A 111,583-nucleotide genomic window follows, 5' to 3' on the forward strand; every position below is an offset into this window, starting at 1 on the left:
CGCCATCCAGAGCACGATGCCGTATGCGACCACGACGAAGAGCGTGTAGAGGATCTTCGTGCCGACGCGTCCGATCAGCACCGTGAGCGTTCGCTTCCCGACGACGCGATCCTGGTCGATGTCGCGGAGGTTGTTGGCGAGCAGAACGGCGCAGGCGAGGAGGCCCGCCGCGATCGCGCCGAACCACGCCTCCTGCGAGAGCTGGAGCGCCTGCACCCACGTCGTTCCGAGCGTCGCGACGAGGCCGAAGAACACGAAGACGAAGACCTCGCCGAGCGCGTTGTAGCCGTAGGGCCGCTTGCCGCCCGTGTAGAACCACGCCGCGACGATGCACACCGCGCCGACCGCGATCAGCCACCACTGGCCGGTCCGGATGACGATCGCCAGGCCCGCGACGGCCGCGATCCCGAAGAAGATCAGCGCGGCCGTGAGCACGGCACGCGGCGTGACGCGGCCGCTCGCCGTGAGGCGGGCGGGGCCGATGCGGTCGTCGTCAGTGCCCCGGATGCCGTCGCTGTAGTCGTTCGCGAAGTTCACGCCGATCTGCAGGGCGACGGCGACGGCGAGGCACGCGAGGGCGATGACCCAGTGGAAGAGATGGTCGGGGTCGGCCCGCACGGCGGCGCCCGTGCCGATCAGGACGGGCGAGACCGCGAGCGGCAGCGTGCGCAGGCGCGCGGCGCCCACCCAGTCGCGGAACGTCACGGGCGCGGGCGGCGGCGCCTGCGCGCTCCCCCGCTTCGCCGGGTTCCCGCTGACCTTGCGCTGATGCTTCGCTCTTGCCACGCGGGAGATTCTATCGGCGCGCCCGTATGCGGCCGGTGTGACCGCGGCGCCGCCGTCCTATCGCGGCAGCCGCTCGGGCGCGAGCGCGCGCAGATACCGCCTCGTGAATACCTCCTGCAACAGGCGCAGAACCGGGTAGCCGAGCCAGTAGATCAGCCCGGCCGGGCGAGAGAATGCCCGAATGCGGACGCAGACGGATCCGTCATCGCGCCGTTCGATGAGGAAGGCTTCCTCGCCCCGCTCGGGATGACCGGGGAGCGTTCCGTAGGCGAAGCCCGCTCTGTCCGGCTCGTCGACGACATAGACGATCCGGCAGGGGACGTCCCGCGGCCAGCCAGGGATGCGCAGCACGGCCTCATCGCCGGCGCACAGCGCTCGATCCGCTGCCGCCACCCGAATGCCCGCGCCGCGCTGGATCCCCCAGCGCAGCGTCGCATCGGCGGCGCTGCGGAACACGGCATCCCCCTCGCCGATCCGCGCCTCGCGATCGATCGGGCGGAAGCCGTGCGGAACGTCTCGGCCGGGCAGGCTCGCTCCTTGCCCGGGGTAGGTGAATGCGCGGGTCGCGGTCACCGTCCGCTGCCCGCCTTCGCCGTGAGGGCGCGGCGGTCGGGCTTGCCGCTCGACAGGCGCGGGATCCCCTCGACCCGGATGAGGCGGCTGGGGCGGGCGGGCTTGCCCGCCTCGCGCTCGACCGCGGCTCTGGCGGCCTCGAGGAGCCGGGCGGCCGCATCCGGATCCGCGAGCGGGGCCGCGATGACCGGTGTCTGGCCCCAGCGCTCGTCCGGAGCGCCGACGACGACGGCTTCCTCGAGGCCGGGCACGTCGCGCACGATGCGCTCGACGCGGTCGAGCGAGACGTTCACGCCGCCCGAGACGATGACGTTGTCGATGCGGCCCGTCACGCTCAGCACGCCGTCGTGGACCTCGCCCGAATCGCCCGTGCGGTACCAGCGGACGCCGTCCCCGTCGGTGTCGAACGCTTCCGCCGTGCGCTCGGGGTCGTTCAGGTAGCCGTCGGCGAGCGTCGGACCGGCGATGCGGACCTCGCCGTCGACGATCTCGACCGACGTGTCGCCGAGCGGCACCCCGTCGTAGACGCAGCCGCCGCTCGTCTCCGTCGAGCCGTAGGTGCGGACGACGTTCGCGCCCGCGGCCGCCGCCCGCTCGCGCAGGCGCGCGGGCAGCGCCTGGCCGCCCACGAGGATCGCGTCGAAGGACTCGAGCGCGCGCCTGACGTCCGGCGATTCGTCCGCCGCGTCGACGAGCGTCTGCAGCTGTGCCGGCACGAGCGACGTGTACGCCGGCACCCGCTCCCCCGCCTCGTACGAACGCATGCCGCTGGCGGCATGGACGAACGCATCCGGGGTGAACCGGCCCGACAGGATCGCCGGCTCGCGGTCAGCGACGAGCGATCGCACCATCACCTGCACACCCGCGATGTACCCGCCGGAGAGGGGAAGCAGCCAGTGGCCGGAGCCGATGCGCGCGGCCGTCGCCATCGCCGACGACGTCAGTGCCGAGCGCGAGAGCAGCACCGATTTGGGCTCCCCCGTCGACCCGGACGTCGTGAGCACGACCGCCGTGCCGGCGGCGACGGTGCGGGGCAGGTCGGCGCCGGCGCCGAGCGCGACCGCGGGGCCCGCCCCGAGGACCGCCCCGCGCAGGGCGCGGAGCACGTCGCGCGGATCGTCGCTCGCGACCGCCTCGAGCCTCATCGGGTCGCTCCTCTCGCCGGTGTGCGCATCAGTAGTGGTACGGGAACCCCGACCAGTCGGGGTCGCGCTTCTCGAGGAACGAGTCGCGTCCCTCGACGGCCTCGTCGGTGCCGTACGCGAGGCGGGTCGTCTCCCCCGCGAACAGCTGCATGCCGACCATGCCGTCGTCGGCCGCGTTGAAGGCGTACTTCAGCATCCGGATCGCCGTGGGCGACTTGGTCAGGATCGTGCGCGCCATCGCGATCGCCTCGCGCTCGAGGTCGGCGTGATCGACGACGCGGTTGACGGCGCCCATCTCGTAGGCGCGCTGTGCCGAGTACTCCTCCGCGAGGAAGAACACCTCGCGCGCGAACTTCTGGCCGATCTGCTTCGCGTAGTACGCCGAGCCGTAGCCAGCGTCGAACGAGCCGACGTCGGCGTCGGTCTGCTTGAACCGGCCGTGCTCGCGCGACGCGATCGTGAGGTCGCACACGGCGTGCAGCGAGTGGCCGCCGCCGGCCGCCCACCCGGGCACCACGGCGATGACGACCTTCGGCATGAACCGGATGAGCCGCTGCACCTCGAGGATGTGCAGCCGGCCGGCGCGCGCCGGGTCGCTTACGGCGGCGTCGTCATCGGAGTACTTGTAGCCGTCGCGGCCCCGGATGCGCTGGTCGCCTCCCGAGCAGAACGCCCAGCCGCCGTCCTTCGCGCTGGGGCCGTTGCCCGTCAGCAGCACGGCGCCGATCTTCGGGTCGGTGCGGGCGATCTCGAGGGCTCGATACAGCTCGTCGACGGTCGCCGGCCGGAACGCGTTGCGCACTTCGGGGCGGTCGAACGCGATGCGCGCGATGCCGCCGTCGGGCGAGACATGCGCCGTGATGTCGCGGTACTCGCCGGAGCCGGGCGCGGGCACCCAGGCATCCGGATCGAACAGGTCGGAGACGAAGTCGGTCACGCCCCAACCCTACGCGCCGTCGCAGACGCCGAACCCGATGCTCGCCCCCGCGGCCGTCCCGAGCGGACTGTCGTCAGCGAGCGCCGCGGGGACCAGTCAGGTCTGCGGCGGCGGCGCGCGCCACCCGGAACGAGCGCCCGATCACAGCCTTGCGAACGCGATCACCAGGTACACGGCCGCAGATGCACCGATGGCGAGCACGGCCAGGGTGGCGAGGAGGAACGGCGTGCCATCGCCGCCCGTCGCGCCGCGGGCGTGCAGCGACTCGTGCACACGGCGATACCCGTGGGACGCGAGGAAGTAGCTCGTCGCCGCGAATCCGGCGCCGAGAAGGCCCAGGATCACGGCGATGACCCCGAACTCCTGGGCCGTGTAGTGCGTCAGGACGACGCTCGCGAGCGCGAACGACAGGCACGTGCGCCGCCAGGCCAGCAGGGTCCGCTCCGGTTGGAGACCCTGGTCGTAGGGGACGCTCACACGAGGCCGCCGACGAAGATGATCGCGACGCCGACGATCACGCCGACGACCAGGACCCCGCCGATCGACAGGCCGGGCAGTGCCGCGCCGCGCCGCAGCGACTTCTCGGTCGCGACCCAGCCGAACCACGCCTGCACCGCCGCGATGACGCCGAGCACGAGGAAGACGACGGCGCCCGCGAGGCGCCACCCGGCATTGATGGGCAATTGCAGTGCTTCGAGCGCGATCGCCGCGGCGAACAGCGCGAGCGACGTGCGCAGCCAAGCGAGGAACGTGCGCTCGTTCGCGAGGCTGAAGCGCGGATCGGGCTCGTCGCCGTCTCGGTAGACGCGCTGCGGGAATCGCGACTTCGCCATCCGGTCTCCTCCTGGTCGAGATGACCCCAGGGTAGCGGCGAGCAGGTCAGCCGAAGGGGCGGAACTCGACGATCGGGATCACGGGGTCGTGGCCCTGCGCGATCTCCATGGCGGCGCTGAGGCGTTCCCACGCGGCGGGGTGCGCCGCCGCGTAGCGTTCGAGCACAACGCGCGACGCGTCATGGTCGAGCAGGTTCACGTCGACGCGACGGCGGCGCACGCGGCCCGTGCTGAGGTACGCGACGCCGTTCGCGCGCAGGTTGCGGTACCACTGCGACTTCTCACCGAAACCCGATGCGACCCGCAGGGCGCTGCCGGTGCGCTCGGCGACCTCGACGACCACGTAGCGCCGCTCGCCCGACACGCGGCCCTGGTGCTCGATCATGACGAGGCGGTCGCCGAGCATCCAGCCGAAGCCGGCGCGGTAGATGCCGATGGGCAAGCGCATGAGCCAGCGCGTGCCGAGGAGTCGTGCGATGAGCGAATCGATCATGGTGCCTCCCGGTATCGGCGCAGGGCCGCTCCCCGCGCGCCGCTGTCGACGCTACCGGAAGCTGGTCTATGCCGTCGGAAGAATATGCTGCGGGGTCGGCGTCTCGAGGCGATGGCGCACGCGGCCGGGCACGCCCGTGCGCTCGTTGAGGGAGAGCGACGCGATCTCGTCGGACTCCTGACCCGCGACGAGCAGGGTGTCGCGCACGATCACGTGGTGCCGCGGCACCCGGATGCCCGAGTCGACGAGAGCGACCGGCTCGAGCCCTCCGCCCTCGCCGGTGACGCGCAGCACGGACAGGGTGTCGCTGCCCCGCAGGCCCGCGTACAGGAACGCGCAGTCGCGGCCGGCCCCGAGCTCGGCGCCGGTGTCGCCGGCCTGCGCGCCCGTCGCGACCGACGCGACGACGCGCCAGCGCGCATCCGGGCCCTGCGCGAGCGTCCACACCTCGCACGAGAACTCCGTGACGACGTGCAGGTGCCCGCTGGGGTGCACGACCATGTGGCGGGGCCCCGTGCCGAAGGGCAGCACGACCTCGTGGTCGGGCACGAGCCCGGATGCGGCGACCCGCCAGATGCGCACGAGGTCGTAGCCGAGGTCGGTCGTCGCAACCCTGCCGTCGGGCAGGAACGCGGCCGAGTGGGCGCGCGTGGGGCGCGGGGCCGCCGTCGCCGCGTCGGGCGCGCCGGCAGGAGCACCCTCGCCGGAGCTCTCCGCGACCTCGGCGGCGATGCGCTGCGCCTCCTCGCGGGAGACCTCGGTGCCGTCGCGCCGGGCGTCCGCGAGTGCCGCGAGCAGATCATCGGCCGCACCGGCCGGCGCATCCGCCGACGCGAGCAGGCTCGCGATGTCGTCGGAACCGGGCACCAGCAGGCCGCTCGGCAGCTCGGCCGCGTCGGCCCCTGTCACCGCGCTGTCGGCGCTCGGCGAACCGACGCCATCGGCCGCGCCCTCCGCCGCGGCGAGCGCCGCGCGCTCGGCCTCGGCCACGACGCCGAGGCCGGCGCCGGCGCGGGCCCAGTCCGGCCCGACGCCGTCGACGCCGTAGGGGTCGTCGGCCGCCTTCGCGAGCGACGGGGTGCCTGGCGAGCCGTCGGCGCGCAGCGGCATGTGCACGACGCGGCCGTCGCCCCAGCAGGAGGCGACGAGGCGCGAGCCATCGGGCGCGACGGCGATATGGCACACGGCCTCGCCCGCGTCGACGGGCGCACCGAGCGGCTCGAGCGAGGTTTCGCCCGTGCGCCGGTACGCCGCAACGCGGCCGGAGCCCTCGAGCGCGGCGTAGACCACGTCGAGCCGCGGATGCGGGGCGAGCCAGGTCGGCGACGGCGCGTCGACGGCGATGCCGCGGTCGGCGAACGCCCCGCCTGCCAGCGGCGAGTCGGCCTCGCCCGCCGTCACGGCGGTGATGCCCGCGCCCTGCCTGCCCATGTCGGCGCCGCGCGCCCCGATCCAGAACCTCATGCGTCCATCCTGCCCCGAACGCGGGCCCCGCCTCGCCGCGGCACCGGGGCCGGGCGCCACCGATGCGACTAGATTCGACGCATGAGCGAGCCGACTGACACCGCCGTCCCGGCCATCGACGAGATCCTCGAGCGCACCAGGGTGGTCTCGCTTCCGATGGCGACGCGCTTCCGCGGCGTCGACCACCGCGAGGCGGCGCTGATCGAGGGGCCAGAGGGGTGGGCGGAGTTCTCGCCGTTCCTCGAGTACGACGCGCCGGAGGCCGCGACGTGGCTCGCCGCGGCGCTCGACTTCGCGTGGCGTCCGCAGCCTCGGGCACGACGCGACCGCGTGGGCGTGAACGCCACGGTTCCCGCCGTCTCGGCCGCCGAGGTACCGGATGTCTTGGCCCGGTTCGACGGCTGCCGCACCGCAAAGGTGAAGGTCGCCGAGCGCGGGCAGACGCTCGCCGATGATGTGGCGCGGGTGCGCGCCGTGCGCGACGCGCTCGGGCCGGAGGGACGCATCCGCGTCGACGCGAACGGCGGCTGGAACGTCGACGAGGCCGAGCACGCGGCGCACGCCCTCAGCGAGTTCGACCTGGAGTACATCGAGCAGCCGTGCGCGACGGTCGAGGAGCTCGCCCAGATCAGGGAGCGGCTGACGGATTGGGGCATCCCGATCGCCGCCGACGAGTCGGTGCGCAGGGCCGATGATCCCCTGGCGGTCGCACGGGCGGGCGCCGCCGACATCCTCGTGATCAAGGCCCAGCCGCTCGGCGGCGTGCGGCGGGCCCTCGCCATCGTCGCGGAAGCGGGGCTGCCGGCCGTCGTCTCGTCCGCGCTGGATACGAGCGTCGGGCTCGCCCAGGGAGCGGCGCTCGCGGCCGCGCTGCCCGAGCTCGACTACGACTGCGGGCTCGGCACGGCGGCCCTCCTCGCCGCCGACGTCGCCGAGCCGCGGCTCGCGCCCTTGGGCGGCGAGATTCCTGCGGGCCGGGTCGTCCCCGCCGCCGCGCTCCTCGACGAGCACGCGGCGAGCGCCGAGCGCGAAGCGTGGTGGCACGCCCGCATCCGCGCGGCGCACACGCACCTCACCGGATGACCGGCTGACACAACGCAGTCGATCCGCACCCCGCGGCGACCGTTGCCGGCGGACTCCCGCGGGCGGCGCAATGCCGGCACCGAGGATCGACTGCGTTGTGCACACGCCGGCCCGCGCGCCGTGTCCGACCGGACGGCGCCGACGAGGAGCGTCTATGCGATCAGCGCCTCAGCCATGCGGGCGACGGCTTCGTGCGACGCGCGGTTGCGCTCCTCCTCCGGGAGCCCAGCGATGACCCCGTTGCGCGCCGTCGAGTCCCACGTCGTCATGAGCACGCGTGCGGCGAACCCCGCATCGACGCGGAGCTCGATGTGCCGGTTGCGCAGCACCTGCTCGACGATCGCGGTGACCTCGTCGACGAAGCGCTCGTACTGCGCGATCAGCGCTGCTCCGAACTCGCTGTCGCGCATCGCGCGGAGCTCGCTCTCGACCGACAGAATCGTATCGTCGCGCGACGCACCGAGCGTGTCGAGCACCCGCAGCAACGACCGGATGTCTCGCCCGTCCGACGGCTCCGTCTCGCTCTCGACCTGCGCGATCCGGCTTCGCACGCGCTCGAGCTGGCGACTGCCCGCCGCCGCTGAGAGCTCGAGGAAGAGCTGGTCCTTGGTCTCGAAATTGGAGTAGAAGGCGCCGCGCGTGAAACCGGCACGATCGCAGATCGCCTCGACGGACGCGCCGGCGATGCCGACCTCCGCGAACACCTCCGCCGCCGCCTCGAGCAGCCTCGCCCGCGTGTTCTCGCGGCTCCTGGTCTGTTCTGCGCCCACGCGCCCCACCTTCTCACATGCGATGCCCAGCCGTCCGAGGGCTCGCCGCTCTACGATACACTTACGTACTGGATACAGTGTTGTATCGAATCGTCCCCTGTATCCGGAGGCACCGCGTGTCCACCCTTCTGTACTCCCTCGGCCGCTGGTCGTTCCGCCGCCCCTGGCGCGTGCTCGGCGCCTGGGTGCTGCTCCTGCTCGTCGTCGGGGGCGGCGCCCTCGGCCTGAACAAGGGCTTCGACAACTCGTTCACGATCCCGGGCACCGAGTCCCAGGAGGGGCTCGACCAGCTGTCGCGCACGTTCCCCCAGGTCGCCGGCACGAGCGCCCAGGGCATCGTCGTGGCGGCCGACGGGCACAGCATCACCAGCGATTCGTACCGCGAGCCGATCGAGGAGTTCGTCGACGCGGTCGCCGATGTCGACGGCGTGTCCGCCGCGAACTCTCCCTACGACGAACTCGTCGAGGGCATGATCTCCGACGATGCGACGTCCGCGATCATCCAGGTGCAGGTCGACGGCGACATGACCTCGATCCCGGATGACACCAAGGAGCAGATCCAGAGCGACTTCGCCGCGCTGCAGACCGAACTGCCGAACGGCGCTGAGTCGGCCCTTGGCGGCGACCTGTACGCGACGGAGCTGCCGACCGTCACCATCACGGAGGCGTTCGGCGTGCTCGTCGCCCTCATCGTGCTGATCATCGCGTTCCGCGCCGTCGCGATGGCGGGCGTCCCGCTCGCCGTCGCGCTGCTCGGCGTCGGCGTCTCCATGCTCGGCATCGTCGCCGCGACCGGCTTCGCGACCGTCAGTTCCACGACCCCGCTGCTCGCGCTCATGCTCGGCCTCGCGGTCGGCATCGATTATTCGCTGTTCATCGCCGCGCGGCATCAGGACCAGGTGCGCGACGGGGTCCCGCTCGAGGAGTCCGCCGCCCGCGCGACCGGCACGGCCGGATCCGCCGTCGTGTTCGCCGGCGTCACCGTGCTCATCGCGCTCATCGGCCTCGGCTTCGCCGGCATCCCGTTCCTCACGACGATGGGCATCGCCGCCGCGATCTCGGTGGCGGTCGCGGTCGCGATCGCCGTGACGCTCACGCCCGCACTGCTCGGCTTCGTCGGGGCGCGCGCCGCCGGCCGCCCGAAGAAGCCGAGGAAGGGCGGGAAGGCGAAGCCGGCGAAGGTCGGCTTCGCCCGCCGCTGGGTCGGGCTCGTCACGCGCCACCCCATCGTGACGACGATCGCCGTCGTGCTCGGGCTCGGCATCGTCGCCATCCCGTCGACGCAGCTCGCGCTCGCCCTCCCGAACGCCGGAGTCCTCCCGGAGGAGTCCGAGGCCCGCCAGGCGTACGACCTGACCGGTGAGCACTTCGGCGACGGCTTCAACGGCCCGCTCATCCTGACCGGAACGATCGTCACGAGCGACGACCCGCTCCGCCTGATGGACAACATCGCCGACGAGGTCGAGCAGGTGCCCGGCGTCGCGTCCGTGCCCATGTCGACGCCGAACGAGGCCGCCGACACCGGCATCGTCCAGATCGTACCGGAGACCGGCCCCTCCGACCCCGAGACGGCCGACCTCGTGCGGGAGCTGCGCAGCCACCACGACGAGTGGCTCGACGAGTTCGGCATCGACCTCAAGGTCACCGGCTTCACGGCGGTGTCGATCGACATCTCCGACCAGCTCGGCGACGCGCTGCTGCCCTTCGGCATCTTCGTCGTCGGCCTGTCGTTCATCCTGCTCATGATCGTCTTCCGCTCGATCTGGGTTCCCCTCAAGGCCGCGCTCGGCTACCTGCTGTCGATCCTCGCGGCGTTCGGCGTCGTGACGATGGTGTTCGAGTGGGGCTGGGGCGCCGACCTGCTGCACGTCGCCAAGACGGGCCCCGTCATCGCATTCATGCCGATCGTCGTCATGGGCGTGCTGTTCGGCCTCGCCATGGACTACGAGGTGTTCCTCGTCTCGCGCATGCGCGAGGACTACGTGCACGCCGTGCGCCGCCTGGGCCCGATCACCGACAGGGCGAGCAAGCGGGCCGCGAACGACGTCGCCGTGGAGTCGGTGCGCTCCGGCTACGCCGCGTCCGCCCGCGTCGTCTCGGCCGCTGCCGTCATCATGTTCGCCGTGTTCGCGGCGTTCGTGCCCGAGGGCGATAGCAACATCAAACCCATCGCGCTCGCGCTCGCATCCGGCATCGCCTTCGACGCGTTCCTCGTCAGGATGACGCTGGTGCCGGCCGTGATGGCCCTGCTCGGGCGCCACGCGTGGTGGATGCCCCGCTGGCTCGAGCGCATCCTCCCCCACTTCGACGTCGAGGGCGAGGCCGTCGAGCGCGAGCGCAGCCTCGCCGACTGGCCCGAGCCCGGCTCGACCGCTGTCGTCGCCGCCGACGACCTGCGCGTCGCCGCGGGCGACCGGGTGCTCGTCGACGGCCTCTCGCTGCGGGTCGAACCGGGCGAGGCGGTCGTGCTGGCGACCCCGGATGCCGTGGCCGCGCGGGCCGCTTCGCTCGCGATCGCCGGGCGCGCGTCGTCGGAGGGCCTGCTGCGCGTGGCGGGGCACCTGATGCCGGGCCGCGCCGCCTGGGTCAGGAAGCACGTCGGCCTCGCCGAGCTCGGCGGCGCTCCTTCCCCCGACGAGGCGACGGCCCAGGCGCTGCGCGGCTCGCCGCCGCTCGTCGTGCTCGACGGCGTCGACCGCCTCGACGCGGCCCAGCGCGACCAGCTGGCCGCGGCCCTCCGCGACGCGGCGCAGGCCGCCGACCCCGCCCGCCCGCTGGCCGTCTTCGTGACGGCCGCCGATGCCGGCGCCGCCCGCACCGCCCTCGCGGCGGCCGGCTGGCCCGACGCCCGCACGCTCGACCTGAATCGCACAGAGGTGACCGCATGACCCTCCTGGAACGCGCCCGCGCGCGCAAGCCCATCACCTGGCTGACCGTCGTCGGCATCGTGCTGCTTCCCGTGGTGATCGGAGGAGTGCTGATCGCCGCGCTGCACGACCCGACCGAGCGGCTCGAGAACATGACCGCCGCGATCGTCAACGACGACGAGGCAGTCACGGTCGACGGGCAGCTCACCCCGCTCGGCCGGCAGCTGTCCTCCGGCCTCGTCTCCGGCTCCGACGACGCCGACAGCAACCTCACGTGGGTGCTGTCCAATGACGAGGATGCGGAGGCGGGCCTCGCCGACGGCAGCTACCAGGCCGTCGTGACGATCCCGGAGAACTTCTCGGCGGCCGCCATGTCGTCGGCCGAGAACCTGTCGGGCGACGACGCGGCGCCCGAGCAGGCCACGATCGACGTCGAAACAGCCCCGGATGCCCTCGTGGTCGACCAGGCCATCGCCGACCAGCTCGCGGCGGCCGCCGCCGGCTCGATGGGCGACATGCTCTCCGAGGCGACCATGAGCAACCTGCTCGTCGGTTTCAGCACGATGGGCGAGCAGCTCGGCGATGCGGCCGACGGTGCGGAGCAGCTCGCGGACGGCGCGGGCGAGGCCGAGGACGGGGCCGGCGAGCTCGCCGATGGCGCGGATCACCTCGCGGACGGCGTCGGCCAGTTGGGCGACGGCATCGGCCAGCTCGCCGATGGCGCGGGCGACGCGTCCACCGGCGCGTACGAGCTCTCGGACGGCGCTCGCGCTCTCGCCGACGGCGCTCCCGCGCTCGCCGACGGCGCCGGCGAACTGGCGGCAGGCGCATCCGGGGTCGCCGACGGGGCCGACGAGCTCACGACCGGCGCCGACCAGCTCGCCGGCGGCGCGAGCGGCCTCGCCGAAGGCGCCGCGGGCCTCGCGGACGGCATCGACCAGCTCGGCGCGGGCATCTCGGGCGATGGCACCGCCGGGAACCCCGGGCTCGAGGGCGGCGCCCGCCAGCTCGCCGACGGCACGGCTCAGCTCGAGGAGGGCATCGCCGGCGACGGCGGCGTCGCCGCTGGGGCGGCTCAGCTCGCTGCCGGCCTCGACGAAGTCAAGACGGGCGTCATCGGATCCGGCACCGCCGAGAATCCAGCGCTCGTGCAGGGCGCGAACGGCGTCTCCGAGGCGATGGGCGGCATCAGTAGCGGGCTGAACGGCGACGGCAGCGCCGAGAACCCCGGCCTTGCGGCCGGAAACGCGCAACTGGCCAGCGGTTTGGAGGAACTCGCGGCGAGCTGCGCCGCGAGCGGCGGCAGCGCCGAGTTCTGCGAGCGGCTCGCAGGTGCCTCGTTCCAGGCCGACGGCCTCGCGACGGGAGCGGCGGATCTCGCCACTGCCGCGTCGCAGGCGGCGCCGGGCGCCACGGAGCTCGCGGAGGGCGTCTCGGCACTCGCCTACGGTGTCATTCCGCTCGCCGACGGCGCGCAGCAGCTCTCGGACGGCACGGCGCAGATCGCCGACCAGCTGCCCGCACTCACCGCGGGGGCGGAGTCGCTCGCCGACGGAGCAGAGCAGCTGGGCGCGGGCATCCCCCAGCTCTCGGACGGCGCGCACCAGCTCGCCGACGGCGGCGCCTCGCTGTCTGGCGGGGCCGCGCAGCTCGCCGACGGCACGGGCCAGCTCGCGGACGGGGCCGGCGCGCTCTCGGGCGGCGCCTCGCAGCTCGCCGACGGCACGGAGCAGTTGGGCGGCGGCGCGAGCGCCCTGGCCGAAGGAACGTCGAGCCTTGCGGACGGCGTCGGGCAGCTCGCGACGGGCGCCGGGCAGGCGGCGGCCGGCGTGCCGACCCTGCAGGACGGCGCGATCCAGCTCTCCGAGGGTGCGTCCGGCCTCGGCGACGGCGTCGGCCAGTTGGGCGACGGCGCCGGCGAGCTCGCCGACGGGCTCGGCACGGCCGTCGACTCCGTGCCCTCCTACACGCAGGCCGAGGCCGACGACCTCGCGACGGTCGTCGCGAACCCCGTCGCCGCCTCATCCGGGACGGGCCTGTTCGGGGCGTCGGCGATCCCGCTGCTCGTGGTCGCGGTGCTGTGGTTCGGCTCGCTCGCGACGTTCTTCGTGCTGCGCGCCTTCCCCGCGGCGGTGATGGCCTCGCGCCGCTCGTCGGCGTTCCTCGCGGGCCGCTCGCTGCTGCCGGCCGCCGTGATCGGCGCGGTGCAGGGCGCCGCAGTGGCGGGCATCGTCCAGCTCGCCTCCGGCTACGACGCCGCCGAGTTCTGGCCGCTTCTCGGGCTGTCGGTGCTCGCGGGCGTCTCGTTCGCCGCCGTGAACCAGGCGCTCGTCGCGGTTTTCCGCGGCGCGGGCCGCTGGATCGCCGGCATCGTCGGCGCCTACTCGGTCGCGATCGGCATCGTCTCGACGATGCCCGCCGCCCTGCTCGCCATCCGGCCCCTGCTGCCGACGAGCCCCGCGTTCGACGGCATGATCGCCGCGATCACCGGCACGAGCGGCGCGGGCGCCGCAACGGTCGCCCTGCTCATCTGGGGCGTGGTCTCGTTCATCGCGACGACGATCGCCGTCACGGCGCGCCGCACCGTGAGCTCGAAGGCCCTGATCGCTCCCGCCGCCGCGTAAGCCGGCCGCACGAGCCGCGCCGCCGATCTTCCCGGGGTCGGCGGCGCGGCTTCGCCGTGCGCGGGAAGCGCTCCCGGTGACAGAGGCGGGCAAGGCGGTACCATCCTGCCTATGGAGCCGCCGAACGACCTCTTCATCGTCGAGCTGTCCCCGGAATGGGGGTTCGGCGACATGGTGCTCGGAACGCTTCCGGTGTCCGCGGAGACGCGGCAGAGGGCCGCATCCTGGAACGAGACGTGGGAGACCGTTCTGAATCCCGTATCGGAGATCCGCTGGCCCGATGCGAACGTCGGTCGCGCATGGTACCGCGAGGGATTGGACCTCATCGACGCGATCCAGCAGGAGCTCGGGGGTCGGTATCGCGTCATGAACGGATTCTCCGCCTACAACCCCGACGCCGACCCGCAGCGGGCGGGATCGACGTGACGCTGACCTCGACTGCCGCGGTATCGCAGACGTGGAGCCGCGCATGACTCGACCCCGGATGCACAGGCCGATGGCGGCCGCAGCGATCTGCCTCGGCGTTCTCGCTCTGGCCGCGGGATGCAGCGATGGCAGCTCCTTCGCCGACCTGGAGCGGGAGCCGTCCGCCGATGATGCCCTTCCGATGCCTGAGAGCGGGCTCGACGGAGTGGATCTGGGCTCCGTGCGCTACGTCGGCGATCACGAGGGGACCGAGGTCTGGGTGGCCCGTGCGGCAGACTTCCGGCAGGACATCTGTCTGGCCCTGATGCCCAGCGACGGCGCATGGAGCGTGGCCTGCGGCGGGGTGTGGCTGAAGACCAACGGCTTCGTCGTGCAGGCGGATGGGGCTCTCGCGGACGACGACTGGGTCCGCGTCTCACACAACGTCTGGGCGTACTGACTGCGTGCTCCGTTCGGATCGGTTCGACCTTCCCGTTCCCTCCCCGTCATCGGCGTGGGATATTGAGAGCGGTCGCACCCCGAGCGGCGATGGCGCCGCACCACCCGATCGAAGGAGAGTGATCCGATGTCGGATCAGCCCGCCGTGACAACGGCTCTGTACATCAACGGCTCCGAGCGCACGACCGCGGACGTGCTCCGCATCGCCGACCCCGCCAAGCCCGGCCGTATCGTAGGCGAGGCCGCCTCGGCGACGCCGCAGGACGTCGACGATGCCGTGGCCGCCGCGAAGGCCGCGTTCCCCGCATGGTCGGCGCTCAGCCCGCAGGAGCGCGCGAAGCAGATGGCCGATGCGGTCGCGACGCTCGGCGACCACCGCGACGACGACGCGGCGATCCTGTCGCAGGAGAACGGCAAGGTCGTCGGCGAAGCGTGGGCCGACGCATTCGTGTTCGAGCTGCGCTGGAACCTCGCCCTCGCCGAGACCGACAGGGTCGACGCCGTCGAGACGCTCGAGCCGGCTCCGGGCATCCCCGTGACGACGCAGGTCGGCTACCAGCCGCTCGGCGTCGTCACCGTGATCGTGCCGTTCAACTGGCCGATCGCGATCCTCGCCGCGTCGCTCCCCCACGCACTGCTGGCGGGCAACACCGCGATCGTGAAGCCGCCGCCCTCGGCCCCGCTCGCGACCACCCGGGTCGTGCAGCGCGTCGCCGAGCGCTTGCCGGCCGGCGTGCTGCAGGTCGTCACGGGCGAGGACGCGAACATGTCGTCGCTCATCCGGAACACCGACGTCGCGAAGGTCTGCTTCACGGGCTCGGTCAGCGGCGGCAAGAAGATGATGGAGATGGCCTCGCAGTCGCTCACCCGCGTCACGCTCGAGCTGGGAGGCAACGACGCGGCGATCGTCACGGAGGACGCCGACCTGTCCGACACGCACCTCGACCGGATGTTCGCGGCCGTATACGACTCGACCGGACAAATCTGCATGAACGCGAAGCGCATCTATGTGCACCGCTCGCGCCTAGATGACGTCGTGGCGGGGCTCGAGGCACGGCTGCAGAAGACCGTGCTCGGCTACGGCCTCGACGAGGGGACGACGATGGGCCCTCTGCACCAGCCGGCGCAGAAGACGTTCGTCGAAGACCTCATCCGGGAGGCGAAGGAGTCGGGCGCCGAGGTCCGCGAGTACGGGGAGCTGCCGGGCGGCGAGCTCGACGGCGGCAACTTCCTGCGGCCGGCCCTCGTGATCGATCCGGACCCATCGCTGCGCGTGGTGACGCAGGAGCAGTTCGGGCCCGTGATCCCGATCATCCCGTTCGATTCCGAGGAAGAGGCGATCGCGAGCGCCAACGACTCGTGGGGCGGCCTGTGCGGCAGCGTGTGGACGTCGGACCCCGAGACGGCGCAGCGCATCGGCTCGCGGCTCGAGTGCGGCTACGTCTGGTTCAACGACCACGGCGCGACGCGCCTCGACCTGCGCGCGCCGTTCGGCGGCGTGAAGCAGTCGGGCTTCGGTCGCGAGCAGGGCATCCACGGAGTGCGCGACTTCCAGGACACCCGATCGCTGGCCACGCTCGACGAGGAGGCCCTCGCGGCGATGGCGCACTGAGCCGACACGGTCGAGACCCCGGATGCCCCTACCGCGCTCGTTGCGCGGCAGGGGCATCCGGGGTCTGCGATTGCGCCTATGGATGATCGGTTCGCGAGTGCCGTGATGGCAAGGCGGACGAGGAGCGGGCCCCAGGCCAGCGACGAGGACAACGCCGCCAGCGCGGTGCTCGCGGGCCGATCAGAGCCCTGAGTAGGCGTGGAGGCCGTCGAAGTACATGTTCACGATGGTGAAGTTGAAGATCACCGCGGCGAAGCCGACGATCGCGAGCCAGGCCGAGCGCGTGCCGCGCCAGCCGCGGGTCGCGCGGGCGTGGATGTAGCCCGCGTAGAGCACCCAGATGATGAAGGTCCAGACTTCCTTCACGTCGAAGCCCCAGTAGCGGCCCCAGGCGTCCTGCGCCCAGATCGCGCCGGCGATCAGCGTGAAGGTCCAGAAGATGAAGCCGATGATCGCGAGGCGGTACGCGAGGCCCTCGAGCGCCTCGGCCGAGGGCAGCGTGCGCAGGAAGCTGCGCTTGGGCTCCTCGCCGTTCTCCGCGGCGACGACCGCCAGACGCTCGCGCCTCGCCTGCATCAGCTGCACGACGCTGAGCCCGAATGCGAGCGCGAGGAACGCCGTGCCGAGCGAGGCGACGAACACGTGGATGACGAGCCACGCCGACTTCAGCGGGTCCATCAGCGGCACGATCTCGACGTAGAAGATCGACGACGACGCGAGCAGCACCGTGACGAGACCGGTCATGAACGTGCCGAGGAAGCGCAGGTCCTTCCAGAACAGCACGCCGAGGTAGACGGCCATGATGAGCAGCGTGCCCGTCATGGCGAACTCCCACATGTTCGACCACGGCACGCGGCCGGCCGCGACGCCGCGCAGCACCGTCGCGGCGAGGTGCATGACGAAGCCGAGCGCCGCGAGGGCCGTGCCGATGCGGGCGAACACGCGCCGCTTCGGGGGTTCGGCGCCCGCGGGAACCGCACTCGAAGCGGCTGCGCGCGTGACGGTTCCGACGGATGATGCCGAGGCCGCGTTCAGCGCCCCGACCTTCTCGCGCGCGGGCGCGCGCACCGCGTCCTTGACCTCGATCGACTCCTGCGACCGCTTCGACAGGTCGACGGCGTAGGCGATGAAGCTCAGCGTGTAGATCGCGACCGCGGTCCACACGAGGATCACGGAGTAGGTGTCGAGTGCTGCGACGTCCGGCATGCCCGCCACACTACGCCGCCCCACCTGCGTTCTGCCGGGGAATCGCCCCCGCCGGGCGCCCCGCTGCGTGGTCGCGCGGCCCGCTCACGTGCCGCCACCTGCGGGTGCGACTGACCAGAGTCGCGCCTAGTGACACCTGAACGGGAAGGGGTGCCGCTCAGGTGTCACGTCCTGCGGGTTCCGTCGCCCGAGAGCCGCGACTGGCGGTACCTGAGCGGTGGCAGCATCAGCGGGTCGGCGGGTGCTCCTCGACGCCGAGCGACGCCAGGTGCTTGTCGGCGAGCTGGTCGACGGCGGCCCTCAGCGTCGGGTCCTCGCCGCGGGCGAGGCCCGCGTACTCGAGCTCGACGCCGTCGGCGCCCTCCGTGGCCTTCACCCACATCCGGCGACGGGGCACGAACAGCGCCGTCAGCAGGCCCAGCACCGCGAGCACGGCGAACAGCAGCACCCAGGGGGCCGAGGCGTCGTGGTGCACCTGCAGCGACGCGAAGCGCTTGACCGACTCGGTCATGCCGATCGAGTCGTCGGCGCCCTCCGGGGTCTCGTCCTCGAATGTGATGGTGCCCATCCCGTTCGGAAGATCGGCCGTGTCTCCCGGTGCGAGCTCGATCGACTCGCGATCGGTGTCGCGGCCCGTGAGCTTGTCCATGCCGTCGGTGTCGAGGGCGTACACGTTGCGGGGTGTGCCGTCGTCGATGCCGAGGTCGCCCGCGTACACGTCGAGCGTCAGGAGCGGGTTCAGCAGATCGCCGTACTGCGAGGCGTAGGCGCCTGTCGTCAGCTCCGCCACCGTCGGGTAGAAGAAGCCGACGAGGCCGAGCTGCTCCGGCAGGCCGTCGGCGACCTTGATGACGCCCTGCGACGTCATCTGCGCGTCGCCCGACGGCAGGAATGCCACCGAGTCCTCGTAGACGACCTCGCCGTCCGCATCGCGGATCGTCACGGTCGGGGCGTAGCCGTTGCCGAGCAGGTAGATGCTGTCGTGGCCGACCTGCAGCGGCTCGTTCACCTTCACGACGCCGGGCTCCGGCTCCTCGCCCGGGTGGGTGATCGTGACGTTGGCGGCGAAGTCGCCCGCCTGGCTCATCGCGTTGCTGCCCGGCGGCTGGTACGTGACGTCGAAGCTGTCGAGCGTCATCGCGTACGGCTCGAGCGCGTCCTCCGAGACGAACTGGCCGCGGTTCATCGACGAGTAGTCGAGCAGCGTGTTCACGAAGGTGGTGCCCTCGATGACGACGCGCTGCCCCGTGTACTTGAGGGTGCCGCCGATGCCGACGGCGATCAGCACGCCCACGAGCGCCGCGTGGAAGACGAGGTTGCCCGTCTCGCGCAGGTAGCCGCGCTCGGCCGAGACGCTCTTCACGGCCGGACGGGAGCCGACCGCGTCGGTGTCGTACCGCTCGACGCGGTATCCGGAGGCCTTCAACTGCTTCGTCGCGGCCGCGATCGCCTCGTCGGCATCGACGTGCGCCGTCGTCGCGCGGTGGTCGGCGAGGCGGCCGAGCCGCACGGGCGTGCGCGGCGGCCGGGAGCGGAGTGCCTTGAGATGGTGCTTGGTGCGCGGCAGGATGCAGCCCACGAGAGAGATGAACAGCAGGATGTAGATCGCCGAGAACCACGCGGAGTGGTAGACGTCGAACATCTGGACGCTCTCGAGGAGCGGGAACAGGTCGGGGTGGTCGGCCTGGTACTGCGTCACGCCGTTCGGGTCGGCGGAGCGCTGGGGGAACAGCGAACCGGGCACGGCCGCGACGGCGAGCAGGAGCAGCAGCACGAGCGCCGTGCGCATGCTCGTCAGCTGCCGCCACGCCCAGCGGAGCCAGCCGACGACGCCGAGCTTCGGCGAGACGACCCCGGATGCCGGCGCCGAGTCGAAGTGGTCGGACGGGCGCTGCGGGTCGGACGCGTCCGCGCCCGTGGTGTCGGCGCCGCTCGCGGTGCGGGCGCCGCGGCTGCGCGGTGCGGCGTCCGATGCCTCGGCTTCCGGGGCCTGCTCGCCTGCGGCATCCGGGTTCGCGTCGTTCTCGCCTGGCACGTGGCCGCCCTTCGCATTCGAGTCGGGGTCAGAGGAGCGCCGGGACACTGGCGAACACCCCCTGCAGGTGCAGCATCCACGCGGTCCAGACACCCGTGGCCATCAGCAGGCCGAGGGCGACGAGCATGATGCCGCCGATGATGTTGACGGCGCGCACGTGGCGCCGCAGGAACCCGATCGCGCGGGTCGCCCAGCCGAAGCCGAGCGCGACGAGCAGGAACGGAATGCCGAGGCCGAGCGAGTACGCCAGCCCCAGGATCGCGGCGCGGAGGGCGTCGCCCTGCAGGTACGCGATCGAGGTGATGGCCGTCAGCGTCGGGCCGATGCACGGCGCCCAGCCCAGGCCGAGCGCGACGCCGAGCAGGGGCGCCCCGATCAGGCCGAGGTTGCCCTTGATCTGCGGGCGTTTGATGTTCTGCGCGAAGCCGAAGAAGCCGATGAACACGAGCCCCATCGCGATGATCACACCGCCGAGGATGCGCATGACGAGGTCGCCGTACTGCAGGCTGAAGCGCTGCATCATGCCGCCGGCCATGCCGCCGAGCACGATGATCGTGACGAACACGAGCGTGAAGCCGGCGATGAACAGCAGCACGCCGCCGACGAGCCGCCCGCGCGCCTGTGTCTCGGTCGAGCCGTCGCTCGGCAGCACGCTGACGTCGCGCCGGGGAGCAACGGCGCCGGCGATGAAGCCGAGGTAGCCGGGGATGAGCGGCAGCACACACGGCGACAGGAACGACAGCAGCCCTCCGAGCAGCGCGATCGGGATCGCGACCCAGAGCGCGCCGTCGAAGACGAGGGAACCGGCGTCCATCAGGTGGCCGTCGATCCGGATGCGGCGCGGCCGCTGCTCGCGCTCGTCATGCCTCGTCGAGAGTGTCGCCGACCAGGGTGGACAGCACGCTGGGGCCCTCGAGCTCGCCGATGATGCGGGCCGCGATGCGCCCCTGCTTGTCGATCACGAGCGTCGTGGGCGTGGCCTGGATCGGCGTCTCGGCGGCGAACGCGAGCTTCACGGCGCCCGTGTTCACGTCGATGATGCTCGGGTAGGTCACCCCGTTGTCGCGCGCAAAGCTCACGGCTGTGGGGGCCTGGTTGTACGTGTTGACGCCGACGAACTGCACTCCGTCGCCCTGGTACTGCTGCCAGACCTCCTCGAGGTCGCCGGCCTCGGCGATGCACGGGCCGCATTCGGCGTACCAGAAGTTGATCACGGTCACGTCGCCGGCGGTGTCGTCGCTCGAGAGCTGCTCGCCCGTCTCGGTCTCGCCGGCCCACTCGACGGGCTCGCCTCGGTCATCCGGAGCGATCTCGTCGACGCGGAAGTCGCTCGCGATGTAGCCCTTGTTGTCGCCGGAGCGGTACTGGTCGGCGACCGGGTCCGCCGAGCAGCCGGCGAGCGCGGCGCCCGCCACGGCGATGGCGGCGATGGCGGCGAATCGGATGGCGCGGGTCACGCTGGAATCCTACGGATCCTGCCGTGGAATCAGCTGGACGCGACTGCCGACCGGCCGCCGGGGACACAACGCAGTCGATCCGGCCCCCGCGCCCCGAGGAACCGTGTCCACGCCCCGACCGACCGAGAATCGACTGCGTTGTGCGCCCGAGACGGTCGTGCCGACATTCTCGGACGGGCGCTACACGGCGCCGACGTCGACGGCGCCCGAGGTCGACGCGGGTTCGGCGTAGCCGACCTCGCGCCACGCGCCGTTCCTGCGCTCGAAGCTCGTGACGCTCGAGAGCGCGCAGCGGCGGGTGCGCGGGTCGTGCGGGAGTTCCTCGCCGGCGACGGCGAGATGGGTGATCCAGATCGGCGCCTGGTGCGAGACGATCACGGCGTCTCCGTCGGGGGCCGCCTCCCACAGCTCGTCCATCGCCGCGCGCATGCGAGCGGCGATGTCGCGGTACGGCTCGCCCCAGCTCGGCACGGAGGGCCGGATGAGCTTGGGCCAGTTGAGCGGGTTGAGCACGGCCTTCCTCATCACCTTGCCTGCGAACTTGTTCCACGGCTCGATGACGCGCTCGTCGGGCGCCGCCTCGAGGTCGAAGGCGCGCTCGAACGGCTCCGCCGATTCGGCGGTGCGCTGCAGCGGCGAGCGCACGAGCGCCGTGACGGGCCTGCCGAGGCCGGCGACGTGCGTCGCCGCCGCGGCCGCCATCCGGCGCCCGTCGGCGCTCAGCCCGTAACCGGGGATGCGCTCGTAGAGCACGCGGTTCGGGTTGTCGACCTCGCCGTGCCGCACCAGATGCAGTCGCTTCGCCGTCACCCGGCCAGTCTAGGGGCCTCGGGTCCGTCTCCACCTGACGCGCTCCGGGGCCCGCGAACCGCAGGACGCGTCAGGCGGACGGCGCTCCGCCGACGCCCAGTGCGAGCGGCATACGCTGGGGCGCATGAAGTGGCTCGCCTTCGTCATCGACGCCGTGCTCGTCGTCGCGTTCGCCGCGATCGGGATGGTGCAGCACCACGGCGGGTTCGACGCCGCGGGGCTCGCCGTGGTCGCGTGGCCGTTCCTCGTCGCGCTCGTCGCCGGCTGGGCGGTCTCGCTCGCGTGGAGGGCACCGTGGGGCCCCGTACGCGTCGGCCTGCCGGTGTGGGCAGTGACGGTCGTCGGCGGCCTGCTGCTGCGCGCCGCGACGGGCGGCGGCACCGCGACCGCCTTCGTCATCGTCACCGCCGTGACGCTCCTCGTCCTCCTCGTCGGCTGGCGCCTCATCGCCCTGCCGATCCGCGCTGCCCGCCGCTCGCGCACCGCCGCGTAGCGGCGATCCCGCATCGGGCGCGGGCGGCCGATCATCCGGTCGCCGATTCGCGCCGCGGACCGGCGCGCGGGAACATGGGTCCATGCGCGTGCACATCCCCGTGGAACGGCGGTGGGGCGACCAGGACGCCCTCGGCCACATCAACAACGTCAGCCTGCTGAAGATCCTCGAGGAGGCGCGGCTGCGCGCGTTCTGGCGCGACGGCGACGTCGCCCCGACTCCCGTCGCAGTGTTCGACGACGACACCGTCTCGGGTTCCGGCGCGGCGCAGACACTGATCGCCCGCCAGGAGATCGAGTACGTCCTGCCGGTTCCGTACGGCCGGAAGCCTCTCGACGTGCAGCTCTGGATCGGCCGCCTCGGCGGCTCGAGCGTCGAGATCTGCTACGAGGTGATGAGCCCCACCGGCGAGGAGCAGACCTGCTACGCGCGCGCCACGACGGTCGTCGTGCTCGCCGATGCCGCGACAGGCCGCCCCGTACGCCTGCCCGCGCACGTGCGCGACGCGTGGCAGCCGTACGTCGGCGAGCCCATCGAGTACCGCCGGCGCTGAGCGCGCCGAACGCCGCGCCGGAGCGCGGCGTTCGGCCGATCCGTCCGTCGGGACTCAGCCCGCGCGGAGGTCGATCCCGCCCGCCGAGACATCCGCCTCGACCACGCGCGGCGCATCGAAGGACGTCTGCAGGTTGTTGGTGTCGATGCCGCCGGCCGACACGCTCTCGCGCACGTCGTACTCGACATCCGGGAGCGTGATGTCGGCACTGCCCGCGCTGACCTCGATGCCGACGCGGGACGGGGCCTCCCCCGAGAGCGAGGCCATCAGGTCGCCCGCCGACACCTGCGCGTCGAACTCGCGCACATCAGCGAGCTCGACGATCGCCTCGCCCGCGCTCACCTCGCCGTCGACGCTCGTCGCGCTGCCCTCGATCTCGACGCTGCCCGCGCCGAGGTCGAAGCTTACGTCGCCGAAATCGCCCTCGGCGTTGACGGAGCCCGCCCCGGTCTCGATGTCCAGGTCGGCTCCCTCGAGGCTCTCCGGGAGCGTGAGCGTGGCGCGGTGCTCCTGGTCCCAGTCGCCGAACCAGGTGAAGTCCCCGAAGCCGAAGCCGTCGCCCTCGCGGCGCACCTCGAGGGTGGCGCCCTCGCGCTCGAGCCGCCACTCGCGCGTTCCCGACCATTCGAGCTCCGCCTCGTCGACGTCGCCGAAGACGATGCGCATGTCGCCGAAGCCGTGGTCGACGTCGACGGCCGTGATCCCATCGACGGCGTGCGCGAGGGTTCCGCTGTCGACACCGTTGGCCTGGTTCGCGGCCGCGACCGAGTCGCGCACGGCGCCGAACGCCGCGCCCGCGCCCGCGAACAGCAGCACCACCGCGCCGATCGCCGTCGCCGTGATCGCCACGGCCCGCGTCCCGATGCGGGCCGTCTCGCTCTGCGGTGGCACCGGTCCCCCGGCGGCCGGCGGCGTCGGGCCGCCCGCCGGGGGGACGCCGCCGCCCGAGGCCGCCCCTGGATGCGCGGCTCCGGTCGCGTACGGCGATCCGTACGCGGGAGGCGCGCCCTGCGGCTCGCCCCACGGCGAGGGCCCAGGGCCGCCCTGTGCCGCGGCGCCTTCGGCCGGGGAGCCGTTCACGGCGACGCGCGGCGTCTCGCCCGTCGGCGCGACCGCGCGGCCATCGCCCGTGGATCCGGCCGCCGGCACCTGGTTCCCGCTCGGCGCATCCGGAGCCGAGTTCGCGCCCGCGGCATCCGGCGCCCGATTCTCGGTCAGGGCGTCCGGGGTCTCGTTGCCGCCCGCGGGCGGCGGTGTGAGGTTCGTCATCGGTTCTGTCCCGTCTCGTTCGCGCCGGGGCGCGGGGTCTGCGGCGTGACGGGGGTCGGTTCCCCCGTCGCTTCGATGTGGGCGAGCACCGCCAGCACGCGGCGGTTGCCCTGGGCATGGTGGTCGAGGTCGAGCTTCGCGAAGATCGACGTGATGTGCTTCTCGACGGCGCCGGGGCTGATGAAGAGCAGCTTCGAGATCGCCGCGTTGTTCTTGCCCTCGGCGATCAGCGAGAGCACGGTGCGCTCGCGCTCCGTAAGGCGCTGCATCTTCTCGTCGCGGGAGCGGCGCGTCAGCAGCTGTGCCACGACCTCGGGGTCGAGCACGGTGCCGCCCTCTGCGATGCGGTCGACCTGCTCGAGGAAGTCGGCCACGTCGGTGACGCGGTCCTTCAGCAGGTAGCCGACCGCGCCGCCCTGTTGGGCGATGAGCTCGCTCGCGTACCGCTCCTCGACGTACTGGGAGAACACGAGCACGGCGAGCGAGGCGTCGCGGCGGCGGAGGTCGAGCGCGGCCCGGATGCCCTCGTCGCGGAACGTCGGGGGCAGGCGCACGTCGAGGATGCACAGGTCGGGCGAGGTGCGCTCGACCGCCTCGACCACGTCGGTCGCGTCGGGAAGCGCAGCGACCACGTCGTGGCCGGCGTCGGCGAGCAGCCTGGTGAGGCCCTCGCGCAGGAGCACGGAGTCTTCGACGATCAGAATGCGCACGGCACGCTCACTTCCAGCGAGGTCGGTCCCCCGTGGGGGCTGTCGAGGCGGGCGTCGCCGCCCAGCGCCGTGATGCGGGTCCGGATGCCGTCGAGGCCGCCGCCGGGGACGATGCGGGCGCCGCCCATGCCGTTGTCCTCGATGCGGGCCCACAGCACGCCGGCATCCGGTCGCGACCTGACGGTCACGCGGCACTCGGTGGCGCGGGAGTGCTTCGCGGCGTTGGTGAGGCTCTCTGCGATCGCGAAGTACGCCGCCGCCTGCTCGTCGCGACCTGGGTTCCCCTCGATGCGCACGTCGAGGCTCACGGGGATGTGCGAGCGGCCGGCGAGCGCCGACAGCGCGGCGTCGAGGCCGCGGTCGTCGAGCACCGAGGCGTGGATGCCTCGGGCTAACTGGCGCAGCTCCGTGATCGCCGCCTTCGTCGAGGTGTGCGCCTCGGCCACGAGATCCTTCGCCTGATCGGGGTCGGAATCGATCTTGGTCTGGGCGAGGCCGAGCGTCATGCCGACCGACACGAGCCGCGGCTGGACGCCGTCGTGCAGGTCGCGCTCGATGCGGGTGCGCTCGAGGTCGCCGGCCCGGATGGCGTCGGCACGCTGGCTCGCGGCGCTGTAGGCCTGTGCGGTCGCCTGCTCGGCGCGCTGCGCGGCCTCTCGGGCCTGCGCGGCCAGCTGCGCTTCGCGCATCGGTGCGACGATGACGCGCGACATCGCTCCGTGCAGCATCGCGACGCCGTAGAGGGCGGCGAGCGCGATGACCGCGATGATGGCGGCGGCGAGCGGGCCGGCCGGCGCCTCGAAGGTGTAGCCGAAGACGCGCACGGCGCCGCCCCACAAGGGCGCGAACGCCGCCGTGACGGCCCAGACGAAGAGCGTGAAGAACGTCCACACGACGTAGCCGAGCACCGTCGCGATCGCGAGGTGCGCGATCGCGCGCCAGGTGCCGCCGTCGATGAACTGCAGCCACACGGTGTGCAGGAAGCCCTTGAAGCCCGGCTTCTGCGAGCGCCGCGGCAGCAGCGTCGGCAGCCCGAAGCGGTACAGCCCCTCGACGCGCGCGGTCTCGAGGAACGCGGCGCCGTACAGGAGGTAGACGAACCCGAGCAGCAGCGGCAGGCCGACCGCGATGAGAGCCAGGCCGAGGCCCGTGCCCAGCAGCGTGCCGAGCGTGATGAACACGGCGAGGCCGTATCCGGCCAGCAGCGCCAGGTGGCAGATCACCTGGAGCGCCGTCAGCGGGCCCGCGATCGAACGGGCCCGCGCGGCCGTCGGCGGCGCCGTCTCGGTCGGATGGAGGTGCGCCGAGGGCGCGGTGGTCGATGTCATACCTCCAAGGTATGGACCCGAGTCGCTCGGCACAGCGGGGACCGCCGGTGAGATTCGAGGGGGGATATCCCCCGGCGGCGTCAGCGCGCCCTGCGCTCCATCGCCGCTTCGACCGCGACGAGCGTCAGGACGACCACGGCACCGAGCACGGCGAACAGGATCGGCCCCGCCGGATCGGTCGGCGCCAGCAGCGTCCCGTGGCCGTCCTCCCCGCCCTGGCCGCCCTGCCACGGCCAGAGCGCGCGCAGCGAACCGAGCATGAGCCCGAGCATCACGAGGAGCGTCGTGCGCCTGGCCCGCGCGAGCAGCACCGTGATCCCCTTGACGATCGTGACGAGGCCCACGAGCGCCCCCACGGCGAACACCCCGATGTAGGCCCAGTCGCGCTCGTCGACGGCGGTGAGTGTCGGGCCGTACAGCCCGATCGCGAGGAGGAAGAACGACCCCGAGACGCCCGGCACCACGAGGGCGCACACCGCCACGGCCGCCGCGAGCATGACGAACCACCAGGCGGGGTCCTCCGCCTCGGTGTTCGAGGCCAGCCCGACCAGCAGGAATGCGGCGACGCCGGCGATCAGCACCGCGAGCGCGTCGACGAGCCAGTGCGCCTTCCCCGTACCCTCGGGCAGCATCCGGATGGGCACGATCAGGCTCGCCGCGACGAGGCCGAAGAAGAGCCCGCGGGCGTTCTCGGGATTCGCTTCGACGAGCGCCGACACGGTTCCGGCGCCGAACAGCACGGCGACCGCCATGCCGACGAGCAGCGGGGCCGCGAGCCACCAATCGACCGAGCGGATGTTCTCGCGGAAGCCCGCGGCCCTGTTCGGGCCGGTCACGAGCACGCGGAGCGCGCGGCCCAGCATCAGCGCCGCCGTCATCGCCCGCTCGTACACGCCCGTCACGAGAGCGATGGTGCCGCCGGAGACGCCGGGGACGAGCTCGGCGAGGCCGATGAGGAAGCCCCGCAGCAGCGTGAGCGGCGCCTGCCTCGGCCCCGAGCGGCGTGCGGTGGTGTGCGACGTCATGTGATCGGCCCTCTCTCGGCGTCGTGCAGCTGTGGGGAGACTACAGACCCCGCCGGGGAGAGCGCCCAGCGAGCCCCCTCCGGAGCTGATCTGCGCGCCGGGCGCTCGCCAGTAGACTGGGCGGACCGCACTTCGACCAGGAGGAACACCCGTGCTCCGCACTCACGACGCAGGCTCGCTCCGCGCCTCGCACATCGGTCAGACCGTCACCCTCGCGGGGTGGGTCGATCGCCGGCGCGACCACGGGGGCGTCGCCTTCATCGACCTGCGCGACGCCTCCGGCATCGCCCAGGTGGTCATCCGGGACGAAGAGATCGCCCACCCGCTGCGCAGCGAGTTCGTGCTGAAGGTCACGGGCGAGGTCTCCGGCCGCCCCGACGGCAACGCGAACGCCAACCTCCCCACGGGCGACATCGAGGTCATCGCGACCGAGGTCGAGGTGCTGAACGAGTCGGCCGCGCTGCCGTTCCAGGTGTCGACGGCGCTCGACGGCCAGGAGTCGGTCGGCGAGGAGGTGCGCCTCAAGCACCGCTACCTCGACCTGCGCCGCCCCGGCCCCGCCGCCGCCATGCGGCTGCGCTCGAAGGCGAGCCAGGCGGCCCGCCGCGTGCTCGACGCGCAGGACTTCGTCGAGGTCGAGACGCCGACCCTGACGCGCTCGACGCCCGAGGGCGCCCGCGACTTCCTGGTGCCCGCGCGCCTGAACCCCGGCAGCTGGTACGCCCTGCCGCAGTCGCCGCAGCTGTTCAAGCAGCTGCTGATGGTGGCCGGCATGGAGCGCTACTACCAGCTCGCCCGCAGCTACCGCGATGAGGACTTCCGCGCCGACCGCCAGCCCGAGTTCACGCAGCTCGACATCGAGATGAGCTTCGTCGACCAAGAGGACGTCATCGCCCTCGGCGAGAAGCTCGTCAGCGAGCTGTGGAAGCTGATCGACGTCGAGATCCCGACGCCGATCGAACGCATCACATTCCACGACGCCATGCGCCTGTACGGCTCGGACAAGCCGGATCTCCGCTTCGGCAACGCCATCGTCGAGCTCGCCGAGTATTTCAAGGACACGACCTTCCGGGTGTTCCAGCAGGAGTACGTGGGCTCGGTCGTGATGCGCGGCGGCGCGTCGCTGCCCCGCCGCCAGTTCGACGCCTGGCAGGACTGGGCGAAGTCGCGCGGCGCCAAGGGCCTCGCCTACGTCACCTTCGCCGAGGACGGCACGCTGGGCGGCCCCGTCGCCAAGAACCTCTCGGACGCCGAGCGCGACGGCCTGGCACAGGTCACCGGCGCGGAGCCGGGCGACGCCGTGTTCTTCGCGGCCGGCAGGACCGGCGAGGCGCGCGCCCTCCTCGGCGCCGCCCGCGTCGAGATCGCGCACCGGACGGGCCAGATCGACGAGAACGCCTGGGCATTCGTGTGGGTCGTCGACGCGCCCCTGTTCAAGCCGACAGGCGAGGACGACGACGTCGACCTCGGCCATTCGGCGTGGACTGCCGTGCACCACGCCTTCACGTCGCCGAAACCCGAGTACCTCGACTCGTTCCACGAAGACCCGGGGAACGCCCTCGCCTACGCGTACGACATCGTCTGCAACGGAAACGAGATCGGCGGCGGCTCGATCCGCATCCACCGCCGCGACGTGCAAGAGCGCGTCTTCGACGTCATGGGCATCGGCGAGGCCGAGGCGCAGGAGAAGTTCGGCTTCCTCCTCGACGCCTTCGCCTTCGGCGCGCCGCCGCACGGCGGCATCGCCTTCGGCTGGGACCGCGTGGTCTCGCTGCTGGCGGGCGTCGACTCGATCCGCGAGGTGATCGCGTTCCCGAAGACCGGCAACGGCTTCGACCCCCTCACCGCGGCCCCGGCCCCGATCACGGCCGAGCAGCGCGCCGAGGCCGGCGTCGACGCGGAGCCCGAAGAGGCGTAAGCATCCGAGGCCCCTGCTCATCGCCGCATCGGTGATCGGCGGGGGCCTCGCCGTGCCCGCGCCGAGCCGGGCGATGTCAGCCCGTCCGCACGCTCAGCCGACGCCTCGGTGGTCGGCGTCACCCTCCGCATTCGGCCCAACGGCATCAGAGTCAGAAGCGGCGGCCTCGTCCGCCGCCGCGACCTCTGCGTACTGGGCCGAGAGCATCCGGTACGACTTCGTCAGGAACGCGGCGAGCGCGATGAGCACCGCGACGATGCCGGCGAAGAGGAACACGAGCGCGATGCCGCGAACCTCGCCCTCGCCGAGCAGCCAGCCCCAGCGCGCCTGCCCCGCCTCGCCGCGCATGTACGGGATGACCCAGAACTCCGCGATCGGGGCGATCAGGAAGGCCGTCACGGGGGCGGCCGCCGCCTCGAACGTCATGGCGAAGCCGAACACGCGGCCCTGCTGGCGGAACGGCACGACCCGCTGGATGACCGTCTGCTCGGCGGCCTCGACGACCGGCATCGTCACCATGAACAGGAAGATGCCGATGCCGTAGAGCCACCACCATTCGCGCAGCGCGAAGCCCGCGCCGAGCACGCCGACGACGCCGGCGAAGACCAGCATGGTCCGGATGGGGTTGCGGCCGAGGCCGAACTTGGCGATCAGGCCGCCGCCGACGAGGAAGCCGCACGTCGCGACGGCGAGCGCGATGCCCCAGGTCTCCGCGCCCCCGAACACCTCGAGCCCGTACGGGTCCATGAGCGCCATGTAGACGCCGCCGACGAGATTGTTCAGCGTCGTGAACAGCACCAGCGCGACGAGACCCGGTGCGGCGCGCACCGCCTGCCACCCGCCCTTGATGTCGACCCAGTGGGTGCCGCCCTCGCCCTTGGCCAGGACTGGCTCCGGGATGCGCACGAACAGCAGGTGCACGAGCGACAGCCCGATGAACACCACGGCGATCAGGATCGTCGGCCCCATGCCGAGGATGCCGACCGAGAGGCCGCTGAACGCGCTCGTGACGATGAAGGCGAGCCCCTGCACCGTGCCGACGAGGCCGTTCGCATTGGCGCGGCGCGGGCCGGGCACGAGGAGCGAGACGGTCGTCGACAGCGCGATGTTGCGCAGCTGCTCCACCACGGCGCCGGCCAGCATCACGGTGGCGAACAGCCAGAACAGCGGGCTCGTCGCGATCGGCAGCGAGACGGCGGGCAGCGTGAGGAACATCACGCCCGTGATCGCGAAGGCGACGAAGGTTCCCGCCGTGGCCCACACCATCACGGCGTGCTTCCGGAAGCGGTCGACGAGCGTGCCGAAGAACATGCTGAAGATCGCCACCAGCAGCATGTACGCGCCGCCGATCACGCCGGTCGCGAGCACCGATTTCGTCTCGAGGTACACCCAGAACGTCAGAGCGAACCAGAGGTAGCTCGTCGTGACGTTCGCGAACGCCGTGTTGACGAGCACCTGCGCGAACGTGCGCATGCCGCCCGGCGGGGGTTCGGGGTCGGACGAGTGGTCGGCGGCGCCGGATTCGGCGCCCTGGCTCGTCGCGGCATCCGGATCGGACACGGCGGCGGGCGCGTCACTCGGTTCGGGAGCGGCACCGGGCACGCGCACGGGCGCCGGGCCGCGCGGGAGCTCCGGGCCGGGCGCGAAGTCGCGGTTCTCCGAGGAATCGCTCGCCGGGCCCTCCGGCGGCCCACCGGGCGCGTGGTCGTTCATACTGCTCACACTAGGGCCGCGGCGCACCCGCCGGAACGCCCCCGAGCACTTCCCCAGCTTCGCGGTCGTGCGTGCGCCCTGCGGCGTCGGGCGTCACCGATCTGCGCCGTTGTCGACCTCCGGGCTCCCACACGTCGACAACGGCACGAATGAGCCGCGCCGCGCGTCCCTCACGCCCCTCCGCCCGGCGCTGCGCGCCGAACGGAGCCTCCGGCGTGAGGTGCCCTGGCGGAGGATGGAGCGGGCCTCCGGCCAGCGACTGACGACAACCCCGCGATCGGCGCGCTCGGGGCCGCGTCAGAACTCGTAGTCGACGACGGCGCGGGATCCGCGGAAGGTCCCGATGAAGCCCGCCGCCTCGACGTGAGCCGGGTGGGAGCCGTAGACCCTCACGGCCTCGAGGTCGTCCATGACCGCGATGATCGCGAAGTCGAAGTTGTCGCCGCCGAGCTCATCCGTGTGCACCTCGATCGACTTCAGCCCCGGCACCTGGCCGACGAGCGGCGCGAGCCTCCTGGCGGCTTCTGCGATCAGCGCGTTCTTCTCCGCCTTCTTCTCCTCGATGACGGTGAATAGTGCGACGTGGCGGATCATGAGTGCCCTCCGGATGGCTCGGTGCCGCCGGACGACTGCCTCGGCGTGCCCTCATCGTACGGGCTGGGCCGCGGCGCGCCGGATGCGCGGGCGCGTGCCGCGCGACCCGGATGTGCGCCGCGCGCGTCAGGCCGCCGCGGCGGTCAGCGCCGCGCGGAGGCGGTCCTGCGAGACCCGCCAGTGGCCGTGCAGCTCCCCGTCGATCAGCACGACGGGGATCTTCTCCCACCACTCGGCGTGCAGCGCTGCGTCGTCGGAGATCGACTTCTCGGTCACCGTGATGCGGTCGGCCTCCGCATCCGGGAGTTCGGCGATCGTGTGATTGATGACCTCGCGCGCGACGTCGCAGAGGTGGCAGTCGGGCTTGGTGATCAGTGTGACGTCCGTCATCTCTCCACCTCGTACCCCGCCTCGATCCACGCGGCCGTGCCGCCGACGACGTTCGTGGCCTCGTAGCCGTGCGGCTCGAGCGCCTGCGCGACCTGGGCCGAGCGGCCGCCGACGTGGCAGATCACGTCGAACTCCGGGGGCAGCTCGCTGAGGCGCTCGCCGAGCTGCGACATCGGGATGTTGATCGCGCCCGGCACACGGCCGGCGGCGAACTCGCCCTCCTCGCGCACGTCGATGAGGGGCGTGTTCTCGCGCGTCTTCAGTTCCGCGACCGTGATCTCGAGCATGCCACCATTGTCCCACCGACCGCGGGTGCCCGGGCTGAAGGCACTGGCGCGCATACAGCACGCCACGTGCCGCGGCGTTCTCCCCGAGCCCCTGCAGAATCCGGCCGATTCTGCAGGGGCTCGGGGATCGTGCCGCGGCTTGGAGCCGGTCGGTCGCCGAGCGATGCGTGGATCGCTGGCGCGGCGCTACATCAGCTCCGCGACGGCATAGACCTCGCCGTCCTCCGGCGAGAAGACGACGGCGTGCGTGTACGAGGCCGTGTCGCCCATCGCGTCGAAGGTCTGCTCGGCGTCGTCCGCCAGCTTGCCCAGGTCGAGGCCCGCCTCGGCCGCCATCGCATCGTCCCCCTCGGCGAGGTACAGGTGCAGCCCCATGCCGTCGGCCGAGAACTCGGTCAGCTCCACGGTGCCGTCGGCGACCGTCACGGATCCGGCGACCATCTTGTCGCCCGCGAGTGCGCCGCTGCGCGCCTCACCCATCGATTCCTCGGACATCTCGTCCGACTCCATCGACTCGTCCGCCATGTCCTCCGAATCCATCGACTCCTCGTTGTCCATCTGCTCGCTCGACGCGCCGTCCATCTGCTCGTCGTCTGACGCGGCGTCGGCCCCGCCGCACGCGGCCAGCAGCACGGACAGCCCGATCAGTGCGGACCCCATCAGGATCTTCTTGCGCATCCGGATCACTTCCTCTCGTCCAGCCGCACGGTGCGGCCTGCCGTCCCAGACAAGCAAGCGCTGACACCGCGCCTGCCAGTTCTTTCAGAACCGTGAGATTCGCGGCGCAGCCCTGCGCGCTCGTGTCGGCCCGGCGGTCGCGCCTTCCTCCCTGCCGTGCCCGGCCACTTCCCCGGGTTCGTGCCGTCGTCGAGGTTCTGCGCCGACGAACGTCGACAACGGCGCAGATTCGCGGTTCTCACCCAAGGCGATCTACCCCACCACACCGGAAGGCGCCCCGCACCGCCGCACGGCACCGGGACCCCGCTCCATCGCCGAGAGCTTTCGACGCCGTAAGAACTGCCGCTCGCGCGCGCCCGCGGGGCTAGCCTCGGAGGATGCAGAGCGAGCCGCGTGTCATGGTCGTCGAAGACGACGCGACCGTGCGCACGCTCGTCGGCGACTACCTGCGCGCATCCGGGCTCGCGGTCACTCTGCACGCCGATGGCGCCAGCGCGAGCCGGGCGCTTGCGCAGGAGCTGCCGGATGCCCTGGTCGTCGACCGAATGCTCCCCGGCGTGAGCGGCGACGAACTGACCCGTGCGGTGCGGTCACGCTCCGACATTCCCATCCTGATGCTCACCGCGCTCGGATCGGTCGACGACCGGATCGACGGCCTCGAGCACGGCGCCGACGACTACCTGGCGAAGCCGTTCTCGATGCGCGAGCTGCAACTGCGCGTCCAGGCGCTGCTGCGCCGCCGCATCGCCGCCGACCCAGTCGCGGTGATCACGGCGGGCCGCTTCCGCGTCGACCCCGCGCATCGCCGCGTCTGGGTCGCCGGCCGCGAGCTCGCCCTGACCGCCCGCGAGTACGAGCTGTTCCTGTACCTGGCGCGCCACCCGGATCGTCCGCTGACCCGCGACGAGATCCTCCGCGACGTGTGGCAGTGGAGCGCCGGCGATGCCGCCACCGTCACAGTGCACGTGCGCCGCCTGCGCGAGAAGATCGAGCCCGACCCGCGCTTCCCCGTGTACCTGCGCACCGAGTGGGGCAAGGGGTACCGTTTCACGCCGTTCGGCGACGAGGGTCAGGATGACGCGACCGCTGGCGAGCACACGACCGACGACGCACGACCGACCGCGGATGGCGCGCCCCGCCGCCATCCGCCCGCGGCGTCCAGGGGTGCCGACGACGCCCCGAAACGGGCTGGGCGATAATGCCTGTGGACGAGATCATGCTCACCCCGGCGGCGCTCCTGCAGATCGCCCTGACGACGCTCGGCTGCACGGCCGTCGCGATGGCGCTCGCCCTCGCCGCGCTGCGCCTGAACCGCCGCGGGTCGATCGCGTCGCAGTTCACGATCGTCGTCGCCGCGGCGATCCTCGCCATCGTCGCGTCGACGGTCGCGATCGTCGCCGAGATGTTCTTCTCCTCGCACGACCTCGCCGTGTTCCTGTGGGTGATCGGCATGTCGTCGATCGTGAGCCTCACCGCCGCGTGGCTCATCGTGCGCCGCACGGCCAGGGCATCCACGGCCGCCCTCGTCGAGAAGGCCCAGCGCGTCGGCGACGGCGCGGTCGTCGACGACGCACGCCCCGGATGGCGCGAGTTCGACGAGGTGTCCGCCCAGCTCGCCGAGACGAGCGAGCGCCTCGCGGCCGCCCGTGACGAGATCGCCGCGCTCGACTCCTCCCGCCGCCAGTTCTTCGCCTGGATCTCGCACGACCTGCGCACGCCGCTGGCCGGCATCCGGGCAATGACCGAGGCGCTCGAGGACGGCATCGCGACCGACCCCGCGGAGGCGACCCGGGTCATCCGGGCCAAGGTCGACACCGTCAGCCGCATGGTCGACGACCTGTTCCAGCTCTCGAAGCTCGAGACCGGCACGCTCGAGCTGCGCCCCGAGGCGGTCGTGCTGCTCGATATCGTCTCGGACGCGGTCGTCGACGTGAGCGCGGAAGCGGCCGAGCGCGGCGTTCGCGTCGTGCAGCGGGGCATCGACGGGCACCTGCTCTGGGCCGACCCCCGGGAGCTGACGCGAGCGATCGGCAACCTGCTCGCCAACGGCGTGCGCCACGCGCCGAGCGGCTCCGAGATCCTCGTCGAGGCGCACACGCGCGACGAGCGCATCGTGGTCAGCGTGCTCGACCACGGCAGCGGCGTGGCGAGCGAGGACCTCGGCCGGATGTTCGACGTCGGGTGGCGCGCCAACGAGGCCCGATCGACCGAATCGGCCGGCGCCGGCCTGGGCCTCGCGATCGTGCGCGGCATCGTCGAGGCGCACGGCGGGGAGGTCGGCGCCGAGAACGTTCCGGGCGGCTTCCGGATGAGCCTCACGCTCCCGGCGGGGGCGTAGCGCCACTCGCCGCGTCGCGTCCCCGCGTCGGGCCGGCGGACCCGGCTCATGTGCGCATCCTGAAGGAGATTCCGCATCATCGAGGGCGGCTCGCACCGATTCCTCCTCGATGCTGCGGAACTTCCTCGATCAGGCGCGGGAGCTCGCCCGCGACGCCGGAATCGAGAGCGGCCGCCTCAATCGACTGAGACCTGCCGTGCAGGCCGCCGGGGTGCGCATTGCGGAGGAGATTCCGCATGATCGAGGCCGAATTCTCCCGGAACGTCCTTGATGTTGCGGAATCTCCTCGATCGCGCGCGGCGTCGCAACCCCTTCGCACGCGGCTCAGCCGACGGAGACCTCGATCGTGTGCCATCCGCTCGCCCCGTTCGGGGCGGGGGCGGCGAGTTCGGAGGTCTGCCGCTCGCCCGCCGCGCTCGTCGCGCGACACCGGATGACGTGGTCACCCGGCCGCGCGTCCCACGGCAGCGACCACTGCACCCACGTGTCCTGCGAGATCGCGCTCGCGAGCGCGGCCGGCCGCCACGGCCCGTCGTCGACCTGCACCTCGACGCCCGCGACCCCGGTGTGCGGCTGCCACGCGACGCCGGCGATGACCTGCTCGCCGGCGTCGACGTCGCGCGAATGCGGCACGTCGATGCGGCTCTGCAGCTTGATCGGGCCTCGTTCGTCCCAGCCGCGGTCCGTCCAGTACGCGCGATCCGCGTCGAAGCGCGTCACCTCGAGCTCGGTGACCCACTTCGTCGCCGAGACGTAGCCGTATAGGCCGGGAACGACCATCCGCACGGGGAAGCCGTGCTCGAGCGGCAGGGGCTCGCCGTTCATGGCGACGGCCAGGATCGCGTCGCGGTCGTCCGTGAGCGCCTCGATCGGGGTGCCCGCCGTGAAGCCGTCGTGCGAGCGCGACAGCACCATGTCGGCGTCGGCGCTCGGCACCGCTCGCCTCAGCAGCTCCCTGATCGGGTAGCCGAGCCACACGGCGTTGCCGACGAGGTCGCCGCCCACCTGGTTCGAAACGCACGACAGCGTCACGGCGCTCTCCTCGAGCGGCAGAGCGAGCAGCTCATCCCACGTGATCGTGACCTCGTTCTCGACCAGGCCGTGGATGCGCAGCGACCACGAGGCCGGATCGATCTCGGGCACGACGAGCGCCGTGTCGATTCGGTAGAAGTCGGAGTTCGGCGTCACGACGGGCGCGAGGCCGTCGATGCCGAGCTCCGCGCCTGCTGGAACGTCGGCGGTGGTCGTCGCCGCCGGAAGCGACACGGCGTCGCGGACGGCCTGCACGGCGCGGGCACCCGACCGGATGCCGCTGGCCACGGCCGCGCCGACCAGGCCGGCCGCGGCGGCCGCGGCGCTTCCGATCACGAACGCCCGGCGCGACGGCCCCTCCCCCGAACCCGCCGCCCGCCGCGGCAGCAGCAGCCCCAGCGCGACGAAGCCGACGGCGCCTGCGATGAGCGACGGCGCCCAGAACAGCTCGGGCGCGTTCTCGCGCGTCCAGGCGGCCGCGATGCCCACGAGCCCGAGCGCGCCGACGATCGCGCGGCCGGCGTAGGGAACGCGCCGCTCGACGAAGCCGGCCGCGGCACCGACCGCGAGCAGCACGAGCGCGATGCCGACGAGCAGCGCGTTCTTGTCGTTCGTGTAGAACAGACTGATTGCGAGCTCCTTCGCCCACGCCGGCGCGAGGTCGACCGCGACCCCGCCGATCGATCCGAAGGGGCTCGCAGCGCTCGCGAAGATCGCGGCCGCCAGCTCGCCGATGCCCGCGCCCGCCACGACGGCGACGAGGCCGGCGACGGCCGCGCGGCCGCGCGAGGGCACGCTGGATGCGCCGCGCGGCGCGTCCAGCCGATCGGCGCTGCCGCGCCCGCCGCTCGTGTCGCCCGCATCCTGCGGTGCCTGGACGCCCGGTTCGTTCCCGCTCATGCCGGCGACGCTACTCCGCGCGCCGGACCGCCGCACCGTTCCTTACAGCCCGGTAAGGACCCCGCACACCCCGCCCGCGCATAACCCTTCATCTCTGGCACATCTCCGGTGCGAACCACCACATGAGATGTGCCAGAGATGAAGAGATAGGGCCGGATGGGGGCGCGGGCGGAGCGTGCGGGGCGTGCGGGGCGTGCGCACCAAAAACGCCGGGCCCTTCGGGCACCGGCGTGATTGGACTCGTCGCAGTTACTTCTTGTTGCGACGCTGGTGGCGAGTCTTGCGAAGCAGCTTGCGGTGCTTCTTCTTCGCCATGCGCTTGCGGCGCTTCTTGATGACAGAACCCACGGGAACCTCGCTATATCAGGGGTTGGACGCTTGGCACCGGTCAGGTGCCGAGGTCCGCAGAGCGGGCACGGCAGAAAAAGTGCCTCGGATGATCCTAGCGCATCAGGTGCGCCCCGATTGTCACCGGACGGTCAGGCGCTGAGATCCTCGCGGTTGTCGAAGGGGTTCTGCAGCGCGGCGGTGACGGCGCTCTCGGGCACGCGGTAGCTGCGACCGAACCGGACGGCGGGGAGGTCGCCCGAGTGCACGAGGCGATAGACGGTCATCTTCGAGACGCGCATGATGTCGGCGACTTCGGCGACCGTGAGAAAACGCACATCGGGCAACTCGGCCATGGTTTCGATCTTCCTCCCCAGGTGTGGTCACGGCATCCCGCGCGCCGGGACGGCGCCGGCGGGGCGTGACACGCGCCGCAACGGCGCTCCCTGCCCACCAACCTTAGAGGCAGAATACGGCCGAAGTAAACCCGTGTGACCGAAGTGACACCCGGCGTACGCGGGCTACGCCATCCGCGCCCGCGCCTCGCGGAGCGCCTGGGCCTGCGCCCTGCGCGCCTGGCGCAGCGCCTTCTCCGCCTGGCGCACCGCCTTCTCCGCCTCGGATGCGGCCTTGACCGCGGCACGGTAGCGCTTGTCGCCGGCGACGTCCGCGTCATCCGGAGTCGCCCAGTCCTCGACGAGAGCGGCAGGCGCACCGTCGGCGCGCTCCGCGAAGTAGCGCTCGAAGCCGTCGAGCAGGCGGTCGAGCGCGAAGCGGAAGGGGTCGTACGGCGAGACGAAGACGCCCGCCTCGATCGCGGCGCGCAGCCGGGGGTACTCGTCCGCCGTCACGACGGCGTCGAACAGGGCGCTCTCGCGCTCCGAGATCTCCTGCGGCGACGACCCGGTGCGCCGGGCCTCCTCGCTGTAGCCCGCCAGGACCATGCCGTTCCAACGGGCGCTCCCCGTGACGGCGAGCACGATCGCGAGCCGCTCGTCCGCCTCGATCGGGAGGCCTTCGAGGGCGCCGAGGCCGCACTCGATCCACAGCGAGGAGTTGGGCGTGATCGGCGAGCCGCTGATCGGCAGGGACAGCAGCCACGGATGCGTGACGTAGATCGCGACCTGCTCGCGGAAGAGCACGAGCAGCTTCTCGCGCCACCCCTCGGCCTCGCGATGAGCGGGCGACGGCGCGCCAGTCGCCTCCTCCTGCATCAGCAGCAGCAGGTCGTCCTTCGCGCTCACGTACCGGTACAGCGACATCGGCGTGAACCCGAGGCGCTTGGCGACGGCGGCCATCGACACGGCGCCGATGCCCTCGGCGTCCGCGAGCTCGACCGCCGTCTCGACGATGCGCTCGACGCTCATCTCGCGCTTGGGCCCGCGCTGCGGGTCGGCGGCGACGCCCCAGGCGAGGGCGATGCCGCGGGGCAGTTCGACGGCTTCGGGATCGGTCATGCCCACAGCCTACGTTGTGTACGTCATAAACAGTGTGTTACGGTCATACACAGTTAGTCGACGACGTAAACAGTTTCGGATGTACACAAGGAGGCATCATGACGTCAGTCATCGAGGTGCGGGGCCTGCGAAAGGCGTTCGGCGACCACACCGTGCTCGCCGGGATCGACCTGACGGTCGAACGGGGCGAGATCTTCGCGCTGCTCGGCCCGAACGGCGCGGGCAAGACCACGATCATCAGCGTGCTCACGACGCTCGTGCATGCGGACGAAGGCAGCGCGGTCGTCGCGGGGCACGACGTGCACCGCTCCCCCGACGGCGTGCGCGGCCGCATCGCGCTGACGGGTCAGTCCGCCGCCGTCGATGAGGTGCTGAACGCCCGGGAGAACCTCGTGATGTTCGGGGAGCTCTCGGGCCTGAGCGGCCGGGCCGCACGCCACCGCGCCGACGAACTGCTCGAGCGCTTCGGCCTCACCGACGCCGCCGGCCGCAGGGTCGCCACCTTCTCGGGAGGCATGCGCCGCCGCCTCGACCTCGCGCTCAGCTTCGTCGTGCAGCCCGAGGTGCTGTTCCTCGACGAACCCACGACGGGCCTCGACACGCGCAGCCGGCGCGAGCTGTGGCACGTCATCCGGGAGCTCGCCGGTGCGGGCACGACGGTCTTCCTCACGACCCAGTACCTCGAGGAGGCCGACGAGCTCGCCGATCGGATCGCGGTGCTCTCGGGCGGCACGATCGTCGCCTCCGGCACGGCCGCCGAGCTCAAGGAGCGCGTGGGCGGCGACGTCGTCGAACTCCGCGACGCCGCGGGCGCGCTCCTGCGCTCCGAGCCGACGGACGGGTCGCTCGCCGGCGTCCGCCGGGCGGTGGACCTCCTCGACGCCTCCGGCGCCGAGGGCACCGTGAGCATCCGACGACCCTCGCTCGACGACGCGTTCCTCGCTCTCACGGGCGATGGCCTGCCCGTGAAGGAGGACGCATGACCGCCTCAGGCCGCCACCGCCGCCCGACCCGCACCGCCGCCCTGAAGGAGGCATCATGACCACGACGACTGCCCCGACCGCGCCGACGGCGCCCGGCCCCGCCATCCGGCCGCGCCTGCGAGGCCTCACCGCCGAACGCATCTTCATCGGCCGCGCGATGCGGCACTCGTTCCGCGACGCCGAGTCTCTGCTGATGAGCGTCGTCCTGCCCGTGATGATCATGCTGATGATGACGTTCGTCTTCGGCGGCGCGATCGACCCGAGCGGCGGCTATGTCGATTACGTCGTACCGGGCACGATCCTCACCTGCGCCGGCTTCGGCGCAGCGACGACCGCGACCTTCGTGGCGAATGACATGAGCCGCGGCATCATCGACCGGTTCCGGACGATGCCGCTCCGTGCCGGCGCCGTCCTCACGGGACACGTCATCGCGAGCCTCGCTCGAAACCTGCTCGCGACCGGCGTCGTGATCCTCGTCGCGCTCGCAATCGGCTTCCGACCAGACGGGGGCCTGAGCGGGTGGCTCGTCGCGATCGGCATGATCGCCCTCTGGATCCTCGCGATCACCTACCTGTTCGCCTCGATCGGCCTCGCCGCTGGGTCCGCCGAGGCGGCCAGCGGCTACGGCTTCATCCTGCTGTTCCTTCCGTACCTTTCCAGTGGCTTCGTCCCGCTCGAGACGATGCCCGACTGGCTGCGCCCGATCGCCGAACACCAGCCGGTGACGCCCGTGATCGAGACGATCCGCGCGGGCATGATGGGCACCGACGCGGGGCTGCAGCCGCTCTGGGCCGTGCTGTGGTGCGTCGGCATCCTCGCGGTCGCAGCCGTGTGGGGCGCATGGCTCTTCGCGCGCCGCGCGGGGCGCCGCTGACGCCGAGCACGCCAGGGCACGCCGTCCGCGAGGCGCGGATGGCGTGCCCGGGCATCCCCGACACAGACGAGCGGCGCCCGGGTGCGTCAGCCGCAAGGCGGACGAAGGAGCGGGCCACCAGGCCAGCGACTGAGGACAACGCAGCGGATGGCATGCCCGGGCATCCCCGACACAGACGAGCGGCGCCCGGGTGCGTCAGCCGCAAGGCGGACGAAGGAGCGGGCCACCAGGCCAGCGACTGAGGACAACGCAGCGGATGGCGTGCCCGGGCATCCCCGACACAGACGAGCGGCGCCCGGGTGCGTCAGCCGCCAGGCGGACGAAGGAGCGGGCCACCAGGCCAGCGACTGAGGACAACGCAGCGGATGGCGTGCCCGGGCGTCGCTCAGAGCCAGCCGCGGTCGCGGGCGATGCGGGCGGCCTCGCTCCGGGTCGCCGCCCCGGTCTTCGCGATCGCGGCGCTGGCGTAGTTGCGCACCGTGCCGGCCGAGAGGTGCACGGCGGCCGCAACCTGCGCGACGGTGCCGCCGTCCAGCGACGCCCGCAGCACGTCGCGCTCGCGGTCGGTCAGCGGGCTCGCGCCGTCGAGCAGCGACTCGGTCGCGAGCGCCGGGTCGATGACCCGCTCGCCGCGGTGCACGCGCCGCACCGCCTCCGCCAGCTCGGCGGACGGCGTGTCCTTCACGACGAAGCCGCTCGCGCCGGCCTCGAGCGCGCGCCGCACGTAGCCGGGCCTGCCGAAGGTCGTCACGATGATGCTCCGGATGCCGGGTGCCCGCTCGCGGAGCGCCGCGGCGGCCGCGATGCCGTCGCCGCCCGGCATCTCGACGTCGAGCAGGCAGACGTCGGCGCCCGCGGCGAGCGCCGCATCGACGACCTCGTCGCCGCGCCCGACCTCCGCTGCCACCTCGATATCGGCTTCGAGGCCCAGGAGGGCGGCGAGGGCGCCGCGCACGAGCGCCTGGTCATCCGCCAGCAGGATCCGGATCACGATCGTCCCCCTTCGTCCGCGCCGTGCGGCGCCCGCACCCCCGCGGGGCCGCGCCGGGGCACCCGTCCGCCGCACACGGGCGTCCGCCCGCTCACCAGCGCACCTCGATCCGCGCCCCGGGGCGCCGCACCGGCCCTGCGGTGCGCGCCCCGAGGAACTCGGGCGACGCCGGACCGACCACCATGCGCGCGCCCGCACCCTCGACCCGCTCGCGCAGGCCGCGCATGCCGTTCGCCGCCGCGTCCAGGTCGATCCCGATGCCGTCGTCCTCGATCGCGACGCCATCCGTTCTGAGCGTCACGGCGCACCGCGCCGCGGCCGAGTGGCGCACGACGTTCGTGACGGCCTCGCGCAGCACCCAGGCCACGACGATCCGGTACCGAGGGTCGACGACGTCGGGCTCACCGGGCAGCTCGGCTTCGATCCCCGCGGCGCGCAGTGCGTCGCCGGCCGCGAGGAGCTCGTCGCCCAACCTGGCGACGCGCAGGCCCGAGACCGTCGCGCGGACTTCGGCGAGCGCCTCGCGCGACAGGCTCCGGATCTGGGCGAGCTCCGACTTGGCCCTCTCGGGGTCGGCGTCGACGAGCCGCTCGGCCAGCTCGGCCTTGACCGTCACGATCGTGAGGCTGTGGCCCAGCACGTCGTGGACGTCGCGCGCGACCCGCTCGCGCTCCGCGACGAGCACGGCCTGGCGCTCGACGGTGTCGTGGCGCTCCTGCGCGGCCGTGATGATCCGGATCAGTCCCGTCGAGAAGAGCACGATCGCCGGCGGCATGAAGAGCACGTAGTACGCGTACACGTCGGGAGCCATCAGGATGACCGCGGCGAGCACGATGTACTGGGCCAGCAGGATCGCGACCGCCTGCACGACGGCCCGGCGCACCGGCCCGGCGAACATCGCGATCGAGATCAGGAACGCGCCGGCCCCGAGCGCGCCCGGTCCGACGAGGAACGCGGCGGCGATCATCAGCACCGTCATCACGGCGAGCCCGATGTAACCCCTGCGACCGGCGGTGATCCAGTCGCGCGTGCGGATCATCCAGGCGTACGTCGCGATGTAGACCGCCGCGTAGAGCAGGAGCAGCGCCGTCCCCGCGATGCGTCGCCAGTCGGCGACAGGGGCCTCCGACGCGGCGGCGATCGGGAAGAGCATGAACACGACCCACACGGCGCCGAGGACCCACGAGAACCGCGCCCAGGGGTCGCGCGAACCGCGCGCGCCGGGCCTCCGGAGCACGGGCCCATCCGGGGCCGCAGGCTTCGTCATCGTTCCTCCCCGCCCCATCCTGTCAGCCGGCGGTTCCCCCAGCGCGCTCGATCCGGCCGGCCGTGCACAACGCAGTCGCTCTCGGACGGCGGCCCCTCCGAAGTCCGGGACCCCGCGGGCACCCGGCCGCCGACGATGAGGATCGACTGCGCAATGCACGCCGTGCCGTGCCGCGCGCCCGCGGCGCCGACGTGTGCTGCCGCGCCACAGCACAAGCACGGTCCGTGCACAACGCAGTCATTCTGAGGCGGCGACCTCGCCGAGATCCAGGAGCCCCGTGGCCCCCGCCCCGGCCCGATCGGAGCCTGACTGCGTTGTGCACGGCGTCCGGCTTCACTGCCGAGCGCGGCCGCGGCGGGCGAGCACGATCGTCCCGACGATGAACAGCGACGCCCAGAGCACGAGGTTCAGGACGAGCGCCCACAGCGGGTCCGCGGCCGGCACCTCGTCGGCCGGCGGGCCCATCATGGCGGGTTCGCCGTCGGTCTGCGGGTACCTCGCCAGCGCGACGTAGCCGTACAGCGGCGTGAAGCGCGCGATCTCGAGCAGCACGCCGCTGAGCGGGAAGAACACATTGCCGAGGAAGCCCAGGATGACGAGCGAGCCGGAGGCCGCCGCGACGGCGCCCTCGCTGCGGAACAGGTAGCCGGCGAGCAGGCCGTAGAAGCTGAACACGGCGGCGCCGAGCACGACGACGGCGGCGCTCAAGGCCCACACATGCGGCTCCGCCTCGGCACCCGTGAACGCGCCGATCGCGTAGATGATCGCGACGGGGATGAGCGAGATCGTGAAGCCGACGCCCGCCTTCGTCAGCACCAGCGCGCTGTCCCTCATCGGCGTGAGCCCGAGCTGGCGGCCCCACCCCTGCATCTGCTCGACGGCGGCCGTGCCCCCGACACCGACCGTCGCGGTGATGGCTCCGTATGCCGCCATGCCGACCATCACGTAGAAGGCGACGTTGCCGTTCCCGAACTCCATCTCGCCGTACGACTGCACGGCGCCGAAGATGATGTACAGGATCGCGGGCAGCACCGCGACGAAGAACATCGTCACCACGTCGCGGATGACGCGCGTGATCTCGATCCGGTAGTAGGTGGGGTTCATCGCTCGCGCTCCTTCGTGTCGGTCAGCGCCGAGAAGGCGTCGTCGAGGCTGCCCGCGGAGATCTCGAGGTCCCGCGCACCGATGTCGCCCAGCAGCAGTCGGGCGATCGCGTCGGAGTCGCCCGTGCGCACGAGGAGGCGACCGGCGTCGGCCTCTACCTCCGCGCCCGCGCGCTCGAGCCGGACCACGGCATCCGGGACCGCCGCCTCGTCTACGTACGCCGTGACGCGCCGACCGGTCGCCGTCGCGCGGATCTCGGCCGTCGTGCCGTCGGCGACGACGCGGCCTCCGGCCATCATCACGATGCGCTGCGCGAAGGAGTCGGCCTCCTCGAGGTAGTGCGTCGCGAACACCACGGTGCGGCCGTTGCGGGCGTCCTCGCGCATGGTGTCCCAGAACGCGCGGCGCGCCGTGACGTCCATGCCGGCCGTGGGCTCGTCGAGCACGAGGAAGTCCGGATCGGGCAGCAGCGCGAGAGCGAACCGGAGCCGCTGCTGCTCGCCGCCCGAGCATTTCGACACCCGCCGCCTTGCGAGGTCGGTGACGCCGGCACGCGCCATCGCCTCGTCGACTCCGAGCGGGTTGTCGAACGTCGACGCTATCAGGGCGACGGTCTCGCGCACCGTCAGGTCGCGCAGCAGGCCGCCCGACTGCAGGACCGCCGACACCCGCCCCGCGCGCACGGCGCGCCGCGGCGGGCCACCGAACACCGACACGTCGCCGTCCGTCGGGTTCGTGAGCCCGAGCACCATGTCGAGCGTCGTCGTCTTTCCGGCGCCGTTCGGCCCGAGCAGCGCGACGATCTCGCCCTGCCGGATGTCGAGGTCGACGCCGTCGACGGCTCGGAACGCGCCGGAAGAGGTGCGGAACTCCTTCACGACGGCTCGGAGGGAGACCGCTCCTGGTTGGGTGCGTGCGCTCGGCGGTGAGGCCGCCGATGCCTGTGCCATCTCGTCCATGCCCACCAGCCAACCGGCCTCGGCGGGCGAGCGCCAGGCCCCGTCGTCACGACTCCCAGGTGACAGATGTCATCCGGATGCCGGCGAAGTCCTGCGCGCGGCGATTCGTGCCGTATCGCAAGGCCGACGAGGGAGGCGTGCTCGGAGCTACGCTCCTTCGACGCTCAATCGCTCGGCATGAGAATGCAAGCATTCTCATGCCTCGCTCAATCGCGTGCTCCGCACGTCGACTGAGGAGAACGCCGCGAGACGGTGCGAAGCGGCGTGCGCGGCCGTCAGGAGGCGCCGAGGCGTTTGAGGGCGGACTGCACCACGGTCTTCGCGCTGGCGGCGGCGCGGCCGATCGATTCGGCGGCGCGGGCGGCGGGCTCCGGCAGCGCGGTCATGGTCGCGGTCGCGACCTCCTCGGCGAGCTCCTCCTCGTCGACGAAGAACTGCATCAGCCAGTCGTCGACCTGCTCGAGCGGCTCGGGCGCGAGGCTGTAGAACCGGCGCTGGCCGTCCTCGCGCACGCTCACGAGCTCGTTCTCGCGCAGCACCTTGAGGTGCTTGGAGACGGTCGGCTGGCTGACGCCGAGCTCGCCCACGATCTGCGAGACGCTCGTGCCCCCTTCGGCCTCGGATGAACGGCGCAGCAGGAACTGCAGGATGTCGCGCCGGGTGCCGTCCGAGATCACGTCGAAGATGTCCGCCATGGGGGTAGGTTAGCCGCACCGCGACCCGAGTACCATGATGACGTTCTCGTCGAAGGGGGATCCGGATGCCGACTGGCGCTTTCGCCGCGCCGTCCGATGCCGCCGGCGGCATACGACGGATCGTCCGGATACTGACCCACTGGTTCCGCGTCGTCACCACCCGGTCGCCCGCGCGGTTCGCGATCCTGGTGTTCGCGTCGCTGATCCTGGTGTTCACGACGCTGCTATGGCTGCCGATCGCCGCGCGCGACGGCGAATGGACTTCGGTGCCCGACGCGCTGTTCACCGCGATGTCGACGATCTGCGTGACGGGGCTCGTCAGCCTCGACATGACATCGCACTGGTCGCTGTTCGGCGAGATCGTCATCTTCATCGGCGTGAACATCGGCGGCATGGGCGCACTCACGCTGGCCTCGCTGCTCGGCGTCATCATCTCGAAGCGCATCGGCCTGCGCGCCAAGCTGATCGCGGCCGGTGACACCAATCCTCTGCGCGCCCACGGCGGCGCCGTGTCGGAGTCGCAGGCCGTGCGGCTCGGCGAGGTCGGGCAGCTCCTGCGCACCGTCGCGCTGTCGACGATCATCGTCGAGGCCGCCGTCGCCCTGCTCCTGCTGCCGTCGACGATCGCCCAGGCACCGCACTGGCTGATCGGGGTGTGGAACTCGATCAGCTACGCCGCGATGTCGTTCACGAACACCGGGTTCACCCTGAACAACGGCGGGCTCGGCGTCTTCGCGCACGACGAGTACTTCCTCACGATCGTCATGATCAGCGTGTTCATCGGCAGCCTCGGCTTCCCCGTGCTGCTGGCGCTGTCGAAGCACCTGCGCCACCCCGTGCGCGGGCGCGTGCTGCACCCCGCGTCATGGTCGCTGCACGTCAAGCTGACGGTGGTCACGTCGGTGCTCCTGCTGTTCGGCGGCGCCGGCGCGTACCTGCTGCTCGAGTACGACAACCCGGGCACCTTCGGCTCGATGCCGTTCGGCGAGACACTGTTCCAGTCGTTCTTCATGTCGACCATGACCCGATCCGGCGGCTTCTCGGTCGTCGACCAGGGCGAGCTGTACGGCTCCGGCATGCTCGTCAGCTCGATGCTGATGTTCATCGGCGGCGGCTCGGCCTCGACGGCGGGCGGCATCAAGGTCACGACCCTCGCCGTGCTGGCGCTCGGCGTCTGGTCGGAGGCGCGCGGGCGCACCTCGGTGCAGGCGTTCGGCCGCCGCATCCCGTCCGACGTGCAGCGCGTCGCGGTCGCGGTCCTCGCGTGGGGGGCCACGATCGTCGCGCTCGGCACGATCATCATCGCCCAGCTCACGCACGAGCCGATCGCCGAGGTGCTGTTCGATGTGATCAGCGGCTTCGGCACGGTCGGCCTCTCGACGGGCCTGACCGAGGAGCTCGGCGACCCCGCGCTCATGGTCATGGCGGTCGTCATCTTCATGGGCCGCGTCGGCACCGTCACGCTCGCGGCGGCCGTCGCCGCGACGTCGCGCCAGCAGCACTACGCGCTGCCGGTCGAGCGCCCGATCGTCGGCTGACGCGGGCGCCGGACGCGCGACGTCGTAGGCTGATCAGCATGGTGGAGCAGATCCGGGGCGATGCCCCCGTACTGGTGATCGGCCTCGGCCGCTTCGGTGCCGCGTGCGCCGGCGAGCTCGACCGGCTCGATCGCGACGTGCTCGCGATCGACGCCGACCTCGACCTCGTGCAGAAGTGGTCGGAGCGCGTCACCCACACGGTGCAGGCCGACGCGCGCAACCTCGACGCGCTGCGGCAGATCGGCGCGGGCGACTTCCAGATGGCGGTCGTCGCGATCGGCTCGTCGATCGAGGCCTCCGTGCTCATCACCGCGAACCTCGTCGACCTCGGCATCCCCCAGATCTGGGCGAAGGCCGTCTCGCACTCGCACGGCAAGATCCTCTCGCGCGTCGGGGCGAACCACATCGTGTACCCCGAGCGCGAGGCCGGCGAGCGCGTCGCGCACCTCGTCGGCGGCCGCATGCTCGACTTCATCCGGTTCGACGACGACTTCGTGCTCACGAAGATGTACCCGCCCAAGTTCATCAGGGGCCGCGGCCTCAACGAGTCGGGCGTGCGCACCAAGTACCGCGTGACGATCGTGGGGGTGAAGAGCCCTGGCAAGCCCTTCCACTACGCCGAGGCCAACACGGTCGTGACGAACCACGACCTCGTCATCGTGTCCGGCACGTCCGCCGATGTGGAGCGCTTCGCCTCACTCGACCGCTGACGCGGCCGCCGCTACCGCAGCTGCGCGAAGGCCTCGACGCTCTTGCTCGGGCCGACGGCGAGCACCGTGCTGTCCGGGCCGAGCACGGTCGCGCTGTCCGCGTGCTCCCACGCACCGCCGCCCGTGCGCGCCGCCGCGATCGTGACGCCGCGCTTGGCGCGCAGGTCCGTGTCGCCCAGCGGCAGGCCGTGCAGCTCGCGGGGAGCGATCGTCTTGACGAGCGCGTAGCCGTTCTCGATCTCGAGGTAGTCCTTCGCCGCGCCGCGCACCAGGTGGGCGACGCGACGGCCCATGTCGGCCTCGGGGAACACGATGTGGTGCACGCCGAGCTGCTCCAGGATCGTCCCGTGCTGCTCGTCCGTGGCCTTCGCCCAGACGATGGGCCCGCCGATCTTGAGCAGCAGCGACGTCGCCAGGATCGATGCTTTGAGGTCGCCCGTGATCGCGACGACGGCCCGGTCGAACTCGTGCACGGCGAGCTGCCGGATGACGTCCTCCTTGGTCGCATCGGCCCTGACGACCTGCGTGAGGCGGCCGTTGAGCTCCTGCACGACGTCCGCGTCGCCGTCGATGCCGAGCACTTCCGTGCCGGATGCCATCAGCTCGAGGGCGACGGAGCGGCCGAAGCGGCCGAGGCCGATCACGGCGACCGAGTCGGCCTCCGCGATGCGGTGCGACCGTTCTCCGAACGACAGGAATGAGCCCATCAGGTGTGTCCTTTCCGCGCCGGTCAGCCGATGACCGGGCGCTCCTTCGGGAGTTCGTAGGCGATCCGGCGCTCGCGGAGCGCGAGCGCGGAACCGATCGTGAGCGGGCCGATGCGCCCGGCGAACATCAGCGCGGCGAGCAGCATCTGCGCCGGCTCGGGGAGGTCCGCCGTGATGCCCGTCGACAGGCCGACGGTCGAGAACGCCGAGATCGTCTCGAACAGCACGCGGTCGAGGTCGAAGTCGGTCGTCGCCAGGATCGCGGCCGTGGAGACGACGACGGCGCCGATCGCGAGCAGCACCACCGCGATCGCCTCGCGGTGCACTCCGCGGTCGAGGCGCTTGCCGAAGACGTTGACGGCGGTGTGGCCGCGCAGCTCCGCGAGCAGGATGAAGAACAGCACGCCGAACGTCGTGATCTTGATACCGCCTGCCGTGCCGCCGGGGCCAGCGCCGATGAACATCAGCACGTCCATCACCAGCCAGGTCTCGTCGTTCATCGCGCCGACGTCGACCGAGTTGAAACCCGCCGTGCGGGTCTGGACGGAGTGGAACAGGCCCGCGAGGATGCGGGTGCCGGGCGGCTCGGCACCCAGCGTGCGCGGGTTCTCCCACTCCATGGCGGTGATCGCCGCCCAGCCGACGACCAGCAGCGCGGCCGTCAGCGGCAGCACGATCCGCGTGTTCATCGACCAGCGCAGCGGCGTGCGCCACTCGCGTGCGAGCTCGCGGAGCACGGGGAATCCGAGCCCGCCGAGAACGATGGCGGCGCTGATCGGCAGCGCGATCCACGGGTCGTCGACGAAGCCCACCATGCTGTCGCTGTACAGGGCGAAGCCGGCGTTGTTGAACGCCGAGACGGCGTGGAACGCGGCGTGCCATATCGCCTTCCCCGGCGCGTAGTCGTAGCCCGAGACGAAGCGCCCCGCCAGCAGTGCCGCGAGCACCGCTTCGATGACCACCGAGGTGAGGGCGATGTTCCGCACGAGCCTGCCCACATTCGGGAGCCCGCTCGACTTCGTCTCCAGCGCCGTGTTCATCCGGGTGCGCACGGACACCCGCCGCGCCAGCACGATGCCGACGAGCGCCGCGAACACCATGATCCCCAGCCCGCCCAATTGGATCAGGACCATGATGACCCCGAGGCCGAAGGGGCTCCAATGGATCGCGGTGTCGACGACGACCAGGCCCGTGACGCAGAGCGCCGACACCGCGGTGAACAGCGCTTCGACGAAGCTCGTCGCGCCGCCCGTCGACGAGATCGGCAGCCACAGCAGCGTCGTGCCCACGAGCGCGACGAGACCGAATCCGGTGACGATCGCTTGGGCGGGCGCCGAACCCGTCCGCAGGCGGGACCGGACCCGCGCGCTTGTCTTCACGAGTCCACAGCGTACGCCCCTGCCCGGCCGCCACAACTCCCGCCGGCCCGTGCGGCGCGTCCCGGCCGCGCGCGGCCGCTCAGGCGCCGGCGGCGAGCTCCTTGGCGCGGGCGTAGGCCGCGTCGGTCGCCGAGGAGAACGCCGCGGCGAGCTCGGCGCCCTGCAGCACCTCGACGGCCCTCTCGGTCGTGCCCTTCGGGCTCGTGACGCGGCGGCGGAGCTCCGCTGGCCCGTCGTCGGAGGAGCCGAGCAGGGCGGTCGCACCGGAGAAGGTCGCGGCCGCCAGGCGTGCGGCGGTGGCGTCGTCGAAGCCCTGGTGCACTGCGGCCTTCGCGAACTCCTCGATCAGCAGGAACACGTACGCGGGGCCGGAGCCCGAGATGGTCGAGATCGCGTCGATGCCGTCGTCGCCCGGCACCTCGACGACTTCACCGACCGTCTCGAACAGGCGCCGCACGACCCGGATGTCGTCCGTCCCGGTGTGCGCGCCGCCGGCGATCCCGGTGACGCCCCGGCCGACCGTCGACGGCGTGTTCGGCATCGCTCGCACGACCGCAGCCCCGGGGAGCGCCTCCTCGAAGGCGCCGATCATCACGCCCGCCGCGATGCTGACGACGATCGCGTCGTCGCGCAGGTGCGGCGCGAGGCGCGGCAGGAGATCGGCGATCATCTGCGGCTTCACGCCGACGACGACGACCCGTGAGGCCGCAGCGACGGCGGCGTTGCCGCGAGCGTCGTCCTCGAGCGCGATCGACGTCACGCCCGGCAGCTCCGCGAGCTCGGCAGCCTTCGCCCGCGTCCGGTTCGTGACGCGGATTCCGCCGTCGACGCCGATGCCGCTGGCGACGAGGCCGCGCAGGATGGCGCCGCCCATGGAGCCCGCGCCGATGAAGCCGATGGAGGGGAGGCTGTTCGTCATGATCCCCAGCCTACGGCTCGCCGGGGCGCGGTTCAGGCGGCCTGCGCCGCTTGGAGGGCGAAGTAGATCCACCCCGCCCAGAACGCCGCGGAGAGCGTGCCGACGATGCCGAGCCCGAGCGCCCAACCGGCGATCGCGCGGTCCTCCCAGTCGCGGGACAGCGCGACGGAGCCGAGGACGACGGCGAGGATCGACACCGGCATCGCCCACGGCATGAACCACGACATCGACAGGCCGAACATCGCGCACGTCAGGGCGACGCTCGCGAACGCGCGCTTCGGCTTCCAGCGCTCGGGCTCGCGAGGTCTCTGCGGGCGCTTCTGCGCCGCCTCCCGCGCCGCGCGCTGCTCGGCGCGGGACGCCGGCTGGGCGCCCTGGCGCAGCAGCGCGAGCACCTCGGCGTCCGGGTCCGCGTCGGCGTGCCTGCGCGCGACCGCGACCTCCCCCGTGTCGTGATCGCGCTCGCGCGCCGAGATCGTCATGCCGCCTCGGCCATCCGGGTCTCGGCCACCTGGATCTCCGTGACCGGCAGGGTGGAATCGGCGCCGAACGCGAGCGTCGACGGCGGGCGGCCCGACGCGATCAGCTCCGCGGCGAGGCCCGCGATCATCGCACCGTTGTCGGTGCACAGGCTCAGGGGCGGGATGCGCACCGTGACGCCGCGTTCTGCGGCGCGCGCGGTCGCGACGTCGCGGAGGCGCTTGTTGGCGATCACGCCGCCGCCGAGGAGCAGGCGCGGCACGCCCCGTTCCTCGCACGCGTCGAGCGCCTTCGTGACGAGCACGTCGACGACCGCTTCGCGGAAGCTCGCGGCGACGTCGGCGACCGGGATCGGCTCACCGGCGGCCTCGCGCTGCTCCACCCAGCGCGCGACCGACGTCTTCAGCCCGGAGAACGAGAAGTCCCAGCGGTGCTTCGCGAGGTCGCTGGCGCGCGACAGCCCGCGCGGGAACCGGATGGCCTTCGGGTCGCCGCCGACGGCGGCGCGGTCGATCTGGGGCCCGCCCGGATACGGAAGGCCGAGGATGCGGGCGACCTTGTCGAATGCCTCCCCCGCCGCGTCATCGATCGTCTCGCCGAGCATCTCGACGTCGGTCGTGAGGTCGCGCACGTGCAGGAGCGAGGTGTGCCCGCCCGAGACGAGCAGCGCGATCGTCGGGTACTCGAGCGGCTCGGTCCCCTCCGTGAGGATGTCGGCCGCGATGTGCCCGACGAGGTGGTTCACGGCGTAGAGGGGCTTGCCGAGCGAGACGGCGAGTGCCTTCGCGGCGCCGACGCCGACCATGAGGGCCCCGGCGAGGCCGGGGCCGCTCGTCACCGCGACGGCGTCGAGCTCGTCGAGCCGGATGCCGGCCTCGGCGACGGCCGCTTCGATCGCCGGCTGCAGCGCCTCGAGGTGCGCCCGCGCGGCGACCTCGGGCACGACGCCGCCGAAGCGCGCGTGCTCGTCCATGCTGCTGGCGATCGTGTTGCTGAGCAGCGTGCGCCCCCGCACGATTCCGATGCCGGTCTCGTCGCAGCTCGTCTCGATCCCGAGGACGAGGGGCTCCCGCGCGCCGCGCACGACGATGTCGGCGACTCCGGCCCCCATCGTGCCGGATGCCGCGCTCCGTGTCTCGAAGTCCGTCATGCGCTCGCCCCCGATCCCACAGTATCCCGGCGCCGCCACCGGGGAACGTCGATCTTCATCACGATCGCGTCAACATCATCCGGCTGGTAGTAGTGCGGGCGCGTCCCGATCTCCTCGAAGCCCTCCGATGCGTACAGGGTGCGGGCCGCATCGTTGTCGGCGCGGACCTCGAGGAAGACCTCGCGCACGCGCCGCGCATCCGCCTCGGCGATCAGCGCCCGCAGGAGGGAGCGGCCGAGACCCGCCCCGCGGGCGGCCGCGGCGAGCGCGATCGTCTGGATGTCGCCGTCGGAGGCCCCGGCGAGCGCCCGCAGGCCCCCGTATCCGATCACCTCGCCGCCGCGCTCCGCGACGAGGTAGTGCCCGTGCGCGCCCGACAGCTCGTCGGCCATCATCGGTTCGCTCCACGCGTCGGTCGGGAACGAGGCGCGCTCGATCGCCATGATCGCGGCCAGGTCTTCGGGCGCCGCGGGGCGGATGACCGGGGGCGGGCCGTCGGACGCCCGCCGTTCCCGCCCGACCGCCGGGCTGCCGTTCGTGCTCGGCGCGTCGGCCGGACGGGATTCGCCGGCCGCCTCATCCGGCGCCGTCACGTGCTCACCCGCTTGCGCGTGTGGTTCACCGTCACATCCGGCGAGCGCAGGTAGAGGGGTTCGTTCTCGCGCGGCTCGACGCCGGCGGCGAGCATGCGCGCCGCGACGCGGCCGAGGTCGGCGGCCCGAATGACCGCCGCGGCGCCCGCGTCGGACGGCTCGGCCGGCGCCGCGCCGGCGTGCACGATCTCGACGCCAGACAGTGCCGCGGCGAGGTCCGCGGTCTGCGGGTGCAGTTCCGGGCCCGACGCGCGCGCGGGCAGCCCGGAGTCGTCGAGGCCGCGGTAGACGGAGACGGCGTTCTCGCGGCGACGGGCGTCCGTGACGATCGCGAAGGCGTCCTGGGCGGAGACCTCCGCGTGCGCGAGCGCCGGGGCATCGTGGCTCGCGACCGGTACGACGGGCAGGCCGCGCCCCGCGGCGAAGGCGCGCGCGGCGGCGATGCCGATGCGCAGGCCCGTGAAGGGGCCGGGGCCCATGCCCGCCGCCACGTGAGTGACCGCATCCGGCGCGATGCCGGCACGCTCGAACGCGGCGACGAGCAGGTCGCCGATCACCTCGGCGTGCCCGCGCGGGCTCGGGCTGTTCGCCTCGGCGAGCACGTCGCCCGCGGGCGAGACGAGCGCGACGGTCGACCCGATCGACGTATCCACGGCAAGAATCACGCCATCAGCGTATCCGCGACACGCTGGACGGCCGCGGAGATCCGGCGTGCAGGCGCATCGCCGCCGGCTCCGAGCGCAGTGCCGTTCACCGCTGCCGCCGGCACGATCCCGGCCGCCCCGCTGGGTGCCGTCGCCCGGCGCAGTGCGGCGCCTACGGCGCGCGCGTGATCGTGACCACGCGCGGGGCATCGGCGTCGAGCTCCTCCGCCGAGCGGGAGAGGTCGCCGCACATGGTGTCGGCGCCGCGGCCGCCCGTGGGGCGCTCGATCTCGATGTCCCACCAGGTCTCGCGGAGGCCCTCGACCTTGCCTCGGCCCCACTCCATCACGACGACCGACGCGTCGACGTCGATGTCGAGGTCGTCGAGCTCCATGGCGTCGCCGACGCGATAGGCGTCGGCGTGCACGAGGGGCGCGCCGCCCGTGAGTGACGGATGCGTGCGCGCGATCACGAACGTCGGGCTCTGGATCGGCCCGCGCACGCCGAGGCCCTCGGCGAGCCCGCGCGTGAACGTCGTCTTGCCGGCGCCGAGCGGGCCCGTCAGCACGATCAGATCGCCCGCGACGAGCCGCTCGCCGATCCCGTGCCCGAGCCGTTCCATGGCCTCCGCGGTCTCGATCTCGTGCGTACCGAGCCACTCGTCTGCGATCACCGCGCCTCCCTGATCCCCATTCTATCGAGGTCGTCGACCCCGCGAAGTCGCCGTTCGACGCCGGGCGCACGGCCCCGGCGTCGAGGAGATCCAGCAGCATCGAGGAGCACGGGGTCGAATCCGTCCTCGATATTGCGTTTCCTCCTCAGTTCTGCGCGCCGGGCGACTCGGCCGCGGTGCGCTCGACGCGGTGGCCGATGCGCGTCACGATCTCGTACCCGATCGTGCCCGCGGCCTCGGCCCATTCCTCGGCCAGCGGCGCACCGGTGGCGGGGTCTCCGAACACGAGGACCTCGTCGCCCACCTCGACGGGCGCATCACCGACGTCGACGATGAACTGATCCATCGCGATCGTGCCCGCGACGCGGTAGCGCTCGCCCCGGATGCTCACGGGCCCGGCGTTCGAGGCCTGCCGCGGCATCCCGTCGGCGTAGCCGAGCGGCACGAGCGCGTAGGTCGTCTCCCGCGGCGCGCGGTAGCGGTAGCCGTAGGAGGCGCCGTGACCCTCGGCGACGCGGCGGACCGCCGCCACGCGCGTGCTGACCGTCATGGCGGGGCGCAGGCCCAGCTCGGCCGGCGTGCGGTCGGCGACCGGCGAGACGCCGTAGATGCCGATGCCGATGCGCACGGCGTCGAGGCGCGCCTCGGGGATGCCGATCGCCGCGGCCGTCGCCGCGATGTGGCGCAGCCGGCCCTCGAGGCCGTGGGCCGCCGCGAGGTCGACGCCCTCCTCGAAGAGGGCGACCTGCGCGAGGTCGTCGGCGCGGCTCGTGCCGCTCAGGTGGCTGAAGATGCCGTCGACCCGGATGCCGCCCTCGCGCTCCGCGGCGGCGGCCGTCGCGAACAGCTCGTCCCACTCGCTGCGGTGCGCGCCGTTGCGGCCGAGGCCGGTCTCGAGCTTGAGGTGCAGGCGCACGGGATCGACGGATGAGCTCCGGGCCGACGCCGCGACCTCCACGACCTGTCGCGCGCTCGAGACGCCGAGCTCGAGCCTCGCATCGGCGGCCGCGGCGAAGTCGGCGCCGGGGCCATGCAGCCACGCGATCACCGGGGCGTCGATGCCCGCGCGGCGCAGCTCGAGGCCCTCGCCGATGTCGGCGACACCCAGCCGCGTCGCACCGCCGGCGAGCGCCGCGCGCGCCGCCGTCACGGCGCCGTGCCCGTATCCGTCGGCCTTCACGACCGCGATCGTCTCCCGCGTGCCGGCGATCTCCCGCAGCCGGCGCACGTTGTGCTCGATCGCCGAGGCGTCGATCACCGCCTCGCGCAGCGGCGCGGCGCTTCCGTTCGCTTCCGTCATCTCATCCCCCGTCGTCTCAGCTTCCCACTCACGCTCCCTCGGCCCGGTTGCGCCGCGGGCGCCGGATGGATCGACCGCGCGCGCCCGCTTCGACGCCCCGCGGGTCCGCACCGCGTCTTCCTCCGGCAGAGGTCGCCCCGCGCGGATGCGCGCGGCCGGGCGAGCTCGGCCCCGGTCATCCGGGCTCGGCAGCACCGCCGCCGTCCGGCGCCGCCCCCTCGAGCACGGCGTATGCGACAGCGATGCCGGCGTCGTGCGAGAGCGAGAGGTGGAGGCTTGTGACGCCGCGCGCGGCGACCGTCGCGGCCGTCTCCCCCGTCAGCACGTAGTTCGGCGCCTGCCGCTCGCCGAGCCGCGGCACCTCGATGTCCTGCCAGTTCACCCCGTCGCTGCCGCCGAGCGCCTTGATGAGCGCCTCCTTCGCGGCGTAGCGCGCCGCGAGCGAACGCAGCGGCAGTTCGCGCTCGTGCGCGCTGAACAGCCGCTCCGCGAGCCGAGGCGACGCCTCGATCTGGTGCTGGAAGCGCTCGACGTCGACGACGTCGACGCCGATCCCGATGATCATGCCGCCCCCGCACCGTCGCGAGTCGTCGAGCCTCCCGCGGTCCCTCCGCGAGGGGAGGAGCCGCGGGAGACGTGCGGACGCGCGGGGCGCATCACTCCACCGTGACCGACTTCGCGAGGTTGCGCGGCTGGTCGACGTCGAGGCCCTTCGCCGTGGCGAGGCCCATCGCGAAGATGTGCAGCGGCACGACCGCCAGCAGCGCCTCGAAGAGCGGGCCGGCGAGCGGCACGCGGAGCATCTCGTCCGCGTGCTGCACGACGGCCGTGTCGCCCTGCTCGGCGATCGCGATCACGCGGGCGCCGCGGGCGCGGATCTCCTCGATGTTCGAGATGACCTTGGCGTGCAGCGTCGACGAGCCGCGCGGCGACGGCACCATCACGAACACCGGCTGACCCGGCTCGATCAGGGCGATCGGGCCGTGCTTCAGCTCGCCGGCGGCGAAGCCCTCGGCGTGGATGTACGAGATCTCCTTGAGCTTGAGCGCGCCCTCGAGCGCGATCGGGTAGCCGACGTGGCGGCCGAGGAACAGCACAGAGCGGGTGTCGGCCATCCAGCCGGCGAGCTGCTCGATGCGCTCCTGCTCGTTGTCGAGCACCCACTGGATCTTCTCGGGCAGCGCCTCGAGCTCGGCGACGGCGACGGATGCCGCCTCGGCGTCGATCGCGCCGCGCACGCGGCCGATGTGGAGGCCGAGCAGGTACAGGGCCGTGATCTGGGCGACGAACGCCTTCGTCGACGCGACGGCGACCTCGGGCCCCGCGTGCGTGTAGACGATCGCGTCGGACTCGCGCGGGATCGTGGCGCCCTGCGTGTTGCAGATCGAGAGCGTCTTGGCGCCGAGGCGCGCGGCCTCCTTGACCGCCATCAGCGTGTCCATCGTCTCGCCGGACTGGCTGATCGACACGACGAGCGTGTCGGGGCCGACGATCGGGTCGCGGTAGCGGAACTCGTGCGCCAGTTCGACATCGACGGGGATGCGCGCCCACTGCTCGAGCGCGTACTTGCCCACCTGGCCGGCGTAGGCCGCCGTGCCGCAGGCGATCACGATGATCCGGCTGATGCCCGAGAACAGCTCGTCGAGGCCCTCGAGCTCGGGGATCGAGACGGCGCCGTCCTTGACGCGGCCGCGCACCGTGTTCGCCACGGCGTCCGGCTCCTCCGAGACCTCCTTGGCCATGAAGCTCGACCAGCCGCCCTTCTCGGCCGCGGCGGCGTCCCACATCACCTCGAACGGGCTCGTGGCGACCTCGTTGCCGTCGAAGTCCGTGACGCGCACGTCGTCCGCAGTGATCGCGACGATCTGATCCTGGCCGATCGCGAGCGCGCTGCGCGTGTGTTCGACGAAGGCGGCGACGTCGCTGCCCAGGAAGTTCTCGCCCTCGCCGAGCCCGATCACGAGCGGCGAGTTGCGGCGGGCGCCGACGACGAGGCCGGGGTGGTCCTCGTGCATCGCGAGGATCGTGAAGGCGCCCTCGAGGCGGGCGGCCACGGCGCGGAACGCCGCGACGAGGTCGCCGCCGGCGGCGCGGTACTCGCGGCCGAGCAGGACGGCGGCGGCCTCCGTGTCGGTCTGGCTGCGGAAGGCGAAGCCCTCCGCAGCGAGCTCGTCGCGGATCTCGGCGAAGTTCTCGATGATGCCGTTGTGGATGACGGCGAGCTTGTCGTCGTCGGCCAGGTGCGGGTGCGCGTTCAGGTCGGTCGGGCCGCCGTGCGTCGCCCACCGGGTGTGCCCGATCCCCGTCGTGCCCTCGGCGATGGGCGCCTGTTCCAACCGCTCCCGCAGCATCGCGAGCTTGCCCGCCTTCTTCTCGGCATGCAGGTCACCCGCGCTGTCGATCACGGCGATACCGGCCGAGTCGTAGCCGCGGTACTCCAGTCGAGCGAGCCCCGCGAGCAGGATGTCCTGGCTGGAGCGCTGGCCGACGTATCCGACGATTCCACACATGCAGATGAGTCTAGGCCGCGCCTCCTGGGGGAACCGCCGAGCCCCGCTCCGCGCTCAGCGAATCGGCAGGCACGGGTCACGCCGCCGCGGCGGATGCGGGCGCGCCGCCGGGGGCTCGAACGGAGGCCGGCGCGGAATGCCCCGCGCCGCGCTCAGGCCTTCCTGAGCAGCACGGACTCGACCGCGTGGTCCTCGCCCTTCTGCAGCACGAGGGTCGCGCGGTGCTTCGTCGGGAGCACGTTCTCGACGAGGTTCGGCATGTTGATGTCGCGCCAGATGCCGAGCGCCGTCTGCTCGGCCTCGGCGTCGCTCAGGCCCGCGAACACGTTGAAGTACGACGCCGGGTTGGAGAACGCTCCCTCGCGCAGCTTCAGGAAGCGGTCGACGAACCAGCGCTCGATGTGCGCCGCCTCGGCGTCGACGTAGACCGAGAAGTCGAACAGCTCGCTGACTGCCACGTCGTTCGGCGCGGGCGGCGGCTGCAGCACGTTCAGGCCCTCGACGATCACGACATCCGGCCTGCGGACCGTGACCTGGGCATCCGGGACGATGTCGTAGCGCACGTGCGAGTAGAACGGCGCGTGCACGACGTCGGCGCCGCTCTTGACCTCCGTGAGGAACTCGACGAGCGCCCTGCGGTCGTACGACTCCGGGAAGCCCTTGCGGCCCATCAGGCCGCGGCGCTCGAGCTCGGCATTCGGGTACAGGAACCCGTCGGTCGTGACGAGGTCGACGCGCGGCGTCGTCGACCAGCGGCTCATCAGCTCGCGAAGCAGGCGCGCGATCGTCGATTTGCCGACCGAGACGGAGCCGGCGACCCCGACGACGAAGGGCGTCCGGATGTCGTCGTCGCGGTGCAGGAAGTCGCTCACGTCGTTGCCCATGCGCTGGAAGCCGTTCGCCCAGATCGACAGCAGGCGGCTCAGCGGCAGGTAGACGTCGCGCACTTCGTCGACGTCGAGGCGGTCGCCGAGACCCCGGATCTGCACGACCTCCGACTCGGTCAGCGGCTGGTCCATGCCCGCCGCGAGCGCCGCCCAGTCGGCGCGGGCGATCTGTCGGTACAGCGACATCTGGGGGTCTGAACTCACCCGCGACATCCTACCGCCGAGGAGATCACGCCTCCCAGCCGAACTCCTCGATGTAGCGCAGCATGACGCCCTCGCGGAGGGCCCACGGGCTCACCTCGAGCTCGTCGACGTCGAGCGCCTTCATCGCCTCGTGCAGCACGACGGCGCCGGCCGTGATCTGGAATGTGCGGTCGGCCGTGATGCCAGGCAGCTCCTGGCGCGCGTCGGCGGGGATGCGCGCGAGCACCGGGATCCACGCGCCGAGCGCCGCCTTCGGCAGCCGCCAGCGTTCGCCGCCGGCCCAGCCGGGCTGCGCGTAGCCGGCGAGCTTCGCGAGCGACCGGATGGTCTTGGACGAGCCGACGACGAAGTCGGGCCGCGCCAGACCGCGGAACTGCTTCGCGAGCGGCTTCAGGAGCGTCTTGGCGTGCGAGCGGAGTGCGTCGATCTCCGCATCGCCCGCCGGGTCGTCCGGGAGGTATTCGATCGTCATCCGCCCGGCCCCCAGCGGCACCGACTCCGCCAGTTCCGGCAGCTCCTCGCTGCCCGTGGCGACCTCGAGCGAGCCGCCGCCGATGTCGAACATCAGGATCTGGCCGGCCGACCAGCCGAACCACCGCCGGATGGCGAGGAACGTCAGGCGCGCCTCGTCCGCCCCGCCGAGCACCTGCAGCGGCTGGCCGAGCACGTCCTCGACGCGGGCGATGATGTCGCCGCCGTTAGTCGCCTCGCGCATCGCGCTCGTCGCCGTGGCGAGCAGCTCCCGCACGCCCTCGCGCTCGGCGGCGAGCTTGGCCTGCCTCACGGCCGCGACGATCGCCTCGGCGCCCTCACGGGAGATCGAGCCGTCCGGCTCGAGGTAGCGCATCAGGCGCAGTACGCTCTTGTCGCTCGTCGTCGCGAGGGGCCTGCCGCCGGGGTGCGCGTCGGCGACGAGCAGGTGGACGGTGTTCGAGCCGATATCCAGGACCCCGAGGCGCATGCCGCAACGATAGCGCGACCGCTCGCACCGCACCGGCGCGTGACGCCGTGCGACGCGGCCCGTCCGCGCCGCAACTCTTCATTTCTGGCACATCTCCGGGGCGAACTACCACGGGAGATGTGCCAGAAATGAAGAGTTGCGGCGGGGCTCGGGTTAGAGCCCGAGCCGTTCCTTCACGACGCCTGCGAGCTCATCGGCGTGGCGGCGGGCCGTCGCCTCGTCCGCGGCCTCGACCATGACGCGCACGAGCGACTCCGTGCCGGACGGGCGCAGCAGCACCCGCCCCGTGTCGCCGAGCTCGGCGCGCGCCGCCTCGACCGCCGCGGCCAGGACGGCATCGTCCGTGCGGGTCTTGTCGACGCCGCTCACGTTGACGAGCACCTGCGGGTACACCGTCATGATCCGTGCCAGCTCCGCCAGGGGCTTGCCCGTGCGGGCGACCTCGGCCGCCAGATGCAGCCCCGTGAGCACGCCGTCGCCGGTCGTGGCGAACTCGCTCATGATCACGTGGCCCGACTGCTCGCCGCCGAGCGCGTGCCCGCCGGCGTTCATGGCCTCGAGCACGTAGCGGTCGCCGACCGCCGTCTGCGTCACGGCGATGCCTCGTTCGGCCATCGCGCGGTGCAGCCCGAGGTTGCTCATCACGGTCGCGACGAGCGTGTCGTTGGCGAGCGTGCCCCGCTCATGCATCGAGGCGGCCAGGATCGCCATGATCCGGTCGCCGTCGATGGGGGCGCCCTCCGCATCGACCGCGAGGCAGCGGTCCGCGTCGCCGTCGTGGGCGATGCCCATGTCGGCGCCCAGGCGCACGACGGCCTCGGCCAGGTGGTCGAGGTGGGTCGACCCGACGCCGTCGTTGATGTTGAGCCCGTCGGGCTCCGCACCGATGACGGTGACCTCGGCGCCCGCGTCGCGGAACACGTCGGGCGAGACACCCGCCGCGGCGCCGTGGGCGCAGTCGAGCACGACGTGGAGGCCGTCGAGTCGGTGCGGCAGGCTCGCGAGCAGGTGCACGAGGTAGCGGTCCTCGGCGTCGGAGAAGCGCCGGATGCGGCCGACCCCCGAGCCCGTCGGGAGCCACTTCTCGCCGTCCATGTGCTCTTCGATGCGCCGCTCGACGACATCCGGGAGCTTGGTGCCCCCGCGCGCGAAGACCTTGATGCCGTTGTCGGGCGCCGGGTTGTGCGACGCCGAGATCATGATGCCGAAGTCGGCGTCGAAATCGGCGATGAGGAACGCGAGCGCGGGCGTCGGGATGACGCCGGCGTCGTAGACGTCGACGCCGGAGGACGCGAGGCCCGCGGAGACGGCGGCGGAGAGGAACTCCCCCGAGATGCGCGGGTCGCGCGCGACGACCGCCGTCGCACGGCGGCCTTCCGCGCGGCGCGCCTCGGCGGAACGGCCCTGGCCCAGGACGACGGCGGTCGCCTGGGCCAGGGACAGAGCGAGATCGGCGGTGAGGGGGCCGTTGGCCAGCCCCCTCACACCGTCCGTGCCAAACAGCGGCATCGGTGGAGCGCTCGCTTTAGCGCTTCGAGTACTGCGGCGCCTTGCGGGCCTTCTTGAGACCGGCCTTCTTGCGCTCCTTGATGCGCGCGTCGCGCGACAGGAAGCCGGCCTTCTTCAGCGCCGGGCGGTTGTTCTCGACGTCGATGCCGTTCAGCGCACGGGCGATGCCGAGGCGCAGGGCACCGGCCTGGCCCGAGGGGCCGCCGCCGGTGATGCGGGCGATCACGTCGTACGAGCCGTCGAGCGACAGCAGCGTGAACGGGTCGTTGATCAGCTGCTGGTGCAGCTTGTTCGGGAAGTAGTCCTCGAGGGTGCGACCGTTCACCGTGATGGTGCCGTTGCCGGGGACGAGGCGCACGCGGGCGATGGCCTGCTTGCGGCGGCCGACGGCCCCGCCGGGAACGCTGACGACGGGGCGCGGGGCCTCGACGGTCTCAGCAGGCGCAGACTCGGTGCTGTAGTTCTGCGGGAAGTCGGTGGTGTCGTTCTCCACAATGAATCCTTAGCTGGGCGCTTACTGCGCGACCTGGTCGAAAATGTACGTCTTGGGCTGCTGCGCGGCGTGCGGGTGCTCGGCACCCGTGTAGACCTTCAGCTTCGCCAGCTGCTCGCGACCGAGGGTGTTCTTCGGAAGCATGCCGCGGACCGCCTTCTCGACGGCGCGCACCGGGTTCTTCTCGAGCAGCTCGTCGTAGCGAACCGACTTGAGGCCACCGGGGTGGTTCGAGTGGCGGTACGCGAACTTGCGCTCTGCCTTGTTGCTCGTGAGCACGACCTTGTCGGCGTTCACGATGACGACGTAGTCGCCCATGTCCATGTGCGGGGTGAAGGTGGCCTTGTGCTTACCGCGCAGCAGCGCGGCGACGTGCGAGGCCAGGCGGCCGAGGACAACGTCGGTGGCGTCGATGACGAGCCACTCGCGCTGGGCGTCGCCAGCCTTCGGGGAGTACGTGCGAGTCACAGTTGTGTCGCTTTCTCTTCGAACGGAGACGTTCGTGAATCCCGCTCCCGTGCCCCGTTCCCACCCGAGGGCGGAACCGAGCGTCGGAGGGCTCACGTTCGCAGTGCGCGCTTCGCGCACCAACGAGATAGCTTAGCACAGCCCCCGGGGAACGCCTGAGCGGCGCCCGCGCCGCCCGTCGGCGGGGCGGCGGCGGTAGTGTCGGGGCATCCGTCCGATCCGCCGGGAGCACCCATGAGCACGCAGGCCGACGTCGCCACCGCCCGTTCGATCGCGGGCGAGGCCCTCGCCCGCCTGCGCGCGATCCGGGCCGAGCACCCGGATGCGTCGGTGCCGCAGCTGCGGGATCTCGGAGACAGGGGCGCCGAGGAGCTGATCGCGGCGCGCCTGGCCGAGCTGGCGCCGGGCGACGCCGTGCTCAGCGAGGAGGCACCGGATGACCGCAGGCGGCTGGGTGCCGACCGCATCTGGATCGTCGACCCGCTCGACGGCACGAACGGGTACGGCGCCGGCCGCGACCAGTGGGCCGTGCACATCGCGCTCGTCGAGGGCGGCCGGCTCGCGGTCGGCGCCGTCGCGCTCGGCACGACGGGCGAGGTGCTGGACTCGGCGGACCCGCCGCGCCCGCCCGCGCACGCCGGGCGGCCCCTGCGCATCGCCGTGAGCCGCTCGCGCCCCGTGCCCGTCGCCCGTCGCGCGGCCGACGCCCTCGGCGCCGAGCTGGTGCCGATGGGATCGGCCGGCATCAAGGCCTGCGCCGTCGCGACGGGCGAGGTCGACGCCTACGTGCACAGCGGGGGCCAGTTCGAGTGGGACAGCGCGGCGCCGATCGCGGTCGCCCGTGCCGCCGGGCTCCACACCTCCCGGCTCGACGGCTCCGAGCTCGTCTACAACCAGCCCGACGTCTACCTGCCCGACCTGGTCGTGTGCCGCGCCGACATCCGGAGCGACGTCATGGCGGCCCTGGCCGGCGCCCTCGGCGCGCGCCGCTGAAGCGGCGGGCGACGCGGCCGCGTCACATCGCGCGCAGCGTTCCCGTCATACCCGTGCGGTAGCTCGCCTGCACGAAGATCGGCAGGTGGTCGCTCGTGCCCTGCGGCAGGGTCTGCACGTCTTCGATCGACAGCAGGCGCGACGTGACGAAGTCGTAGTGGCCCTTGAAGAAGCGGTAGCGCGTGTAGGTGCGCGAGTCGCTGAGCGTGAGATCGTAGCCGTGCTCGCGGACGCGGCCAGCGAGCGCCTCCTTGAACATCGGATAGTTGTAGTCGCCCACCATGAGCGTCGGCGTGCCGGGCCCGAGCTGCTCGAGCGCCTGCAGCGCCGCCGTGATCTGCGTGCGGCGCAGCGAGTTGAGGGCCGTCAGCGGCGCCGCGTGGAACGACGCCATCGTCACCTCGCGGCCGTTGTCGATGTCGTAGAGCTGCACGCCGAGCAGGCGCTCGTGCGCCGGCTTGAGCACGATGTCGTGCAACGACTTCTTCAGTCCCATCGAGACGCTGTCGACGAGCCGGAATGTGTTCTCGCGGTAGTAGACGGCGAGCCCGAGTCGGTTCTTGTCGGTCTGCGCGGCGAGCTTGAGCCCCTGGACCTTCGAGGGAAGGTCGTCGACGTCGGCTTCCTGCAGGCAGACGACGTTCGGCTCGAGGCGATCGACCAGCCGGTTCAGCTCGCCCGCTGCGGCGTGCTTGCGGAGGTTGTACGAGAGCACCTTCATGATCGCAACGCTACGCCGCCGGGCCGACGATGCGGGGGCGATTCGTCAGGCGTTCGCTATGCGGTCGCTATGAGTACACGTGCGCGGCGCGGGCCGGCGGCAGGGCCCGTCACTCGCGATCGCGGCGGTTGCGCGTGCGCTCGGCGCGTGCCGCGAGCTGATCGTCGGCGGGGTAGCCGACGGCCGTGAGGGTCAGGCCCCGCGCCTCGAGCACCTTGAATGCGCTCGTGCGCTCGAGCGCGTCGCGGAGTGCCGCGAGGTCGGTCGGGGCGAGCCGCCCCTCCCCCACGGCGACGCAGCCGCCGACGAGCGCGCGCACCATGGAGTGGCAGAAGGCATCCGCCTTCACGTTCGCGACGAGACAGCCCTGCGCGCGCCGCCAGTCGAACTCGAGCAGGGTCCGGATGGTCGTGGCCTCCGGCCGCGGCTTGCAGTACGCCGCGAAGTCGTGGAGGCCCACGAGGCTGCGCGCCGCTTCGTCCATGGCGTCGACGTCGAGCGCGGCCCGCACCCGGGTGGTCCGGAGGCGTTCGAGCGGGTCGTACCCCGTGACGGCGTCGGCGATGCGGTACTCGTAGCGGCGCCACGCGGCGGAGAAGCGCGCGTCGAAGCCATCCGGAGCCGTCCCGGTGCGGGTGATCGCGACGTCGGAGTACGTGCCGAGCACGCCCATGGCGCGGTGCGCGATGACGGCGGCAGGGTCGCGCTCGGCGTCGCCGCCCGCGGCCTCGCGCGCGCGGTCGACGCGACGCCGGCGCGTGACGCGCTCCCACTGCTCGGGCGTCAGGTCGGCGTGCGCGACCTGACCGGTCGCGTGCACGCCCGAGTCGGTGCGGCCCGCGACGGTGAGGCGCACGGGCGAGCCCGTCACGCGGGTCAGCGCGCCCTCGAGAACGCCTTGCACGGTGCGCAGGCCCGGCTGCCGGGCCCACCCCTTGAAGTCGGTGCCGTCGTAGGCGATGTCGAGCCGGATGCGCGTCGCACTCCCCTCGCCCCCGTCGCGAGCATAGGAGACATCCTCGAGGCTAGGCACGATCCACCCGATTCTGCCTAGAGCCGAGGAATTCCCCGAGCGCCGGAACACCCACGCCGGGTGCCCGAAGCGGTGCAGCGCGGCCCGCGAGCATGCGTGCTGGGTGCGTCACAGGGCCCCCAGTGCCGCGATGACGACGCGAGCCGAGCGATCGGCGGCATCGTCGATGTGCGTCTCGAACTCACTGCCGTCGGGCGCGCAGAGGTCGCTCACCGCGCGAGCGACCGCGAAGCGTGCGCCGTGGTTGTGGGCGACCTGCGCGATCGCGACCGTCTCCATGTCGATCGAGACGAGCGCGGGGAACGCCTCGCGCAGCCCCAGCGCGATGTCGGCGGTCGCGAACTTGTCGCCAGAGCCGACGCCGCCCTCGCGCACGGGCACGCCCGCGACCGCCCCCGCGAGGGTCGCGCGCAGCTCGGCGTCGGCGGCGTACGACGCGGGCATGCCGGGCGTCTGGCCGGGAACGTAGCCGAATGCCGTTGCGTGCGCCTCGACGTTGACGGTCTCCGTGCCGACGACGACATCGCCGACGGCGACCCCTGCCGCGAGCCCGCCGCAGCTGCCCGCGCAGATGATCGCCGCGTCGGCTCCATAGCGATGGATCGCGCCCGCCGCGGCGTCGGCCGCGTTCACCATGCCGATACCGCTCACGACGAGCACGACGGTTCGGCCGCCCAGCTGCAGGCCGCGATGCACGGCCCGGCCGATCGTCACGGGCTCGCTCACTTCGTCCGCCATCGCGAGGAAGGGCTCCGCCTCCTCGTCCATCGCCACCTGGATCACGTACGCACCGCTCGAAGTCACGCTACGAGGCTATGCCACGAGGCTGGGCCGGAGCGGTGGCGGCCCCACCCCGGACCGCGTTGGAGCAAGAGGACCACCGGCGGCGCGGTGCCGCGCCTCCCCACGCATCGCCGGGGCGCGCGGAAACGCAGATGGTCCCGCACCCAAGGGTGCGGGACCATCTGCGTTGTGCGAGGGAGTGTTACTCCTTCTCCTCCGCGGCGGCCTCGGGGGCCTCCGACTCGGTCGCCTCGGCGGCCGTCTCCTCGGCGGCGGTCTCCTCGACCACTGCCTCGGTCTCGACGACCTCCTCCTCGGCGGGGGCCTCCTCGACCGGCGCCTTCTCGGCGGGCTTGGCGGCCTTCACCTTGGGCGAGACCGGCTCGGTGACGAGCTCGATCACGGCCATCGGGGCGTTGTCGCCCTTGCGGGGGCCGACCTTGGTGATGCGCGTGTAGCCGCCGTCGCGCTCCGCGACCAGCGGGGCGATCTCGGCGAACAGGACGTGCGTCGCCTCCTTGTTGCGCAGAACCGACAGCACGCGGCGGCGCGCGTGCAGGTCGCCGCGCTTGGCGAACGTGATCAGGCGCTCGGCGACGGGGCGCAGGCGCTTGGCCTTCGTCTCGGTCGTCTTGATCGACTTGTGCGTGAACAGCGCCGAGGCGAGGTTCGCGAGGAGCAGACGCTCGTGGGCGGCGCCGCCACCGAGGCGGGCACCCTTCGTGGGCTTAGGCATTTCTCTTTACTCCAGAGTGATGAAAGTGGCGCGGGGCCTGGTCAGATCTGCTCTTCGTCGTAGCCGCTGTAGAAGTTGGCGCCGTCGAAACCGGGCACCGAGTCCTTCAGCGACAGGCCGAGCGAGACGAGCTTGTCGCGCACCTCGTCGACCGACTTCTGACCGAAGTTGCGGATGTTCATGAGCTGCGTCTCCGAGAGCGCGACCAGCTCGCTGACCGTGTTGATGCCCTCGCGCTTGAGGCAGTTGTACGAGCGGACCGACAGGTCGAGGTCCTCGATCGGCATCGAGAGCTCGTTCGAGAGCACCTCTGCGACCGGCGCCGGGCCGATCTCGATGCCCTCCGCCTCCTCGTTCAGCTCGCGGGCGAGGCCGAACAGCTCGACCAGCGTGCGGCCGGCCGATGCAACGGCGTCGCGCGCCTGCATCGAGGGCTTGGTCTCGACGTCGAGCACGAGCTTGTCGAAGTCGGTGCGCTCACCGGCGCGCGTCGCGTCGACGCGGTAGGCGACCTTGACGACCGGCGAGTAGATCGAGTCGATCGGGATCTGGCCCGCCTCGGCGTACTCGTTGCGGTTCTGCGACGCCGACACGTAGCCGCGGCCGCGCTCGATCGTGAGCTCGAGCTCGAACTTCGCCGTGTCGTTCAGCGTGGCGATGACCAGCTCGGGGTTGTGGACCTCGACACCGGCCGGAGCCGAGATGTCGGCCGCGGTGACCTCGCCGGCGCCCGTCTTGCGCAGGTAGGCCGTGATGGGCTCGTCGCGCTCGCTCGAGACCACGAGCTGCTTGATGTTCAGGATGATCTCGGTGACGTCTTCCTTCACGCCCGGGATCGTGCTGAACTCGTGCAGCACGCCGTCGATCCGGATGCTCGTCACGGCTGCGCCGGGGATCGACGACAGCAGGCTGCGGCGCAACGAGTTGCCGATCGTGTAGCCGAAGCCGGGCTCGAGCGGCTCGATCACGAACTTGCTGCGCGACTCCGAGACCTTCTCCTCGGTGAGGGTAGGACGCTGTGCAATGAGCACTATGTGTTCCTTTCGATCAAGTGACCGCTATATGACACTTGGTGAATGAGGTGTTGAGTTGACTCGGCGCGGCTCTCGCCGCGGGAACGGGTGCACCCCGGGAGCATCGAGTGCTCCCGGGGCGGACCGGTCTCAGACGCGGCGGCGCTTCGGCGGACGGCAGCCGTTGTGGGCCTGCGGCGTCACGTCCTGGATCGAACCGACCTCGAGGCCTGCGGCCTGCAGCGAGCGGATCGCCGTCTCGCGACCCGAACCGGGGCCCTTCACGAAGACGTCGACCTTCTTCACGCCGTGGCTCTGGGCCTCCTTGGCGGCCGTGTCCGCGGCCATGCCTGCGGCGTACGGCGTCGACTTTCGCGAGCCCTTGAAGCCCACGCCGCCCGACGACTTCCAGCTGATGACGGCGCCGGTCGGGTCGGTGATCGAAACGATCGTGTTGTTGAACGTCGACTTGATGTGGGCCTGGCCCAGCGCGATGTTCTTCTTCTCCTTGCGGCGCGGCTTGCGCGCTGCGGACTTGGGGGTAGCCATATCTCTTCCTGCCTATCCGCGCTTAGCGCGCCTTCTTCTTGCCGGCCACGGTGCGCTTCGGACCCTTGCGCGAGCGCGCGTTGGTCTTGGTGCGCTGACCGCGCACGGGGAGGCCGCGGCGGTGGCGCAGACCCTGGTACGAGCCGATCTCGACCTTGCGGCGGATGTCGGCGGCGACCTCGCGGCGGAGGTCGCCCTCGACGCGGTAGGTGCCCTCGATGTGGTCGCGGAGCGCGACCAGCTGGTCGTCGGTGAGGTCCTTGACCCGGATGTTCTCGTCGATGCCGGTGGCAGCGAGGATCTCGTTCGAACGGGTACGGCCGATGCCGTAGATGTACGTAAGGGCGATCACCACGCGCTTGTCGCGCGGGATGTCGACGCCGGCAAGACGTGCCATGCGTTTCACTCCTATGGGTAGGTGGAGGTGTGGAGCAGGATCGGTGCCCGGGCCTCCGCCCCGAGGTGTCCCCCGCCGTGCGGGTTCTGATCCTGCCGTTTCAGATGTTGAGTTGTGAGTCTCGCGTGCCCCGGGTCATCCGGAGCGGCCGATCGCGCTGACGCCGTTGCTCGGAGCGCCGGGCGTCAGCCCTGGCGCTGCCGCTCCTGCGGAGCGGGAGCCGATCTGCGGAGCAGATCATCAGGCACCTGGCGGAGTCACGAGCAGCAGAAGGGCGTCAGCCCTGGCGCTGCTTGTGACGCGGGTTCGACTTGCAGATGACCATCACGCGGCCGTTGCGGCGGATGATCTTGCAGCTGTCGCAGATCGGCTTGACGGAGGGCTGAACCTTCATGATGTTCCTTGTTCGCTGTCTTCGTTCCCCCGGATGCGGGGGACGTTACTTTCCGACCGGGCTCAGCGGTAGCGGTAGACGATGCGTCCGCGTGTCAGGTCGTAGGGGCTGAGCTCCACGACGACACGGTCCTCGGGGATGATGCGGATGTAGTTCTGCCGCATTTTCCCCGAGATCGTGGCGAGCACCTTGTGACCGTTCGACAGCTCAACGCGGAACATCGCGTTGGGCAGCGATTCGATCACCGTGCCCTCGATCTCGATGACACCGTCTTTAGCCATAAACTCGCTATCGCTCGAGCAGACCGGCCGGTCTGCGGTGGGTGGGGTCGGTGCCCGCTCTCGCCGGGTCGGAAGACACGCGGAAATGAGGCGCAGGGCACCAAGGTTCTATGTTAGTCGACGCGCCCGGGAACGGCAAATGCGGCCCGCCGCACCCAGGACATCCGGAGGCTCGCCCCGACCGCGAGCGCGTGCCCTGGCCGCCGGAGCCGACCAGGGCACGCCGCCGCGCCGCCGGCGTCAGCCGAGCAGCGCCTGCTCGTCCGTCGCCTGGTCGAGCGTCAGGTTGACGTACTCGCCGTTGCGCGTGACGGTCGGCGTAGAGACCTGGTTGGTCTGCGGGTTCGGCGGGATCTCCTGCGTGCGCGCCGCGACGAAGTCGAAGTATGTGCCGTCGGCGATGCAGGATTCGACGTCACCGGAGGCGCCCGCTCGCTCGGCAAGATCGAGCAGTTCCCCGTCATCGAGGCCTGTCGTGCCCTCGCCCGGCTGGTTCTGGAACAGCGCGTCATAGAACGGGTACACGGCATCGGGGTTGTCGTCGGCTACGCAGTACACGGCGTTCGCCGCCCGCGTGGAGTAGTTCGTTCCCTGCGACTGACCGTCCAGGATCGAGATCGGGTGCAGATTCAGCGTGATCTCGCCCGACTCGACGGCGGCCGAGAGGTCCTCTCCGCTCGAGTCGTGGAACTGGCCGCAGAAGGGGCACATGAAGTCGACGTACTCGTCGATCACGTTCTCGCCCTCGCCCAGCGCGATCGCGCCGGTCTCCTCGTTCACGACCGCCGAGGCCGGCGACTCCGCGAGCGCGAGCGCCTGCCGGTTCATCCAGATGGCGATCGCGGCGATCGCGACGACCACGACGACGATGGCCGCCGTGATCCAGATCACGAGCCAGTTGACCCTACGGGCAGCAGCTGCCATGTTGTTGCTCTTTCGTGCTCGGGCGCGGAGTGCGCGTCAGGCGATAGGGACCGGGGTGACGCCGAACTCGGCGAGGCCCTGTGCTCCGCCGTCGGCGGAGGTCAGCACCCAGATGCCCCCATCATGCACGGCAACGCTGTGCTCCCAGTGTGCGCCGGAGGAGCCGTCGGCCGTCACGACCGTCCAGTCGTCGTCGGCCACCAGGACGCGCTCACTGCCGGTCACCATCATGGGCTCGACGCACACGCACAGTCCCGGCTTCACGCGGGCGCCGGCCTGCGGCGTCGCGTAGTGGAAGAGCGTCGGAGACTCGTGCATCCTGCGCCCGATACCGTGGCCGACGTAGTCGCGCAGGATGCCCAGCGGCCGGTCGGTGCCGGGGTGCGGATTCGACTCGATGAAGCCCTCTATGCGCGCCCCGACCTCCCCCAGGTGCTTCGACGTCGCGAGAGCGGCGATGCCGGCCCACATCGACTGGCGGGTGATGCGCGAGAGCTCCTCGCGCTCGGCGACGAGCTCGGGGCGATCCGGGTCCGGCAGCACGATCGAGATCGCGGAGTCGCCGTTCCAGCCCTCCGGCGTCTCGGCGCCGCAGTCGATCGAGACGATGTCTCCGGGTTCGAGGACGCGGTCGCCGGGGATGCCGTGCACGACCTCTTCGTTCACCGAGACGCAGATCGTGTGGCTGTAGCCGGGCACCAGCTGGAAGTTCGGCTGGGCGCCCGCGAGCCGGATGTGGGACTCAGCGATCGCGTCGAGCTCGAGGGTCGTCATGCCGGGCCGGATCGCTCCGGCGACCGCTTCGAGGGCCTCGCGCGTGATGCGTCCCGGTTCGATCATGCCGCGCAGCTGTGCGGGGCTCTTGTACATCGAGCGGCGGAACACGGGTCAGGCGGTGATGCCGCGCGCGGCCAGGGCCAGCCTGATGCGCGCCGTGATCTCGTCGAGCGTGCCGACGCCGTCGATGCGGTCGACGATGCCCCGCTCCGAGTACAGGCCGATGATCGGCGCCGTCTCGGACTCGTAGATGTCGAGCCGCTTCGCGATCGCGTCGGGGGTGTCGTCCTCGCGCCCCTCCTGCTCGGCGCGGAGGGAGATGCGTGCGAGGCTCTCCTCGCGCGGCACCTCGAGGAGGATGACGGCGTCGAGCGACTCGCCGCGGCCCGAGAGGAACGCATCGAGGTGCCCCACCTGCACGGTGTTGCGCGGGTACCCGTCGAGGAGGAAGCCGCCAGCGGCGTCCTCCTCGCTGAGCCGGTCGCGGACGAGCTCGCTCGTGACCTCATCCGGCACCAGGTTGCCGCCGGCGGTGATGGCCTTGACCTTCTTGCCGAGCTCGGTGTCGTTCTTGATGTGGGCGCGGAAGATGTCGCCGGTCGCGACGGCGGGAACGCCGTTCTCCGCCGCGATGATCGCGCCCTGCGTGCCCTTGCCCGACCCCTGCGGACCGACGATGAGAAGACGGGTCATCGGAGGAGCCCTTCGTAGTGGCGCTGCTGGAGCTGCGCGTCGATCTGCTTCACCGTTTCGAGGCCGACGCCGACGATGATGAGGATCGAGGCTCCGCCGAACGGGAAGTTCTGGTTCGCCTGCACGGTCGCCAGCGCGATCAACGGGATGAGGGCGACCAGGCCGAGGTACAGCGAGCCGGGGAACGTGATGCGCGTGATCACGTAGTCGAGGTACTCCGCCGTGGGCCGACCCGCGCGGATGCCGGGGATGAAGCCGCCGTACTTCTTCATGTTGTCGGCGACCTCGACCGGGTTGAACGTGATCGCGACGTAGAAGTAGGTGAAGCCGATGATCAGCAGGAAGTACACGGCCATGTAGACGGGGCTGTCGCCCGACGTGAAGTTGGCGTTGATCCAGCTGACCCAGCCGGGGACGTTGCCGTCGGCGTCGGGTGTCGCGTTGAACTGCGCGATCAGCGACGGGATGTACAGCAGCGACGAGGCGAAGATGATCGGGATGACGCCCGCCATGTTCACCTTGATCGGGATGTAGGTGTTGGTGCCGCCGTACGTGCGGCGGCCGACCATGCGCTTGGCGTACTGCACCGGGACGCGGCGCTGCGACTGCTCGACGAACACGACCGCGAAGACGATCACGACGCTGACGAGCAGGACGAGCAGGAAGATCTCGAAGCCGCGCGCCTCGAAGATGCCCCAGAGGGCGGCGGGGAACGTCGCGGCGATCGACGTGAAGATGAGCAGCGACATGCCGTTGCCGATGCCGCGCTCGGTCGTGAGCTCGGCGAACCACATGATGAGGCCGGTGCCTGCGGTCATCGCGATGATGACGAGGAGCTGCGCCCACCAGACGTCGTTGGTGAGGAGCTGCTGGCACTCGGTGACGCTCGTGGTGCCGAAGAGCTGGCCCGTGCGGGCGATCGTGACGAGCGTCGTCGACTGCAGCACCGCGAGGGCGATCGTGAGGTAGCGCGTGTACTGGGTGAGCTTGGCCTGGCCGGCCTGGCCCTCCTTGTGCAGCGCCTCGAAGTGCGGGATGACGACGCGCAGCAGCTGCGTGATGATCGTCGCGGTGATGTACGGCATGACGCCGAGCGCGAAGATCGACAGCTGGAGCAGGGCACCGCCGGAGAAGAGGTTGACCAGGGAGAGCAGCCCGTCGGTGCCCGACGTCTCCGCGACGCACGTCTGCACGTTCGGGAAGTTCACGAACGGTGCGGGGACGTGCGCGCCGAGGCGGTACAGCACGATGATGCCGAGGGTGAATCCGATCTTGCGCCGCAGGTCCGGCGTGCGGAGGATTCGCGCGATGGCGCTGAACAAAAGGGGGCCTCCCTGGGAAAACATCTGCGCTTGAGCGCAGTTTGGACCAGCCTAACGCAACAGGGACCGGGGGCGTGTGCCCCCGGTCCCTGTCCCGCGTCAGTTGATGCTGCCGCCTGCTGCGACGATCTTCTGCTCGGCCGCTGCCGAGACCTTGTCGACCGTCACGTTCAGCGCGACGCTGACATCGCCGTCGCCGAGGACCTTGACGAGCTGGTTCTTGCGAACCGCGCCCTTCGCGACGAGGTCCTCGCGCGTGACGTCACCGCCTGCCGGGTAGAGCTCGGCGAGCTTCGCCACGTTCACGACCTGGTACTCGGTGCGGAACGGGTTCTTGAAGCCGCGCAGCTTCGGCGTGCGCATGTGGAGCGGCATCTGGCCGCCCTCGAAGCCCACGCGCACGGTGTTGCGCGCCCGCGTGCCCTTCGTACCGCGACCCGCGGTCTTGCCCTTCGAGCCCTCACCACGGCCCTTGCGGGTCTTCGCGGTGTTGGCGCCGGGAACGGGACGCAGGTGGTGCGCCTTGAGCACGCCGGGGCGCGACTCTTCGCTGTTCTCAGCCATTAGTTGATCTCCTCGACCTGGACGAGGTGAGCAACGGCCCTGACGTAACCGCGCGTCTGCGCGTCGTCCGGACGGACGACCGAGTCGCCGATCCGCTTGAGGCCGAGGCTGCGCAGCGTGTCACGCTGGTTCTGCTTCTCGCTCACCTTGGACTTGATCTGCGTAACCTTGAGGCGCTCTGCCATCACGCACCTGCCTTCTCAGCGGCGGCGGCGGCAGCCTTCGCCTCGTTCCGGATGATGATGCCCGGGACGACCTGGTCGTACTCGAGGCCGCGGCGCGCGGCGACGGCACGGGGCTCCTCGAGGCCCTTCAGCGCCGCAACGGTCGCGCCCACGATGTTGATCGTGTTCGACGAGCCGAGCGACTTCGACAGGACGTCGTGGATACCGGCGCACTCGAGCACGGCGCGGACCGGACCACCGGCGATGACACCGGTACCGGCGGCAGCCGGGCGGAGCAGCACGACGCCGGCAGCGGCCTCGCCCTGCACCGGGTGCGGGATCGTGTTGCCGATGCGCGGAACGCGGAAGAAGTTGCGCTTCGCCTCTTCGACGCCCTTCGAGATCGCGAGGGGCACCTCGCGGGCCTTGCCGTAGCCGACGCCCACGAGGCCGTTGCCGTCACCCACGACGACGAGCGCCGTGAAGCTGAAGCGACGGCCGCCCTTGACGACCTTCGACACGCGGTTGATCGTGACGACGCGCTCGAGGAACTGGCTGTCGTTGCCGCGGCCGCTGTTGCGGTCGTTGCCCCGACGCTCGCCGCGGCCGCCACGGCCGCCGCGGCGCTCCTCGCGCTGCTGCTCGCCGGCGCCCTGGGCGGGTGCCTGAGCGGCTTCGGTGGTCACTTCGGTCTCCTTGTTGTCACTCACAGGTTCAGCCCTCCTTCGCGGGCGCCCTCGGCGATCGCGGCAACACGACCGGCGTAGCGGTTTCCGCCGCGGTCGAACACCGCGTCGGTGATGCCGGCAGACTTCGCGCGCTCGGCGAGGAGCTCGCCGACCTTGCGGGCCTTGGCGGTCTTGTCGCTGTCGGCGCCGCGCAGGTCAGCCTCGAGCGTGGACGCGCTGGCGAGCGTGTGGCCCGCCGCGTCGTCGATGAGCTGCACGAACACGTGGCGCGACGAACGGGTCACGACGAGGCGCGGCCGGGCGTCGGTGCCGACGACCTTCTTGCGAAGGCGGGCGTGGCGGCGCTTGCGCGCGGCGGACTTGGAAGTCACAGCCATGATTACTTACCAGCCTTTCCGGCCTTGCGGCGGACCTGCTCGCCGGCGTAGCGCACGCCCTTGCCCTTGTAGGGCTCCGGCTTGCGGATCTTGCGGATGTTCGCGGCGACCTCACCGACGGCTTGCTTGTCGATCCCGGTGACCGTGATCTTGTTGTTGCCCTCGACCTGGAAGGTGATGCCCGCGGGGGGCTCGACCGAGACCGGGTGCGAGAAGCCGAGCGCGAGCTCGATGCCCTGGCCCTTCTGCTGCACGCGGTAGCCGGTGCCGACGATCTCGAGGCCCTTGGAGTAGCCCTCGGTCACACCGATGATGTTGTTGTTGATCAGGGTGCGGGTCAGGCCGTGCAGGGCACGCGACTCGCGCTCGTCGTCGGGGCGGGTGACGAGAACCTGGTTCTCCTCGACCTTGGCCTCGATGGGCGACGCGATGCGCGAGGAGAGCTCGCCCTTCGGGCCCTTGACGATCGCCTGGTCCCCGTCGATCGTCACAGTGACGCCGGCGGGAATGTCAATGGGAAGACGTCCAATACGCGACATGGATGATCACCACACGTAGGCGAGGACTTCCCCACCCACGCCCTTCTGCTCGGCCTGGCGGTTCGTGAGAAGGCCCGACGAAGTGGACAGGATTGCAACGCCGAGACCGCCGAGCACGACGGGGAGCTCGGTCGACTTCGCGTACACGCGGAGGCCGGGCTTCGAGACGCGCTTGATGCCGGCGATCGACCGCTCGCGGTTCGGGCCGTACTTCAGCGTCAGCGTGATGTTCTTGCCCACGCGGGCGTCCGACTCCTCGAAGGACGAGATGAAGCCCTCGGCCTTGAGCAGTTCGGCGATGCGCGTCTTCAGCTTGCTCGACGGCAGGGTCACGGTGTCGTGGTGCGCCGAGTTCGCGTTGCGCAGACGGGTCAGCATGTCTGCGACCGGGTCTGTCATTGTCATTTCTTGATTCCTTTGATCATGAGGTTTCGGCTGCCGTTACACGACAGACGACCTTCGATGAAGGGGGCCCGCCCGTGCGGGCGGGCCCCAACAGCGGACTCAGGACTCCTGAGTCGCCTTGTTCACGAACGGGAAGCCGAGGTGGCGCAGGAACGCGCGGCCCTCGTCGTCCGACTTCGCGCTGGTCACGATCGTGATGTCGAAGCCGCGAACGCGGTCAATCTTATCCTGATCGATCTCGTGGAAGATGGACTGCTCCTGCACGCCGAACGTGTAGTTGCCGTTGCCGTCGAACTGCTTGTCCGACAGGCCGCGGAAGTCCCGGATGCGCGGGAGCGCCAGCGAGATGAGTCGGTCCAGGAACTCCCACGCGCGGTCGCCCCGGAGGGTGACGTGCGCGCCGATCTGCTGGCCCTCGCGCAGCTTGAACTGCGCGATCGACTTCTTCGCCTTCGAGACGTACGGCTTCTGGCCGGTGATCGCGGTGAGGTCGTTGATGGCCCCCTCGATCACCTTGCTGTCGCGCGCAGCCTCACCGACGCCGGTGTTCACGACGACCTTGACAAGGCCGGGAACCTGCATGACGTTGTCGTAGCCGAACTCGTCCTGCAGCTTCTGGCGGATGTCGTCGCGGTAGACCGACTTCAGCCGCGGCTGGATTTTGCCAGCCTGCGTAGCGGTGTCACTCATTCTCAGATGTCCTTACCCGACTTCTTCGCGTACCGAACGCGAACAGTCTTCTTGACGCCGTCCTTGACCTGCTCCTCGAGGCGGAAGCCGACGCGGGTCGGCTTCTTCGTCTCGGGGTCGACGACCGCAACGTTGGACACGTGGATGGGGGCCTCGAGGGTCTCGATGCCGCCCGTCTTCGTGCCGCGCTGGGTCTGGCCGACGCGCGTGTGCTTGGTGATGTAGTTGACGCCCTCGACGACGACGCGGTTGCCCCCGTCGACGACCTCGAGCACCTTGCCCTGCTTGCCGCGGTCGCCGCCGCGGTCCTGCTTGGCACCCGTGATGACCTCCACGAGGTCACCCTTCTTGATATTCGCCATGAGTTACAGCACCTCCGGGGCGAGCGAGACGATCTTCATGAACTTGCGGTCACGGAGCTCGCGGCCGACCGGACCGAAGATGCGGGTGCCGCGAGGCTCCCCGTCGCTCTTCAGGATCACGGCGGCGTTCTCATCGAACTTGATGTACGAACCGTCGGCACGACGCGTCTGCTTGACGGTGCGGACGACGACGGCCTTGACCACGTCGCCCTTCTTGACGTTGCCGCCGGGGATCGCGTCCTTGACGGTCGCGACGATCGTGTCGCCCACGCCCGCGTAGCGGCGGCTCGAACCACCGAGAACGCGGATCGTCAGCAGCTCCTTGGCGCCGGAGTTGTCGGCGACCTTGAGGCGGGATTCGTTCTGGATCATCGCTTACTTCGCCTTCTCGAGGATCTCCACCAGGCGCCAGCGCTTGGTGGCGCTGGTCGGGCGGGTCTCGTGGATCTCGACGAGGTCGCCGATGCCGGCGGTGTTCTGCTCGTCGTGGGCCTTCAGCTTGCTGGAGCGACGGATGACCTTGCCGTAGAGGGGGTGCTTCACGCGGTCCTCGACCTCGACGACGATGGTCTTGTCCATCTTGTCGCTCACAACGTAGCCGCGAGCCGACTTGCGGTAGCCGCGCTCGACGGCTTCCTCGGTCTTGTTCTCAGTGGCCATCAGGCAGCCTCTCCTTCAGCCGGGGTGTCCTCGGCCTTCTTGGCCTTCTTCTTCGCGGCCTTCTTCTCCACCGGAGCCGGGGTGGCACGGATGCCGAGCTCGCGCTCGCGGATCACGGTGTACAGGCGCGCGATGTCGCGCTTGACCGCACGGATGCGGCCGTGCGCGTCCAGCTGGCCGGTGGCCGACTGGAACCGGAGGTTGAAAAGCTCCTCCTTGGCCTTGCGCAGTTCCTCGACGAGGCGCTGGTCCTCGAATGTGTCGAGCTCGGTCACAGCGAGCTCCTTGGTGCCGACAGCCATTACGCGTCGCCCTCCTCGCGAGTGATGATGCGTGCCTTGAGAGGCAGCTTGTGCATGGCACGGGTCAGGGCCTCACGAGCGAGCTGCTCGTCGACGCCGGCGACCTCGAACAGGACGCGACCCGGCTTGACGTTGGCGACCCACCACTCCGGCGAACCCTTACCGGAGCCCATGCGGACCTCGGCAGGCTTCTTCGTGAGCGGACGGTCGGGGTAGATGTTGATCCACACCTTGCCGCCGCGCTTGATGTGACGCGTCATGGCGATACGAGCTGCCTCGATCTGACGGTTCGTCACGTACGCGGGCGTCAGGGCCTGGATGCCGTACTCGCCGAAGGAGACCTTCGTGCCGCCGGTGGCCTGGCCCGAGCGCTTCGGGTGGTGCTGCTTGCGGTACTTGACCTTGCGGGGGATAAGCATCAGGCAGACGCTCCTTCCGGCGCCTTCTGCGCACCGGCGTCGTTTCCACGACGCGGGCCGCGACGGCCGCCACGATCACGGTCGCGCGCAGGCTTCTGGTTGGCCTGCTCGCGAGCGAGCTCCTTGTTGGTGAGGTCGCCGTTGTAGACCCAGACCTTCACGCCGATGCGGCCGAAGGTGGTCTTCGCCTCGTAGAAGCCGTAGTCGATGTTCGCGCGCAGCGTGTGCAGCGGCACACGACCCTCGCGGTAGAACTCGGTGCGGCTCATCTCGGCGCCGCCGAGGCGGCCCGAGACCTGGATCCGGATGCCCTTGGCGCCGGCGCGCTGGGCGCCCTGCAGACCCTTGCGCATCGCGCGGCGGAAGGCCACGCGACCCGCGAGCTGCTCGGCGATGCCCTGGGCGACCAGCTGAGCGTCGGCCTCGGGGTTCTTGACCTCGAGGATGTTCAGCTGGATCTGCTTGCCGGTCAGCTTCTCGAGCTGGCCGCGGATGCGCTCGGCCTCCGCGCCGCGACGACCGATCACGATGCCCGGGCGGGCCGTGTGGATGTCGATGCGGACGCGGTCCTTGGTGCGCTCGATCTCGATCCGGCTCACGCCGGCGCGGTCGAGCGAGGTGCGCAGCATCTCGCGGATCTTGATGTCTTCGGCCACGTAGTCGGCGTACCGCTGGCCCGGCTTCGTCGAATCAGAGAACCAGCGCGAGACGTGGTCCGTCGTGATACCGAGGCGGAAGCCGTAAGGGTTGATCTTCTGGCCCATTACTTGCTCGCCTTCTTGTCGCTGCCGGTCGTCGCGGACTCCGCGACCTCCGGCGTCGAGAGCACGACCGTGATGTGGCTCGTGCGCTTCTTGATCTGGTCGGCGCGGCCCTGGGCGCGGGGACGGAAGCGCTTCAGCGTCGTCCCCTCGTCCACGAAGGCGTTCTTGACGAACAGATCCTGGCTGTCGAGGTACTCCCCGTCCTTCTCCGCCTTGACCTGGGCGTTCGCCATGGCCGACTCCACAAGCTTGTAGATCGGCTCACTGGCGCCCTGCGCAGCGAACTTCAGGATGGCGAGGGCCTCTTCGGCCTGCTTGCCCTTGATGAGCGCGACAACACGACGAGCCTTCTGAGGGGTCACGCGGATGTGTCGCACGCGTGCGATGGACTCCACCATTTCTTCTCCTCTGCGTCGCCGCGTCAGCGGCGACGGCCCTTCTTGTCGTCCTTCACGTGGCCGCGGAAGGTGCGGGTGGGCGCGAACTCGCCCAGCTTGTGGCCGACCATGGACTCGGACACGAACACGGGGATGTGCTTGCGTCCGTCGTGCACGGCGATCGTGTGGCCCAGCATGGCCGGGACGATCATCGAGCGACGCGACCAGGTCTTGATGACGTTCTTCGAACCCGACTCGTTCTGCGAGACAACCTTGCGAAGCAGGTGCTCGTCGACGAAGGGGCCCTTCTTCAGACTGCGTGGCATCTTCTTGACTCCTACTTGCGCTTCTTGCCGGCAGTACGGCGACGCACGATGAGCTTGTCGCTTTCCTTGTTGGCGTGACGGGTACGGCCCTCTGCCTGGCCCCACGGCGAAACGGGGTGGCGGCCACCGGAAGTGCGGCCCTCACCACCACCGTGCGGGTGGTCGATCGGGTTCATGACGACACCGCGGACGGTCGGGCGGATGCCCTTCCAGCGGTTGCGGCCCGCCTTGCCCCAGTTGATGTTCGACTGCTCGGCGTTGCCGACCTCGCCGATCGTGGCGCGGCAGCGCGCGTCGACGTTGCGGACCTCGCCCGAGGGGAGGCGCAGCTGCGCGTAGGGGCCGTCCTTCGCGACGAGACGCACCGAGGCGCCCGCCGAACGAGCCATCTTCGCGCCGCCGCCGGGGCGGAGTTCGATGGCGTGCACAACGGTACCCGTGGGGATGTTGCGCAGCGGCAGGTTGTTGCCCGGCTTGATGTCGGCGTTCGGGCCCGACTCGACGACGTCGCCCTGCGAGAGCTTGTTCGGCGCCAGGATGTATCGCTTCGTGCCGTCCGCGAAGTGCAGCAGCGCGATGCGCGCCGTGCGGTTCGGGTCGTACTCGATGTGCGCGACCTTGGCGTCGATGCCGTCCTTGTCGTTGCGACGGAAATCGATCACGCGGTACTGGCGCTTGTGGCCACCACCGATGTGACGGGTCGTGATGCGACCCTGGTTGTTGCGACCGCCCGTCTTGGACAGGGGGCGCAGCAGCGACTTCTCCGGCGTGGATCGGGTGATCTCCGCGAAGTCAGCCACCGACGAGCCGCGACGACCGGGGGTCGTGGGCTTGTAATTGCGAATAGCCATTGTTCTGTTCAGTCCTTCCGGCTATCAGGCGACTGCCGTGAAGATGTCGATGGTGCCCGACTTCAGCGTGACGATGGCGCGCTTGGTGTCCTTGCGCTTGCCGGTGCCGAAGCGGGTGCGGCGGGACTTGCCGACGCGGTTGATCGTGTTCACCGAGGCGACCTTCACATCGAAGATCTTCTCGATCGCGAGCTTGATCTCGGTCTTGTTCGACCGCGGGTCGACGAGGAAGGTGTACTTGCCCTCGTCGATGAGCCCGTAGCTCTTCTCCGAAACCACCGGCTTCAGGATGATGTCGCGCGGGTCCTTGTTGATCGCGGTCATGCCGAGACCTCCTCCGTGGCGCCGACCTTGGTCGCGACGAACGCGTCGAGGGCGGCCTTGGTGAAGACGATGTCGTCGGAGACGATCACGTCGTAGGCGTTGAGCTGGTCGGGCGTCACGATGTGGACGTTCACCAGGTTGCGCACGCTCAGGAAGCTGAAGTCGTCGGTGCGGTCGAGCACGACGAGAACGCGCTTGCCCGGGGCAGCGGTCGCGATGTAGCCGGCAGCGGCCTTGGTCGAGGGCGCCTCGAAGCCGAACGAGTCGACGACGTGGATGCGCTCGCCGCGAAGACGGTCGCTGAGCGCGCCGGCGAGGGCGGCAGCGATCATCTTCTTGGGGGTGCGCTGCGAGTAGTCGCGCGGCTTCGGGCCGTGCACGATGCCACCGCCGCGGTGCTCGGGCTGGCGGATCGAACCCTGACGGGCACGACCGGTTCCCTTCTGGCGGAACGGCTTCGCACCGGTACCGGAGACCTCACCGCGACGCTTGGTCGAGTGGGTGCCCTGGCGCGCCGCAGCCTGCTGCGCGACGACGACCTGGTGGATCAGCGGAATGTTCGTCTTGACGTCGAACACCTCGGCGGGCAGGTCGACGGTGCCGACCTTCTTGCCAGCGGTGTCCTGGACGTCGAGAGCGAGAGTCGAGTCAGCCATCTAACTCAGGCCCCCTTCACAGCGTTGCGGACGTACACGGCGCGGCCGCGCGCACCGGGGACGGCGCCCTTGACGAGCAGCAGACCCTTCTCGGCGTCGACGGCGTGCACCGTGAGGTTGAGGACGGTCACGCGCTCGGCGCCCATACGGCCCGCCATGCGCATGCCCTTGAACACGCGACCCGGCGTGGCAGCGCCACCGATCGAACCGGGCTTGCGGTGGTTGCGGTGCTGGCCGTGCGAAGCGCCGACACCCTTGAAGTTGTGGCGCTTCATGACACCGGCGGTGCCCTTGCCCTTGCTCGTGCCGACGACGTCGACGAGCTGGCCGGCCTCGAAGGTGCCGTCGACCGTGAGCTCCTGGCCGAGTGCGTACTCAGCAGCGTCAGCGGTGCGGATCTCCGTCAGGCGACGGCGGGGCGTCACGCCAGCAGCCTCGAAGTGGGCGGCGAGCGGCTTCGTGACCTTGCGCGGGTCGATGGCGCCTGCGGCGATCTGGATGGCGTTGTAGCCGTCCTTCTCGGGCGTGCGGACCTGCGTCACGACGTTCGGGGCAACCTCGATCACGGTGACCGGGATGAGCTTGCCGTCTTCGTTCCAGACCTGGGTCATGCCGACCTTGGTGCCGAGCAGACCCTTGGACGTCTTGGTGTTGATATCAGCCATGGCGAACCTCAGAGCTTGATCTCGATGTTGACGTCAGCAGGCAGGTCGAGACGCATGAGCGAGTCGACGGCCTTCGGCGTCGGGTCGACGATGTCGATGAGGCGCTTGTGCGTGCGCATCTCGAAGTGCTCGCGGCTGTCCTTGTACTTGTGGGGCGAACGGATGACCGCCACCACGTTCTTCTCGGTCGGAAGGGGCACGGGGCCCACGACCTGGGCGCCTGCGCGCGTGACCGTCTCGACGATCTTGCGCGCCGAGGAGTCGAGACCTGCGTGGTCATACGACTTCAGGCGAATGCGGATCTTCTGTCCCGCCATGTTCACTCTCTTTCTCGCGTCGTGCCTCTGGGGGCATTGGACGCACATCGGCACACGGGTGTGTGCCTGGCACGTGAGCGCTTCGCGCTTCGCACCGCTGTTCTGCTGTCAGCCGGGCGCCTGGGGCGCCCTCCCCTCCTTCGCGCACGGCGGACCGCGCGATCTGCGAGGGGTTATGGTTGCTCTGCTGCCCGCGGCCTAGGCCCGTCGCGGGCTCCGCTGGAGCCCGCCGCCTATGCACTGCCCTGGCAGTGATCCCGCGCCGGCACCGAAGTGGGCGCAGGAATGTCGAACCTGACTATTCTGCCATTGGGATCACCCCCGCTGCAACCCGGGCGTGTCGCGCCGCGCGCCCCGCAATCACGCGGAAGTCGGCGCCCTCACATCCGCTTCGCGGCGCCTTCCCAGGCCACGGGCCCGGGGCGCGTCGCGGTTCACCGCCGCGCTACCCGGCCACGGCCGCGAGGACGCCCCCGCGCCCCCTTCGGTTCACCGCGCGTGCCTAGCCTCCCGAACAGGCGAACGGGAGGGGAACGGATGCGGATCTCCGTCATCGGATGCGGGTACCTGGGGGCGGTGCACGCCGCCGCGATGGCCTCGCTCGGCCACGATGTCGTCGGCATCGACGTCGACGAGGACCGGGTTCGCGCTCTCGCGGAAGGGGTGTCCCCCATCTTCGAACCGGGCCTGCCGGAGGCGCTCCGCGAGGGCATCGCAGCGGGCCGGCTGCGCTTCTCGTCCGAGATGTCCGACGCGGCGGCCGCGGATGTCCACTTCGTCGCCGTCGGCACGCCCCAGCTCGCGCACGGCGCCGGCGCCGACGTCTCGTACGTCGACGCGGCGTTCGCGGCGCTGCGGGAGCACCTGCGTCCCGGCGCGCTGGTCGTCGGGAAGTCGACCGTGCCCGTCGGCACCGCCGCCCGGCTCGCCGAGGGCCTGGCGGGCGCGGGCGCCCGCCTGATCTGGAACCCCGAGTTCCTGCGCGAGGGCCGCGCGATCCGCGACACCGTCGCGCCGGACCGGCTCGTCTACGGAGTGAGCCCGGCCGGCGACGACGGCGTCGCGACCCTCGACGAGGTGTACGCGCCGCTCGTGGCCAGGGGCACCCCCCGGCTCGTGACCGATTACGCGACGGCCGAGCTCGTGAAGACCGCCGCGAACGCGTTCCTCGCGACGAAGATCTCGTTCATCAACGCCATGGCCGACGTCGCGGAGGCCACGGGGGCCGACGTGACGACCCTCGCCGACGCCATCGGGCACGACGCCCGCATCGGGCGGAAGTTCCTGAACGCCGGCGTCGGCTTCGGCGGGGGCTGCCTGCCGAAGGACATCCGGGCATTCGTGGCCCGCGCCGAGGAGCTCGGCCTGGGCGATTCGCTGGCGTTCCTGAAGGAGGTCGACCGCATCAACCTGCGCAGGCGGGAGCGCCTCGTGGACCTCGTCGTCGACTCGTTCGAGGGCGAGCCGGCCGGGCGGCGCGTCGCCGTGCTCGGCCTCGCCTTCAAGCCCGAGAGCGATGACATCCGCGACTCCCCCGCCCTCGACGTCGCGGTGCGCCTGCGCGGACTCGGGGCGAAGGTGCGCTGCTACGACCCGGAGGCCATGCCGAACGCGCGCCGCATGCACCCGCAGCTGAAGTACGCGGCGACGGCGGAGCACGCGCTCAGGGACGCGGAGGCCGTCGTCCTCGTCACCGAGTGGCGCGAGTTCCGCGAGATGGACCCCGCCGGCGCCTTCGGCATCGTCAGCCGGCCAGTGATGATCGACGGCCGCAATGCGCTCGACGCCGAAGCGTGGCGCGCCGCCGGCTGGGCGTACGCCGGCATGGGTCGCCCCTGACCCACAGCGGAACGCGCGCCGGCGCGGAGACGATCGCCGCCATCCGGGCCGCCGCCCGTCCGCCCTCGGAGACGCGGGAAGGGCCCGGATCCGAGGATCCGGGCCCTTCCGAGCAATCAGATGATTACTTGATGATGCTGGTCACCGTGCCGGCGCCGACGGTGCGGCCACCCTCACGGATCGCGAAGCCGAGGCCCTCTTCCATGGCGATGGGCTGGATGAGCTCCACCGTCATGTCCGTGGTGTCGCCGGGCATGACCATCTCGGTGCCCTCGGGCAGCGAGATGACGCCGGTGACGTCCGTGGTGCGGAAGTAGAACTGCGGACGGTAGTTCGTGTAGAACGGGTTGTGGCGGCCGCCCTCGTCCTTCGAGAGGATGTAGGCGGTGCCCGTGAAGTTGGTGTGCGGCGTGACCGAACCCGGCTTCACGACGACCTGGCCGCGCTCGACGTCCTCGCGCTTGAGGCCGCGGAGCAGCAGACCGCAGTTCTCGCCGGCCCATGCCTCGTCGAGCTGCTTGTGGAACATCTCGATACCCGTGACCGTGGTCTTCTGGGTGTCGCGGATGCCGACGATCTCGACCTCGGAGTTGATCGCGAGGGTACCGCGCTCGGCGCGGCCCGTGACGACCGTGCCGCGACCGGTGATCGTGAAGACGTCCTCGATCGGCATCAGGAACGGCTTGTCGCGGTCGCGGACCGGGTCCGGGATCGACTCGTCGACGGCCTTCATGAGCTCGAGGATCGAGTCGACCCACTTCTCCTCGCCCTGGAGGGCCTGGTAGCCCGAGACCTGGACGACCGGAGCGTTGTCGCCGTCGAAGTCCTGCGAGCTGAGGAGCTCGCGGACCTCGAGCTCGACGAGCTCCAGGATCTCCTCGTCGTCGACCATGTCGCACTTGTTGAGGGCGACGAGCAGGTAGGGAACGCCGACCTGCTTCGCGAGCAGGACGTGCTCACGGGTCTGGGCCATCGGGCCGTCGGTCGCGGCGACCACGAGGATCGCGCCGTCCATCTGGGCGGCACCCGTGATCATGTTCTTGATGTAGTCGGCGTGACCCGGGGCGTCGACGTGCGCGTAGTGGCGCTTCTCGGTCTCGTACTCGACGTGCGAGATGTTGATCGTGATGCCGCGCTGGCGCTCCTCGGGAGCCGAGTCGATCGAGCCGAAGTCGCGCAGCACGTTGACGTCCGACGGGAACTTCTCCGCCAGCACCTTCGAGATGGCTGCGGTCAGCGTCGTCTTGCCGTGGTCGACGTGCCCGATCGTACCGATGTTGACGTGCGGCTTGGTCCGCTCGAACTTGGCCTTGGCCACTGTGTCCTCCTAGGACGGTCGAGTAACAGCACCGGTCACCGGATTGCGACCGGCCTGCTACATGGGTTGTTTCAGTCTAATAGACAGTCAGTGTGAAGTTTTGTGCGGGGCGGGTCGGCGGATTCCGCGACCCGCCCCGAGCCGGAGGGGCAGGACGATTACTCGCCCTTGCCCTTCTGGATGATCTCGTCGGCGACGGCCTTGGGGACCTCGTCGTAGCTGTGGAACTCCATCGAGTACACGGCGCGGCCCGAGGTCTTCGAGCGCAGGTCGCCGATGTAGCCGAACATGCTCGACAGCGGAACGAGCGCCGAGACGACCTTCACGCCCTGGCCGTCCTCCATCGACTGGACCTGACCGCGGCGCGAGTTCAGGTCGCCGATGACGTCGCCCATGTACTCCTCGGGAGTACGGACCTCGACGGCCATGAGCGGCTCGAGCAGCACGGGGCTCGCCTTCTGGACGGCCTCCTTGAAGCCCATCGAACCGGCGATCTTGAACGCCATCTCCGAGGAGTCGACGTCGTGCGACTGGCCGTCCGTCAGGGTGGCCTTCACGCCGACCATCGGGTACCCGGCGAGGATGCCGACGTTCATGGCGTCCTGGAAGCCCGCGTCCACCGACGGGATGTACTCGCGCGGAACGCGGCCACCGGTGACGGCGTTGACGAACTCGTAGACCTTGTCGCCCTCGACCTCGAGAGGCTCGAGCTTGAACTGGATCTTCGCGAACTGGCCGGAGCCACCGGTCTGCTTCTTGTGCGTGTAGTCGTGGCGCTCGACGGCCCGGCGGATCGTCTCGCGGTAGGCGACCTGGGGCTTGCCCACGTTGGCCTCGACCTTGAACTCGCGCTTGATGCGGTCGACGATGATGTCGAGGTGCAGCTCGCCCATGCCCTTGACCGTCGTCTGACCGGTCTCCGGGTTGTTCTCGACGCGGAACGTCGGGTCCTCTTCCGCCATCTTCTGGATGGCGACGCCGAGCTTCTCCTGGTCGGCCTTGGTCTTCGGCTCGATGGCGACCTCGATGACCGGCTCGGGGAACGTCATCGACTCGAGGACGACCTGCGACGACGGGTCACACAGCGTGTCTCCCGTCGTGGTGTCCTTGAGGCCGATCACGGCGTAGATGTGGCCAGCGGTGACCGAGTCGACCGGCTGCTCCTTGTTGGCGTGCATCTGGAAGATCTTGCCGATGCGCTCCTTCTTGCCCTTGGTCGAGTTGATGACCTGGGCACCGGAGTCGAGGCGGCCCGAGTAGACGCGCACGTAGGTCAGGCGACCGAAGAACGGGTGCGAGACGACCTTGAAGGCGAGGGCGGCGAAGGGCTCGTCGGCGTCGGCGTGACGCTCGATGATCTTCTCCTCGTCCTTCGGGTCGTGCGCCTCGATCGCGGGCACGTCGAGCGGCGACGGCAGGAAGTCCACGACGGCGTCGAGCATCGGCTGGACGCCGCGGTTCTTGAACGCCGAGCCGCAGAAGACCGGGAAGGCCTCACCGGCGACGGTGAGCTTGCGGATGCCGGCCTTGAGCTCGTCGACGGAGAGCTCCTCGCCGCCGAAGAACTTCTCGAGGAGCGCGTCGTCGGCCTCGGCGACCTGCTCGATGAGCTTCTGGCGGTACTCCTCGGCCCTGTCCTGCAGGTCCGCGGGGATCTCGCGGGTCTCGTACTCTGCGCCCATGGTCACGTCGCCCTTGGCGTCGCCCGGCCAGACGTAGGCCTGCATCGTGAGCAGGTCGACGACGCCGACGAAGTCGTTCTCAGCGCCGATCGGCAGCTGCATGACGATGGGGGTCGCCTTCAGGCGGTTGACGATCGTGTCGACCGTGAAGTAGAAGTCCGCGCCCAGCTTGTCCATCTTGTTGACGAAGCAGATGCGGGGCACGTTGTACTTGTCGGCCTGGCGCCACACCGTCTCGGACTGGGGCTCAACGCCCTCCTTGCCGTCGAAGACCGCAACGGCGCCGTCGAGCACGCGGAGCGAGCGCTCGACCTCGACCGTGAAGTCGACGTGACCCGGCGTGTCGATGATGTTGATCTGCGTGCCGTCCCAGAAGGAGGTGACGGCAGCAGACGTGATCGTGATGCCGCGCTCCTGCTCCTGCTCCATCCAGTCGGTCGTCGCGCCGCCGTCGTGCGTCTCGCCGATCTTGTGGTTCACACCCGTGTAGAACAGGATGCGCTCGGTCGTCGTCGTCTTGCCGGCATCGATGTGCGCCATGATGCCGATGTTGCGGACCTTCTTGAGGTCGGTGAGCACTTCCTGTGCCACGGGCGTTTCCTTACGTCGAGGAGAAAAGAAGATTCGGTGCGGGTTCCGGATGACCGGACGTGCCGATCATCCGGAACCCGCGTGAACAGCTGGTTACCAGCGGTAGTGCGCGAAGGCGCGGTTCGACTCGGCCATCTTGTGAGTGTCCTCGCGGCGCTTGACCGCGGCACCGAGGCCGTTCGAGGCGTCGAGGATCTCGTTCATGAGACGCTCGGTCATCGTCTTCTCACGACGACCCTTCGCGTAGCTCACGAGCCAGCGCAGCGCGAGGGTGTTCGCGCGGTGCGGCTTGACCTCGACCGGCACCTGGTAGGTCGAGCCGCCGACGCGACGGCTGCGGACCTCGAGGGTCGGGCGGACGTTGTCGAGCGCCTTCTTGAGCGTCGCGACGGCGTCCTGGCCGTTCTTGGCCTCGACGCCGGCGAGCGCGCCGTACACGATCGACTCGGCGAGCGACTTCTTGCCGTCGACGAGGATCTTGTTGACGAGCTGCGTGACGATCGGAGCGCCGTAGACCGGGTCGTTGACGACCGGACGCTTCGGAGCGGGTCCCTTACGAGGCATAGCGGTCAGCCCTTCTTCGCGCCGTAGCGGCTGCGAGCCTGGCCACGGTTCTTGACGGCCTGGGTGTCGAGAGCACCGCGGACGATCTTGTAGCGGACACCGGGGAGGTCCTTGACACGACCGCCGCGGACGAGCACCAGAGAGTGCTCCTGGAGGTTGTGGCCCTCACCGGGGATGTAGGCCGTGACCTCGGTACCGTTGCGCAGCTTCACACGAGCGACCTTGCGCATCGCCGAGTTCGGCTTCTTGGGGGTGGTCGTGTACACACGGGTGCACACGCCGGCCTGCTGCGGGTTCGCCTTCAGTGCGGGCGCCTTCGTCGTGACCTTCTTCGACTTGCGGCCCTTGCGAACCAACTGCTGAATAGTTGGCACTAGTTCTCCTTGTCAGTGCTGCACGGTGACAGCGCGTGATGTTTCACGTTGGACCCGCCGGAGCCCCGGGAGACCCGGGGAGCCTTGCGTGGCGGGTATGCCGTGGGGGTGGGCTGTTCGCAGCCCGGTCCCGCGTGCGCCGCGAACGCCCCCTCGGCCCGCGCGAGCACGGGTTCGGGCGCGCGCGAAAGCGCACACCCCTTCATGCTACGCGCAATGACACGCCGGGTCAAAAGCAATGCGGCGCGCGGCGGCCGCGCGGGTGTAGCGCCGCGCGGATCGCCCTCTCCGTCGCTCCGGTGCGGCCTGATGCGGGCCGCGCGGCGCCCACGCACAGGAAGCGGCACCTGAACGGTTGTGATCCCGCGGTCAGCGGAGGTCGTTGGGGTCGAACGGCGCGTCGAGCGAGCGGGTGAGGTCGGAGAGCATGCTCTCGACCTGCGGCTCGACGAATTCGGAGACGGCACGGTGGATGCGCATCCGGTGCGGGAGGAGGAGTTGGCAGACCTCGCGCCCGACCATGTTCGCGTACTCGTCGGCCAGGGCGACCTCCTGCCGCAGCGCCGCTTTCGCCTCCTCGGTCAGCGGAGGCAGGCTGGGCACCTCCCCCGCCGCCTCGTTCGCGAGCCCCTCGATCGTGAACAGGAACGGCTGGCCCGGTTGCGGATCCGGATCGAGCGGGAGCCCCTCGTGCTCCGGGTCCAGCCCCTCATCGGGGCGGTAGCTGCGCGCCCTGTTGCGCGCGCTCTGCTGGTCGAGCTCGGCCTGCAGCATCGGCAGGTTCAGCTCGGTGTAGCGGCCGACGTGGCGGTCGATGATCGTCTTGACGCGGGTCGAGAGCCCGTGCTGAACGCCGTGCGGCACGTCGGACCCGAGGCCGGCGGCCTCGAGGACGGGCGACCCGTAGCAGCGACGGCAGGGCGCGACGCGGCCGCGATGCGTCGCCGGCTGCCACCGGGGCAGCCAGCGCAGCCAGGCGTCGACAGCCTGCGACACCTGCGTCTCGAGCGACCGCTCCTCCATGCGCCCAGGGTAGTGCGCGCCCCGCGGCCCGTCACGCACCGCCGCTCCCCGGCGGGGCGGCGGGCGCAGGACGAGGCCCGATGCGGCACGGCGGCGGCTACTCGCCGCGGCGCTCCCACGGCCAACGAGGTCGGTCCGCGTCCGTGCGGCGGAGCGCGACGCCCGCCCACGCGCAGGCGGCCGCGAGCAGGGCCGCGAGGACCGAGAACCCGCCCGTCACCGACCCGGCGACGGCCGCGCCCGCGACGCCGAGCCCCGACCCGAGCAGGACGGCGAACAGCCACAGCGAAACGAGGTGGGCGAGCGCCGCCGTCAGAGCGACGCCAATCGCCGCCGTGTAGGCGGGGCGGGGCGGGCGTACGGCCCTGTGCAGCGCGCCCGCGAAGGCGAAGACGGCGGCGACCGCCGCGAGCATGGCGGGCACGACCCCGAGGCCGGGCACGTCGATGACGGGAGCGTCCGTCCAGAGCGTGACGACGCCGGCCGCGCAGACGAGGAGCGCGCCGTAGGCCGCGCCCGCGAAGGCCGCGGCCGCTGCGGCGCTCAGGTGCTGCGCGCCCATCCGGTGCCCCTTCCTCCGCTTTCGACCCCTCACGATCCATTCTCGCGCGCCGCACGCGACGGTGGGGCGCCGACCCTTCCGGACCGACGCCCCACCGCAGTTCTGGGCTCGGGCGACGCGCGCCCCGAGCTCACTCGGCCTCCGCGACCGCCTTGTCGTACTCCGCCTTGTCCTCGGCGTTCAGGCGCTTCATCCTGCGACCGCGCCCCGCGGCCCACGCACCGAACCACACCGTGACCTCGCGGGCGATGATGAAGACACCGATCGCGACGGGGTTCAGCAGCAGCGCCTCGACAGCGGCCGACGCGTCGCTCGGCGTCATCAGCCAGAACGGGTAGGCGATGACGGGCGCGAACACGAAGCCGAGATAGGTCACCGCCGCCACGACGAAACCCAGCACGACCCACCAGCCGGCGCGGCCACGGTTCACGATCACGCCCACGAGCCAGAACGCCAGGAAGAACACCGCGACGGGGACCCAGAAGCTGAACTCGAGGATGCGCGGCACCAGGTCGTCGACGAGCGTCTCGACCTGGACGTCGTTCTGGAACCAGCCGTACAGCAGGTCGACGGCCGCGTACAGCAGCGCGAACACGATCGTCGCCGGCACGCCGATCAGCAGGGCCGCGACGCGGTTGCCCCGTTTGCGCGGCGGCTCGAAGGTCTCGAAGATCGCGTCGCTGTGCGGGCCATCGGATGCGCCGGCCGCGGCGCTCCCCGCTCCGGCTCCGGCCGCGGCGACCGTGGTCTGCGCCGTGGGCTCGCTCGGGGTGATGACGGCGGTCTCGGACTGATCCCCCGCCTGCGGCAGCACGGCGGTCTCACCGGCGTCGGGGGCTCCGGGAGGGGCGATCACCTCGGTCGGCGAGTCCTCACCGGGCTCGGTCGCGCGGAACGTGTCGGGGGCAGGGTCGAACCAGCCGCTCGAGTTCCGCTCCTCCGCGGCGTGCGCGGCGGGCGCGGCGCCCGCCGCTCCCGCCTGGCGGGCCTCGAACTCCTCGAGCTCGGCCGCCAGCGCGGCGTAGTCGACCTCCGCGGCGGGCGCATCCTCGGCGGGCTCGCCCGCGATGCCTCCGGCCTCCCCCTCCGCCCGCGCTCCCTCTGCGTGCGGAGCGTCCGCGTCATCGAGGGCATACGTCGCCGTCTCGGGCGCCGGCTCCTTCCGCGCCGCGTCGAAGGGCGCCGCGGCGCCGGCTGCCGCACCCGCGGCATCGTCGGCGGCGCCCGTCGGGGCGTCGTCCCCGGCCGTCGGCACAGCGCGCGTCGCATCGTCGGCCGCGTCGGCCGTCGGAACGGCGCGGGTCGCATCGTCGGGGGCGTCGGCCATCGGCACGGCGCGGGTCGCGTCGTCCGCGGCAGCCTCCTGGGCCGCGGCGTCGTCCGCAGCACCGGCGCGCGCCGCGCCGGTCTCCTCCCCCGCGGCGGCCTCGATGGGCTCGCCGGTCGTCGGGTCGTCGTTCTCGCCCTTGGCGTCACTCATCACACGCACTCCTCACGGCGGGGTGGTCCCCACGCGGCGAGCGTAACCCGGCCCAGCGCCCGCACCGCGGCGCCTCGCCGCGTGTGCGGCGCGTCGCGGGCTCGAGGGCTGCCACGCCCGGCACGCGCCGGTCGCGCCGGAGCCGGTGCGCCCCGATAGCGGCAGCCCCTGCGTTCAGGTGGGCGACTACCGGGATGGGTGTTCCGATAGGGACCCGCTCGTGCGCCGCCTCAGAAGTCGGAGAAGTCGGCTTCCACGTCTCCGTCCTCCGTCGCCGCGACCGGAACCGAGGCCCCCGTCCAGCCGAACGGCGCGCTGTCGACCGTGTCATCAGCCTCCCACTCGTCGTCCTCCGAGTAGCGCTCCTTGTAGTCGAAGCGCAGCTCGCCGCCGTCGACGACGACGTAGTCGCCGTCCTCGCGCGTCTCGAATCGCAGACTCGGTTCGGTGTCCCAGGAGCGCTTGATGTCGGTGACCGCCATGAAGAACGGCTCGCTCATCGTGAGGTTGTTCTGGCAGAGCTTCGGGACGAACTGGTCGGACTTCATGCACTCGTCGATGCGCTGCTGCACCTGGGCGATCGCCTGGTTCTGCGCTTCGTCGGTCCAGTCGGCCGTGAACGAGATGAGGCCCAGATCCTCCGGGTTCACACCCTCGATCAGGTCGTTCGCGCCAGGCAACGCCGTCACGGTCTGGTCTTCCCCGTAGCTGAACACGCCGTCGGCCTTCGGCGCCGCGAACACGTAGTCGCCCGGCAGCACCGGCAGGGTCCTGAACTGCCCTTCGCTGAAGCCGTCCTCGCCTGCCCCCGCGGCGCCCGAGACCTGCGAGAGATCGACCTCGACGCCGTTGACCGCCGTCACCTTCGTCACGTCACCGACAGCGATCGTCTGCTCCGGCCCCGCCACGATGCGCCAGTCGTCGAAGACGACGTCGGCCGAGCCGGCCTTCTCGAGCGTGAACGACACGTCGTACTTCTTGGTGTCGACCGTGAGGGTTGCGGCGACCTCCACCGTATCGGTCCTTTCGATCTCCGCGACGTCGCCGACCTCGTACTCCGTCGGCCGGTTCTCTGCCGCCGCATAGATGTCATCCCGCAGCAGCACGCGATCCGCGCTCTCGACGTTCGGCGCCCACAGTTCGAGCGCCTCGTCGGCATCGCCGTCGACGATCGCTTCGAGGTACTTCTCGGCCTTCGCCTGGGGCGAGTACTTCGTGCCGGAGAGGTAGCCGTGGGCGATCAGACCGCCGGCGACCAACAGCACGATGACCAGCGCGGAGCCTCCAGCGACGATCCACGCGGTCTTGGCTTTCCGACTGACCGGCTGGCGTTCCTCCCCCGCGAGCAGTTTCTGGAAGGGATCATCCGCGGGTGGCGCCGGCTGCGACTGCGACTGCGACTGCGACTGCGACTGCGCGGAATCGTATGCCGCGGCGCCCGCGGTTGGGTACGCCGCCGTCTGCGCGGGCGGATACGGCGCCGACGCGGCGAGCGGGTCCAACCGCTCGGCCACCGCGGCATCCGGCGACTGCTCGGCCCCACCCGCCGCAGAGCCAACGGCCGCGTAGTCGGCCGGCTGCGGCCGAACGGTCGGAGCCGGCTGCACCGCGGCCGCGGCCGGGGCAGCGGCCGCACCGAAGGCGAGCGCACGCAGCAGGCCGGAGGGCAGCGTGCGCGCAGCGGCCGGCACGACGAATCGGGAAAGCGCCTCAACGGCAGCACCGAACACCGCGAACAGCACGAAGGTCCACGGCGCTGGTGCGATGGCTGCGGCCATCCCCATGGACTCCTCGCCCAGGAATGCGCCGAGGATGCCGCTGTCGCCGCCGAACGCCGCGGTGACGGAGATTCGGCCGGCGACCATGACGAGAATGCCGAGCGCCGCGTAGCCTACGGGCAGTACGAACCACCCCGCGACATCGTTCACCGCTCCCCGCCGCACGCGCCAGCGCAGCGCGGCGAAAAGGAGGGCGAGGACGGCGACGACAGGGATGACGACGCGCGCCCAGAGCGGGAGAGCATCAGAGAACGTCGTGAAGCTGTAGGCGGGGAGATCGACGGGAAGGTAGTTCTCGACATCGCCCTGAACCGTCGTGGAGACCGCCGAAAAGGCGCCGATGCCCGTGCCCTCCGCCGCCAGCATCGGGAGCAGCAGCGGCGCGAACAGCACGAGCGCGCCCGCGCCGCCATCGACGTTCACGAGCGCCGCAGTGAACAGGCCGAGCCCGATCAGCGCGCCGACACCGCCGAGGTGCTCCACCGCCTGGAGCGCACCGGAGCGCCACCTGCCGCGCGTCGCGCCACGCGGGCTCAGCGACACGAAGACGGCGCCCGCGATGATGAGGATGCCGAACATGACACTGATCGCGCTGACGGCGCGGATGTCGACGGACGGCGCTTCCGGCACCGCGATCGAGATGGGCGCTGCGAGCTGCAGGATCAGCACGACGGCCGCGAAGATCGCGCCGGCGATGCCCGCTGTGAGAGCGCGCCACAGCGGCGGCAGGGAGAGCGGCTGTGCGGCGCGCCGGCCGAACAGGAGCACGGCGAGGCCCGCCCCCACCGGCACGAGCAGCGGCACGAAGAACAGGCTCGCGGTGACGGTGACCCCCATCGCCGCGACCGTGGTGTCGAAGGCGCCGAAGAACCCAGCGCCCAGGAACTGCACAATGAGCGGGAACCACTGCGACGAGACCGCAGAAGCGACGTCCTGGTCGTCGAGCGTGCCGAAACCGATGACGCCGAGTAGGACGACGAGCGCGCTCGAAGCGACGGCGCCCGCGAGCGCGAGGCCCACATGGATGAGCGCTGCGAGCCACGGCTCCTTCGCCGCAAGCAGGGACGGCGAGGAGGGCCGGGGCGGCACGGCCCCGGCGTAGGGGCCCGCCTGCGGCGGCGCCGTGGCGTAGGCACCCGCCTGTACGGCGTACGCGTCGGTGCCCGGCCGCGGCTCCTCCGCATACGCGTGAGCAGGCTGCTGCGATGCCTCCGGGTATGCGCCCTGCGGCACGACCGACTCTTCCCCCGCCCCACCTGCGGGCGGCGGTGCCTGAGCGTGTGAAGCCCCCTCGGCCGCAGGCTGTGTGCCCTGCGCGCCGTCATCTTCGGGCGCGACGTCTCTCGGATCCGTCATGTCGGTGTGTCCCCCCAGGAATATCGAACTGACGATGCCAAAGGGTATCGAACGCCTCAGGCGTTCCGCGCGTCGAAGCCTGGTTCCGTGCGCAGATCGAGACCGCGGAACGACGAACGGCCCCGGATCCGAAGATCCGGAGCCGTTCAAGCGCTGCCTCAGCTGGGGAGGGCTTTGGTTGTCGCTTCGCTCAACAACTTCAATCGGCTCGGAAGAGCGAGCGAGCTCGCTCTTCTCTCGCCTCAATCAGTTGTCGCTCCGCTCAACAACTTCAATCGGCTCGGAAGAGCGAGCGAGCTCGCTCTTCTCTCGCCTCAATCAGTTGTACTGCCCGGGCGTCGTGAAGTCGTCCGACGAGAACGCGTCGAAGTCGACGAACCCGTAGTCGCCGTCGGCGAAGGCGCCGTCCGAGGCGAAGATGCGGTTGGGGTACCGCTCGCTCTTCGCCTCCTCCGTCGCCTCCACGACGACGTCGCGGTACTTCGAAAGGCCGGTTCCCGCGGGGATCAGCTTTCCGATGATGACGTTCTCCTTCAGGCCGACCAGCGGGTCGCGCTTGCCCTGGAGGGCCGCCTCCGTGAGGACGCGGGTCGTCTCCTGGAACGACGCGGCCGACAGCCACGACTCGGTCGCGAGCGAGGCCTTCGTGATGCCCATGAGCTCGGGGCGGCCCGACGCGGGGCGCTTGCCCTCGGCGACCGCGGCGCGGTTGAGCTCCTGGTAGCGCTTCACGTCGACCATCTCACCGGGCAGCATCTCGGTCTCGCCGTGGTCGACGACGGTGACCTTGCGCAGCATCTGGCGCACGATGACCTCGATGTGCTTGTCGTGGATCGGCACACCCTGCGAGCCGTACACGCCCTGCACGCCGCTGACGAGGTACTTCTGCACCTCGCGGGCGCCCTGAACGCGCATGATCTCCTTCGGATCCAGCGTGCCGACCTGCAGGGCCTGGCCCACCTTCACGTGGTCGCCGTCCTCGACGAGGAGAGTCGCACGCTTCAGCACCGGGTAGGAGTGCACCTCGTCGCCGCTGTCGGGCGTGAGGATGATCTTCTTCTGCTTCTCGGTCTCCTCGATCGTGATGCGGCCATCGGCCTCCGCGATCGGGGATGCGCCCTTCGGGGTGCGCGCCTCGAACAGCTCCTGCACGCGGGGCAGACCCTGCGTGATGTCGTCAGCCGAGGCCGAACCACCGGTGTGGAAGGTGCGCATCGTCAGCTGCGTGCCCGGCTCACCGATCGACTGGGCGGCGATGATGCCGACCGCCTCGCCGATGTCGACGAGGTTGCCGGTCGCGAGCGAGCGGCCGTAGCACTGCGCGCAGACGCCGACGGCCGAGTCGCACGTGAGCACCGAGCGGACCTTGATCTTCTCGACGCCGGCGGCGACGAGCTTCTCGATCATCGGGTCGCCGATGTCCTGGCCCGCCTCGGCGAGGACGGTGCCGTCCTCCGCCACGACGTCGGCCGCGAGCGAACGGGCGAACACCGAGTTCTCGACGTTCGCGTCCTTCACCAGCGTGCCGTCCGCATCCGGAGCCGCGATCGTGTACTCGAGGCCCTTCGACGTGCCGCAGTCGTCCTCACGGATGATGACGTCCTGCGAGACATCGACGAGACGACGCGTCAGGTAACCGGAGTCGGCCGTGCGCAGAGCGGTGTCGGCGAGGCCCTTTCGGGCACCGTGCGTGGCGATGAAGTACTCCGCGTTCGACAGCCCCTCGCGGTACGAGGAGATGATCGGGCGCGGGATGATCTCGCCCTTCGGGTTGTTCACCAGGCCGCGCATACCGGCGATGTTCCGGATCTGCAGCCAGTTGCCTCGCGCACCCGACGACACCATGCGGTTGATGGTGTTGTCCTCGGGGAAGTTGTCGCGCATGGCCTGCTGGATCTTGTCCGTGGCCTCGGTCCACACCTGGATGAGCTCCTGGCGGCGCTCGCCGTCGGTGATGAGACCCTTCGCGTACTGCGAGTTGACCTTCGCGGCGAGCTTCTCGTGCTCGGCGACGATCCCGGCCTTCTCCGGCGGCGTGAGCACGTCGGAGAGGGCGACCGTCACGCCGGAGCGCGTGGCCCAGTAGAAACCGGCGTCCTTGATGTTGTCGAGCGTCTCGGCGACGACCGTCTTCGGGTACTCCTCGGCCAGCTTGTTGACGATCTGGCTGAGCTTGCCCTTGTCGGCCTGCTCCCGCACGAAGGGGTAGCCCTTCGGCAGGTTGCCGTTGAAGATCGCCTGGCCGAGCGAGGTGTCGACGAGGCCGTGCTTCTCGTAGCCCTCCGGAGCCTGGCCCTCGAGGAAGGTCAGGCCGGGGATGCGGATGCGGACCTTCGCCTGCAGGTCGAGGGTGCCCTCGTCCTTGGCGAGCTGCGCCTCCGAGACCGAGCCGAACGCGCGGCCTTCGCCGCTCGCACCCTCGACGAGCGTCGTCAGGTGGTGCAGACCGATGATCATGTCCTGGCTGGGCAGGGTCACCGGGCGGCCGTCCGACGGCTTCAGGATGTTGTTCGACGCGAGCATCAGCACGCGGGCCTCGGCCTGGGCCTCGACCGACAGCGGCAGGTGCACGGCCATCTGGTCACCGTCGAAGTCGGCGTTGAACGCCGCGCACACGAGCGGGTGGAGCTGGATCGCCTTGCCCTCGACGAGCTGCGGCTCGAAGGCCTGGATGCCCAGGCGGTGCAGGGTGGGTGCGCGGTTCAGCAGCACGGGGCGCTCGCGGATGATCTCCTCGAGCACGTCCCAGACCTCGGGGCGCGTGCGCTCGACGGCGCGCTTGGCCGCCTTGATGTTCTGCGAGTGACCGAGGTCGATCAGGCGCTTGATCACGAACGGCTTGAACAGCTCGAGCGCCATCTGCTTCGGCAGGCCGCACTGGTGCAGCTTGAGCTGCGGGCCGACGACGATGACCGAACGGCCCGAGTAGTCGACGCGCTTGCCGAGCAGGTTCTGGCGGAACCGGCCCTGCTTGCCCTTGAGCATGTCGCTGAGCGACTTCAGCGCGCGGTTGCCCGTGCCGGTGACGGGGCGGCCGCGGCGGCCGTTGTCGAACAGGGCGTCGACCGACTCCTGCAGCATGCGCTTCTCGTTGTTGACGATGATCTCGGGAGCACCGAGGTCCATCAGGCGACGGAGGCGGTTGTTGCGGTTGATGACGCGGCGGTACAGGTCGTTCAGGTCGCTCGTGGCGAAGCGACCGCCGTCGAGCTGGACCATCGGGCGCAGCTCCGGCGGGATCACCGGGACCACGTCGAGGACCATCGACGCCGGCGAGGTGCCGGAGCCGAGGAACGACTGCACGACCTTGAGGCGCTTGATCGCGCGGATCTTGCGCTGGCCCTTGCCCTCGGCGATCTGCAGGCGGAGCGACTCGGCCTCAGCGGCCAGGTCGAACTCCGCGAGACGGCGCTGAAGGCCCTCGGCGCCCATGAGCGCCTCGAAGTACTGGCCGAAGCGGTCCTGCAGCTCCTGGAAGACGTCGTCCTCAGCCTTGAGCTGACCCACCTCGAGCGTGCGGAACTCCTCCCACACGCGCTCCAGGCGCGCGATGGACTCGTCCGAACGCTTGCGGATCGTCGCCATCTCCTTCTCGGCGGCGTCCTTGGCCTTCTTCTTCTGGTCGGCCTTGGCACCCTCCGCCTCCAGTGCGGCGAGGTCGTCCTCGAGCTTCTGCATCTTCTCGGCGATGCGCGCGTCGCGGCGGTCGCCGAGCGCCTTGATCTCGAGGCGCAGGTTGTTCTCGTGCGTCGAGAGGTCGCGGTGGCGCGCATCCTCGTCGACCGAGATCACCATGTAGGCGGCGAAGTAGATGACCTTCTCGAGGTCCTTCGGCGCCATGTCGAGCAGGTAGCCGAGGCGCGAGGGCACGCCCTTGAAGTACCAGATGTGGGTGACGGGAGCGGCGAGCTCGATGTGACCCATGCGCTCGCGGCGGACGGAGCTCTTGGTGACCTCCACGCCGCAGCGCTCGCACACGATGCCCTTGAAGCGGACCCGCTTGTACTTGCCGCAGCCGCACTCCCAGTCGCGCGAGGGGCCGAAGATCTGTTCGCCGAACAGGCCGTCCTTCTCGGGCTTCAGGGTGCGGTAGTTGATCGTCTCGGGCTTCTTGACCTCACCGTACGACCAGCGACGGATGTCGTCGCCGGTGGCCAGGCCGATGCGAAGCTCATCGAAAGTAGTTGCGTCGAGCAATTGACTCTCCTGTTGGAATTCTCGAAGTCGGCTGGCTGGTTCAGATCTCGTCGATCGAGGCGGACTCGAAGCGCGAGGAGATGTTGATGCCGAGTTCCTCCGCGGCGCGGAAGGCCTCGTCGTCGGTGTCGCGGAGGTTGACCTCCGTGCCGTCCGCCGCGAGCACCTCGACGTTCAGGCACAGCGACTGCATCTCCTTCATGAGCACCTTGAAGGACTCGGGGATGCCGGGCTCGGGGATGTTCTCGCCCTTGACGATCGACTCGTACACCTTGACGCGGCCGAGGATGTCGTCGGACTTCACCGTGAGCAGCTCCTGCAGAGCGTACGCGGCGCCGTAGGCCTCGAGGGCCCACACCTCCATCTCACCGAAGCGCTGACCGCCGAACTGCGCCTTACCACCGAGCGGCTGCTGGGTGATCATCGAGTACGGGCCCGTCGAGCGCGCGTGGATCTTGTCGTCGACCAGGTGGTGCAGCTTCAGGATGTACATGTAGCCGACCGAGATCGGTGCGGGGAACGGGTCGCCCGTGCGGCCGTCGAACAGGTCGGCCTTGCCGCTGCTGTCGATGAGGCGCTCGCCGTCGCTGGTCGGGAGCGTCGAGTCGAGCAGACCCGCGATCTCGGCCTCGTGCGCGCCGTCGAACACCGGCGTCGCGACCTTCGCGCCCGGCTCGCCCTCGCGGAGCTCGTCCGGGAGGTGGATCGCCCACTCCGGGTTGCCCTCGACCTTCCAGCCCTGGCTGGCGATCCAGCCGAGGTGGGTCTCGAGCACCTGACCGAAGTTCATTCGGCCGGGGATGCCCATCGGGTTCAGGACGATGTCGAGCGGCGTGCCGTCCGCGAGGAACGGCATGTCCTCGACGGGCAGGATCTTCGCGATGACGCCCTTGTTGCCGTGGCGGCCCGCGAGCTTGTCGCCCTCGGTGATCTTGCGCTTCTGGGCGATGTAGACCACGACGCGGCGGTTGACGCCCGAGCCGAGCTCGTCGTCGCCCTCTTCCGCGTCGAACTCCTTGACGGCGATGACCGTGCCCTGCTCGCCGTGCGGCACCTTCAGGGAGGTGTCGCGGACCTCGCGGCTCTTCTCGTTGAAGATCGCGCGGAGCAGGCGCTCCTCGGCGCTCAGCTCGGTCTCGCCCTTCGGCGTGACCTTGCCGACGAGGATGTCGCCGGGGCGGACCTCGGCGCCGATCCGGATGATGCCCCGCTCGTCCAGGTCCTTGAGCAGGTCCGGGCTGACGTTCGGGAGATCACGGGTGATCTCCTCCTTGCCGAGCTTGGTGTCGCGGGCGTCGACCTCGTACTCCTCGATGTGGATCGAGGTGAGGGTGTCGTCCTTCACCAGGTTCTGGCTGAGGATGATCGCGTCCTCGAAGTTGTGGCCCTCCCACGACATGAAGCCGACGAGGAGGTTCTTGCCGATCGCGAGCTCGCCGTTCTCGGTGGACGGGCCGTCCGCGATGATCTGGCCGACCTCGACGCGCTCGCCCGCCGAGACGACGACGCGCTGGTTGTAGCTGTTGCCCTGGTTCGAGCGGTCGAACTTGCGCAGGAAGAACTCCTGCGTGCCGCCCTCGTCGAGCTGCAGGACGATCGTGTCGGCCGAGACCTCGGTGACCACGCCGGCCTTGTCGGCGATGATCGAGTCACCGGAGTCGACGGCCGCGAAGCCCTCCATGCCGGTGCCGACGAACGGAGCGCGGCTCTCGATCAGCGGAACCGCCTGGCGCTGCATGTTCGCACCCATGAGGGCGCGGTTCGCGTCGTCGTGCTCGAGGAACGGGATGAGCGCCGTTCCGACCGAGGTCATCTGTCGCGGGGAGACGTCGATGTAGTCGACGTCGGCGACGTCGATCAGGTCGACCTCGCCGTCGCGCCCGCGGGCCAGCGTCTGCTTCTCGGCGAACGAACCGTCGGCGTTCAGCTTGGCGTTCGCCTGGGCGATGTTGAGGCTCTCCTCGTCGGCCGCCGTGAGGTAGTCGATCTGGTCGGAGGCCTTGCCGTCGACGATGCGGCGGTACGGCGTCTCGATGAAGCCGAACGCGTTGATGCGGCCGAAGGTCGCGAGGCGGCCGATCAGGCCGATGTTCGGGCCTTCCGGCGTCTCGATCGGGCACATACGGCCGTAGTGCGACGGGTGGACGTCGCGGACCTCGACGCCCGCGCGCTCGCGCGACAGGCCGCCGGGGCCGAGCGCCGACAGCGTGCGCTTGTGCGTGATCGCCGAGAGCGGGTTGTTCTGGTCGAGGAACTGCGACAGCTGGCTCGTGCCGAAGAACTCCTTGATCGCGGCCACGACGGGGCGCACGTTGATCAGGGTCTGCGGCGTGATCGCCTCGATGTCCTGCGTCGTCATGCGCTCGCGCACGACGCGCTCCATCCGGCTCAGGCCCGTCCGGACCTGGTTCTGGATGAGCTCGCCGACGGCGCGGATGCGGCGGTTGCCGAAGTTGTCGATGTCGTCGGCGCCGATGCGCTTGTCGACGATCTCGCCCGACTTGTTGACGCCCTCGAAGGTCTCGTCGCCGCGGTGCATGCGGACGAGGTACTTGACGGTCGCGACGATGTCCTCGACCGTCAGGGTCGAGGCGCTGATGTCGGTCGCGAGGCCGAGCTTCTGGTTCAGCTTGTAGCGGCCGACCTTCGCGAGGTCGTAGCGCTTCGGGTTGAAGTAGAAGTTGTCGAGGAGGCTGCGCGCAGCCTCGGCCGCGACCTGCTCACCCGGGCGGATCTTGCGGTAGATGTCGCGAAGCGCCTCTTCCTGCGTGAGGATCGTGTCCTTCGCCAGGGTCTCCTCGATCGACGAGAAGCCCTCGAACTCGCGCTCGATGTCCTCGGTGGTCAGGCCGAGCGCCTTGAGGAAGACGGTGACGGGCTGCTTGCGCTTGCGGTCGATGCGCACGCCGACCTGGTCACGCTTGTCGATCTCGAACTCGAGCCAGGCGCCGCGGCTCGGGATGACGCGGGCCGAGACGATCTCCTTGTCGGAGGTCTTGTCGGGCGTCTTGTCGAAGTACACGCCGGGCGAGCGGACGAGCTGCGAGACGACGACGCGCTCGGAGCCGTTGATGACGAAGGTGCCGTCGCTCGTCTGCAGCGGGAAGTCGCCCATGAAGACCGTCTGGGTCTTGATCTCACCGGTCTGGTGGTTCATGAACTCGGCCTCGACGTACAGAGGGGCCGCGTAGGTCTTGCCGCGCTCCTTCGCCTCTTCGACCGAGTACTTCTCGGGCTCGAGGTAGGGGTTCGCGAACGAGAGCTGCATCGTCTCGGAGAGGTCCTCGATCGGCGAGATCTCCTCGAAGATCTCCTCGAGGCCGCTCTGCTCCGGCTGGTTGCGGCTCGCGTCGGCGGCGCGCTCGCGCCACGCGTCGTTGCCGACGAGCCAGTCGAACGACTCCGTCTGCAGTGCGAGCAGATCGGGGACGGTCAGCGTGTCGTTGACTTTCGCGAACGACCGACGCGATGCGCCGCGGCCGTTCTTCGGATTGGTGGATGCGTTGTTGCGCGCAGCAGCCAAGGGGATGACCTCCATGAGCCCGCAGCGTGTGCGGACTGCTAGATTCCTTGTCGACAGGTGAGGTGCGCCCGGATCCGGTACCCGATCGACTCGCCGCAATCTGCGAGGATCGAGGTTCCCGACCGACCACCATATGAAGGCACGGGAGAACCCGAGAAGCGCAACTGTCGACGATACCCGACTTTCTTCGGCATGTCCAGTGGCGATTCCGCATCCGACGTGCTTTCATGTTCGGTTCCGGGTCGATCGGGCGCCGTAGAGTGACCGCATGGGCAGGAAGAGGGACGACCCGGGTCAGGTGCCGCAGGCGCGGCTGGCGGGCGGGATCGCTCGCATCCTGCCGAGCGACGTGACGACCGGGTTCGAGGTCGACGTCGACGGCACGCCGCAGTCGCACGTCGACCTCGCCGACCCGACGCACCTGCACTTCGAGTACGTCGCGCGGATGGGCGCCGTCATCGACCAGCTCCCGGATGGGCCGCTCACGGCCGTGCACCTCGGTGCCGGCGGGATGACGATCCCCCGCTACATCGCGACGACGCGACCGGGCTCGCGACAGCAGGTGGTCGAGCTGGAGCAGCCCCTCGTCGACCTCGTGCGCGAGCACCTGCCGCTGCCGCGAGGGGCGGCCATCCGGGTGCGCATCGGCGACGCCCGCGACGGGCTGGGCCGGATGCCGCAGGGCATGCACGGCGCCGTCGACCTGCTCGTCAGCGACGTGTACTCGGGCGCCCAGACGCCCGCGCACCTCACGACCGTCGAGTTCTACTCGGCGGCGGCCGGCCTGCTCTCCCCGACGGGCGTCCTGCTCGTGAACGTCGCCGACGGGGCGGGGCTCGCGTTCGCCCGGCGCCAGGTCGCGACGATCCGCGAGGTCCTCGGCGAGGTCGCGATCCTCGCGGAGGTGCAGGTGCTGAAGGGCCGCCGCTTCGGCAACCTGGTGATCGCGGCATCCGCCGCTCCGCTGCCCGTCGAGTGGCTCCCCCGCCTGATGGCCGCGGGCCCCCACCCCGCGAAGATCGCCCACGGCGACGAGGTCGAACGCTTCATCGCCGGCGCGCGGTCGGCGCACGACGGAGACGCGACCGACTCGCCCAAGCCGAATCTGCGCCTCTTCGAGCGGTGACGGCGGGCCGAGCGCCGAGATAACGGTTCGGTTTCGGGTGTCGGCCGCGCGCCGCCAGCGCGCGGCCAGGAGCGTCTTGCACACTGGTGTTGCGAGCGGCCCGCGCGCGCTCGAGAAGGGAGTCGTGTTGAGCTATATCCAGGGGTACGACTCGGAGAGCCTCCGCGAGATCGTCGATCCGTCGGCGTGCCGTCAGCGGCTCGAGGACATCGGCTCGCAGAGGAGCCTTCCGGCGCTGCTCGAGCGCGTCTGGCTGCTGAAGGTGCTCGGTGAGCTGGACGAATCGGTCGCGCTGAGCGAGCAGTCGGTGCGCGTCGCGCGCATGGCCGGCACGCGCAAGGACCTGCTGCGCTCGCGCATCCTGCACGCCTCCGTCCTGACGGAGCGGGGCGCGTACGAGGCGGCCGACGCCGAGCTCTCGACGTGCGCAGAGGAGGCCGATGGCCAGGAGTGGCCGTCGATCGCCGCCTTCGCGCTGAGCCACCGCGGCCGCGAGCGGCACGCGGCGGGCGACGCAGAGGGCGCGCGCTCCGACTTCAAGCGCGTGCTGTTCCTGCGGCAGGAGCTCGGCGCGAGCGAGGACGAGCTCGAGCTGGCCATGACGATGATCGAGGCGACCGAGCGCCGCCGCTCCGCGGTCTCCGCCGGCTGAGGCCGTGCGCTCGGCGCCGGGCGTCCGTGGGTCGGATTAGGGTGCCTGCATGGCAGATCTCGAACGGGTGAGGGTGTGGGCCGAGGCCCTCATCCGGATGCATCTCGACGGCACGTGGTCGTTCGGGTTCGACAACGCCAAGCGCCGCGCGGGCGTGTGCAGCCACACGCATCGGCGCATCACGGTCTCCCGCTACATCTCGGCGCTGAACGATGACGACGAGGTGCATCAGACCCTGCTGCACGAGGTCGCGCACGCGATGGCGGGCGCCGGCGCGGGCCACGGCCCCGAGTGGAAGCGCATCGCGCGCGAGATCGGCTACGTCGGCGGCACGACGCACAACGGGCGGACGCCGACCGAGCTCGCCCCCTGGGTCGGCACCTGCCCGAACGGCCACGCCCTGCATCGGTATCGGCGCCCGCCGCGCGTCAGCTCCTGCACGAAGTGCGCGCCGAGGTTCGACCCGCGGTTCGTCATCGCGTGGCGCCACCGCGAGGTGCCGACGACGGTGCGGCGGAGGGCCAGGGCTGCCGCGGGCTGAGCACGTGCGGGCCGGGGCCCGCCTCGGCGCACGCCCGGGTCATCCGGTGCGTACGCCTTCGCCCGCGACGATCGCTCACGCGCGCCTTCATCCGCGTCCGCCGCGACCCCACCCGCACAAAGCGGCACCCGAACGCGACGCACGCCGTTCAGGTGCCGCTTGATGCAGGTCCGCGCCCACCCGCAGGAAGCGGCGCTTGAGCGGCGCTGCTGCGCGGCCGGAGGCGGCTCCGCTCAGTCGGCGGCGAGCGCCTCGACCGGCGAGACGCGCGTCGCGAGGCGCGTCGGCGCGACCGACGCGAGCAGCGTCAGGACGGCGGCGGCCGCCGCGATCACCCCAACTGTGAGCCACGGCACGGCGGGGGCGATCAGGTGCCCCGACGGCTCCTGGCCGTTCAGCGACAGGGCCCCGAGGAGGGACTGCGCGCCCGCCCAGCCGTACAGCACGCCGAGGAGGAGGCCGAAGACGACTGCGGAGATCGTGATGTGCGCGGCCTCGAGCATCACCATGCGGCGCACCTGCGGGTTCGACAGCCCGATGGCGCGCAGCAGGCCGAGCTCGGTGCGGCGCTGCACGACGCCGATCGTGAGCAGGTTGACGAGGCCGACGGCGGCGATCACGGCGGCGACGGCGACGAGCCCCATCATCACGAGCGAGAACATGTCGAGGACGGTCGTGACCTGCTCGACATCGGCGCCGCCGGAATTCGCGACGAACACTGCCTTCGCCGTCTCGGCGGCGACGGCGAACATCGTCACGAGGGTGACGCCGATGACCACGCCGATCGCCATGCGGCTGGAGCGCTCGGGGTACCGCAGCGCGTTCTCGGACGCCATACGCGCCGTCGCCGTTCCGCCGAACAGGCGACCGACCAGGCGCAGCACGGGCGGCATCACGAGCGTCGCGCCGATGCTGAGCCCCGTGAACGACAACAGCCCGCCCGGGAACGCCACGAGCAGCCCGAGCGGCGTGAACACTCCGAGCGCCGCGCCCGCGCCGAGCAGCGCGAAGCCGGTCACGAGGAGCACGATGCTGCCCACGCCGCGGCGCCGGCCGCCCGCCTCGCGCGCCGAGCGCGGCGCGGCGTTTCCGAGCGCCTGCAGCGGCGTGACGGCGAGCACGCGGCGCGAACCGGCCCACGCGGCGAGCCAGGTGGTGGCGACGACGGCCGCGGCCGGCAGCAGCACCCACGGCTGCAGCACGTCGTAGCCGATGTCGGGCATGCCGGTGAAGCCGGAGGCCTCGGCCTCCGCGACAACGGCGCTGTCGGCGAGCCGCGAGCCGATCGCCGACAGCGCGAGGCCCACGACGAGACCCACCAGCGCGCCGAGGGCACCGACGACGAGGCCCTGACGGGCGACCGCCGAGCGCTGCGATCGCGCGGAGGCCCCGATCAGCCGCATCAACGCGATCTGCCGCGTGCGGCCCGCGACGACCGTCGCGAAGGTGTTGCTCGTGACGACGGCTCCGACGTACATCGAGATGATCATGAAGACGCCGGCGGTCATGCCGAGCACCAGCGCCAGCATCCCGGATTCTCCGTAGAGCGCCGTCGACATCGCGCTCAGGAAGCCCGTGGTCGACAGCAGCACCACGCCGAACGCCGTCGAGATCGCCGCGACGAGGACGCTCGCCCCCATCCCCCGTTCGCGGAGCAGCGCGAACGCGGGCGCGCGGGTGCGGGCGGCCGCGGGCGGCGCGACGACTGCCGCGGCGCTCATGCCGCCTCCCCCTGGGCGGCGCCGGCGCGCTCCCCCTCGGCGCGCAGCATGTGCGCCGAGATCTCCTCGGCGGTCTGCCGCGGCTTGTCGGCGACGATACGGCCGTCGCCGAGGAAGAGCACGCGGTCCGCCCAGCTCGCCGCGATCGGGTCGTGCGTCACCATCGCGATGGACTGGCCGTGGCGCTTGCTCGCATCCGCGAGCAGGTCGAGCACCTCGCGGCTCGTGCGCGAGTCGAGCGCGCCCGTCGGCTCGTCGGCGAACACGAGGTCGGGTGCGGTCGCGAGCGCGCGGGCGATCGCGACGCGCTGCTGCTGCCCGCCCGACAGCTCGTGGGGGCGGTGCGACAGCCGGTCGGCGAGGCCGAGGCGCGCGATCAGCGCCTCGATGCGCGCCGACTCGTCTCCGGACGGCCGCCGTCCGTCGAGCTCGAACGGCAGCAGGATGTTGCCGCGCACGTCGAGCGTCGGCACGAGGTTGAAGGCCTGGAACACGAAGCCGACCCTGCGGCGCCTCAGCACCGTCAGCTGCCCGTCGCTCAGCCCCGTGATCTCGGTGTCGCCGATCCACGCGGCGCCCGACGTCGGTGCGTCGAGCCCGGCCATGACGTGCATGAGGGTCGACTTGCCCGAGCCCGACGGCCCCATCACGGCCGTGAACTGGCCGCGCCGGATGCCGACGCTCACGCCGTCGAGGGCCGTCACGCGGGAGCTCCCGGTTCCGTAGGTCTTGGTGAGGTCTGCGACCCGGGCCGCGAGGCCGAGGTCGGTCGTGGTGATGTCCATGCCTTCGACGCTACGAAGCGCGCGGCACCGGGTCATCGGCCTGCGGGATGATCTGCGTGCATCCCGAGGATGACCGCCCGAGAGGACATCACGTCTCGCGTGGAACCGACGGACGACGAGGTGCCTCAGGCGAGCCCGTGCTCGTGCGCGAAGACGACGAGCTGCACGCGGTCGCGCAGCGCGAGCTTGGTGAGGATGCGGCTGACGTGCGTCTTCACCGTCGCCTCGCTCAGGAACTCCGCGGCGGCGATCTCGGCGTTGCTCATTCCGCGAGCGGCATACGCGAAGATCTCTCGTTCGCGCTCCGTGAGCTCGCTCCACGCCGCGGGCGGCTGCTTCGCGGGCGGGGAGAAATGCGCGAACAGCTCGCGCGTCGCGGAGGCGGCGATCACCTCGCTGCCGGCGTGCACCGAGCGGACAGCGGCCAGGAGGAACTCCGGCTCCGCGTCCTTGAGCAGGAATCCGCTCGCGCCCTGCCGGATCGCGCGCGCGGCCGCCTCGTCGAGATCGAAGGTCGTGAGCATGACGATGCGCGGCGAGTCGGGTCGCCGCAGCAGCTCCGCCGTCGCCTCGAGGCCGTCCATGACGGGCATCCGGATGTCCATGAGCACGACATCCGGCCGGCTCTCGGTGACGACGGCGACGCCCTCCCGCCCGTCCCCGGCCTCGCCGACCACCTCGATGTCGGGCTGGGAGCCGAGCAGCATGCGGATGCCCGCGCGGAACAGGGCCTGGTCGTCGACGAGCACCACCCGGATCGGGGCGGTCACTCCGCCGCCTCTCGGCCGCCGACGGCGCCGTCGCGCGCGTAGCCGGTGACCGGCAGTTCAGCTCTCACGACGAACATCCTGCCATCCGGCGCCGCGAAGAGCGTACCGCCGACGAGGTGGGCGCGTTCCGTCATGCCGACGATGCCGTGACCGCGGGGCCCAGCGCCGCCCGGCGCGCGGCCCTGGGCGTGCGCCCGGTCGTCGCCGACCGCGTTGCGCACCTCGATCACGACGCGACCGGGCCGCCACGCCATCCGGACGTCGACGGCGCTGCCCCCGCCGTGTCGGAGCGCGTTCGTCAGGGCCTCCTGCAGGATGCGGAACACGGCCAGCTGAACGCCCGTGGGCGGTTCTCCCGGCGGCGTCGGGTCGGTGTCGACCGAGAGCTCGACGCCCGCAGCGCGCACGCCCGCGAACAGCCCCTCGAGGTCGGCCAGGCGCGGCTGGGGGCCGGCCGCCTGGCTGTGCCGGAGCTGGGCGAGCAGCTGCCTCACGTCGACGAGAGCGGCCCTGGCCGTGCTGCTGATCGTGCCGAGCGCCTCCTTCGCGAGGGCGGGGTCGGCGTCCGCCGCGTAGCGCGCGCCGTCGGCCTGCGCGACCACGACGGCGAGAGAGTGCGCGACGACGTCGTGCATGTCGCGCGCGATGCGGCCGCGCTCCTGCTCGCCGGCCGCGAGGAGCTCCGCCCGTTCCCGTGCCTCGCGGTTCGCGCGCGCCTGCCGCGCCGCCCGGACGAGCGCGCCGGTGGTCCACGACAGCAGAAGAGCGAACGCGACCATGGCGAACCACATGCCGACGGTCACCCCCCAGTCGAGCGGCGAGAGCACGGGGCTGTAGACCGCGTACTGGATGCCCATGTACACGGCCGCCACGAGCGCGCCCGCGACGGCGGAGCCGCAACCGACCCACATCACGACGGTCGTGCCGTACGCCGCCGTCGCGTAGAGCACGAAGAACACGGCGACGTCGAAGAACTGGGGCGACATCCCCACGGCCATCTGCGCGATCGCGCCCAGCCAGGCGATCGCGAGCGCGAGAACCGGCGACAGGCGCCGGAACGCCAGCGCGACGCCGAAGACGACCGTGATCGCGACGCCCCATGCCTGGACGGCGGGCGAGTACGCGGCCCCTCCGACGAACAGGTCGCCGACGATGCCCAAGGAGAAGAACGGCACGAACAGCGCGGCCAGCACGATGTCGAAGGCGAGCTGCCCGCGCGTGATCCGACGGAACAGGGTCTTGCGCATGACTCCGACGCTACGCGGAGCAGGCGCGCGCCGCGTCATCCTGGAGACGTACGTCGGCGGGCGCGATCGGGTGCCGAGCCGCGGCAGAATCCTCGAGCCGCGGCAGAATCGCGCCGATCTTGCCGCGGCTCGGGGTTTGTGCAGTGCCTCAGAGCCAGCCGAGCAGGCTGCCGACGAGCACGGCGAGCGGCACGAGCAAGGCGGCGAGCGCGAGGCCGAGCGCCGACGAGGCGCCGGTCGTCGGGCCGAGCTCCATCGCGCGCGCCGTGCCGATCGCGTGCGCGGACAGGCCGATCGCGAAGCCCTGCGACACGGGGTCGCGGCGGCGCAGCAGGCGCAGCAGCGGCGGGCCGGCGACGGCGCCGAGGATGCCCGTGATGATCGAGAACACGGCCGCCAGCGCCACGTCGGCGCCCACGACCTCCGCGACGGCGGCCGACACCGCCGACGTCGCGTGCTTCGGCGCGAGCGCGAGCAGGACATCCGGCGGCGCCCCGAGCGCCCACGCGACCGCGACCGTCACGGCGAGCCCGACGACGGTACCAGCGACCGCCGCGACGATGAGGGCGGGCAGCAGGCGCCCGAGCTCACCGCCGTGGCGCCGGATCGGCAGTGCGAGCGCGACGATCGCGGGCGCGAGCAGCGCCGTCAGCGGGATGGTCCCCTCCTGGTACTCGGCCAGCGGCACGTTCCGGATGATCAGCAGCGCCGCGATCGCGATCGTGCTGACGAGCACGGGGTTCAGCCAGCCGCGCCCGACGCGCGCCAGGGCGCTCGCACCCGCCCAGATGAGCAGCGTCACGGCCAGCCAGATCACGAACGCCCCCGCATCAGCAGATCGGCGACGAAGACCGCCGTGAGGAAGGTCGCGAGCCAGCCGACGACGAGCGCCGCGATGATCGCGAGCGCGTGCTCCGCGAGCGTGCCGAACGCGCCGATGACGCCCACGGCGAGCGGCACGAGCAGGAGCGGCAGCACGGCGATGAGCGTGTCGGCGGCGGGCGCGACGACGCGCATCAGCCGGTTCCCGAACGGCAGCACGAGCACCACGAGCAGCGCGATCATGCCGAGGGTCGAACCAGGGATCGGCAGGGACGCCGCTCGCTGCAGCGCCTCGCCGCCGGCCGCGAACGCCACCAGGACCCCTGCACCCAGGAGCCAGCGCGCGATCGTGCGCGTGCGGTCGCCGCGCCGCCCTTCGCCGCCCTGCTCGCTCACACGCCTCCCGTTCGCCGCCCTCCGTGAGAGTCTGCCAGTTCCGCGCCCGCAGCCCGACGCCGGTGCGCGCCCCGTCAGGAACGCGGATCGACCGCCGACTACCCTGGTCCGGTGATCCCTCTGCATGACCCCGCCCAGCGCGGCTTCGCGTCCGACAACTACTCCGGCATCCACCCCGAGGTCCTCGAGGCCATCGCCGCCGCCAACGGCGGGCACCAGAGCGCCTACGGCTACGACGCGTACACCGACCGGTTGCGGGAGGTCATCCGGGGTCACTTCGGCGACCGAGCCGAGGCCTTCCCCGTCTTCAACGGCACGGGCGCGAACGTCGTGGCACTGCAGTCGATGCTGCCTCGGTGGGGTGCCGTGATCGCCCCGCAGACGGCGCACATCAACACCGACGAGGGTGCCGCCCCTGAGCGCGTCGCCGGCATCAAGCTCCTGCCGTTCCCGACGGTCGACGGCAAGCTGACTCCCGCGCACATCGACGAGGCCCTCGCGAACCGGCTCGACGAGCACAACGCGCAGCCCAGGGTCGTGTCGATCACGCAGTCGACCGAGCTCGGCACGCTGTACACGGCCGACGAGATCCGGGCGATC

General features: G+C 71.1%; 118 protein-coding genes (2 of these 118 running past the window's edge). 21 read left to right on the top strand and 97 right to left on the bottom strand.

From position 1 onward, the window contains the following. From C0010_RS06610 to C0010_RS06645, 8 genes are all read right to left on the bottom strand, one after another. Window positions 1–786, bottom strand: partial view of a 1,4-dihydroxy-2-naphthoate polyprenyltransferase gene (locus C0010_RS06610; protein WP_232531785.1) — the 5' portion only. It extends 174 nt beyond the left edge of the window; only the first 786 of its 960 coding nucleotides appear in the window; the start codon lies at window positions 784–786; the stop codon falls past the left edge of the window. A gap of 57 nt (window positions 787–843) precedes the next feature. Beyond that, the gene (locus C0010_RS06615) at window positions 844–1,359 is read right to left on the bottom strand and encodes a DUF1990 family protein (RefSeq protein WP_105566266.1); all 516 of its coding nucleotides are present in this window, start codon (window positions 1,357–1,359) and stop codon (window positions 844–846) included. Next, window positions 1,356–2,504 (bottom strand): AMP-binding protein, encoded by a 1,149-nt coding sequence (locus C0010_RS06620; RefSeq protein ID WP_105566267.1) that lies wholly within the window; start codon window positions 2,502–2,504, stop codon window positions 1,356–1,358. Before C0010_RS06620 ends, C0010_RS06615 begins: the two co-directional genes overlap by 4 nt. Window positions 2,505–2,532: 28 nt before the next feature. Further along, entirely contained in the window at window positions 2,533–3,441 is a 909-nt protein-coding gene (locus C0010_RS06625; RefSeq protein WP_105566268.1) for a 1,4-dihydroxy-2-naphthoyl-CoA synthase, read from the bottom strand. A gap of 141 nt (window positions 3,442–3,582) precedes the next feature. Further along, entirely contained in the window at window positions 3,583–3,918 is a 336-nt protein-coding gene (locus tag C0010_RS06630) for a DUF202 domain-containing protein (protein ID WP_105566269.1), read from the bottom strand. After that, window positions 3,915–4,274 (bottom strand): YidH family protein, encoded by a 360-nt coding sequence (locus C0010_RS06635; RefSeq protein WP_105566270.1) that lies wholly within the window; start codon window positions 4,272–4,274, stop codon window positions 3,915–3,917. The genes C0010_RS06630 and C0010_RS06635 overlap by 4 nt, the downstream gene beginning before the upstream one ends. Before the next feature lie 46 nt (window positions 4,275–4,320). Then, entirely contained in the window at window positions 4,321–4,767 is a 447-nt protein-coding gene (locus tag C0010_RS06640; RefSeq protein WP_105566271.1) for a nitroreductase family deazaflavin-dependent oxidoreductase, read from the bottom strand. Between the two features lie 66 nt (window positions 4,768–4,833). After that, the gene (locus tag C0010_RS06645) at window positions 4,834–6,231 is read right to left on the bottom strand and encodes a lactonase family protein (protein ID WP_232531788.1); all 1,398 of its coding nucleotides are present in this window, start codon (window positions 6,229–6,231) and stop codon (window positions 4,834–4,836) included. Window positions 6,232–6,312: 81 nt separating this feature from the next. Between C0010_RS06645 and C0010_RS06650 the strand changes: the two genes are divergently transcribed. After that, complete coding sequence (locus C0010_RS06650) at window positions 6,313–7,314, top strand: o-succinylbenzoate synthase (protein ID WP_105566272.1); 1,002 nt, start codon at window positions 6,313–6,315, stop codon at window positions 7,312–7,314. Between the two features lie 152 nt (window positions 7,315–7,466). On the opposite strand, the gene C0010_RS15240 is transcribed toward C0010_RS06650, so the two are convergent. Further along, window positions 7,467–8,084, bottom strand: coding sequence for a TetR/AcrR family transcriptional regulator (locus C0010_RS15240; protein WP_232531790.1), 618 nt, complete (start codon window positions 8,082–8,084; stop codon window positions 7,467–7,469). Window positions 8,085–8,200: 116 nt separating this feature from the next. On the opposite strand from C0010_RS15240, the gene C0010_RS06660 reads away from it, so the two are divergent. The 5 genes from C0010_RS06660 (at window position 8,201) to C0010_RS06680 (ending at window position 16,051) form a co-directional block, all read left to right on the top strand. Beyond that, window positions 8,201–10,972 (top strand): MMPL family transporter, encoded by a 2,772-nt coding sequence (locus C0010_RS06660; RefSeq protein WP_105566273.1) that lies wholly within the window; start codon window positions 8,201–8,203, stop codon window positions 10,970–10,972. Then, the gene (locus C0010_RS06665; RefSeq protein WP_105566274.1) at window positions 10,969–13,575 is read left to right on the top strand and encodes a YhgE/Pip domain-containing protein; all 2,607 of its coding nucleotides are present in this window, start codon (window positions 10,969–10,971) and stop codon (window positions 13,573–13,575) included. The genes C0010_RS06660 and C0010_RS06665 overlap by 4 nt, the downstream gene beginning before the upstream one ends. 111 nt (window positions 13,576–13,686) lie before the next feature. Next, window positions 13,687–14,001: a hypothetical protein gene (locus C0010_RS06670; RefSeq protein WP_105566275.1), complete on the top strand. Its 315-nt coding sequence runs from the start codon at window positions 13,687–13,689 to the stop codon at window positions 13,999–14,001. Window positions 14,002–14,044: 43 nt separating this feature from the next. Continuing rightward, a complete protein-coding gene (locus tag C0010_RS06675) occupies window positions 14,045–14,440 on the top strand; it encodes a hypothetical protein (protein WP_158685349.1) in 396 nt (131 codons plus the stop codon). Window positions 14,441–14,566: 126 nt separating this feature from the next. After that, complete coding sequence (locus C0010_RS06680) at window positions 14,567–16,051, top strand: aldehyde dehydrogenase family protein (protein ID WP_105566277.1); 1,485 nt, start codon at window positions 14,567–14,569, stop codon at window positions 16,049–16,051. 180 nt (window positions 16,052–16,231) lie between these two features. On the opposite strand, the gene ccsB is transcribed toward C0010_RS06680, so the two are convergent. The 5 genes from ccsB to C0010_RS06705 form a co-directional block, all read right to left on the bottom strand. After that, window positions 16,232–17,257 (bottom strand): c-type cytochrome biogenesis protein CcsB, encoded by a 1,026-nt coding sequence (gene ccsB / locus C0010_RS06685; protein ID WP_105566402.1) that lies wholly within the window; start codon window positions 17,255–17,257, stop codon window positions 16,232–16,234. Between the two features lie 226 nt (window positions 17,258–17,483). Then, window positions 17,484–19,292 carry a cytochrome c biogenesis protein ResB gene (gene resB / locus C0010_RS06690; RefSeq protein WP_105566403.1) on the bottom strand — a complete coding sequence of 603 codons (1,809 nt, stop codon included), beginning with the start codon at window positions 19,290–19,292 and terminating at the stop codon, window positions 17,484–17,486. A gap of 28 nt (window positions 19,293–19,320) precedes the next feature. Then, window positions 19,321–20,106 (bottom strand): cytochrome c biogenesis CcdA family protein, encoded by a 786-nt coding sequence (locus C0010_RS06695; RefSeq protein ID WP_105566278.1) that lies wholly within the window; start codon window positions 20,104–20,106, stop codon window positions 19,321–19,323. Window positions 20,107–20,152: 46 nt separating this feature from the next. After that, window positions 20,153–20,749 carry a TlpA disulfide reductase family protein gene (locus C0010_RS06700; protein ID WP_232531792.1) on the bottom strand — a complete coding sequence of 199 codons (597 nt, stop codon included), beginning with the start codon at window positions 20,747–20,749 and terminating at the stop codon, window positions 20,153–20,155. Between the two features lie 180 nt (window positions 20,750–20,929). Continuing rightward, the gene (locus C0010_RS06705) at window positions 20,930–21,559 is read right to left on the bottom strand and encodes a histidine phosphatase family protein (protein ID WP_105566279.1); all 630 of its coding nucleotides are present in this window, start codon (window positions 21,557–21,559) and stop codon (window positions 20,930–20,932) included. A gap of 124 nt (window positions 21,560–21,683) precedes the next feature. Here C0010_RS06705 and C0010_RS06710 point away from each other — a divergent pair, with 124 nt between their 5' ends. Together C0010_RS06710 and C0010_RS06715 are read left to right on the top strand one after the other, a co-directional pair. Next, window positions 21,684–22,052: a DUF3054 domain-containing protein gene (locus C0010_RS06710; RefSeq protein ID WP_105566280.1), complete on the top strand. Its 369-nt coding sequence runs from the start codon at window positions 21,684–21,686 to the stop codon at window positions 22,050–22,052. A gap of 82 nt (window positions 22,053–22,134) precedes the next feature. After that, the gene (locus tag C0010_RS06715; RefSeq protein WP_105566281.1) at window positions 22,135–22,605 is read left to right on the top strand and encodes an acyl-CoA thioesterase; all 471 of its coding nucleotides are present in this window, start codon (window positions 22,135–22,137) and stop codon (window positions 22,603–22,605) included. A 54-nt stretch (window positions 22,606–22,659) separates the two neighbouring features. On the opposite strand, the gene C0010_RS06720 is transcribed toward C0010_RS06715, so the two are convergent. The 4 genes from C0010_RS06720 to C0010_RS06735 form a co-directional block, all read right to left on the bottom strand. After that, window positions 22,660–23,874: a DUF4097 family beta strand repeat-containing protein gene (locus tag C0010_RS06720; RefSeq protein ID WP_105566282.1), complete on the bottom strand. Its 1,215-nt coding sequence runs from the start codon at window positions 23,872–23,874 to the stop codon at window positions 22,660–22,662. Next, entirely contained in the window at window positions 23,871–24,584 is a 714-nt protein-coding gene (locus tag C0010_RS06725) for a response regulator (RefSeq protein ID WP_105566283.1), read from the bottom strand. The genes C0010_RS06720 and C0010_RS06725 overlap by 4 nt, the downstream gene beginning before the upstream one ends. Beyond that, window positions 24,572–25,912, bottom strand: a complete 1,341-nt coding sequence (locus C0010_RS06730) for a sensor histidine kinase (RefSeq protein WP_105566284.1) — start codon at window positions 25,910–25,912, stop codon at window positions 24,572–24,574. Before C0010_RS06730 ends, C0010_RS06725 begins: the two co-directional genes overlap by 13 nt. A gap of 80 nt (window positions 25,913–25,992) precedes the next feature. Continuing rightward, complete coding sequence (locus C0010_RS06735; RefSeq protein ID WP_105566285.1) at window positions 25,993–26,937, bottom strand: DUF368 domain-containing protein; 945 nt, start codon at window positions 26,935–26,937, stop codon at window positions 25,993–25,995. Window positions 26,938–27,088: 151 nt separating this feature from the next. Here C0010_RS06735 and aspS point away from each other — a divergent pair, with 151 nt between their 5' ends. Next, window positions 27,089–28,855: an aspartate--tRNA ligase gene (aspS, locus tag C0010_RS06740; RefSeq protein WP_105566286.1), complete on the top strand. Its 1,767-nt coding sequence runs from the start codon at window positions 27,089–27,091 to the stop codon at window positions 28,853–28,855. 93 nt (window positions 28,856–28,948) lie between these two features. On the opposite strand, the gene C0010_RS06745 is transcribed toward aspS, so the two are convergent. The 5 genes from C0010_RS06745 to C0010_RS06765 all read right to left on the bottom strand — a co-directional run bounded on the left by C0010_RS06745 (window position 28,949) and on the right by C0010_RS06765 (window position 32,517). Further along, window positions 28,949–30,328, bottom strand: coding sequence for an MFS transporter (locus C0010_RS06745; protein ID WP_105566405.1), 1,380 nt, complete (start codon window positions 30,326–30,328; stop codon window positions 28,949–28,951). 537 nt (window positions 30,329–30,865) lie between these two features. Further along, window positions 30,866–31,162 (bottom strand): Dabb family protein, encoded by a 297-nt coding sequence (locus C0010_RS06750; RefSeq protein WP_105566287.1) that lies wholly within the window; start codon window positions 31,160–31,162, stop codon window positions 30,866–30,868. A gap of 126 nt (window positions 31,163–31,288) precedes the next feature. Continuing rightward, on the bottom strand, window positions 31,289–31,552 hold the full coding sequence (locus C0010_RS06755) for a glutaredoxin family protein (RefSeq protein ID WP_105566288.1): 264 nt from the start codon (window positions 31,550–31,552) through the stop codon (window positions 31,289–31,291). After that, complete coding sequence (locus C0010_RS06760) at window positions 31,549–31,839, bottom strand: rhodanese-like domain-containing protein (protein ID WP_105566289.1); 291 nt, start codon at window positions 31,837–31,839, stop codon at window positions 31,549–31,551. Before C0010_RS06760 ends, C0010_RS06755 begins: the two co-directional genes overlap by 4 nt. 186 nt (window positions 31,840–32,025) lie before the next feature. Beyond that, on the bottom strand, window positions 32,026–32,517 hold the full coding sequence (locus C0010_RS06765; RefSeq protein ID WP_105566290.1) for a hypothetical protein: 492 nt from the start codon (window positions 32,515–32,517) through the stop codon (window positions 32,026–32,028). A gap of 377 nt (window positions 32,518–32,894) precedes the next feature. On the opposite strand from C0010_RS06765, the gene C0010_RS06770 reads away from it, so the two are divergent. Together C0010_RS06770 and C0010_RS06775 are read left to right on the top strand one after the other, a co-directional pair. Next, a complete protein-coding gene (locus C0010_RS06770; protein ID WP_105566291.1) occupies window positions 32,895–33,716 on the top strand; it encodes a response regulator transcription factor in 822 nt (273 codons plus the stop codon). 5 nt (window positions 33,717–33,721) lie between these two features. After that, on the top strand, window positions 33,722–34,855 hold the full coding sequence (locus C0010_RS06775) for a sensor histidine kinase (RefSeq protein WP_232531794.1): 1,134 nt from the start codon (window positions 33,722–33,724) through the stop codon (window positions 34,853–34,855). Between the two features lie 324 nt (window positions 34,856–35,179). On the opposite strand, the gene C0010_RS06780 is transcribed toward C0010_RS06775, so the two are convergent. From C0010_RS06780 to C0010_RS06795, 4 genes are all read right to left on the bottom strand, one after another. Beyond that, window positions 35,180–36,787, bottom strand: coding sequence for a molybdopterin-dependent oxidoreductase (locus tag C0010_RS06780; protein ID WP_105566292.1), 1,608 nt, complete (start codon window positions 36,785–36,787; stop codon window positions 35,180–35,182). A 249-nt stretch (window positions 36,788–37,036) separates the two neighbouring features. Continuing rightward, a complete protein-coding gene (locus C0010_RS06785) occupies window positions 37,037–37,135 on the bottom strand; it encodes a 30S ribosomal protein bS22 (RefSeq protein WP_003792170.1) in 99 nt (32 codons plus the stop codon). A gap of 131 nt (window positions 37,136–37,266) precedes the next feature. Next, window positions 37,267–37,470, bottom strand: coding sequence for a helix-turn-helix domain-containing protein (locus tag C0010_RS06790; RefSeq protein WP_105566293.1), 204 nt, complete (start codon window positions 37,468–37,470; stop codon window positions 37,267–37,269). 165 nt (window positions 37,471–37,635) lie between these two features. Next, the gene (locus C0010_RS06795) at window positions 37,636–38,571 is read right to left on the bottom strand and encodes a TetR/AcrR family transcriptional regulator (RefSeq protein ID WP_105566294.1); all 936 of its coding nucleotides are present in this window, start codon (window positions 38,569–38,571) and stop codon (window positions 37,636–37,638) included. Window positions 38,572–38,669: 98 nt separating this feature from the next. Here C0010_RS06795 and C0010_RS06800 point away from each other — a divergent pair, with 98 nt between their 5' ends. Continuing rightward, window positions 38,670–39,554 carry an ATP-binding cassette domain-containing protein gene (locus tag C0010_RS06800; protein ID WP_174150264.1) on the top strand — a complete coding sequence of 295 codons (885 nt, stop codon included), beginning with the start codon at window positions 38,670–38,672 and terminating at the stop codon, window positions 39,552–39,554. A 55-nt stretch (window positions 39,555–39,609) separates the two neighbouring features. Next, a complete protein-coding gene (locus C0010_RS06805; protein ID WP_105566295.1) occupies window positions 39,610–40,428 on the top strand; it encodes an ABC transporter permease in 819 nt (272 codons plus the stop codon). A 385-nt stretch (window positions 40,429–40,813) separates the two neighbouring features. Here C0010_RS06805 and C0010_RS06810 read toward each other — a convergent pair whose 3' ends face one another. The 5 genes from C0010_RS06810 to C0010_RS06830 all read right to left on the bottom strand — a co-directional run bounded on the left by C0010_RS06810 (window position 40,814) and on the right by C0010_RS06830 (window position 45,444). Beyond that, the gene (locus C0010_RS06810; RefSeq protein WP_232531795.1) at window positions 40,814–41,419 is read right to left on the bottom strand and encodes a response regulator transcription factor; all 606 of its coding nucleotides are present in this window, start codon (window positions 41,417–41,419) and stop codon (window positions 40,814–40,816) included. Window positions 41,420–41,510: 91 nt separating this feature from the next. Continuing rightward, window positions 41,511–42,686: a sensor histidine kinase gene (locus tag C0010_RS15245; RefSeq protein WP_105566297.1), complete on the bottom strand. Its 1,176-nt coding sequence runs from the start codon at window positions 42,684–42,686 to the stop codon at window positions 41,511–41,513. Between the two features lie 333 nt (window positions 42,687–43,019). Beyond that, window positions 43,020–43,790, bottom strand: a complete 771-nt coding sequence (locus tag C0010_RS06820; protein ID WP_105566298.1) for an ABC transporter permease — start codon at window positions 43,788–43,790, stop codon at window positions 43,020–43,022. Then, entirely contained in the window at window positions 43,787–44,749 is a 963-nt protein-coding gene (locus C0010_RS06825) for an ABC transporter ATP-binding protein (RefSeq protein WP_105566299.1), read from the bottom strand. The genes C0010_RS06820 and C0010_RS06825 overlap by 4 nt, the downstream gene beginning before the upstream one ends. 275 nt (window positions 44,750–45,024) lie before the next feature. Beyond that, window positions 45,025–45,444 (bottom strand): ArsR/SmtB family transcription factor, encoded by a 420-nt coding sequence (locus C0010_RS06830; protein WP_105566300.1) that lies wholly within the window; start codon window positions 45,442–45,444, stop codon window positions 45,025–45,027. A 65-nt stretch (window positions 45,445–45,509) separates the two neighbouring features. Here C0010_RS06830 and C0010_RS06835 point away from each other — a divergent pair, with 65 nt between their 5' ends. Beyond that, a complete protein-coding gene (locus C0010_RS06835; RefSeq protein ID WP_105566301.1) occupies window positions 45,510–46,982 on the top strand; it encodes a TrkH family potassium uptake protein in 1,473 nt (490 codons plus the stop codon). Window positions 46,983–47,020: 38 nt separating this feature from the next. After that, window positions 47,021–47,692, top strand: a complete 672-nt coding sequence (locus tag C0010_RS06840; protein WP_105566302.1) for a potassium channel family protein — start codon at window positions 47,021–47,023, stop codon at window positions 47,690–47,692. An 11-nt stretch (window positions 47,693–47,703) separates the two neighbouring features. On the opposite strand, the gene C0010_RS06845 is transcribed toward C0010_RS06840, so the two are convergent. The 16 genes from C0010_RS06845 to rplM form a co-directional block, all read right to left on the bottom strand. Further along, window positions 47,704–48,399, bottom strand: a complete 696-nt coding sequence (locus C0010_RS06845; protein WP_174150262.1) for a potassium channel family protein — start codon at window positions 48,397–48,399, stop codon at window positions 47,704–47,706. A gap of 23 nt (window positions 48,400–48,422) precedes the next feature. Then, complete coding sequence (locus C0010_RS06850) at window positions 48,423–49,778, bottom strand: TrkH family potassium uptake protein (RefSeq protein WP_105566303.1); 1,356 nt, start codon at window positions 49,776–49,778, stop codon at window positions 48,423–48,425. A 79-nt stretch (window positions 49,779–49,857) separates the two neighbouring features. Further along, window positions 49,858–50,697 (bottom strand): pyrroline-5-carboxylate reductase, encoded by an 840-nt coding sequence (gene proC / locus C0010_RS06855; protein ID WP_105566304.1) that lies wholly within the window; start codon window positions 50,695–50,697, stop codon window positions 49,858–49,860. Between the two features lie 32 nt (window positions 50,698–50,729). Next, window positions 50,730–51,179, bottom strand: coding sequence for a hypothetical protein (locus C0010_RS06860; RefSeq protein WP_105566305.1), 450 nt, complete (start codon window positions 51,177–51,179; stop codon window positions 50,730–50,732). Next, on the bottom strand, window positions 51,176–52,288 hold the full coding sequence (gene tsaD / locus C0010_RS06865) for a tRNA (adenosine(37)-N6)-threonylcarbamoyltransferase complex transferase subunit TsaD (protein WP_105566410.1): 1,113 nt from the start codon (window positions 52,286–52,288) through the stop codon (window positions 51,176–51,178). Before tsaD ends, C0010_RS06860 begins: the two co-directional genes overlap by 4 nt. Window positions 52,289–52,323: 35 nt before the next feature. Then, window positions 52,324–52,770, bottom strand: coding sequence for a ribosomal protein S18-alanine N-acetyltransferase (gene rimI / locus C0010_RS06870; protein WP_105566409.1), 447 nt, complete (start codon window positions 52,768–52,770; stop codon window positions 52,324–52,326). 146 nt (window positions 52,771–52,916) lie between these two features. Beyond that, a complete protein-coding gene (gene tsaB, locus C0010_RS06875; protein WP_105566306.1) occupies window positions 52,917–53,585 on the bottom strand; it encodes a tRNA (adenosine(37)-N6)-threonylcarbamoyltransferase complex dimerization subunit type 1 TsaB in 669 nt (222 codons plus the stop codon). Between the two features lie 151 nt (window positions 53,586–53,736). Next, window positions 53,737–54,234 carry a tRNA (adenosine(37)-N6)-threonylcarbamoyltransferase complex ATPase subunit type 1 TsaE gene (gene tsaE, locus C0010_RS06880; protein WP_267893852.1) on the bottom strand — a complete coding sequence of 166 codons (498 nt, stop codon included), beginning with the start codon at window positions 54,232–54,234 and terminating at the stop codon, window positions 53,737–53,739. A gap of 148 nt (window positions 54,235–54,382) precedes the next feature. Next, window positions 54,383–55,537 carry an alanine racemase gene (gene alr / locus C0010_RS06885; protein WP_105566307.1) on the bottom strand — a complete coding sequence of 385 codons (1,155 nt, stop codon included), beginning with the start codon at window positions 55,535–55,537 and terminating at the stop codon, window positions 54,383–54,385. A 175-nt stretch (window positions 55,538–55,712) separates the two neighbouring features. Next, window positions 55,713–56,102 (bottom strand): holo-ACP synthase, encoded by a 390-nt coding sequence (locus C0010_RS06890; RefSeq protein ID WP_105566308.1) that lies wholly within the window; start codon window positions 56,100–56,102, stop codon window positions 55,713–55,715. A 91-nt stretch (window positions 56,103–56,193) separates the two neighbouring features. Next, window positions 56,194–58,047 (bottom strand): glutamine--fructose-6-phosphate transaminase (isomerizing), encoded by a 1,854-nt coding sequence (gene glmS, locus C0010_RS06895; RefSeq protein ID WP_105566309.1) that lies wholly within the window; start codon window positions 58,045–58,047, stop codon window positions 56,194–56,196. 152 nt (window positions 58,048–58,199) lie between these two features. Continuing rightward, window positions 58,200–59,147 (bottom strand): type I pantothenate kinase, encoded by a 948-nt coding sequence (gene coaA, locus C0010_RS06900; RefSeq protein ID WP_105566310.1) that lies wholly within the window; start codon window positions 59,145–59,147, stop codon window positions 58,200–58,202. Between the two features lie 16 nt (window positions 59,148–59,163). After that, window positions 59,164–60,099 (bottom strand): Ppx/GppA phosphatase family protein, encoded by a 936-nt coding sequence (locus C0010_RS06905; RefSeq protein ID WP_105566311.1) that lies wholly within the window; start codon window positions 60,097–60,099, stop codon window positions 59,164–59,166. A gap of 153 nt (window positions 60,100–60,252) precedes the next feature. Beyond that, window positions 60,253–61,608, bottom strand: a complete 1,356-nt coding sequence (gene glmM / locus C0010_RS06910; protein ID WP_105566312.1) for a phosphoglucosamine mutase — start codon at window positions 61,606–61,608, stop codon at window positions 60,253–60,255. A gap of 16 nt (window positions 61,609–61,624) precedes the next feature. After that, entirely contained in the window at window positions 61,625–62,101 is a 477-nt protein-coding gene (gene rpsI, locus C0010_RS06915) for a 30S ribosomal protein S9 (RefSeq protein WP_105566313.1), read from the bottom strand. Window positions 62,102–62,122: 21 nt separating this feature from the next. Next, window positions 62,123–62,569: a 50S ribosomal protein L13 gene (gene rplM, locus C0010_RS06920; RefSeq protein WP_105566314.1), complete on the bottom strand. Its 447-nt coding sequence runs from the start codon at window positions 62,567–62,569 to the stop codon at window positions 62,123–62,125. A 234-nt stretch (window positions 62,570–62,803) separates the two neighbouring features. Here rplM and C0010_RS06925 point away from each other — a divergent pair, with 234 nt between their 5' ends. Continuing rightward, window positions 62,804–63,562, top strand: a complete 759-nt coding sequence (locus tag C0010_RS06925; RefSeq protein ID WP_105566315.1) for a 3'(2'),5'-bisphosphate nucleotidase CysQ — start codon at window positions 62,804–62,806, stop codon at window positions 63,560–63,562. A gap of 22 nt (window positions 63,563–63,584) precedes the next feature. Here the strand turns inward: C0010_RS06925 and C0010_RS06930 are convergent, their stop codons facing one another. The 33 genes from C0010_RS06930 to rpsJ form a co-directional block, all read right to left on the bottom strand. Further along, on the bottom strand, window positions 63,585–64,283 hold the full coding sequence (locus C0010_RS06930; protein WP_105566316.1) for an endonuclease/exonuclease/phosphatase family protein: 699 nt from the start codon (window positions 64,281–64,283) through the stop codon (window positions 63,585–63,587). Between the two features lie 109 nt (window positions 64,284–64,392). Further along, on the bottom strand, window positions 64,393–65,316 hold the full coding sequence (truA, locus tag C0010_RS06935) for a tRNA pseudouridine(38-40) synthase TruA (RefSeq protein WP_105566317.1): 924 nt from the start codon (window positions 65,314–65,316) through the stop codon (window positions 64,393–64,395). Window positions 65,317–65,424: 108 nt separating this feature from the next. Further along, window positions 65,425–66,120: a 5'-methylthioadenosine/S-adenosylhomocysteine nucleosidase gene (mtnN, locus tag C0010_RS06940; protein ID WP_232531796.1), complete on the bottom strand. Its 696-nt coding sequence runs from the start codon at window positions 66,118–66,120 to the stop codon at window positions 65,425–65,427. Between the two features lie 181 nt (window positions 66,121–66,301). Continuing rightward, window positions 66,302–66,835, bottom strand: coding sequence for a 50S ribosomal protein L17 (gene rplQ / locus C0010_RS06945; protein ID WP_105566318.1), 534 nt, complete (start codon window positions 66,833–66,835; stop codon window positions 66,302–66,304). Between the two features lie 41 nt (window positions 66,836–66,876). Further along, window positions 66,877–67,866 carry a DNA-directed RNA polymerase subunit alpha gene (locus C0010_RS06950; protein WP_105566319.1) on the bottom strand — a complete coding sequence of 330 codons (990 nt, stop codon included), beginning with the start codon at window positions 67,864–67,866 and terminating at the stop codon, window positions 66,877–66,879. Window positions 67,867–67,998: 132 nt separating this feature from the next. Further along, entirely contained in the window at window positions 67,999–68,397 is a 399-nt protein-coding gene (rpsK, locus tag C0010_RS06955) for a 30S ribosomal protein S11 (RefSeq protein WP_105566320.1), read from the bottom strand. 22 nt (window positions 68,398–68,419) lie between these two features. Further along, window positions 68,420–68,794 carry a 30S ribosomal protein S13 gene (rpsM, locus tag C0010_RS06960; RefSeq protein WP_105566321.1) on the bottom strand — a complete coding sequence of 125 codons (375 nt, stop codon included), beginning with the start codon at window positions 68,792–68,794 and terminating at the stop codon, window positions 68,420–68,422. A gap of 277 nt (window positions 68,795–69,071) precedes the next feature. Further along, window positions 69,072–69,188 (bottom strand): 50S ribosomal protein L36, encoded by a 117-nt coding sequence (rpmJ, locus tag C0010_RS06965; RefSeq protein WP_105566322.1) that lies wholly within the window; start codon window positions 69,186–69,188, stop codon window positions 69,072–69,074. A gap of 62 nt (window positions 69,189–69,250) precedes the next feature. Next, entirely contained in the window at window positions 69,251–69,469 is a 219-nt protein-coding gene (gene infA / locus C0010_RS06970) for a translation initiation factor IF-1 (RefSeq protein WP_105566323.1), read from the bottom strand. 240 nt (window positions 69,470–69,709) lie between these two features. After that, window positions 69,710–70,393: a DsbA family protein gene (locus C0010_RS06975; RefSeq protein WP_105566324.1), complete on the bottom strand. Its 684-nt coding sequence runs from the start codon at window positions 70,391–70,393 to the stop codon at window positions 69,710–69,712. A gap of 36 nt (window positions 70,394–70,429) precedes the next feature. Continuing rightward, entirely contained in the window at window positions 70,430–71,263 is an 834-nt protein-coding gene (map, locus tag C0010_RS06980; protein WP_105566413.1) for a type I methionyl aminopeptidase, read from the bottom strand. A gap of 18 nt (window positions 71,264–71,281) precedes the next feature. Continuing rightward, window positions 71,282–71,863: an adenylate kinase gene (locus C0010_RS06985; RefSeq protein ID WP_105566325.1), complete on the bottom strand. Its 582-nt coding sequence runs from the start codon at window positions 71,861–71,863 to the stop codon at window positions 71,282–71,284. Further along, window positions 71,860–73,185 carry a preprotein translocase subunit SecY gene (secY, locus tag C0010_RS06990; protein ID WP_105566326.1) on the bottom strand — a complete coding sequence of 442 codons (1,326 nt, stop codon included), beginning with the start codon at window positions 73,183–73,185 and terminating at the stop codon, window positions 71,860–71,862. The genes C0010_RS06985 and secY overlap by 4 nt, the downstream gene beginning before the upstream one ends. 99 nt (window positions 73,186–73,284) lie before the next feature. Then, a complete protein-coding gene (gene rplO / locus C0010_RS06995) occupies window positions 73,285–73,749 on the bottom strand; it encodes a 50S ribosomal protein L15 (protein WP_105566327.1) in 465 nt (154 codons plus the stop codon). Beyond that, a complete protein-coding gene (rpmD, locus tag C0010_RS07000; RefSeq protein WP_105566328.1) occupies window positions 73,749–73,934 on the bottom strand; it encodes a 50S ribosomal protein L30 in 186 nt (61 codons plus the stop codon). Before rpmD ends, rplO begins: the two co-directional genes overlap by 1 nt. Further along, complete coding sequence (gene rpsE / locus C0010_RS07005; protein WP_105566329.1) at window positions 73,934–74,623, bottom strand: 30S ribosomal protein S5; 690 nt, start codon at window positions 74,621–74,623, stop codon at window positions 73,934–73,936. The genes rpmD and rpsE overlap by 1 nt, the downstream gene beginning before the upstream one ends. After that, the gene (rplR, locus tag C0010_RS07010) at window positions 74,620–74,979 is read right to left on the bottom strand and encodes a 50S ribosomal protein L18 (RefSeq protein WP_105566330.1); all 360 of its coding nucleotides are present in this window, start codon (window positions 74,977–74,979) and stop codon (window positions 74,620–74,622) included. The genes rpsE and rplR overlap by 4 nt, the downstream gene beginning before the upstream one ends. 2 nt (window positions 74,980–74,981) lie before the next feature. Next, window positions 74,982–75,518, bottom strand: a complete 537-nt coding sequence (gene rplF, locus C0010_RS07015) for a 50S ribosomal protein L6 (RefSeq protein ID WP_105566331.1) — start codon at window positions 75,516–75,518, stop codon at window positions 74,982–74,984. Between the two features lie 6 nt (window positions 75,519–75,524). Further along, entirely contained in the window at window positions 75,525–75,923 is a 399-nt protein-coding gene (gene rpsH, locus C0010_RS07020) for a 30S ribosomal protein S8 (protein WP_105566332.1), read from the bottom strand. 99 nt (window positions 75,924–76,022) lie between these two features. Continuing rightward, entirely contained in the window at window positions 76,023–76,613 is a 591-nt protein-coding gene (rplE, locus tag C0010_RS07025; RefSeq protein ID WP_105566333.1) for a 50S ribosomal protein L5, read from the bottom strand. 2 nt (window positions 76,614–76,615) lie between these two features. After that, window positions 76,616–76,975: a 50S ribosomal protein L24 gene (gene rplX / locus C0010_RS07030; protein ID WP_105566334.1), complete on the bottom strand. Its 360-nt coding sequence runs from the start codon at window positions 76,973–76,975 to the stop codon at window positions 76,616–76,618. Window positions 76,976–76,978: 3 nt separating this feature from the next. Then, window positions 76,979–77,347: a 50S ribosomal protein L14 gene (gene rplN / locus C0010_RS07035; protein ID WP_105566335.1), complete on the bottom strand. Its 369-nt coding sequence runs from the start codon at window positions 77,345–77,347 to the stop codon at window positions 76,979–76,981. Window positions 77,348–77,350: 3 nt separating this feature from the next. Next, window positions 77,351–77,635: a 30S ribosomal protein S17 gene (gene rpsQ / locus C0010_RS07040; protein ID WP_105566336.1), complete on the bottom strand. Its 285-nt coding sequence runs from the start codon at window positions 77,633–77,635 to the stop codon at window positions 77,351–77,353. Then, complete coding sequence (gene rpmC / locus C0010_RS07045) at window positions 77,635–77,937, bottom strand: 50S ribosomal protein L29 (protein WP_105566337.1); 303 nt, start codon at window positions 77,935–77,937, stop codon at window positions 77,635–77,637. Before rpmC ends, rpsQ begins: the two co-directional genes overlap by 1 nt. Next, window positions 77,937–78,356 (bottom strand): 50S ribosomal protein L16, encoded by a 420-nt coding sequence (gene rplP, locus C0010_RS07050; RefSeq protein WP_105566338.1) that lies wholly within the window; start codon window positions 78,354–78,356, stop codon window positions 77,937–77,939. Before rplP ends, rpmC begins: the two co-directional genes overlap by 1 nt. Beyond that, window positions 78,356–79,120 carry a 30S ribosomal protein S3 gene (rpsC, locus tag C0010_RS07055; RefSeq protein ID WP_105566339.1) on the bottom strand — a complete coding sequence of 255 codons (765 nt, stop codon included), beginning with the start codon at window positions 79,118–79,120 and terminating at the stop codon, window positions 78,356–78,358. The genes rplP and rpsC overlap by 1 nt, the downstream gene beginning before the upstream one ends. Beyond that, a complete protein-coding gene (gene rplV, locus C0010_RS07060) occupies window positions 79,120–79,518 on the bottom strand; it encodes a 50S ribosomal protein L22 (RefSeq protein WP_105566340.1) in 399 nt (132 codons plus the stop codon). Before rplV ends, rpsC begins: the two co-directional genes overlap by 1 nt. 23 nt (window positions 79,519–79,541) lie before the next feature. Beyond that, window positions 79,542–79,823, bottom strand: a complete 282-nt coding sequence (rpsS, locus tag C0010_RS07065) for a 30S ribosomal protein S19 (RefSeq protein ID WP_105566341.1) — start codon at window positions 79,821–79,823, stop codon at window positions 79,542–79,544. A gap of 11 nt (window positions 79,824–79,834) precedes the next feature. Continuing rightward, entirely contained in the window at window positions 79,835–80,674 is an 840-nt protein-coding gene (gene rplB / locus C0010_RS07070; RefSeq protein ID WP_105566342.1) for a 50S ribosomal protein L2, read from the bottom strand. A 24-nt stretch (window positions 80,675–80,698) separates the two neighbouring features. After that, a complete protein-coding gene (gene rplW / locus C0010_RS07075; RefSeq protein WP_105566343.1) occupies window positions 80,699–80,998 on the bottom strand; it encodes a 50S ribosomal protein L23 in 300 nt (99 codons plus the stop codon). Continuing rightward, complete coding sequence (rplD, locus tag C0010_RS07080; RefSeq protein WP_105566344.1) at window positions 80,995–81,654, bottom strand: 50S ribosomal protein L4; 660 nt, start codon at window positions 81,652–81,654, stop codon at window positions 80,995–80,997. The genes rplW and rplD overlap by 4 nt, the downstream gene beginning before the upstream one ends. Window positions 81,655–81,659: 5 nt before the next feature. After that, complete coding sequence (rplC, locus tag C0010_RS07085; RefSeq protein ID WP_105566345.1) at window positions 81,660–82,319, bottom strand: 50S ribosomal protein L3; 660 nt, start codon at window positions 82,317–82,319, stop codon at window positions 81,660–81,662. An 8-nt stretch (window positions 82,320–82,327) separates the two neighbouring features. Next, a complete protein-coding gene (gene rpsJ / locus C0010_RS07090; RefSeq protein WP_105566346.1) occupies window positions 82,328–82,636 on the bottom strand; it encodes a 30S ribosomal protein S10 in 309 nt (102 codons plus the stop codon). Between the two features lie 537 nt (window positions 82,637–83,173). On the opposite strand from rpsJ, the gene C0010_RS07095 reads away from it, so the two are divergent. After that, window positions 83,174–84,475, top strand: coding sequence for a UDP-glucose dehydrogenase family protein (locus tag C0010_RS07095; RefSeq protein ID WP_105566347.1), 1,302 nt, complete (start codon window positions 83,174–83,176; stop codon window positions 84,473–84,475). Between the two features lie 124 nt (window positions 84,476–84,599). On the opposite strand, the gene tuf is transcribed toward C0010_RS07095, so the two are convergent. From tuf to rpoB, 10 genes are all read right to left on the bottom strand, one after another. Continuing rightward, complete coding sequence (tuf, locus tag C0010_RS07100; protein WP_105566348.1) at window positions 84,600–85,793, bottom strand: elongation factor Tu; 1,194 nt, start codon at window positions 85,791–85,793, stop codon at window positions 84,600–84,602. 158 nt (window positions 85,794–85,951) lie between these two features. After that, window positions 85,952–88,066 carry an elongation factor G gene (gene fusA, locus C0010_RS07105; protein WP_105566349.1) on the bottom strand — a complete coding sequence of 705 codons (2,115 nt, stop codon included), beginning with the start codon at window positions 88,064–88,066 and terminating at the stop codon, window positions 85,952–85,954. A gap of 93 nt (window positions 88,067–88,159) precedes the next feature. After that, window positions 88,160–88,630, bottom strand: coding sequence for a 30S ribosomal protein S7 (rpsG, locus tag C0010_RS07110; RefSeq protein WP_105566350.1), 471 nt, complete (start codon window positions 88,628–88,630; stop codon window positions 88,160–88,162). Between the two features lie 5 nt (window positions 88,631–88,635). Beyond that, window positions 88,636–89,004, bottom strand: a complete 369-nt coding sequence (gene rpsL, locus C0010_RS07115; RefSeq protein WP_105566351.1) for a 30S ribosomal protein S12 — start codon at window positions 89,002–89,004, stop codon at window positions 88,636–88,638. A gap of 369 nt (window positions 89,005–89,373) precedes the next feature. Continuing rightward, on the bottom strand, window positions 89,374–90,027 hold the full coding sequence (locus C0010_RS07120; protein WP_105566352.1) for a spermidine/putrescine ABC transporter substrate-binding protein: 654 nt from the start codon (window positions 90,025–90,027) through the stop codon (window positions 89,374–89,376). A 97-nt stretch (window positions 90,028–90,124) separates the two neighbouring features. Next, window positions 90,125–90,589 (bottom strand): hypothetical protein, encoded by a 465-nt coding sequence (locus C0010_RS07125; protein ID WP_105566353.1) that lies wholly within the window; start codon window positions 90,587–90,589, stop codon window positions 90,125–90,127. A gap of 130 nt (window positions 90,590–90,719) precedes the next feature. After that, the gene (locus tag C0010_RS07130; protein WP_105566354.1) at window positions 90,720–92,069 is read right to left on the bottom strand and encodes a hypothetical protein; all 1,350 of its coding nucleotides are present in this window, start codon (window positions 92,067–92,069) and stop codon (window positions 90,720–90,722) included. Window positions 92,070–92,299: 230 nt separating this feature from the next. Continuing rightward, window positions 92,300–95,080 (bottom strand): zinc ribbon domain-containing protein, encoded by a 2,781-nt coding sequence (locus C0010_RS07135; protein WP_158685352.1) that lies wholly within the window; start codon window positions 95,078–95,080, stop codon window positions 92,300–92,302. A gap of 441 nt (window positions 95,081–95,521) precedes the next feature. Then, a complete protein-coding gene (gene rpoC, locus C0010_RS07145; RefSeq protein ID WP_105566357.1) occupies window positions 95,522–99,400 on the bottom strand; it encodes a DNA-directed RNA polymerase subunit beta' in 3,879 nt (1,292 codons plus the stop codon). Window positions 99,401–99,440: 40 nt separating this feature from the next. Further along, window positions 99,441–102,923: a DNA-directed RNA polymerase subunit beta gene (gene rpoB / locus C0010_RS07150; protein WP_105566414.1), complete on the bottom strand. Its 3,483-nt coding sequence runs from the start codon at window positions 102,921–102,923 to the stop codon at window positions 99,441–99,443. 268 nt (window positions 102,924–103,191) lie between these two features. On the opposite strand from rpoB, the gene C0010_RS07155 reads away from it, so the two are divergent. The 3 genes from C0010_RS07155 to C0010_RS07165 all read left to right on the top strand — a co-directional run bounded on the left by C0010_RS07155 (window position 103,192) and on the right by C0010_RS07165 (window position 105,242). Continuing rightward, a complete protein-coding gene (locus C0010_RS07155) occupies window positions 103,192–104,049 on the top strand; it encodes a spermidine synthase (RefSeq protein WP_105566358.1) in 858 nt (285 codons plus the stop codon). Window positions 104,050–104,176: 127 nt separating this feature from the next. Continuing rightward, window positions 104,177–104,701, top strand: a complete 525-nt coding sequence (locus C0010_RS07160) for a hypothetical protein (RefSeq protein ID WP_105566415.1) — start codon at window positions 104,177–104,179, stop codon at window positions 104,699–104,701. 49 nt (window positions 104,702–104,750) lie between these two features. Then, window positions 104,751–105,242, top strand: a complete 492-nt coding sequence (locus C0010_RS07165) for a SprT-like domain-containing protein (protein WP_105566359.1) — start codon at window positions 104,751–104,753, stop codon at window positions 105,240–105,242. Window positions 105,243–105,475: 233 nt separating this feature from the next. Here C0010_RS07165 and C0010_RS07170 read toward each other — a convergent pair whose 3' ends face one another. The 6 genes from C0010_RS07170 to C0010_RS07195 form a co-directional block, all read right to left on the bottom strand. Beyond that, entirely contained in the window at window positions 105,476–106,963 is a 1,488-nt protein-coding gene (locus C0010_RS07170; protein ID WP_105566360.1) for an ABC transporter permease, read from the bottom strand. After that, window positions 106,960–107,748: an ABC transporter ATP-binding protein gene (locus C0010_RS07175; protein WP_105566361.1), complete on the bottom strand. Its 789-nt coding sequence runs from the start codon at window positions 107,746–107,748 to the stop codon at window positions 106,960–106,962. The genes C0010_RS07170 and C0010_RS07175 overlap by 4 nt, the downstream gene beginning before the upstream one ends. A gap of 125 nt (window positions 107,749–107,873) precedes the next feature. Beyond that, window positions 107,874–108,518, bottom strand: a complete 645-nt coding sequence (locus C0010_RS07180; RefSeq protein ID WP_105566362.1) for a response regulator — start codon at window positions 108,516–108,518, stop codon at window positions 107,874–107,876. After that, window positions 108,515–109,765 carry a sensor histidine kinase gene (locus C0010_RS07185; protein ID WP_232531798.1) on the bottom strand — a complete coding sequence of 417 codons (1,251 nt, stop codon included), beginning with the start codon at window positions 109,763–109,765 and terminating at the stop codon, window positions 108,515–108,517. Before C0010_RS07185 ends, C0010_RS07180 begins: the two co-directional genes overlap by 4 nt. Window positions 109,766–109,913: 148 nt before the next feature. Beyond that, entirely contained in the window at window positions 109,914–110,582 is a 669-nt protein-coding gene (locus C0010_RS07190; RefSeq protein ID WP_158685354.1) for an LrgB family protein, read from the bottom strand. Further along, window positions 110,579–110,983 (bottom strand): CidA/LrgA family protein, encoded by a 405-nt coding sequence (locus C0010_RS07195; protein WP_158685356.1) that lies wholly within the window; start codon window positions 110,981–110,983, stop codon window positions 110,579–110,581. Before C0010_RS07195 ends, C0010_RS07190 begins: the two co-directional genes overlap by 4 nt. A 111-nt stretch (window positions 110,984–111,094) precedes the next feature. Here C0010_RS07195 and C0010_RS07200 point away from each other — a divergent pair, with 111 nt between their 5' ends. Next, on the top strand, window positions 111,095–111,583 hold the beginning of the coding sequence (locus C0010_RS07200) for a threonine aldolase family protein (protein WP_105566364.1). 576 nt of this gene lie beyond the right edge of the window; the window shows 489 of its 1,065 coding nt (coding positions 1–489); the start codon lies at window positions 111,095–111,097; its stop codon lies beyond the right edge, outside the window.

This window comes from Microbacterium halophytorum (assembly GCF_002970975.1).
Lineage (GTDB): Bacteria > Actinomycetota > Actinomycetes > Actinomycetales > Microbacteriaceae > Microbacterium > Microbacterium halophytorum.

What these genes read in the sequence shown, in the direction of transcription:
- rpmC (WP_105566337.1), bottom strand. Translation starts at nt 77,937, where the DNA reads ATGGCTGTCGGCACCAAGGAGCTCGCTGTGACCGAGCTCGACACATTC.
- C0010_RS07170 (WP_105566360.1), bottom strand. Translation starts at nt 106,963, where the DNA reads ATGAGCGCCGCGGCAGTCGTCGCGCCGCCCGCGGCCGCCCGCACCCGC.
- rplO (WP_105566327.1), bottom strand. Translation starts at nt 73,749, where the DNA reads ATGGCTGAGAACAGCGAAGAGTCGCGCCCCGGCGTGCTCAAGGCGCAC.
- rpsM (WP_105566321.1), bottom strand. Translation starts at nt 68,794, where the DNA reads ATGGCACGTCTTGCCGGCGTCGACATCCCGCGCGACAAGCGCGTGGTG.
- rpsG (WP_105566350.1), bottom strand. Translation starts at nt 88,630, where the DNA reads ATGCCTCGTAAGGGACCCGCTCCGAAGCGTCCGGTCGTCAACGACCCG.
- C0010_RS06715 (WP_105566281.1), top strand. Translation starts at nt 22,135, where the DNA reads ATGCGCGTGCACATCCCCGTGGAACGGCGGTGGGGCGACCAGGACGCC.
- C0010_RS06790 (WP_105566293.1), bottom strand. Translation starts at nt 37,470, where the DNA reads ATGGCCGAGTTGCCCGATGTGCGTTTTCTCACGGTCGCCGAAGTCGCC.
- C0010_RS06805 (WP_105566295.1), top strand. Translation starts at nt 39,610, where the DNA reads ATGACCACGACGACTGCCCCGACCGCGCCGACGGCGCCCGGCCCCGCC.
- C0010_RS06755 (WP_105566288.1), bottom strand. Translation starts at nt 31,552, where the DNA reads ATGACGGACGTCACACTGATCACCAAGCCCGACTGCCACCTCTGCGAC.
- rplC (WP_105566345.1), bottom strand. Translation starts at nt 82,319, where the DNA reads ATGGCTGATATCAACACCAAGACGTCCAAGGGTCTGCTCGGCACCAAG.
- C0010_RS07175 (WP_105566361.1), bottom strand. Translation starts at nt 107,748, where the DNA reads ATGGACATCACCACGACCGACCTCGGCCTCGCGGCCCGGGTCGCAGAC.
- rplQ (WP_105566318.1), bottom strand. Translation starts at nt 66,835, where the DNA reads ATGCCTAAGCCCACGAAGGGTGCCCGCCTCGGTGGCGGCGCCGCCCAC.
- rplV (WP_105566340.1), bottom strand. Translation starts at nt 79,518, where the DNA reads ATGGTGGAGTCCATCGCACGCGTGCGACACATCCGCGTGACCCCTCAG.
- rpsC (WP_105566339.1), bottom strand. Translation starts at nt 79,120, where the DNA reads ATGGGCCAGAAGATCAACCCTTACGGCTTCCGCCTCGGTATCACGACG.
- rpsQ (WP_105566336.1), bottom strand. Translation starts at nt 77,635, where the DNA reads ATGGCCACTGAGAACAAGACCGAGGAAGCCGTCGAGCGCGGCTACCGC.
- C0010_RS06745 (WP_105566405.1), bottom strand. Translation starts at nt 30,328, where the DNA reads ATGCGCACGTTCGCGCAGGTGCTCGTCAACACGGCGTTCGCGAACGTC.
- glmM (WP_105566312.1), bottom strand. Translation starts at nt 61,608, where the DNA reads ATGCCGCTGTTTGGCACGGACGGTGTGAGGGGGCTGGCCAACGGCCCC.
- rpsH (WP_105566332.1), bottom strand. Translation starts at nt 75,923, where the DNA reads ATGACAATGACAGACCCGGTCGCAGACATGCTGACCCGTCTGCGCAAC.
- glmS (WP_105566309.1), bottom strand. Translation starts at nt 58,047, where the DNA reads ATGTGTGGAATCGTCGGATACGTCGGCCAGCGCTCCAGCCAGGACATC.
- C0010_RS06695 (WP_105566278.1), bottom strand. Translation starts at nt 20,106, where the DNA reads ATGGACGCCGGTTCCCTCGTCTTCGACGGCGCGCTCTGGGTCGCGATC.
- C0010_RS07130 (WP_105566354.1), bottom strand. Translation starts at nt 92,069, where the DNA reads ATGAGTGACGCCAAGGGCGAGAACGACGACCCGACGACCGGCGAGCCC.
- C0010_RS06925 (WP_105566315.1), top strand. Translation starts at nt 62,804, where the DNA reads ATGAGCACGCAGGCCGACGTCGCCACCGCCCGTTCGATCGCGGGCGAG.
- C0010_RS06800 (WP_174150264.1), top strand. Translation starts at nt 38,670, where the DNA reads ATGACGTCAGTCATCGAGGTGCGGGGCCTGCGAAAGGCGTTCGGCGAC.
- C0010_RS06760 (WP_105566289.1), bottom strand. Translation starts at nt 31,839, where the DNA reads ATGCTCGAGATCACGGTCGCGGAACTGAAGACGCGCGAGAACACGCCC.
- C0010_RS06930 (WP_105566316.1), bottom strand. Translation starts at nt 64,283, where the DNA reads ATGAAGGTGCTCTCGTACAACCTCCGCAAGCACGCCGCAGCGGGCGAG.
- C0010_RS06730 (WP_105566284.1), bottom strand. Translation starts at nt 25,912, where the DNA reads ATGACATCGACCACCGCGCCCTCGGCGCACCTCCATCCGACCGAGACG.
- rplB (WP_105566342.1), bottom strand. Translation starts at nt 80,674, where the DNA reads ATGGCTATTCGCAATTACAAGCCCACGACCCCCGGTCGTCGCGGCTCG.
- C0010_RS07165 (WP_105566359.1), top strand. Translation starts at nt 104,751, where the DNA reads ATGGCAGATCTCGAACGGGTGAGGGTGTGGGCCGAGGCCCTCATCCGG.
- rplF (WP_105566331.1), bottom strand. Translation starts at nt 75,518, where the DNA reads ATGTCGCGTATTGGACGTCTTCCCATTGACATTCCCGCCGGCGTCACT.
- C0010_RS06635 (WP_105566270.1), bottom strand. Translation starts at nt 4,274, where the DNA reads ATGGCGAAGTCGCGATTCCCGCAGCGCGTCTACCGAGACGGCGACGAG.
- C0010_RS06795 (WP_105566294.1), bottom strand. Translation starts at nt 38,571, where the DNA reads ATGACCGATCCCGAAGCCGTCGAACTGCCCCGCGGCATCGCCCTCGCC.
- C0010_RS06905 (WP_105566311.1), bottom strand. Translation starts at nt 60,099, where the DNA reads ATGCGCCTCGGGGTCCTGGATATCGGCTCGAACACCGTCCACCTGCTC.
- C0010_RS06710 (WP_105566280.1), top strand. Translation starts at nt 21,684, where the DNA reads ATGAAGTGGCTCGCCTTCGTCATCGACGCCGTGCTCGTCGTCGCGTTC.
- C0010_RS06985 (WP_105566325.1), bottom strand. Translation starts at nt 71,863, where the DNA reads ATGACCCGTCTTCTCATCGTCGGTCCGCAGGGGTCGGGCAAGGGCACG.
- C0010_RS06860 (WP_105566305.1), bottom strand. Translation starts at nt 51,179, where the DNA reads ATGACGATCTCGGCGCGCGAGCGCGATCACGACACGGGGGAGGTCGCG.
- rplE (WP_105566333.1), bottom strand. Translation starts at nt 76,613, where the DNA reads ATGAGTGACACCGCTACGCAGGCTGGCAAAATCCAGCCGCGGCTGAAG.
- C0010_RS06825 (WP_105566299.1), bottom strand. Translation starts at nt 44,749, where the DNA reads ATGGACGAGATGGCACAGGCATCGGCGGCCTCACCGCCGAGCGCACGC.
- C0010_RS06670 (WP_105566275.1), top strand. Translation starts at nt 13,687, where the DNA reads ATGGAGCCGCCGAACGACCTCTTCATCGTCGAGCTGTCCCCGGAATGG.
- C0010_RS06975 (WP_105566324.1), bottom strand. Translation starts at nt 70,393, where the DNA reads ATGGCAGCTGCTGCCCGTAGGGTCAACTGGCTCGTGATCTGGATCACG.
- C0010_RS06835 (WP_105566301.1), top strand. Translation starts at nt 45,510, where the DNA reads ATGCCGACTGGCGCTTTCGCCGCGCCGTCCGATGCCGCCGGCGGCATA.
- rpsJ (WP_105566346.1), bottom strand. Translation starts at nt 82,636, where the DNA reads ATGGCGGGACAGAAGATCCGCATTCGCCTGAAGTCGTATGACCACGCA.
- C0010_RS06840 (WP_105566302.1), top strand. Translation starts at nt 47,021, where the DNA reads ATGGTGGAGCAGATCCGGGGCGATGCCCCCGTACTGGTGATCGGCCTC.
- C0010_RS06780 (WP_105566292.1), bottom strand. Translation starts at nt 36,787, where the DNA reads ATGAGCGGGAACGAACCGGGCGTCCAGGCACCGCAGGATGCGGGCGAC.
- proC (WP_105566304.1), bottom strand. Translation starts at nt 50,697, where the DNA reads ATGACGAACAGCCTCCCCTCCATCGGCTTCATCGGCGCGGGCTCCATG.
- alr (WP_105566307.1), bottom strand. Translation starts at nt 55,537, where the DNA reads ATGACGGAAGCGAACGGAAGCGCCGCGCCGCTGCGCGAGGCGGTGATC.
- C0010_RS06820 (WP_105566298.1), bottom strand. Translation starts at nt 43,790, where the DNA reads ATGAACCCCACCTACTACCGGATCGAGATCACGCGCGTCATCCGCGAC.
- rplN (WP_105566335.1), bottom strand. Translation starts at nt 77,347, where the DNA reads ATGATCCAGAACGAATCCCGCCTCAAGGTCGCCGACAACTCCGGCGCC.
- C0010_RS06620 (WP_105566267.1), bottom strand. Translation starts at nt 2,504, where the DNA reads ATGAGGCTCGAGGCGGTCGCGAGCGACGATCCGCGCGACGTGCTCCGC.
- rpmD (WP_105566328.1), bottom strand. Translation starts at nt 73,934, where the DNA reads ATGGCAGAGCGCCTCAAGGTTACGCAGATCAAGTCCAAGGTGAGCGAG.
- C0010_RS06675 (WP_158685349.1), top strand. Translation starts at nt 14,045, where the DNA reads ATGACTCGACCCCGGATGCACAGGCCGATGGCGGCCGCAGCGATCTGC.
- C0010_RS06735 (WP_105566285.1), bottom strand. Translation starts at nt 26,937, where the DNA reads ATGACGTCGCACACCACCGCACGCCGCTCGGGGCCGAGGCAGGCGCCG.
- rpsS (WP_105566341.1), bottom strand. Translation starts at nt 79,823, where the DNA reads ATGCCACGCAGTCTGAAGAAGGGCCCCTTCGTCGACGAGCACCTGCTT.
- C0010_RS06680 (WP_105566277.1), top strand. Translation starts at nt 14,567, where the DNA reads ATGTCGGATCAGCCCGCCGTGACAACGGCTCTGTACATCAACGGCTCC.
- coaA (WP_105566310.1), bottom strand. Translation starts at nt 59,147, where the DNA reads ATGTCGCGGGTGAGTTCAGACCCCCAGATGTCGCTGTACCGACAGATC.
- rplP (WP_105566338.1), bottom strand. Translation starts at nt 78,356, where the DNA reads ATGCTTATCCCCCGCAAGGTCAAGTACCGCAAGCAGCACCACCCGAAG.
- rplR (WP_105566330.1), bottom strand. Translation starts at nt 74,979, where the DNA reads ATGGCTGTGACTTCCAAGTCCGCCGCGCGCAAGCGCCGCCACGCCCGC.
- C0010_RS06650 (WP_105566272.1), top strand. Translation starts at nt 6,313, where the DNA reads ATGAGCGAGCCGACTGACACCGCCGTCCCGGCCATCGACGAGATCCTC.
- C0010_RS06750 (WP_105566287.1), bottom strand. Translation starts at nt 31,162, where the DNA reads ATGATCCGCCACGTCGCACTATTCACCGTCATCGAGGAGAAGAAGGCG.
- C0010_RS06830 (WP_105566300.1), bottom strand. Translation starts at nt 45,444, where the DNA reads ATGGCGGACATCTTCGACGTGATCTCGGACGGCACCCGGCGCGACATC.
- C0010_RS06890 (WP_105566308.1), bottom strand. Translation starts at nt 56,102, where the DNA reads ATGATCATCGGGATCGGCGTCGACGTCGTCGACGTCGAGCGCTTCCAG.
- ccsB (WP_105566402.1), bottom strand. Translation starts at nt 17,257, where the DNA reads ATGCCGGACGTCGCAGCACTCGACACCTACTCCGTGATCCTCGTGTGG.
- rpsK (WP_105566320.1), bottom strand. Translation starts at nt 68,397, where the DNA reads ATGGCTACCCCCAAGTCCGCAGCGCGCAAGCCGCGCCGCAAGGAGAAG.
- C0010_RS06770 (WP_105566291.1), top strand. Translation starts at nt 32,895, where the DNA reads ATGCAGAGCGAGCCGCGTGTCATGGTCGTCGAAGACGACGCGACCGTG.
- infA (WP_105566323.1), bottom strand. Translation starts at nt 69,469, where the DNA reads ATGGCTAAAGACGGTGTCATCGAGATCGAGGGCACGGTGATCGAATCG.
- C0010_RS07095 (WP_105566347.1), top strand. Translation starts at nt 83,174, where the DNA reads ATGCGGATCTCCGTCATCGGATGCGGGTACCTGGGGGCGGTGCACGCC.
- C0010_RS07125 (WP_105566353.1), bottom strand. Translation starts at nt 90,589, where the DNA reads ATGGGCGCGCAGCACCTGAGCGCCGCAGCGGCCGCGGCCTTCGCGGGC.
- rimI (WP_105566409.1), bottom strand. Translation starts at nt 52,770, where the DNA reads ATGGCGATCGAGCGCGCCTCGTTCCCGACCGACGCGTGGAGCGAACCG.
- rplX (WP_105566334.1), bottom strand. Translation starts at nt 76,975, where the DNA reads ATGGCGAATATCAAGAAGGGTGACCTCGTGGAGGTCATCACGGGTGCC.
- C0010_RS06720 (WP_105566282.1), bottom strand. Translation starts at nt 23,874, where the DNA reads ATGACGAACCTCACACCGCCGCCCGCGGGCGGCAACGAGACCCCGGAC.
- C0010_RS07120 (WP_105566352.1), bottom strand. Translation starts at nt 90,027, where the DNA reads ATGGAGGAGCGGTCGCTCGAGACGCAGGTGTCGCAGGCTGTCGACGCC.
- map (WP_105566413.1), bottom strand. Translation starts at nt 71,263, where the DNA reads ATGTACAAGAGCCCCGCACAGCTGCGCGGCATGATCGAACCGGGACGC.
- C0010_RS06665 (WP_105566274.1), top strand. Translation starts at nt 10,969, where the DNA reads ATGACCCTCCTGGAACGCGCCCGCGCGCGCAAGCCCATCACCTGGCTG.
- rplW (WP_105566343.1), bottom strand. Translation starts at nt 80,998, where the DNA reads ATGACCGCGATCAACAAGGACCCGCGCGACATCATCCTGAAGCCGGTG.
- C0010_RS07185 (WP_232531798.1), bottom strand. Translation starts at nt 109,765, where the DNA reads ATGCGCAAGACCCTGTTCCGTCGGATCACGCGCGGGCAGCTCGCCTTC.
- C0010_RS06640 (WP_105566271.1), bottom strand. Translation starts at nt 4,767, where the DNA reads ATGATCGATTCGCTCATCGCACGACTCCTCGGCACGCGCTGGCTCATG.
- C0010_RS06645 (WP_232531788.1), bottom strand. Translation starts at nt 6,231, where the DNA reads ATGAGGTTCTGGATCGGGGCGCGCGGCGCCGACATGGGCAGGCAGGGC.
- C0010_RS06845 (WP_174150262.1), bottom strand. Translation starts at nt 48,399, where the DNA reads ATGGGCTCATTCCTGTCGTTCGGAGAACGGTCGCACCGCATCGCGGAG.
- C0010_RS06765 (WP_105566290.1), bottom strand. Translation starts at nt 32,517, where the DNA reads ATGCGCAAGAAGATCCTGATGGGGTCCGCACTGATCGGGCTGTCCGTG.
- tsaD (WP_105566410.1), bottom strand. Translation starts at nt 52,288, where the DNA reads ATGGGGGCCGGAGTCGCCGACATCGTCGTGCGCGGCGCGCGGGAGCCC.
- C0010_RS15245 (WP_105566297.1), bottom strand. Translation starts at nt 42,686, where the DNA reads ATGACGAAGCCTGCGGCCCCGGATGGGCCCGTGCTCCGGAGGCCCGGC.
- C0010_RS07155 (WP_105566358.1), top strand. Translation starts at nt 103,192, where the DNA reads ATGGGCAGGAAGAGGGACGACCCGGGTCAGGTGCCGCAGGCGCGGCTG.
- rpmJ (WP_105566322.1), bottom strand. Translation starts at nt 69,188, where the DNA reads ATGAAGGTTCAGCCCTCCGTCAAGCCGATCTGCGACAGCTGCAAGATC.
- rplD (WP_105566344.1), bottom strand. Translation starts at nt 81,654, where the DNA reads ATGGCTGACTCGACTCTCGCTCTCGACGTCCAGGACACCGCTGGCAAG.